Source organism: Xenorhabdus sp. XBWT, assembly GCF_059072735.1.
On sequence record NZ_CM180990.1, the window covers coordinates 1 to 115343 of the forward strand.

The window sequence follows — 115343 nt, forward strand, 5'->3', positions numbered from 1 at the left end:
ATGCCTTGTGCCCAGTATAACGTATCTATTATTCCGGTTTCTTTTATTGGTCTCGTTTTAGGGGAGTTCGCCGTGTCACTTTCGCTTTGGCAGCAATGTCTTGCCCGATTGCAGGATGAGTTACCTGCCACAGAATTCAGTATGTGGATACGACCCCTTCAGGCAGAACTGAGTAATAACACTTTGGCTCTCTATGCCCCCAACCGCTTTGTACTGGATTGGGTAAGAGAGAAGTATATTAATAATATCAATTTGTTATTAAATGATTTCTGTGGTCCTGAAGTACCGTTGCTTCGTTTTGAAGTAGGGAATAAGCCTATTTCACCAAACCAGTCTCCATCTCAGAAAATCATTGCCGATATGCCAGTGGCTTCGGTGCCGTCCAATTCGTCTGTACGCCCAAGCTGGGACAATGCAAAAGCCCAGCCAGAGTTATCCTATCGTTCCAATGTTAATCCCAAACATACATTCGATAACTTTGTCGAAGGTAAATCCAACCAACTGGCCAGAGCCGCCGCCAGACAAGTAGCCGATAATCCGGGGGGCGCATACAATCCCCTGTTCCTTTATGGCGGAACAGGATTGGGTAAAACCCACCTTTTGCATGCTGTCGGCAATAGCATCATGGCACGCAAAGCCAATGCAAAAGTGGTTTACATGCATTCTGAACGTTTCGTTCAGGACATGGTCAAAGCATTGCAGAACAATGCGATAGAAGAGTTTAAACGTTATTATCGTTCCGTAGATGCCCTGCTTATCGATGATATTCAGTTTTTTGCAAATAAAGAACGATCTCAGGAAGAATTCTTTCACACGTTCAATGCCCTGCTGGAAGGTAATCAACAGATTATTCTGACATCAGACCGCTATCCGAAAGAGATCAATGGCGTCGAAGATCGGTTAAAATCCCGTTTTGGTTGGGGATTGACCGTTGCTATCGAACCACCGGAGCTGGAAACTCGCGTGGCTATTCTGATGAAAAAAGCTGACGAGAACCAAATTCAGTTACCGGGAGAAGTGGCTTTCTTTATTGCCAAACGCCTGCGATCCAACGTTCGTGAACTCGAAGGCGCTTTGAATCGGGTTATCGCCAATGCCAATTTTACTGGGCGGGCGATTACCATTGATTTTGTACGCGAAGCATTACGTGACTTATTAGCTCTACAGGAAAAGCTGGTAACTATTGATAATATCCAGAAAACTGTCGCTGAATATTACAAAATCAAGGTTGCAGATCTGCTTTCCAAGCGCCGTTCTCGCTCCGTTGCCCGTCCGAGACAAATGGCAATGGCGCTGGCAAAAGAGCTGACAAATCACAGCTTGCCTGAAATTGGGGATGCCTTTGGTGGACGTGACCATACAACTGTGCTTCACGCTTGTCGTAAAATCGAACAACTGCGAGAAGAAAGTCACGACATCAAAGAAGATTTTTCTAACTTAATCAGAACACTATCTTCCTAGCGCTATGAAATTTATCATTGAACGTGAGCAATTATTAAAACCTTTGCAACAGGTTAGCAGCCCCTTGGGAGGCCGCCCCACGCTGCCCATTTTAGGCAACTTATTATTGCAGGTAACAGAAGGTTCCCTGCTACTAACAGGTACCGACCTAGAAATGGAAATGATGGCTCGGGTTACACTTACCCAGCCACATGAACAGGGTGCAACCACTGTTCCCGCGCGTAAATTCTTTGATATCTGGCGCGGGCTGCCTGACGGCGCAGAAATCAGCGTGGAACTGGATGGCGATCGTATTCTCGTCCGTTCCGGGCGTAGCCGCTTTTCGCTCTCAACCCTGCCCGCGTCAGATTTTCCCAATCTTGACGACTGGCAGAGCGAGGTCGAATTTTCTCTGCCACAGGCCACACTGAAACGTCTGATTGAATCCACCCAATTTTCCATGGCGCATCAGGATGTCCGCTATTATTTGAACGGTATGTTGTTTGAAACCGAAGGGGAAGAACTGCGTACCGTTGCAACAGATGGTCACCGACTGGCAGTCTGCTCCATGAATATCGGACAAAATCTGCCATCCCATTCGGTGATCGTTCCCCGTAAAGGGGTCATTGAATTGATGCGTCTGCTGGATGGCGGTGATAATCCACTGCAATTGCAGATTGGCAGCAATAACATCCGGGCCCATGTCGGTGATTTTATCTTCACTTCAAAGCTGGTTGACGGCCGCTTTCCTGATTACCGTCGAGTACTGCCGAAAAATCCCGATAAAACGCTGGAAGCAAATTGTGACACGCTTAAACAAGCATTTTCACGGGCAGCTATTTTATCCAACGAAAAATTCCGTGGAGTTCGCATCTATTTAAGCGAAAACCAGCTCAGAATTACAGCCAACAACCCAGAGCAGGAAGAAGCTGAAGAAATAGTTGATGTCAGTTACCAAGGCACTGAAATGGAAATTGGCTTTAATGTCAGCTACGTACTGGATGTTCTGAACGCATTGAAATGCGAGCAGGTGAGTCTCCTGCTTACGGATGCAACATCCAGTGTGAAAATTGAGAATTCAGCCAGCCAGGCTGCGACTTATGTCGTGATGCCAATGCGTCTGTAACACGACTAACCCATACATATGATTCTCTCGCGTTTGCTGATCCGCGATTTTCGTAATATCGCTAATGCTGACTTACCACTGGCAACAGGTTTTAATTTTCTGGTTGGGCCAAACGGTAGCGGCAAAACAAGTATACTGGAAGCTATTTATACATTGGGCCATGGTCGGGCTTTTCGCAGCATTCAAGCAGGAAGAGTAATCCGCCATGATTGCGAGGAATTCATTCTTCATGGGCGACTTGATCAACAATATCATGAACGTTCCTTGTCGATAGGCTTAAGCAAAAACCGTCAAGGTGATAGCAAAGTCAGGATTGATGGCTGTGATGGGCATAAAATCGCGGAATTAGCGAAAATGTTACCGATGCAGCTTATCACGCCAGAAGGTTTTACCTTGTTAAATGGCGGCCCGAAATATCGTCGTGCCTTTATTGATTGGGGTTGCTTTCACAATGAACCGCGTTTTTTTACAGCTTGGGGTAACCTGAAAAGACTGCTCAAACAACGAAATGCGGCGTTGCGACAAGTCACTCGCTACAGTCAGATCCAACACTGGGATCGCGAACTTGCTCCGCTGGCGACAGAAGTAAGTCAATGGCGGGCTGAATACATTGCGGGAATTTCTGAGGATATCGAAAAAACCTGCAAACAATTTTTACCTGAATTCGCTCTGAGTATCAGCTTTCAACAAGGCTGGGACAAAGAGAGTGAATATGCAGAATTGCTCGCGCGGCAATTTGAGCGCGACAGAGCGCTAACCTACACCGCTTCCGGCCCCCATAAAGCCGATCTGCGGATCAGGGCGGACGGCACATCGGTAGAGGATATGCTTTCCCGGGGTCAGTTAAAATTACTGATGTGCGCGTTGAGGTTAGCGCAGGGTGAATATTTCACCCGACAGAGCGGGCAAAAATGCCTGTATCTGCTTGATGATTTTGCCTCGGAACTGGATGCCGGCCGTCGTCAGCTATTAGCCGAGCGTCTAAAATCTACGCAAGCCCAAGTGTTTGTCAGTGCAATCACTCCTAAGCAAGTTACAGACATGATTGATGTAAATAGCAGGATGTTTCGCGTAGAACATGGCAAAATAGAGGTTCAACCACAGGATTAAGATGAGCGAGAAACGTTGATGTCGAATACATATGACTCCTCAAGTATCAAGGTATTAAAAGGGCTGGATGCTGTCCGTAAACGTCCAGGCATGTATATCGGTGATACCGATGATGGTACTGGTCTGCACCACATGGTCTTCGAGGTTGTTGACAACGCTATCGACGAAGCCCTCGCAGGTCATTGTGACAAGATAGTTGTCACCATCCATGCAGATAATTCAGTATCTGTACAGGATGATGGCCGCGGTATTCCTACCGGCATACACGAAGAAGAAGGTGTTTCAGCAGCGGAAGTTATCATGACCGTGCTGCATGCGGGGGGTAAATTCGATGACAACTCCTATAAAGTTTCCGGCGGTCTGCATGGAGTGGGAGTTTCTGTTGTTAACGCCTTATCGGAAAAACTGGAACTGACTATCCGTCGTGACGGGAAAGTCCACGAACAGACTTATCATCATGGGGTTCCACAGTCTCCGCTGAACGTTGTCGGCGATACCGAACAGACGGGAACTACTGTCCGTTTCTGGCCAAGTATGGATACGTTCAAAATTAACATTGAGTTTGAATACGATATCCTGGCTAAGCGCCTGCGTGAATTATCATTCCTAAATTCCGGTGTTTCTATTCGTTTAGTCGACAAACGCACTAATGCAGAAGATCTTTTCCACTATAAAGGTGGTATCAAGGCGTTTGTTGAGTTCCTGAGCCGCAATAAAAACCCAATTCATCCAAATGTCTTCTATTTTTCAACAGAAAAAGATGGTATTGGTGTTGAAATTTCCATGCAATGGAATGATGGCTTCCAGGAAAATATTTACTGCTTTACCAACAACATTCCTCAGCGCGATGGAGGAACCCACTTAGTTGGTTTCCGTACTGCGATGACCCGTACCCTCAATAGCTACATGGATAAAGAGGGTTACAACAAAAAATCCAAAGTCAGCGCTACCGGTGATGATGCACGTGAAGGCCTGATTGCAGTTATCTCTGTTAAAGTGCCTGATCCTAAATTCTCTTCCCAGACCAAAGACAAACTGGTTTCTTCCGAAGTGAAAACCGCCGTCGAAACACTGATGAATGAGAAACTGGTAGAGTACCTGCTGGAAAACCCGAACGATGCCAAAACGGTTGTCGGCAAGATCATTGATGCGGCACGTGCCCGTGAAGCGGCGCGTAAAGCCCGTGAAATGACCCGTCGCAAAGGTGCACTGGATCTGGCAGGTTTGCCGGGTAAACTGGCTGACTGCCAAGAGCGTGATCCTGCTCTGTCCGAACTCTACTTGGTGGAGGGTGATTCTGCGGGCGGTTCAGCAAAACAAGGGCGTAACCGTAAAAGTCAGGCAATTCTGCCACTGAAAGGTAAGATCCTGAACGTTGAGAAAGCACGCTTTGACAAAATGCTCTCATCACAAGAAGTCGCAACCTTGATCACCGCTTTGGGCTGTGGAATTGGTCGTGATGAGTACAATCCGGACAAGCTGCGTTACCACAGCATCATCATCATGACCGACGCCGATGTTGATGGTTCTCACATACGCACTCTTTTGCTGACATTTTTCTATCGCCAGATGCCGGAAATCATTGAGCGTGGCTATGTTTATATCGCCCAGCCACCGCTGTACAAAGTGAAGAAAGGTAAACAAGAGCAATACATCAAAGATGATGATGCGATGGAAGCATACCAAATGTCCATCGCATTGGATGGTGCAGCACTGTATACCAATCCACATGCGCCGGGTCTGAAAGGTGAAGCACTGGAAAATCTGGTGACTGAGTTCAATACTACCCAGAAACTCATCCGTCGTATGGAACGCCTGTATCCATTGGCTCTGCTGAACAACCTGATTTACCATCCGAAACTGACCGAAGATACCCTGAACGATCAGGCAAAAGTGGAAGAATGGGTAAGCGCTCTCACTATTCGTTTGAATGACAACGAACAGCATGGCAGCACTTACAGCTACCAAATCCATGAAAACCGTGAGCGTCAGGTTTTTGAACCGATTCTGTGTATTCGTACCCATGGTGTTGATACCAACTACAGTCTGGATTTCGATTTCGTCCACGGTGGTGAATACCGCCGCATTACTAAACTGGGTGATTTGATCGGAAACTTGATTGAAGAAGGCGCATACATCGAACGCGGTGAACGTCGTCAGGCAATCAGTAGTTTTGAGCAGGCACTGGAATGGTTAACCAAAGAGTCACGTCGTGGTCTTTCCATCCAACGCTATAAAGGTCTGGGAGAAATGAACCCTGAACAGTTGTGGGAAACCACCATGAACCCAGAAACCCGCCGCATGATGCGTGTAACAGTAAAAGATGCAATTGCCACTGACCTGCTGTTCACAACCCTGATGGGGGATGCTGTTGAACCCCGCCGTGCATTTATTGAAGAGAATGCTCTGAAAGCGGCGAATATTGATATCTGATATTCATTTCATTAACCCAGATAACAACTGTTATCTGGGTTACTTATTCAATATGATATTAAGATTTAGGGCGAGTTAGCAGAACAAACAGGCCTAAAATAATATCGCCAATGACCCACATTGTCAGAATCATCGCTATTCCCAAACCTGAGCCAATCGCTCCCCCTATCTGTTCTGCTGTTGTTCCTGTGTTTACAGCTTCAGAGGCAACATTCATGCCACCGACCAACCAGAAGGCCATAATGACATTAAATAAAATAAATCCCCATTTGATGATTTTTCCAAAAAAACTTCTCTTTGGTTTTCTCAATTGAACACCACAACTTGGGCACTTCAGTGAATTATCGCTTACACTGTTAGAACATTCCGGGCAATTAATCAGTGCCATATTTCATCCTTATTCAATAGGTTTTACTGATAAAAATTTAAACAAAAGTTCAGGTTCTTTCATAGAACCATCAATCGTCAAGCTTGTCTCTTTGAGCGAATCTTCAGATGATGGAAAGAAAGAACCAGAAAACTCAATTTTCTGTCCAACTTTCAAAGGAAAAAGGCTTTTGTAAACAGACGTACCTTTTTCAATTAATGTATTATCCCCAAGATCGGAGAGTTCATTGTTCCAAGTTTTTACCGTAATATTAGGTGCAATTTGAACAGACAGAATTGCTTTTCCATCACTATTAGTATCCAGTTCTTGTATTTTGCCGATCCAAGAATTTACCGAATATCCTGAAAAGATCTCTGAAATCTGTTCTTTTCTTTCATCTCTGAGTGAAGATTTCTGTAATTCATTGTTTACCTGAACATACTGATCAAAAAACGATGAAACAACCAGAATAAACTGAGACTGGGATTCTGGTATTATTACAGCTTTTGGACGACTGCTTGTTTTGGGGGTACTGTCAGCTTTAACCAGTGATGGTGATGGTGATGATGGTGATGATGTCTTTTCATCATTGCTTCCAATGAAAATAAAAAGTAAAAAAATCGCCACCAAAACAACGATAAGTTTAATTAAACGATTTTTTTTCACTTTGCGTCCACAGCCCAGGCAAACTTTAGCTGATTTATTAACAGACTTCCCACAAGATGAACAAGCAGTAAAAAGACTTTCACTTTGCATATCTTCTCCAATAGATAATATTGCAATAAGTGATATGAAAAGAGTTAATCACTTTAAACGGATGACTTAAACTTGATCTGGTCAAGTCCCTTAAGAAATAAGAACCAAAATCATATATCAAAATCTATAATCCATCAAAAAATAAAATCATATTTATGGGAAAATGTTTTTAAATGTATTCCAATAATAAGCCATATTACAGAGTAATATATTATCTAATAGATTCAGAGTTGAACTCATGATTAAAAAACCTTAATTTATAATTAGATAGATAATTATATGGCAGAGGTGAGTGAACGAAGCCAACAAAGAGACAACTTGAAAGATAAAGGGCGTTGCTAAGAAAAATCAAATGAATTATTATTACTCAATATGAGCAAAATTCAACCGACACTTCTGTTTTATTTTAATTTCTTATACCCTTTTTTCAGTTCAGATATTAATTTTCAGTATTTTTCCACAAAGCTATATCACGAATGAAAAATTCATTCTTGCAGTAATTAGAATAATTAGCGTAAAAAATAAAAACCGCCAATAAATATTGCTTATTGGCGGGCTGTTTGGGTTTATTAAATTATTCCTACAGCAAAATACGCAGCATACGACGCAACGGTTCAGCCGCTCCCCACAACAACTGATCGCCAACAGTAAAGGCTGACAAATATTCCGGTCCCATATTCAGTTTACGCAAACGACCAACCGGCGTATTCAATGTGCCAGTCACCGCAGCCGGCGTTAATTCCCGCATCGTCAATTCACGATCATTCGGAATGACACGCACCCAATCATTATGGGAAGCCAGCAGCGTTTCAATTTCATGGATCGGGATATCTTTTTTCAATTTCAGGGTAAATGCCTGACTATGGCAGCGCAATGCTCCGATACGGACACACAAGCCATCAACCGGAATGACATTATTGCCCGTGTTCAGGATCTTGTTAGTCTCCACCTGACCTTTCCACTCTTCACGGCTCTGCCCATTTTCCAGTTGTTTATCAATCCATGGAATCAGGCTACCTGCCAGAGGAGCGCCAAACTGCTCCGTCGGCAATGCCCCACTGCGGGTTAAATCCGTTACACGTTTTTCAATATCCAGAATCGCAGAAGCAGGATCTTGTAACTTCTCTGCTACCTGATTATGCAGCATTCCCATTTGTACCAGCAGTTCCCGCATATGACGGGCACCGCCACCAGAAGCTGCCTGATAACTTGATACCGATGCCCATTCAACCAAGTCATTGGTAAACAATCCGCCCAATGACATAAGCATTAAACTCACCGTACAGTTACCACCAACAAACGTTTTAATGCCTTTATTCAGGCTGTTTTGAATGTGCTGATGGTTAACCGGATCGAGAATAATGACAGCATCATCATTCATACGCAGGGAAGAAGCAGCATCAATCCAATATCCCTGCCAACCCGCAGCTCTCAGTTTAGGATAAACTTCATTGGTATAATCCCCACCCTGACAGCTAATGATAATATCCAGCGCGCTCAATGCGTCGATATCAAAAGCATTCTGTAAGACGCCTGATTTTCCGGCGCTATTTATTGCAAACTGAGGTGCAGATAACCCGTGTTGGGACGTTGTAAAGAAAACCGGATTTATTTCGTCAAAATCCCGTTCTTCCATCATCCGCTGCATCAATACTGAGCCGACCATACCACGCCAGCCGACAAATCCTACGTTTTTCATCATGTTTACCCTGCCTTGAAAGATATTCGTCAGACACCACTGACAGCATTAAAACTGACAAAATATAGCAAAAGGTGCAAGTATATTTACGGACTATAGCACCAGCATTTCTGTATGGATGCGTTTGCCATTTTTAAACCATATTGATGTATGTCCTACCATATCAAAATTAGAATTATCTATCGCTCTCCCCGGATTTTTGGCTCTCAAAAAAGGTAGAGGCATAATAGGTTCCGTTGTTCCGACTTTTGAATAGGCTACTTTTGCTGCCATAAAGGCAGTCTGGGCTTTCCGCTTTATAGAAAATTCACCAAAAGAAATCTGATAAATATCAGCTGGTTTAAACACTTCCTCATTACGTCGAGTATCTTCATGATATCTGTAACTCAACGTATGTTCATCAAAATGATTATGACGTACATTAATAACTCCCAAATAACCAATGACAATACTATTTGGGCACAATTTAGAAAACTCTGATGCGAAAGATTGCTCAACGTTGTAGGGAATATCTGAACTATCTTTCTTGCTCTCTGCCGAATGACAGATAATCAGCCGAATATATCGAAATCTATTTATTTCTATTTCTTTAAATAACTTGTCATATAATTCATTGGATGTCATTTTTTCTATATTTTGATGCTCACCCGGAACAAATAAATATCCAATAAATTTTTTTTCATCATAATGTCCATGAGCACACACCGATAAACGCAGATGACCACGATAAGAATCTTCGAATGTATAAAACCCATAAAAAACTTTAATATTTCTCATAATAACCCTTCCTCGTATGCCATTATTTTCATACCCTATATATGGCTGTAATGGCCGATCAATCACTCATTTATTATTAGAATTAAATATCAAAAACAAACAAGCGAAAAAAATGAATCAATTGAGGATTGGATTATGAGCTGATCAGATAAATATCAATGGCATAGATATCTATGAGGGGAAAAAACCTACAGCAGGACTGTAGGCTTGTGATTAGCGTTTCTTTTTCTTAACCCTGAACCGCCTTAAAACGCGGATTAGATTTACAGATGACATACAACCGACCACGACGGCGAACGACTTTGCAATCAGGGTGACGTTGTTTTGCTGTTTTCAGTGAACTCAGTACCTGCATTAATGATATCCTTCATTATTTACTATTAAAAACGCGGCCAAACCTTTCTGGAAACGCGCCGTGCTGCCTTCTTATGACACACTTCTTTGTTTATCCATATAAAAAGGATGTATTCCCAGTTTCATAAGCCCCCAACACAAATGTAACAATATAACATAACAATATCTCAACTTTCTGTTGTTGACAACTATCTTTTGATAATTTTCATGACATGTATTTTAGCTATTGACTGATCCGCGCCATCCAAACTAAATAAAAAATAATACCAATCGTTAGTATTTAATTAACAAAATAAACAAATTACTTGGCAATTGATAAAATCATCCTATCCCTCACAAATTATTTCTTATTAGATTTTTCCACTTCCAAATCTTCCATTATGAGAAATTTAATTTATATTTATCGCTAATTTTAGCATTCATCATTTCATTCCGGCATAAACGCAAAAATCAAACATTGTAGAAAAAACCGTAGCGCAGGAAGAAGAACGTATCAAAGAAGTCCGCATGATCTCTGATGCTGACCGCCAGAAACAGATCACGATTATTCAGGCTCAGGCTAAAGCAGAACAAGAACTGGTTCGTCAGGTAAAACAAGCCGAAGAAGCCGCATTGGGTCTGGCTGAAGCCCGCATCCGTCAGGCTAAAGCCGAAGTTGAAGAAAAAGAAGGTTTGGTACAGGCGAATGTGATTGCAGAGAAATTGCTGGCGGAAGCTCGTGGCACACAAGAAAAAGGTCTGGCAGAAGCACGTGTTCTGGAAGCTCAGGCCAACGCAGCCGAGAAGCAAGGTCTTGCCGAAGCGAAAGTTCTGGAAGAGAAATTGGTAGCGCAAGCCCGTGGTGAAGGCCAGCTCGGTTCAGCACAAGCAGAAGTTATCCGTCAGCGTCTGAAAGCAGAAGCCGATGGTCTGACCGACAAATTCACCGCGATGGGCAATCTCAATGATACCGCTCGTAACCACGAAGAGTTCCGCATGCAGCTTGAGAAAAACTTCGAACAAGTGATGGCGTCTATTGCCGCCAACAAAGATATTGCCAAAGAACAAGCCGATGTTCTGGCTGCGGCACTCAGTAAAACTAACATTGATATCGTGGGTGGTGATGGCAGCTTCTTCAATACCTTCTCCAAAGCACTCAGCGTGGGCAAGGCCATTAATGGTGTAGTAGACAAAAGTCCTCTGGTAAAAGATGCCGTACAGAAATTGCTGTCAGGAAAAGGGGAAAAAGGGAACAGCGAAAAAGAAGGCGGGGAATCTAAACTGAATCTCGATTCACTCCTACAAAACCCGGAAGTGCAGTCTCTGGTCAATATGTTTGGTTCAAACAAAAAGAACCAGAACAAAAATAGTACCGAAGAGTAATAAGCAACGTTCATCCGTCACAGATAACTGTGGCGGGTTTCCCCTGCACTAAACCATACAAGGTGTACTCAAAGATATTCTAAATCATATGGCATGAGCTTCCAGAGTATCTGTACAGTGCCCAAAACCAGAATCAACGCCATTAAAATCAATCTTGAGCAAGGAAACGTGTACGCCATGTCAGATAAACCCTATTGGTCGATATCCCTTGAATCAGAGTCACCAGAAGTTTATCGCGCAGAGTACCTTGCTTATTCACTGATTTACGCTGCAAGCAAAGAGCATGATGGCCTGACACTCGAAGGGCTGAAATCCCTGCTGAGTAAGCCGGACATACTGGAAAAATCCGTCCGTGAATTTGCCTCTCCCCGCTATAAAGAAGGTTATGAAAAAGGTATTCACGACCATGATGCCGTCGTTATCCTGCGCAAATTAATTCCTGTAGGAGAAAGTGCCGATCTCTTGCGATATAATCCTCATGCCAGAGGAATTGCGGTGCTATTCTGGGAACACGTTCAACGGAAAGAACAACCTGCATTGTGGCCGGAGCGCGCCCGTACCTGCATCAATATTTATCAGCTTTTCCGCAATGATGCCGGTTTACTGGATCTACAGGCTGAAATCGAAGCAGAAATCCGCCTATTCCTTGAACGCCACCCCATCAAATGTGAACCTTACCAGCAGACCCAAGCTGCGGAATACCTGAGTTTGGCATTAAGCCGGACGGCTGAAGAATTCAGCTGCAGCAAATATGCCCGTACTTTATTGGAAGGGCTGCAATCTGAACTGGAAAAAGCCCATATGTGGCGGGATTTCAACCACTCACAGCAAAACCTCGGCCAGCGTTTCGCCCAGCGCTGGATGCTGGTGGAAAACTGTCTGAATGGTCTCTGCTCCCTGCCTGCATTTTCCCCGTTGAAAGGCTATATTTCAGAAGCCGTTGCGCTGGTTTTATTGGAAAAATCACTCAATGCCCGTTTTAGTGAAGTAGACCTGCACTTTACCGTCACTGATTTGATTGGCGAACATCCTTCTATCGTCAATCAATCACTGACCCTAAGCCTTGATGACTATTTCTGCCGGATGCGCAAACAGCGTAAAGTGTTTATTCCTGCCTATCATCGTTATCAGGAATTGCGCCAAAGTGTTCTAAGTCTACAACGCCAAACGTTACGGCTGCATGAGTTCAAGGCAAGGCCTCTCAGTTCGTTTATTCGCAACAAATTGATCAACGACGTTTATCTACCACTGATCGGCGATAACCTTGCGAAGCAGATAGGAGCTATTGGAGAAGGCAAACGTACAGATCTGATGGGGATGTTATTGATGATCTCCCCACCCGGTTACGGCAAAACAACATTGATGGAATATATTGCCAATCGCCTTGGGTTGATCTTTATGAAGATCAACGCCCCTGCGCTGGGGCATGATGTTTTGTCACTCGATCCGGCTCAAGCGCCAAACGCAACTGCCCGCCAAGAGCTGGAAAAACTGAATCTGGCACTGGAAATGGGCAATAATGTAATGCTGTATGTGGATGATATCCAGCACACCAATCCTGAATTCTTGCAAAAGTTTATTTCCCTGTGTGATGGTACTCGCCGTATTGAAGGGGTTTGGAAAGACCAGACTAAAACCTATGATATGCGGGGCAAAAAATTCTGCGTGGTAATGTCGGGTAACCCTTATACCGAATCCGGCGAACTATTCAAAATCCCGGATATGCTGGCAAACCGCGCTGATATCTATAACCTCGGCGAAGTATTGGGTGGTATGGAAGACGCTTTCACGCTGAGTTATATCGAAAACAGCTTGACCTCAAATCCGGTACTGGCTCCACTGGCATTACGTGATATGAACGATCTGTACCTGTTTATCGATAAAGCAATGGGTAAACCGTTCTCCAGCAGTGGCCTGAGTTATCCCTACAGTGAAGCTGAAATCACAGAAATCGTTTCGATCCTTGAGCGCCTACTGATGATGCGGGATACTGTGTTCAAGGTAAACCAGCAATACATAGCCAGCGCCGCGCAATCGGATAAATACCGGACAGAACCGCCATTCAAATTGCAGGGCAGCTACCGCAATATGAACAAACTCAGTGAAAAAGTTTCCTCAGTCATGAATGCCGCAGAAATACGTCGCATTATTGATAATCACTATTTAGGTGAGACCCAATTACTGACAAGTGGTGCCGAAGAAAACCTACTCAAGCTGGCAGAAATCCGCAGCACAATGACGCCAGAAGAGGCGCAACGCTGGCAACAAATTAAACATAATTTTATGCGAAATAAAGCACTGGGTGGCGATAATGCTGATGTGGGTGATCGCGTTGTTGCTCAACTTGCTGATTTAGTTGAAAGTGTTCAGGCGCTGGGAAGTTATTCGAAGCATTAAGTTTAGTTGTGAGGCAATGATGACTATATGGTTCAAACAACGCTTTCATATCCTAACCGGATTAGCATCAATACTTATCACCATACAATTACTTGATACTTTAACCGATGGTGCATTAAGCCATTTCGGTATTATTCCCCGCTATGCCCAAGGGTTGATCGGTATCCCATTATCCCCTTTCCTGCATGGTAACTGGGAACATTTATTCAGTAATCTTCCCGCACTATTGGTATTAAGTGCGTTATTGATGACGCACTCCATTCGTTATTATGTGCTAGCCAGCCTGTTTATCATCTTTGTGGAAGGCATTCTGGTCTGGCTATTTGGCCGTACTGCCATTCATGTTGGTGCCAGCGGCTGGATTTTTGGCTTATGGGGGTTACTGATGGCTAACGCTTACTTCCTGAGAAGAGCCAAAGATTTCTTCTTTGCCATTCTGGTATTCATCTACTACGGAGGAATTGCCTTCGGTTTGTTACCATGGCAAGAAGATGTCTCAACCGAAGGACATATTTTTGGTGCCATCGCCGGGCTGGTTTTCTCTTGGCTGACCAAGAAGTGGCTCATCACTCATCGTTAGATTTAAGTTATTGAGAATGTCACATTATCCCCATTTTACATACTCATTAATAATAAACAGCCCGTTATGATGACGGGCTAACTCCTCTGATATTTCAGCTTATTCATGACTTCGTCGCTTCCAATAAATTCCGTTTCTTTAAAAATTACCTCCACCGTAATGCGACATCATCTACTGGCTGCCCCAGTACCTCTTTATCCTGTTTATAATCATGGGATACATACCAATTGGGACTGCGTCCCTGACGTGGAATGTGTTGTTCACTACGTTTCACATAACTGGATTGCAGGGCACCAAAAATATTTTCATCCATCAATACTTCACCTGATTGAGCTTGTGCTGTCACAACGGTAGCATTGCGGCGATCCATTTCATTTAATAAACGGCAAAGATACTCTGCTGACAAATCAACTTTCAGTGTCCAGGCATTATTGATATAGCCAAACAGATAAGCGAAATTAGGGATATCCTGTATCAGTGTCGCTTTGTAGCACATACGGGTCTGAGCCTGTTGTTTTTGACCATCAATGGAAAGTTGAATTCCCCCCATTATATTCATTTGCAATCCTGTAGCAGTTACGATGATATCGGCAGGTAATTCCTTTCCGGACTGTAACAATATACTGTTTTCTGTGATCTGTTTAATCTGGTCAGTCACAATATTCGCTTTACCTTCGCTCAATACCTTAAAAAAGTTACTGTCCGGAACAAAACATAACCTTTCATCCCACGGCATGTACTTTGGCGTAAGGTGTTTCATATTAAAATCAGGGCCAACTTTCCTTCTTGCTCGTCTCAGCAAAAAAGATTTCAACTGGTTAGGAAAATGCCGGCTTATTTTATATAACATGCTGAAAAATAATATATTTCTATTCCTGCTCAACGAGTAAATCCAGCGTTGTGGAATAATACCTTTTAGCAACTCTGCAATCTTATCTCTTCCCGGTATTGAAAAAATATAACTGGGTGAACGCTGTAGCATGGTGATATGTTTAGTCTCATCAGCCATTGCAGGCAACAAGGTGACTGCGGTTGCTCCACTTCCAATCACAACGACTCGCTTTCCTTTGTAATCCAATTCCTCAGGCCAATGTTGAGGATGAATGACAGGGCCTTTAAAATCATCAAGGCCAGGAAGCTGGGGTGAATAAGGTGTATCGTAGTTGTAATAACCTGTCGCCGAGATAAGGAAATGACAGGTAAATTGCCGGGTTTCCCCACTGGCTTCATCAATTGCAGTAACAACCCATCGGGAAGTTTTATTTGACCAGTCAGTTTGAGTGATTTTAAGCCCAAACTGGATTTTGTTTTTAATATCATACTGCTCTGTCACGTCATGGATATAATTTTTAATTGAAGGACCATCTGCAAAAATACTGGTCTCTGTCCAAGGACGGAATTTATAACCATAGCTCATCATATCTGAATCAGAACGAATTCCCGGATAACGGAATAAATCCCACGTTCCCCCTATTGTATTGCGACGCTCTAAGATCCCGAATTTTTTATTAGGACATTCTCTTGCCAAATGACAGGCCATACCAATGCCAGCAATGCCAGCGCCCATAATCAAAACATCATAATGATTATTCATGTTATCTCTCCCGAAAAAAGGTGTTTTAATCAGAATAGTATTCTGTGTAATATGTTATGTTATTTTTTATTTTCAGGAGTAACCATTTGCTTTTATGTTGGGGGAGTATCACTATATAAAGGAGCAAAATATAAATGAGTAAAGTAACAGTTCCATTAGACATTTAACACATGGAAATAACTCTTTGAATAATTACAAATTACTACCACCTTTAGTATCAATATTGCAGACGCTTAACCTAACTGAATCTGCAAAACAATTAGGTGTTACACAATCTGCAATGAGTAAAATACTAAATCAGCTTCGTGAAGATTTTCATGACAAGATTATTATAAGAGAATCAAATAAATTTATCCTTACCCAAAAAGGAGAAAAACTGAAAGCACAACTTTCGATTTTGATGCAGCAGATAGATAATTTATATGCATCAGAAACAATGGAACCAGCCCTTTGTGAAAGAACATTTACTTTCGCATCCAGCGACTATGTCGCCCAGGCTATTTTTCCTGCTATATTCTCAAATATTGAAATTGAAGCACCCAATGTAAGTATTGAATATAAATTATGGTACAAAGACAATATCAATGAATTTGCTGAACAAAACGTGGACTTAGTGACAACCATTGCCGATGCTATACCCGATAATTTATACGGAAAGGTGATGGCTGAAGACCAATTGGCTGTTGTATTTAGAAATTCTCACCCCCAGTTTGATAGTGATATGACGGTTAATGATTATATTAATGGCAGACATATACTTATTAGTGGAGGAGGAGACAAGAATAGCCCAGTTGATCATTCATTAGCAATAATCAACCTAAAGCGTAATATTTTCGCTACCGTACCTTTTTTTCAGGCTGCCATTGAATTATTGTTAAAAACAGACACCATGTTAACCATACCACTTCATATTGCTGCTGATTTTGCCCAACATCATGATTTACAGATAAGACCCTTACCGCTTGATGTTAAAGCACAAAAATACTATTTACTGTGGCATGCCAAGCACCACCAAGATCCGGAACATCAATGGTTCAGAGAAATTTGTTTTCCTCTACTCCAGACTCATCTGGACAGAACTATCAAACAGGGTATGAAATTAATTCATACTTATAAGTAGTTTTTTCATCTTTTATATAAATATTTTTTGATTTAATATAAAAAATATTCTTAATGTAATTATTAACTACATAATTTATCAAATTTTTATAATATTGGTAATCAATATGGCATCCATAGAAACACTCGTTACATTTATCAGTATTTCAACATTTTTATGTCTCTTGCCAGGCCCTGATAACATGTTAGTATTAAGTCAATCGGCAATAAATGGACGTAAATTTGGGATATCAATCACTATTGGCTTATGTATTGGATTAATAATACATACGATTTTAGTTTCATTAGGTATTTCAGCAATATTACGGGAAAATCCTGTAGCATTAGAAAGTATCAGAGTATTTGGAGTGTTTTATTTAAGTTATCTGGCTTGGGGTGCGTTCAAAGCGAAACCTGTTAGTCTTGAAAGTGAAATTAATAATTACAACAATAAAAATAAGATCATAAAAAAAGGATTAATGATGAACTTATCAAATCCAAAAATAATTATTTTCTTTTTGGCTTTTCTGCCTCAATTTGCTGCTAAAAATGGAAATACAACACCAATTCCACTCCAGCTATTATATTTAGGTTTAATATTTGTCGTTATTGCTTTTTTAGTCTTTACATCCATATCCTATTTATCTGGTTTTTTAAATAGAATCTTGTCGAATAAACCATCAATACAAGTCGTTTTAAATAAAATAACAAGTTTAATATTTATAGCGTTAGCGATTGATTTGGCGGTTAATCAGTTTTAGATGATGCGAAACAGCTTAATGTGCAGCCATCCGGCCGCACAGGAGAAATGAAGTTCTTTGACCACTGAGAAAAAATAGTAAAACTCTCAGAACAATGCCCTTATCTTGTCTTCTGTTTCAATATCGTGAATGCAATAAAGCAAATTACTGACATTCCGAAACAATAAGCTACCAGTGGCCAAGCGGTGTCGCTATCAAACACCAAAGTCATAAGCGTTCCCACTCCACCAACAATCAGACTTTGAATGCTGTAGTACAGCGCGACAGCAATGCCAGAAGCGTCGCTAAAATCCCGAAGCGCTCCATTCGCTGTAACCGAAACGACGAACACCATACCAAGCGCAATCAACCACATTGGCATCACGAAAGTAATAAACGATGGTTTCGAGAAAACAGCGCAAGTCGCTAAAACAATAGCTCCTGCCATCATGGTAAATAAGCCTCGCATGAAACTTCCCGAAATGTTCCAACGTAACACAAAAAATTTAACGAAACGCGCTACGACAATCATGACGATTGCAACCGTGGCAAACGCCGCACTGAACTCCATCTGAGAAAAACCAGCACGACTTACTAACACAAGGGGGGCTGTAGAGAAAAACACAAAAAATGACCCCATCGCAGTACTGAATCCAAGTGTGTAAACCCAAAAAGACTTGTTGGTCAAAATCGACACAGCAGCCAATCCGTGTGTATTTCGTTTAGGCGGCCGTGTCTCATGCCATTGGGGTAGCGCGCGACTAAATGCCAATAACCCCAACAAACCAAGAGTCACGAAGATCCCTTTCCAACCAAAAGCAAGCGCAATGGCCGAACCGAGAATAGGCCCGAGCGCAGGTACAAACGCCAGCATGGAACTGAATAGACCATAGATAACGCTACTTTCAGGCCTGTCGGCATAGACATCCCGAACAGTCGCAAAAGTCGCCACCAAAGCTGCTGATGCGCCCAATGCCTGTAAAATCCGCAACATGACAAACAAAATTCCACTGCTTGTCATGGCAAGGGAAAAGGACGCTATAGAAAAAAGCAGAACCCCACCTAATACCACGGGTCGGCGACCGATACGATCGGACAGAGGGCCAAAAATCATCTGCCCCAACCCGAGTAAAAGTATGTAAACGCTCAGCGTCAATTGGATCATAGCAGGTGAAGTATCAAGTGCTGCTGGCATAACCGGGATGACCGGCAAATACACATCCATTGCCAGTGAAGCGAGGAGATCAATAGGAACCATCAGCACAAGCGCTGACGATAAAGAGTAGCCCCAAACGGGCGTAGTTTTAGTAGACATGACAAAAATCCGCTCAGAAAGTGAGATCCGGCGGCAATCTGCCTATTCATGATTAACGAGAGGAGATCACCGCAACAACTGCTAATGAAAAACGTTGTTGCGGCTTAGCGAACTGTTCGTGGAGTGAGGCTCATATTTTTATCCTTATGATGTTATTTGATGGTTTATAGCCTATAAACTTCAAGTATAGAGAGTATATTTCCCGTTTTCCTTTTGACCCAAGGAAGAGTGCCTTCAATTTACTGACAAGGTGCTGATGTTTATCCGGCGCTCTGCTTTCTGCTTGAGTATATTAGACAATGAGGCGTACCTATTCTGTTAAAATCAAATACTATCTTGATATTTACCTATTTCCTGATTTAGGAATTCCAATCGTTGTACCAGTGTTTTTCTTCTTTCTATATGCTTGGCAAATATCTGATAGCGTGGAATAAATTCTGCCAGTGTGTTATTCACGCGATAAGCATCATACAGATCTTTCATTTCTCTGGCCGCTTTATCATAGGCACTGGCATGGCCTTGCTCACTGTATTTCTTCGCATTTTCCCAGTGAACTTCTCTTGAGGAAAAGACAGCATCAAGCCGCTTAATTGCTGCAAGCCACTCTTGTTCACGTCTTTGTTCTTCAGCTAATAGACGTTCACGAGCTATTTCTTCATTCGCAGCCTGCCAATAAGCATTAAGTAACGAGGGACTCAGCCAATATTTATAATCATTGTGAGTTAATGGCTGATAAATCAATGAGCGAGCCTGATTAGCCGTGAGTTGCCCTTGCTCAAACAAAGATTTCAATAGCAGATCCTTATCTGAGTCAGACAGACTGTTAATTTGTTCTTCTGCGGTCAGATGTGTAACCTTTGCGGTATGTGCCTGTGATGATTTAAGCAATTTATCCAAGGCATTATACGCTTCAGGAGGGATACCAAATAATTCTGCAAAGGCAGATTGAGCCTCAGATAATTGTTTAAAATTGAAATTAATCAGAGGCAGTTTATCCAATGTCTCGTCACCATCAAATGCGCTTTTCAGCCAAGGCAGATATAACAGACGATAATCTCCTTCCATCAGCTCAGAACGTAACTCAACTAAATGATCTAAATAATCTTTTGCATCGTCATCGTCCATATAGTAATCATTTTCTTCTACGGAAAAGATGAATAACAGATAGTTTTTCCCTTTCTCACAGATCACGGAATCTCCATCCTCAATGCTCATAAATGCCAAAGGAATCGTATCTGGTGGCACTTTCAGATAGCAAATAACCTGTCCCCAATCTGCATAATAGAACCCAACATCAAAGTACTGTGCCATTAATTCAGCGGGTTCAGCCTTTAAATCACTGTAGTTATAATGAACAGTAAAATGACTTGAACTGATTTCAGCCCGGCTGGAGATAGTCCTCAGCTCAGCTTTTTGCTTCGCAGACAACACACCATCAAGTCGTTTAAAATGATAATATTGATATTCACTCATGGTTAAATCGCTATAAATTTAGATTCACATAATATTATGATCATCCCACTAAATGACCAGCTGGTTTTTCCATAAAATTACTTTACGGCTGCCAATAAATCCTGAATCTTTAAAAACATGGGCGTTGTTCCATTGGATGCAGGCATTCCCAGCTCGACAAATCCAAGACGTGTGTAAAACGCAACAGCATCAGGATCGGCATCCAAAAATATTCCCTTAATCGGCATCACATGATGAACTTTGATGGCGTGATCTAAAAATTCCCGCATTAAAATATGACCATATCCTTGCTTTTGATGCTTGACTGATACACCCAGCATCACCAAACGAACAACGGAAAGGTCACTTGGCATTGAACCGCTTAACACCCCACTTAAACAAGATTTTGCCAGTGAATATCCAGTAAAGCTGCATACACCAAGTAACTCATCTGTTTGAGCATCAATTAAAACTTTAGCGACACAATTTCCGGTGGCGACATTGTTTTTAAGGCTGCTGCGGACATAACGATTAATAACATGATTGCCACAATCAAAGTTTTTTTGCCCCGGATAGGTCATATCACTCTGATAATTCACACAAATGTATTCAACCCTAATTTCATTTAATGGCTTTTCCATCTTTGTTCTTCCTCATCAAAGCACGTAAAGCAAGGGTTGGCGACACAGGTTCAGCAATCAGCATATTCAAAGTACACCAGTTTTCTGCATCTAACTCACGGCGCTTTTGGTTTTCCAGCACTTCTTCTGCCCGCTCAAAAGCGGCATTCAGGATAAAAGCACTTAAATCAACACCAGAAACCTGAGCCGCCTGACGCAAAGTTTCTTTTAGCTCAGTGCTGGTTTTTAACTCTACACGGGCATTTTTGACCTCTTTGTAAGGCTTTTTTACCGATATTGTTGCCATTTGGGTAACTCCGGTTTATTCCTGTTGGTATTTGTTTATTGTACTGATGTAGGTTAGCATTTGGTTGGATAATAAGCAAATAAGTACGGCTGATAGCCGTACTTATAAGATAAAGGCTTAATACCTGAATGTCGTCTATTTGCTGGTTTTAGCGCCGACTAATTGTCGGTTTTGGGCTGTTTGATATTTATTAATTTAGTGTATTTAAAATAAAAAAACATCAATCAGGTCATTACCTACTCTCACCAAAGGTTAAGAGCAACCGAAACACTAAGTTCATTATTTCACCGTTACTTGGCCGTTCATTAGCATTGGGAGAAGCCAGTCACGTAATTCAACAAGCTGTTGGTTTTCCTGCTCTAATTTGTCTTGTCGCGCAAAAATACAGGCGACTTTTTTCGTAAATTTATTAACCGCACTCTGTTCAGGAAGAACCACTTTGACAGTCTTCAACACGGTTCCCGATACTTCCTTAAATGTTGATCCGGATGAATACTGAATAATTGCCTTTAAGCTATTTTTAACAGAAAAATAGACAAATTCAGTTGAGTAACCTTTAGAAGGAATAAAGGACTTAAAACCCTGATTTGTAGTCACTTCATTTCGAGCAATAGCCATGTAGCCAATAGGCGCTCTAGAACTCAATAAAACCGTTCCAGAAGGATATTTCTTAAGCGATGCTGACTTAATTCCAGCCTCACTCACATCTGTTGCACCACGCGAGATAAACTTACTACCCTGATTTTCTGAAAGGTCATTAGGTGTGATCCAAGGAGTTCCTCTATTTGCAAAATTCTCAGACTGGATTGTTGATGGAGTGCTACCGCCAACGATCTGACCTAAGTCATCTAACGTGCCGTCTCCCCACCCCTCTGGTATCTCACGTTTCAGTATGGGATTGTAGACCATTTTACCGCCAGAGGTTTTATAGGGTTTGCCCTTGGTATCAGGGAAATCTAACTGTACAAACCAGTAGTCGTACAGAGTTTTTGCCATCGCTTCCAATTCAGAATTAATGCGGTTATTGAGTTCGATTTTCTTATCTATTTGATTTAAAAAATCATAAGTAGGCTTACGTTTTTCTCCATTGGGCAAACCTGAAATGATATTAAAAAGTCTCTGTTTATCAAATTCTCCTTGCCCTGTACTACCCTCCATAAAGGTTTGTAGTATCGATTCGATACTAAATAGAGAATATTCCAAGCAACCAGAAGTATAAAAATCATCAACTCGAACGATTAAAATATGTGAATCGACAATAACGGTATAACCCTTTGGTAACTCCTTTACAAAAGCGCATCTACCAGCAGTACCTTGACCAGTAGAATTAATTAAAATATCTCCTTCTTTCAGAGCCTTATCGTAATAAAATTTCTTATTCGGATCATGATATTGTGCAAAAGAAAAATCAATTTGATTATTTATAATGCACTTTTGATTAAGAACAATCACACTCGAATACTCTACATATCGGGGAGTTATTCCTTTACATGTAGATGATATTAACGATCTTAATTGGTAGAGATTATTCATACTGAATCCCTGCCAACTGCTGCTTGATTTCAATTTCCAAAGCTTGAGATTGAGCAAAAAGACTATCTAGATTGGTGGTAAGGCTCTGCATTTTCTCAGCAAACTGCTCTGGAGTAATATCCTCATATTCAATTTTAATATCGAAATACTGACCAGCACTTAAGCTATAATTTTTTGCTGCAATTTCGTCATAACCAACAGCTACAGAAAAATCTTCCTCTGTCCATTTGTTATTGAAAACATCAATAATTTGCTGTTCTTCCTCTGGCGTAAGAACAGTTTTCTGGTTCTTACCGTCTTTGACTTTTTCGCCCAAATTAGAAGCATCAATCAACACCACTTTGTCTTTATTGCTGGCATCAATAAACAGGATAGAGACGTTTGTACCAGTAGCCGCAAAGATATTGGATGGCATAGAAATCACTCCGGCCAGCATCTTGTTATCCACCAAATGCTGACGGATTTTCTTGTCAATACCAGACTGAGCAGTGATAAATCCTGTCGGTACTACCACTGCTGCTTTGCCATCAAGTTTTAGAGAGTAGATGATGTGTTGTAAGAACAATTGGTAAATTTCCGTTTTGTCCTTAGATGCAGCTTTAATCTTTGGAATTCCGGCAAAGAAACGCTCTTTATTTTCTTTGCTCTCCAAGTCGTTACGATAATCGCTAAAATCCGTCTTAAATGGCGGGTTGGAAACGATATAGTCAAATTGCTTTAACTCTTTACCATCTTTGTGGTACGGGTGCAGTACCGTATTCCCCTGAATAACATTGGGAATGGAGTGCACCAAATTATTCAGAATCAGGTTCAGACGCAGCAAGCTAGAAGATTTTTGTGAAATATCCTGCGCATAGATGCTGCAACGTTTTTCACCAATAGCATGAGCGATGTTCATTAACAAGGTACCTGAACCTGCCGATGGATCGTAAGCAGCTAACGTTACGAACAACACCCTGCTGTTCTTTCAGTACCAGAATAGCGGCCATAATCCGCGCCACAGCATGAGGGGTATAATACTCGGCATATTTGCCGCCAGAGTTACTGTTGTAGTCTTTGATCAAGTATTCAAAGATAGTAGCGTAGAAATCGAATTTTTGGGTAAAAATGCGCTCAAAGCTGAACTTCATCAACTGGTTGATGATAGCTCGGCAGAAGGTATCTCGTTTAGATTCATCGGCAATGTATTGGCTAATGCGGTCAAACAGCACCACTTTCGCACCACCGTCGGTTTTCACTGCAAACACATCGTTGTTATCGATAGCGATATCCATCAAGGTATCGTCAAACGTCTTGGAAAAATTATCCTCATTTTGGCGACTGGCCAGGTAGCTGATAAAGTGTATCGGCTTCAAACGTGCAGTATCACTCTCCATTTGGTTTTGCAACATTTTGAAGTCGTCTTTACTCATCAGAGACAATGCTTCTTCCCACTTTTCATCTTTAGCAAAGTTTTTCTTGATCCTTTTCGCCTCAAAAGCGAATTTATCATTCAAAAACTTGTACAAGAAAGCTTGGGTAATAATTTTAAATTCATTACCATCATTGCCCAGTCCATAGTTGGCACAAATGCTTTTTAGGCCATCAATAAGTTCCTTTGTTTTTTCTCTAAATTGAGTTCTACCACGTTCTGTTTCCTGCATTAAATTCTTTCAGATATTCATTAACAACTAAATTATTGATATATTGATAAATATTGTCATTCAGTTTAATTTGTTGCTCATTCATAAAGCGGTTGATCACCAGTGGCATCATCTGGCGAGCAAAATAGCTTTCGTTATTCAAAATCTGGCTGTTATTGAGTACTTGCTCATCGGCATCCTGTTTTACATTCATCAACGCAGCAAAAATCTTACGTTCAAATTCACTAATGTCACTTTTATCTTGCTGACGTTCTTGCAGGCGTTTATGAATACGGGTGTATTTAACGTCACCATGATACTTTTGACGCAGTTGGTTATTCTGACGGTTGAGTTCTTTAATGCGCTCATGAATTTTGTTCAGGGCGTTAATATTAGCCACCATATCATCCTGAGTCACTGCGCTTAAATTCTTTTTCTTAAACAGTCGCTCAATCTCTTCTTTCAAGCTGATAAACTTGGGATCTTGCTGATCAAAGTTATCGGCCAACGCTTCGCGGGTCTGGCGCAGAGTGTTTTTCAGTTTGTCAGCCATGACCAGCTCTTCTTCGCCAATTTTCACAAACTTGAAAATCACATCTTCCAACGCACGGTTTAGCAAGTTGCCGGTATCCGTACCTTGCTCCAGGTCCTGCTTGAGGTTAAGTAGCTCCAAATGGTTACGGGTTTCACGATAAAGTATATTCAGTCTGGCGAAATCCAGCTCATTAATAAAGCGGTATTCGCCTTGTAGACGAATAAGGTTATACAAACTTCTGGCGTCAGCCAGTGCTTTTTTCAGTGCCTGTACGGTTTCTCTGTCCTGAATCTGATTGATTTGATCACAGAACACTTCCATATTTTCAGTATCAAAACAGAACAACACATCTTTGATATTTTCAATTTCCTGCGTTATCTCTTCCTGAGATTTAAACAGGTGTGAGTAGTGTTCCATTTCGTCACCTAATTCTGATTGTAACTCTTCAAAATAGGCTTTGTTGGTTTCATCAAACTCTTTACGGATATCGGCAAAGTCCACGACATAGCCGTAGCGGAAGTCTTTATAGGTTCGGTTAACCCGAGTCAGTGCCTGCAACAGATTGTGTTTACGGATAATGCGCCCAAGGTATAGCTTTTTCAGACGGTTGGCATCAAAGCCGGTCAACAACATTTTGTAGACAAATAAGAAGTCAATTTTGCCGGCCTTGAAATCTTCCACCCAGTTTTTACGCTCTTCTTTAGTGCCGATATCATGAAGAATGAGCGCTGCACTTTTGACTTTTTGCGCCTGTTTGAGCGACTCACCATAAGCCGTTATCTGAGGTTCAGCCATTTCCAGTACGCGAACAGCTTCTTTTTTAGGTAGCAAAGGTTTTCCGCATTAAATATCTCAAACATCTGTTTAGCTTGCTCAGCGCTATCGCAGATAACCATGCCACCGATGCTGGCATCATTTAATGCACCACGGTTTTTCTCAAAGTCAGTAATAATGTAGTTGAGCATCGGCTCCACAAAACTTGGATGGGAATAAACCTCTTTGCGGTCTACATCACCCATTTTTATTTCAACTTCTTCCAATGCTTTTTGCAGCGTCATTTTGTAGTTGGTAGCAATTTCCTCACGGATCAGACGCAGCGTGTAACCATCGGCAATGGAGGAATTGTAATAGTATTTGTGGATATAATCGCCGAACAAGGCGCGGGAATTGTAATCGTCTCCCAATAGTGGTGTCCCTGTCAGACCAATTTTAATGGCATTCGTGTCTGACTGACTTAAATTTGCCAGAAAACTACCCCTAGGATTGTAGCTACGGTGCACTTCATCCAAGAAATAGACTCGCTGGAGCGCTACATTGTAGTCTTTGGTTGAAACTATATCAGGATCATCTTTAAATTTTTGTATATTAACGACGGTGATTTCTGGTTTACCAGAATGGTTGTGGATCGCCTGCATGGCTTTGATGTCAAGTGCAAAGTCCTCACGGGTATTGATGAGGTGTACCATCAGGCCACGAGCAGTAAACTCACTCTGTGCCTGTTGCAACAAATCCAGACGATCAACGATAAAGTAGAATTTTGGAATAATCTGCCGTTTTTGAAAATAATCCGTCAAAAATTGGACGTTATAGAACGCTAGTGCTGTTTTGCCACTACCTTGGGTATGCCAGATAATGCCTTTTTTAACCCCTTGGTTTAACTTTTGTTCAATCGCCTTAGTCGCAAACAGTTGCGGATAACGCATGATGTGCTTTTGTAGCCCATCCGTTTCAGACACATAAGCCAACGCGTAACGCAGAATAAAAGCGAGGCGCTCTTTGCTTAGCAAGGAAGTACAAATACGGTTGGTTGGGCGGTTTGGGTCTTTATTCGTCAGGAACTCTGGATTGTGGCGAATAACTTCAATGTTATTGTCTTTCAGTACGTTGATCTCGTCATCATCCGATAGAGGCTTAAGCAGTGCTGTAAGATTTAATATTTCCTCTTCACGGAAGTAATTAATATTGGCTCATGATATGAGCTACTGGCGTAGAATGCCCCCTGAATCGGTTCAAGATCACTATCGTCATACTCCATGTTGTTAGAAAAGATCATGAATTGGGTGATATTGGCAAACCGCTCAAACTTTGGGTTCTGAAAGCGTTTGTTGATACGATCACGCTCCACCAAGATGCCTTCACGATTGTTTGGTTTCTTCACTTCAATGAAGACCAATGGCATACCATTTATTAATAGTGTGATGTCTGGACGGAACTCCTCATCACCATTCTGGCAAGTTAACTCAGTGACAACATGGAAACTATTATTGTTAAGATTTTCAAAATCGAGCAGTTTGGTATTTGAGCGATCCATCAGGCGTTCAAAAAAAGCACGACCAAGATCGTCATTATCGAGTAGCAGCTTTACATCTTCGAGTAAACGACCGACTTCATCGTCTTCAATACCGTTGTTAATACGAGAAATCGCTTTGCTAAAGAGTTTAGTAAAGATATTTGTTGCTACATCCCTGGTTTGGTTCTTGAGCAACAGATAGTTATAACCTAATTTCATCAAGTGTAGGATAACGGGGATTTTTACACGGGAATCTTCGTTGAATTTCATTATATGCCTTTGATTATTTTAATTTTATAAGTAAGCGTCAGAAAAATCTCACCTGTCATTATTAAAAATTTCAACCAGTCTCCTAATATATTATAAATCCACATTTCAATATCTAATTAATTGAAAGATATAAAACAAAAAATTAACTTCTATTAGCAATAAGGCAGATTCAACTTTCAAGTTCAACACCGACTATTTGCTGGTTTAACATCCGTCTATTTGTATGTTTAAAACTCGACTAATTGCTGGTTTTAAAGTAAGCGTGGGGAACCACACTTGGCAAAGGGTCATTCGGTTTCATCCATTCTGATGATGGAAGAAGCGCGCATGAATCAATCCCGATTTAATCCAGCCGAGTGGCAGGACATTTTTGAACAACAGAAAATCTCTTCATTGACTGTCCGCCAGTTGTACCGTCAGGAAGCCCTGTTTAAACAGTATGGCATTGCCCTCAGCCGCCAGACCCAGAGTGACTGGATTTTAAAATCGGCTCAGTTTATTGAATAATGACAATAGATTAATGTAAATATGAAATAGAAGTTATGGAAATAAAAAGCCGTAATACAGAACTAGTTAGCTCAAATGATTACGGCTAATTAAAATACCACTGTAATAATCAGGAACGATATATAACAAAATAAAAACCACTATTGCCAATGGCACCTCTGCAAGCCTCATTAGCTCCAATTGGTACTTCAACAATATTTGGTTCACATTTTGAAACTAATACGAAAAATTTACCTTTGCAGGTATATTCTCCCTCATAGCCAACGGCATTGAAGGTTTTAGTATTAGTCAACGTGCTGAGTTTTTGAATATCTTTTATTACTTCTTTGAGTGCGATACGAACATTCCCATTTTGTTTTAATTCCAAAAGGTAGTAGCTGTTTTCCTCACCTGACCAAAGCCAAAAATCCGGCTTACATTTTCCAATATCTTGGGGCATACCATCCCATTCGATACTAAACTCTCGCCACCATTCCCCATTTTGTTCTGTCACATGATGGTACAAAAAATAAGCCAGTTCTATCTGAAACCAATTCTCCCAACCCGTTATATATTCAAGTTTAAATACATTAAAACGTTCAATAACATGTAATTGTTTGAAAAAATCGACTAATAGTCTTACTGGATCAAATTTGTTCTCTGTAAATTTGGATGCCATTTCTACAGATTCTGAGGCAATATCAAACACTTTTTATTTTCTCCATTTTATTATCGCGAATATCCTATATGTTGTGATGACTTTCTACTGTGGCTCTTTTTTTATGAAAAAATCCGGTCAGCTTGCGCATAACCGGATTTAAAAAGTACTCAGTTTTACTATATGTTTATATTAACAATGCACAATAAATATTATTCCACCGTCACCGACTTCGCCAAATTCCTCGGCTGATCCACATCTGTACCTTTGATCAATGCAACATGATAAGACAGCAATTGCAGGGGTACGGTATAGAAGATCGGTGCGATCAACTCTTCTACATGTGGCAGGGAGATGATCTTCATGTTTTCGCTGTTGGTAAAACCGGCATCCTGATCAGCGAAGACGTACAACAAACCGCCACGGGCACGGACTTCTTCAATGTTGGATTTCAGTTTTTCCAGCAGTTCGTTGTTTGGCGCAATGATGATCACCGGCATATCCGCATCGATCAGTGCCAGCGGGCCATGTTTCAGTTCACCGGCAGCGTAGGCTTCTGCGTGAATGTAGGAGATCTCTTTCAGTTTCAGCGCGCCTTCAACCGCGATCGGGTATTGATCGCCACGGCCAAGGAACAGGGCGTGATGTTTTTCAGAGAAATCTTCCGCCAATGCTTCAATCAGCTTGTCTTTAGACAACATGCTTTCAATGCGGCTTGGCAGGGCATGCAGGGCATGGACAATATCGTGTTCCAATGCTGTGTCAGCGTCTTTCAGGCGTCCCATATAGGCCACGAGCATCAGCAATACAGTTAGCTGAGTGGTAAAGGCTTTGGTAGAGGCAACACCGATTTCAGCGCCTGCTTTGGTCATCAGAGCAAATTCTGATTCACGAACCAGAGAGGAACCCGCTACGTTACAGATAGCCAACGAGGTCAGGTAGCCCAGTTCTTTGGATAAGCGCAGGGCAGCCAAGGTATCTGCCGTTTCACCGGACTGAGACAGGGTAATCAGCAGGCTGTTTTTACGGCGGGCAGGTTTGCGGTAACGGAATTCAGAGGCGATTTCCACGTCACATGGAATTCCCGCCAATGATTCAAACCAGTAGCGTGAAACCATTCCCGCATTATAAGAAGTACCACAAGCAACGATTTGGATATGCTCAACCTGGGACAGCAGTTCAGCAGCATTCGCGCCCAGTTCTGACAGATTTACCTGACCGTTGCTTAAACGGCCTTCCAGTGTGCTCTTGATAGCCATTGGTTGTTCGTAAATCTCTTTCTGCATGTAGTGACGATAAACACCTTTGTCACCTGCATCGTATTGAACGTTGGATTCAATCTGCTCACGTTCAACGGCTTCGCCGTTCACATCAAAGATGCGAACAGTGCGGCGGGTGATTTCTGCAATATCACCTTCTTCCAGATAGATAAAACGACGGGTGACCGGCAGTAACGCAAGTTGGTCAGATGCCAGGAAGTTTTCACCCATTCCCAGACCGATAACCAATGGGCTACCAGAACGAGCTGCCACCAGCACATCAGGGTTACGGCTATCCATAATTACTGTGCCGTAAGCACCACGCAATTGCGGGATAACTCGCTGAATCACTTCCAGCAGTGTTCCGCCTTGTTGTTGTTCCCAATGAACAAGGTGGGCAATGGTTTCTGTATCTGTATCAGAAGAAAAGATGTAACCACGCGCTTTTAACTCTTCGCGCAGTTCTTCGTGGTTTTCAATAATACCGTTATGCACAACCGCAATATGTTCAGAAACATGAGGATGGGCGTTACGTTCGTTTGGTTCACCGTGAGTTGCCCAACGGGTATGCGCAATCCCTGTGCCACCAATCACGGGTTGTTTATCTGCTTCATCCGCCAGCATCTGGACTTTGCCAACTTCACGCAGACGAGTCATACGGTTTTCGCTGTCAACGACAGCCATTCCCGCAGAATCATAACCACGGTACTCTAGGCGACGAAGACCTTCGATCAATATTTCTGCAATATCTCGTTGTGCACAAGCACCAACTATTCCACACATGGGTTTCATTCCTAAAAACAGGGCTATTAAACGCCCTTTTTATGTCGCACAACCTGATTGTTTTCCGGCTGTTTGCCGGTCCCCGAGCTTTGTAGAGATGGGGAGTATCCCCTTCATCTTTCAAGCAGCAGCTTTGTTGGCCTCATTCACCTGCCGCCTCGCTGTAACTTGAAATTTATTGGGAATTTTTTATAGGTATATCCTATTTATTTTTCTTAACCGGACGTTGCCAGTTTTTAATATGAGTTTGCTTCACTCGGCTGAGTGCCAGTTCATTTTCAGCAATATCTTTTGTGACAGTAGTTCCCGCACCAATTGTTGCCCCTTTAGCTATTGTCACAGGCGCAATAAGCTGAGTATCAGAGCCGACAAACACATCATCACCAATGATGGTTTTAAATTTATTAGCACCATCATAGTTGCAGGTAATGGTTCCTGCACCAATATTCACATTATCGCCAATCTCAGAATCACCAAGATAAGTCAGATGACCCGCTTTGGAACCTTTACCCAGAGACGATTTTTTCATTTCAACGAAGTTACCAACGTGAGCTTTTTCCGCCAGTTTAGTGCCCGGACGTAAACGTGCAAAAGGCCCGACTGTGCACTCTGTTGAAAGTTCAGAACCTTCGATGATAGTGTAAGGGCTTATTACCGCACCATCACCAATAACGCAGTTTTTCAGGATACAGCCAGAACCAATATGAACATGATCTCCCAGTGTGACATTGCCTTTGATAATCACATTGGTATCAATCACTACATCACGACCATGTTCTAATGTTCCACGCAGATCAAAACGAGCAGGATCTAATAACATAACCCCTGCCAGCAATAATTTTTCAGCTTGCTCAGACTGATAAATACGCTCCAGAGTAGAAAGTTGAAGACGATTGTTAACCCCTTCCATTTCACTTAAACGACTTGGGTGTACCGCCTTAATTTGACGACCTTCTTTATGTGCTAGCGCAATAACATCGGTAAGGTAATATTCACCCTGTGCGTTGTTGTTTTCCAATTTGGATAACCAACGTTTCAAATCACCGCCATTTGCAACCAAAATACCCGTGTTGATTTCGTTGATTTTACGCTGTTCTTCCGTCGCATCTTTCTGTTCGATAATACCTGTAACTTCATCATTTGCACGGATGATACGACCATATCCCGTTGGATTGTCTAAAATAGCGGTCAATAAACCGATTCCACCTTCTGGTTTTGCCTCGATTAAGCGTTCTAAAGTATCTTTGGCAATCAAAGGGACATCACCGTAAAGGATCAGAATATCTTCATCATCTGCAAAATGAGGAGCTGCCTGCTGCATGGCATGGCCAGTACCAAGCTGTTCAGCTTGCAATACCCAGTTCAAATTTTGGTTGGAGAGTGTGTGTTTCATCAGATCACCGCCATGCCCGTAAACCAAATGAACATTTTGAGAACCCAATTCCATTGCGGTGTCAATGACATGCTGCACCATTGGCTTGCCAGCCAACAAATGCAAAACTTTGGGAAGATCAGAATACATGCGAGTTCCCTTGCCTGCGGCAAGGATCACGACACTTTTAGTGTTGGCACCGTTTGAAATAATAGACATAAGAAACCTGACAATTCCAATTTTAAGTATGAAAGTAAACCTGTTTGCGAAATAAATTGCCACATATTTCGCAATGCAAAAAAGCCAGTTAGCTTTCACCAACTGGCTTTTTATTTCACTGCCTACCCTTCTTTCAAGTTGCTATTCAGTTGAATGCAATTAGAAATCTATCGGGTACTGATTACATCAATTTCTTTGTCAGCTCGATAACGCGAAGTTTCGCGATCGCTTTTGACAATTCAGCAGATGCCTGAGCATAATCAACATCGCCGTGAGATCTACGGATATGTTCTTCCGCCTTGCGCTTAGATTCAAGCACCTTAGCTTCGTCCAAATCCTTACCACGGATCGCTGTATCGGCCAGTACGATAACGCCGTTTGGCTGAACTTCAAGAATTCCACCAGACAGGTAGATAAACTCTTCTTCACCAAACTGCTTAACAATACGTATCATGCCCGGTTTTATGGCAGTAAGCAGTGGTGTGTGTTGAGGATAAATCCCCAGCTCACCTTCACTGCCTGTCACCTGAATTTTCTGTACCAGCCCTTCAAACATAAGTTTTTCAGCACTGACTACGTTCAGGGAGAACGTCATTGCAGCCATATCAACCTCCCGTCAGCCGTATTAAAGCGCCTTCGCTTTTTCCACAGCTTCTTCGATGCTACCAACCATGTAGAACGCCTGCTCTGGCAGATGGTCATAATCACCATTCAGGATACCTTTGAAGCCACGGATAGTGTCCTTCAGAGAAACGAATTTACCTGGTGAACCGGTGAAGACTTCTGCAACGAAGAATGGCTGAGACAAGAAGCGCTGGATCTTACGGGCACGTGCCACAACCAGTTTGTCGTCTTCAGACAGCTCGTCCATACCGAGAATAGCGATGATGTCTTTCAGTTCCTGATAACGCTGTAGGATAGACTGAACACCACGAGCCACATCATAGTGCTCCTGGCCAACAACCAGTGGATCAAGCTGACGACTGGTTGAATCCAGTGGATCAACCGCAGGGTAAATACCCAGAGATGCTATCTGACGACTCAATACGACGGTTGCATCCAAGTGAGCAAAGGTTGTCGCTGGTGATGGGTCAGTCAAGTCATCCGCAGGAACGTAAACTGCCTGTACGGAGGTGATGGAGCCAGTTTTGGTAGAGGTGATGCGCTCTTGCAGAATACCCATCTCTTCTGCCAGTGTTGGCTGATAACCTACCGCAGATGGCATACGACCCAACAGTGCAGATACTTCTGTCCCTGCCAGGGTATAACGGTAAATGTTGTCAACGAACAGCAGAACGTCACGGCCTTCATCGCGGAATTTTTCCGCCATGGTCAAACCGGTCAATGCAACACGCAGACGGTTTCCTGGTGGCTCATTCATCTGACCGTATACCAGAGATACTTTGTCCAGTACATTTGAGTCCGTCATTTCATGATAGAAGTCATTACCTTCACGGGTACGCTCACCAACACCAGCAAATACAGAGTAACCTGAGTGCTCGATCGCGATGTTACGGATAAGCTCCATCATGTTAACGGTTTTACCTACACCCGCACCACCGAACAGACCAACTTTACCACCCTTAGCAAATGGGCAGATCAAGTCCATTACTTTGATACCAGTTTCCAGTAATTCCTGAGAGTTGGATAACTCTTCATAGGTTGGTGCCGTACGGTGAATTGACCAGCGCTCTTCTTCGCCAATCTCACCTTTCATGTCAATTGGATCGCCCAATACGTTCATGATACGGCCCAGTGTTGCTTTACCCACTGGAACTTCGATTGGGTGCCCTAAATCAGTCACGTCCAAATTACGGCGCAGGCCATCGGAGGTACCCATTGCAATACAACGCACAATACCACCACCTAACTGCTGCTGAACTTCCAGCACCAGTTTTTCTTCACCGTTTTTAACCTCAAGGGCATCGTATACTTTTGGTACGCTGTCCTGAGGGAATTCGACGTCCACTACGGCGCCGATTACCTGGATAATCTTTCCAGTAGCCATCTTGAATCCTCTACGTAATTCGTAAACCTAGCTGTTAAACCGCAGAAGCACCCGAAACGATTTCGGTGAGTTCCTGAGTGATGCTGGCCTGACGAGCCTTGTTGTAAACCAACTGCAACTCTTTGATCAGGTTGCCACCGTTATCGGTCGCGGCTTTCATCGCTACCATTCGTGCGGCCTGTTCACTAGCCAGGTTTTCAACGACGCCCTGATAAACTTGTGATTCTATATAGCGGCGCAGCAGGGTATCCAACAGCGCTTTAGGATCAGGTTCATACAGATAATCCCAGGACTTCTTCTTCAGTGTTTCATCGTCTCCGGCTGGCAGAGGCAATAACTGAGTAATCGTCGGAACCTGAGACATAGTATTAATGAACTTGTTTGTCACTATATACAGTTTATCCAGACGTCCTTCATCATATGCTTGCATCATGACGTGGACTGGCCCGATCAGTTCGGACAATGATGGGTTATCTCCCATCCCTGTTACTTGGGTAACAATGTTACCGCCAACAGAAGAAAAGAAAGAAACCGCTTTTGATCCAACAAGCGCCAAATCAACCTGGACGTTTTTATCAGACCAGTCTTTCATTTCTATCAGCAATTTTTTGAACAAGTTAATGTTCAAACCGCCACATAAACCACGGTCAGTCGAAACAACCACGTACCCAACACGCTTCACTTCGCGCTCTTCAAGGTATGGATGTTTGTATTCCAGATTACCCAATGCAAGGTGCCCAATCACACTGCGAATGGTCTCTGCGTAAGGACGGCTAGCCGCCATGCGATCCTGCGTTTTACGCATTTTGGAGGCGGCGACCATTTCCATCGCTTTAGTGATTTTTTGCGTGTTTTGCACACTGGCGATTTTGGTACGTATCTCTTTTGCGCCGGCCATTTCTGCTTCTCCGAATTCAACCAGACGGCCCGAGTTATTTTAATTAAATAAAATCAAACTGGGCCGAATAGTGTTACCAGGACTGAGTCGCCTTGAAGGATTCCAACAGAGCTTTCAGCTTCGCTTCGATCTCTCCGTTGTAATCACCAGACTGGTCAATCTCTTTCAGAAGATCAGAATGTTCACGGCTAGCATATGACAACAGAGCAGCTTCGAAACTGACCACTTTCGCGATTTCGATATCTTCCAGATAACCACGCTCAGCAGCGAACAAAGACAGAGCCTGCTGTGCAATAGACATCGGCTGATACTGTTTCTGTTTCAACAGCTCAGTTACTTTCTGACCATGATCCAATTGCTTACGAGTTGCATCATCCAGATCAGAAGCAAACTGGGAGAATGCAGCCAGTTCACGATACTGAGCCAGAGCGGTACGGATACCACCAGACAGTTTCTTGATGATCTTAGTCTGAGCAGCACCACCTACACGGGATACAGAAATCCCTGGGTTAACCGCTGGACGGATACCTGCGTTGAACAGAGAAGATTCCAGGAAGATTTGACCATCAGTGATGGAGATAACGTTTGTTGGTACGAACGCAGAAACGTCACCCGCCTGAGTTTCAATGATTGGCAGTGCAGTCAGTGAACCCGTCTGGCCTTTCACTTCACCATTGGTGAATTTTTCAACGTATTCAGAGTTAACTCGCGCTGCACGCTCCAGCAGACGGGAGTGCAGATAGAAAACATCACCAGGGAATGCTTCGCGTCCAGGTGGACGACGCAGCAACAAAGAAATCTGACGGTACGCAACAGCCTGCTTAGACAGGTCATCGTAAACAATCAGTGCATCTTCACCGCGATCGCGGAAGTATTCACCCATCGCACAGCCAGAGTATGGTGCCAAATATTGCAGGGCCGCGGATTCTGATGCGGACGCAACAACAACGATGGTGTTTTCCAGTGCATTGTGCTCTTCCAGTTTACGAACTACGTTAGAGATGGTAGAGGCTTTCTGACCAATCGCAACATAGATACATTTGATACCAGAATTACGCTGGTTGATGATCGCATCGATAGCCAGCGCGGTTTTACCGGTCTGACGGTCACCGATTACCAGCTCACGCTGGCCACGGCCGATCGGGATCATGGCATCAACGGATTTGTAACCTGTCTGAACAGGCTGGTCAACGGATTGACGATCGATAACACCCGGCGCAATCACTTCAACAGGTGAGAAGCCATCATGTTCAAGAGCGCCTTTACCATCAATTGGTTCACCCAGTGTGTTAACAACACGACCCAGCAGACCACGACCAACAGGTACTTCCAAAATTCGGCCAGTACATTTGACTTTCATGCCTTCGGCCAAGTCAGCATACGGACCCATCACAACCGCACCTACAGAGTCACGCTCCAAGTTCAGTGCAATTGCATAACGGTTGCCAGGCAGAGAGATCATCTCACCCTGCATGACATCAGCTAAACCGTGGACACGAATGATACCGTCGTTAACGGAAACAATCGTTCCTTCATTGTGAGCTTCGCTCACGACATTGAACTGAGCAATACGCTGTTTGATCAGTTCGCTGATTTCGGTGGAATTCAGTTGCATATGCTCCAGTCCCCTTAAGACTGCAAGTCGTCTGTTAAACGATTCAGACGGCCACGAATACTGCCATCAATCACCATATCACCCGCGCGAATAATCACACCGGCAATAACAGACTTGTCAATTTTGCAATTCAGCTTCACTTTGCGTGACAGACGTTTTTCCATCGCCGCAGAAATTTTAGCCTGCTGCTGCTCATTTAGTTCGGACACAGAAATCACTTCAACATCAATGGTTGATTCAAGTGACGCACGCAATTGTATAAATTGCTGGAAGACTTCTGGCAGTACCAGCAAGCGACCATTTTCTGCCATTACACGAATAAAGTTCTGAGCATGCGCATCAACCTGCTCACCACAAAGGGTGATAAAGGTTTTGGCTAACGTTTCCGGTGCCAATGAACCGGAAAGCAGCTCACCAACCTGCTCATTGCGAGTAACCTCAGCAATAAACGCCAGCATGTTCTGCCAGTGTTCAATAGATTGGTGTTCTACAGCAAAGTCAAAAGCTGCTTTGGCGTAGGGGCGAGCTACCGTAGCAAATTCAGACATGCCCCTCCCTCCTTACAGTTCAGCGACCAGTTTATCAACGATGTCGCTGTTAGCAGCTTCATCCACGGAACGTTCGATAATTTTCTCGGCACCTGCGATAGCCAGCATCGCAACCTGTTTACGTAACTCTTCACGAGCGCGTTTGCGTTCAGCTTCAATTTCAGCATTCGCTTGCACTAAGATTTTGTTACGCTCCAGCTCTGCTTCTGCTTTAGCATCATCAATAATTTGGGCTTTTTGTTTATTAGCCTGCTCAATGATAACTTGCGCATCAGCTTTCGCTTTTTTCAGTTGGTCGGTCGCATTGGCTTGCGCTAAGTCCAGGTTCTTTTTGGCACGTTCTGCTGAAGCCAAACCGTCAGTAATCTCTTTCTGACGCTTTTCAATGGCCGCCATGATTGGTGGCCATACATACTTCATGCAGAACAAAACAAACAGGACAAACGCGAAGGCCTGGCCGAGGATTGTTGCGTTAATATTCACGGCACAATACCTCTATTTCAATTAATGAATTGGCGTAATTTAGAGTTCTGCTATTTCACTTAGGCAACAGCGAACATCATAAACAAGCCCAGGCCCACAGCAATCATAGGGATGGCATCAACCAGACCCATAACGATAAAGAACTGTGTACGCAGCAGAGGAATCAGATCAGGCTGACGAGCTGCGCCTTCCAGGAATTTACCCCCGAGGATGCCGATACCGATCGCAGCACCGATAGCCGCCAAACCCATCAGAATAGCGGCAGCTATGTACAGCAGATCCATGTTTATATCCATGACAGTCTCCAGTTTGTTTCAGTTAAAACACAATTATTGATTGATAAAAATTAATGCTCTTCAGATGCCATCGACAGATAAACGATCGTCAGAACCATGAAAATAAAGGCTTGTAACGTTATAATCAGTATGTGGAAAATAGCCCAAGGCAAGCTGAGTAACCACTGTGACCACATCGGCAAAAGAGCCGCAATAAGAATAAAGATTAATTCGCCGGCATACATATTACCAAACAGTCGCAGACCGAGTGATATAGGCTTAGACAGCAAGCTAACCCCTTCCAAAATTAAGTTAATAGGAATAAACAGCGGATGATTGAAAGGCTGTAATGCCAGCTCCTTCGCAAAACCCTTGATTCCTTTCATCTTAATGCTGTAGAACAGAATGAGGACAAAGACACCGAGGGCCATCGACAAGGTGACACTGACATCTGCGGTTGGAACAATACGCAACGCAGGCAAGCCGAAGACGTGTTCACCGATGTAAGGAATAAAATCGATTGGCAGCAAGTCCAATGCGTTCATCAGTAACACCCAGACGAACACAGTCAAAGCCAGAGGAGCTATCACCTTGCTCTTGCCGTGATACATATCACGAACGGTGTTATCAACGAAGCCGATTACCATTTCTATTGCAGTCTGGAATTTCCCCGGAACGCCATCAGTAGCACGAACCGCGACTCTTCTGAATATAAATAGAAACAACATCCCTAATACGATGGAGAAAAAAAGCGAGTCAATGTTCAACGTCCAGAACGTCGCCTCATAACCACTAGCGTGGGGATTGACCAACTCAAAGGTACGCAAGTCCAGCTGAAGGTGCTTCAGGTGGTGACTTATGTACTCCGAAGTTGAAACTTCTCCTGATGCAGACATGATGCTTTTTACCCTTTTGTTGTTAAAAACGCTAACCGTTCATTACGGCAGGTGCGATGATCTGCACAATCAGCACCGCTAAATAGGCCACACCAAGTGGTGCAAATGCCGCCTTGAACACCGCTAAAGCGACTATCAGCAAAGTTACCGTAATAATAACTTTAACCCCTTCGCTAATCGCGAAAAACCATGCAATACGTACTGGAACCCCTTCTTCTTTTATCTTTTGGAAGCGGCTGAGCAGCAAAAAAATAACATTTGGTAGCCAGCATGCTAATCCACCCACAAAAGCAGAAGCGCCCCACTCTATACTTTTGGTACAAAAAGCCACACTGAGAATAACAAAAGTCATTAACTGCAAAAATAACAGTTTCAGTGCCATTTTACCGTTGTAAAGGGATACAGACATGACTTTTGTTTTCTCCCTGAGGTACATCATCACATATCAGGTTTTGCTGAATGTTGTATAAAACTGGCTTTGCTTAAGAGTGTCAAGTGACAAAAACGTGCAAATTATACGGGCAGCCAAAATGAATTCAATCCATAAGTAGCGAAAAAGTGAATAATTATTTGTTTTTCTAATTTTGATGCTAGATCGCTCACAAATACTATTTAATATTCTGCAACACCTAATGGTATGACCTCAGTATTAAACGTGATACATATCACATTAAGCAAAAATCATTAATTATATTTATCATTATATATAATGAAATTTGTTTATTTATTTTTCAATAAAAATCAACTAATTAATATTATACCTATAAAGTTTTATCTGATATATCGATAAAAAACGTTAAATTTTAATTTTGCTCACTTTCTCTAAAATTTATTTATAAAGGAAATTGGTCGTAGTCATCAGAAAGAAAAATTATACCATTATAAAAATAACGTTGTTTTTCTGTGAGCTATTAGTAAATAAAGTTGAAACTATAGAGGGAAATAATTAGTAACGTCCGTAACATTATAAATGTGGTTGGCGTCACTAATTATTTATAATTTTATTGATAAACAACAAAGTCAGTTTGACTTAAGGATAACTAAATGGCGTTGCTCATCTAATTCTGTAACTTGGAGAGAGATGACGCTATCAAGTATGAACCCTGCTGGCAATTTTATTAATTCATCTTCCGGTATTACACCTTTTAAAGCATAAAAACGCCCTTCAAGTAGTTTAGGAAGGTGGCCGCACCATAAGAGCATGTCTTGCAAAGACGCAAATGCACGACTAATCACCCCATCAAAAGGAGATTCAGGGATAAATTCCTCAACACGGCTTTGCACAGGACTGATATTGGTCAAACCGAGTTCATGCTGAACCTGACGTAAAAAACGAACTCGTTTTCCCAGACTGTCCAATAAGGTGAAATGGGAGTCTGGGCGCACAATCGCCAGTGGGATCCCCGGTAAACCAGGCCCAGTCCCTACATCAATAAATTGCGTTCCATGAAGATATGGATTAACGGTAATACTGTCCATGATATGGCGGACTAACATCTGTTCCGGGTTTCGGACAGATGTCAGGTTATAAGCCTTATTCCATTTGTTGAGCATATCAACATAGGCGACAAGCAGTTGTTTCTGTTCCTGCGATAATTCAATATCCGTCTTCGCCAGCAATGATTCTAATTTGTTAAGCAAAATCTGTCCTCTTAAGCGCTACGACGCAATAAACCTTGTTTTTTCAACCAGACCAGCAAAATAGAAATCGCTGCTGGAGTGATACCTGAAATGCGTGAAGCCTGACCAATTGAACTTGGTTTATGGTCATTCAGTTTTGCAATAACTTCATTGGAAAGCCCACTGACTTGTTGATAATCCAGATCAACTGGCAGTGCAGTGTTTTCATTGCGTAATTGCTTTTCGATCTCTTCTTGCTGACGGGCAATGTAACCTTCGTACTTCACTTGAATTTCAACCTGATCTGCTGCCTGAGGCTCTGTCAAGCTAGGTGCAAAACGTGACAGTGATGTCAGCAGTTCATAATTCATTTCAGGACGACGTAGCAAATCTTCACCATTGGCTTCTTTTGACAATGGTGTTTTCAACAGCTGGTTGATATCCCCTAGGCTGTCAGAATGGGGATGTACCCAGATATTACGCAGACGTTGACGTTCTTGTTCTATCATTTCAACTTTGAGGCAATAATGTTCCCAACGGAGATCATCAATTAAGCCTAGCTTACGACCTTGTTCAGTCAAGCGTAGATCCGCATTATCTTCACGCAACATCAAGCGATACTCAGCGCGGGAGGTAAACATACGGTAAGGTTCTTTAGTTCCCAATGTACATAGATCATCGACAAGAACACCGATATAAGCCTGATCACGGCGTGGGAACCAACCTTCTTCACCAGCAGCATAGCGGGCGGCGTTAAGACCTGCCAATAACCCCTGTGCGGCAGCTTCTTCATATCCGGTAGTGCCATTGATCTGACCCGCAAAAAACAGTCCATGGATAAATTTGCTTTCCAGAGTTTGTTTTAAATCACGTGGATCAAAGAAGTCATACTCGATCGCATAGCCAGGGCGAATTATGCGGGCATTCTCCATGCCTTTCATCGAGTGAACAATTTGCATTTGTACATCAAATGGCAGACTGGTTGAAATCCCATTTGGATAGATTTCGTTACTCGTAAGTCCTTCTGGCTCCAAGAAGATCTGATGGGCGTTGCGATCTGCAAAACGCATCACTTTATCTTCAATGGAAGGGCAGTAACGAGGGCCGATCCCTTCAATGATCCCCGCATACATTGGACTGCGATCCAAATTATTGCGGATCACTTCATGGGTTTTTTCATTAGTATGAGTGATATAACATGGAATTTGTTGCGGGTGTTGAGCCGCATTCCCCATGAATGAAAATACCGGGGTCGGATTATCACCCAGTTGTTGTTCAAGCTGGCTAAAATCAATAGTTCGCGCATCAATACGAGGAGGTGTACCTGTTTTTAAGCGAGCGACACGTAAAGGCAATTCGCGTAAGCGGTGAGACAATGCGATCGCAGGAGGATCTCCAGCACGCCCACCACTGTAGTTTTCCAATCCAATATGAATTTTTCCGTCAAGGAAAGTCCCGACGGTCAGAACCACAGACGTAGCCTTAAATTTCAATCCCATACGAGTAACAACACCTGTGACGGTATTGTTCTCAACGATGAGATCTTCTACCGATTGCTGGAAGATCATTAAGTTAGGTTGATTTTCCAGTGCTGTTCTTACAGCTTGTCGGTAAAGTACCCGATCTGCTTGTGCGCGTGTGGCCCTAACTGCTGGACCTTTGCTGGCATTGAGTGTTCTGAACTGAATACCCGCCTGATCAGTGGCTTTCGCCATCAGGCCACCAAGTGCATCGATCTCTTTTACCAGATGCCCTTTACCGATCCCACCAATGGCTGGATTACATGACATCTGGCCCAAAGTATCAATATTGTGAGTCAGTAATAAGGTTTGACGCCCCATACGTGCTGCGGCCATAGCAGCTTCAGTGCCGGCATGACCTCCGCCGATAATGATAACGTCAAAATGCTCTGGATAAAACATGTGCGAACCTTCAATTGTGAAAATGCTTCGTATGCATTGAGGAGAGGATTCTACTCAAGTTTGGGCTTAAGACCAAGCAGGAAGAGATCATCGTTAATTAAAAGAAGATCTTTTTATTTAAAGATCTCTTTATTGGATCTTTTATTAGGATCACGATCTTCTGTGGATAAGTGTATTTTCCATATAAAGATCATGAGACTGTAAAGGATCATTTGCTGTGAATGATCCGTGATCCAAGCCAGTATAAGCTGGGATCTAAAAGCGGAGTTATTCACAGTCGGCTGATTGTGATTCGGTTATTAAATGGATAACTACGGGTTAACCCCTGCTTTTTAGACAAGTTATCCACAGTTAATCGTTATATTTTTAATCAGATCAGAGTAACTTTGCCCATTTTTTGACCCACTCTTCAGCTGGATCTTCGGGTATTTCGTGTTTTAGAATGTCTATTTCCAGTCGATCCCCGATCTGTTTTGCCCCGAGATCTTCCAATAAGCTTTCAAGTGATCTTATTGCACCACAAAATATGTCATATTCAGAACTGCCAATCCCGACTGCCCCAAATGTCACATTGCTTAGATCTGGTTGCTGTTGTGTGAGCGTATCTGCCAGGGATTGGAGATTTGCAGGTAAGTCCCCTGCTCCATGCGTCGATGTTACAACAAGCCACAGTCCTTCAAGAGAAAGATCTTCCAATGAGGGACCATGAAGTATCACTGTTGAAAACCCGTCATTTTCTAAGATTTCGGCTATATGTTCAGCGACGTATTCGGCGCTACCCATTGTGCTGCCGCTAATTAAGGTTATCGTGCTCATCGTGATCCTTGCTAAATTAAAGAGCAACTATTGTACGCTGTGAATCTATTGGGATCTACCTGTGGATAATATGGTTAAGTTATTTTTTCTTTTAGGGTTTGATTGTCCTTGTTATCGGGTTTTGCAAGGAGATCAATGTTTCTGTTGATTGGATTTCATCAATTGTCTGGATCTTGTTGATAAGTACATCCTGAAGCGCTTCGATGGATCGGCACATGACCTTAATGAAAATACTGTAATGCCCAGTGGTGTAATAAACTTCAACAACTTCATCAAGCATATCGAGCTTCTTCAACGCTGCCGGGTAGTCTTTGGCGCTTTTTAATATAATGCCGATAAAGCAACATACGTCGAATCCCAGTTGCTTGGCACTGATATCAACCCGGGTTCCGGTGATGATCCCTGACTGTTTCATTTTTTCTACGCGAACATGAATTGTTCCCGGACTGACGGAGAATTTTTTGGCTAATTCTGCGTAAGGTATACGTGCGTTCTCCATTAAAGCGTGAAGTATGTCACGGTCTAAATTATCGATCTGATAAATTTCTGCCATTTTTAAACCCTGTTTTTGAATGATATTCATTTTTTTGATGTAAAAATTATCGTTTATTAATCTTATACAATATTTTTATTATCAGATATTGAATTTGTACCTCATTTTGTTGCTTAATCTATATCAACAGGACACAGGGTCACTAAAAATTTTTGAGAACAACATCATGAAAACATCCTTCATTGAAAAACAGCAGCAAATTAGTTTTGTGAAATCATACTTTTCCCGTCTGCTAGAAAAACAACTTAGTTTAATTGAAGTTCAAGGGCCAATCTTGAGCCGTCTTGGTGATGGTACTCAGGACAACCTATCTGGTCATGAAAAAGCAGTACAGGTAAAAGTGAAAACATTGCCGGATGCAACGTTTGAAGTGGTTCATTCTCTGGCGAAATGGAAGCGCAAAACTTTAGGTCGCTTTGGTTTTCAAGCTGAACAAGGGTTGTATACCCATATGAAGGCTTTGCGTCCTGACGAAGATCGCTTGACTCCTATTCACTCTGTTTTTGTTGATCAGTGGGATTGGGAGAAAACGATGGGTGAAGGTCAACGTTCACTCGATTATTTAAAACAGACAGTAGGTAAAATCTACGAAGCAATAAAAGAAACGCAACAAGCGGTAAGTAAGGAATTTGGTCTGGCACCGTTCCTGCCAGATCAAATTCACTTTATCCACAGCGAAGAACTTCTGAAACGTTACCCGGATCTGGATGCTAAAGGTCGTGAACGTGAGGCAGCCAAAGAATTCGGTGCGATTTTCCTGATGGGCATTGGCGGTAAATTGTCTGACGATCAGGCACATGATGTTCGCGCACCGGATTATGACGATTGGACTTCACCAAACAGTGATGGTTTCTTTGGCTTGAACGGTGACATTATTGTCTGGAACCCAGTTTTACAGGATGCTTTTGAAATTTCTTCAATGGGTATCCGGGTTGATGCAGAAGCTCTGCAACGTCAGCTTAAGATGACTGGTGATGAAGATCGTCTGCAATATGATTGGCATCAGGCATTAATCAAAGGTGATATGCCACAGTCTATCGGCGGTGGTATCGGGCAGTCTCGTCTGGTAATGCTGATGTTGCAAATGTCACACATTGGTCAGGTTCAGTGTGGTGTTTGGTCTCCAGAAATTATTGAATCAGTTGAAGGTGTGCTGTAAGGCTTAATTTCGCCACCTTCTTTGTAAGCGGCTTGTAAGTCCGGTATCAAAACGCCAGATATGATCGAATATCCGCATGATACCGGGCTTTCCATAATGGGAAAGGGAGACCGCATGGAAGCGGTGCTGTTGATGCTGTTGCAGATTTTTTATCTGATGGATTAGAGTGTCTGGCAATCGTTGGGCAATGAAATCTGAAATAACAACCGCATCAGCATCTTTCCATATATTTTCTTTCATTTTTTCAACTGCTGCATTTAAACAAGATGCCAGATCAGTTCCTCCTTTGAACGTTTGCCCCAAAAAATGAATGGCTTGAGTTAATCCATCCGGTGACGTCAAGTCATAATGAATCAATTCTGTCGAGAACAACATAATGTGGCAATGGCGATTATCCGCCAGCGCGATACGCATCAGTGCCAAACAAAATGCTTTTGAGCACTGTTCATTAAATCTTCCCATTGAGCCAGATGTATCGACACAAACAATAAAAGGCCCCCGTGGTTGTTTTTCATTATAGTGATGTGTAATGGGTTTTAGGGTTGTTTTTGGCTGCCAGTCATCCCCTTGCAGACGATAAGAAAGCAATTTTTTTTCCACCAGCCGCCGATAAAACTCATATTCCAATTCTTCAACATCAAGCATGGCCATCTCTGTGGGCAATAACCTTAAGATGTCATCACTTTGTCTGATTCCATTGATCAGTTCTGGCGTGGTATCAGGCACTCGTTCGAATCGGGTAACGGGTTCCAGAATTGGACTTTCTTCTGGAATTGATTTTGCTGTCTGACTGCGTCCAAGTAATTGCGCCAGTTTTTCCAGTTCAGGTTGATTTCTAAGAAAGTCAGCGTAGAGAGTAAATAGTTGTGTATTGTGCGAAGTTAGATGGAGTTGGCCTTTACTCATATCCCATAATCGACCGGAGGAGTGATCATTGAGATCAAATATAGGATCAAGATTGCCACTGAGGTTCAATTGTTTCTGGATCTCTGCCAGTAATTGTTCTCTTTCTTGTTCTAAGAGCGTGTTGTTAAATGTTGTTGCTTGCAGGATCAAACTGAGGTGCCAGCGTTGAATAAATAATATTTGTCCTGACGCGGTGTGTTCAGAAAGTGTTTTGGAGAGTATATCGGCTTCACTAGCAAAAGGGGATTCGAGTTGCTGAAATTTCTCGATGATATTAGGTAATTTTTGATAGAAATTTATTGTGTCAAGGGTTTGTACTTGTTGATATAGCTGAAACTCCTCATTCAGTGATGCAGGGATAATTGTCTCTTTTATTCTTTGTTGCAATCTTTTCCGCCATTCGGGGAGATCTTTCAGCAATGCGTGTTTTAATCTCGGGAACTTTTCAAAGAAAATAATTAATTGAGGAGTACTCAGTAGTGTTAAAATGATCTCTTCGATCAGTTCGCCTTCATTGATGGAAAGTAAGAGATCGAGTGTGGACAGAGTTAACATATCACCCTCCTATTTTGGTTCTCAATTGTTCCAGTTTTTCGGTTAACCGGAGAAAACTTTGCTCAATACTGGCAAGCCAATGTTCTTCGATAAATAAACACAGTTGATGTTGGTTAAATAACTGATGTTGATGTTGAATTTCATCGTGGATGGAGAGCTGTTTTTCATGCCATTCGGTATTGGTTTTTTCTGGGTTCTGTGGTTTATCTCCAGCTTGGCAAAGAACAGCACTATTACGACTGATATCCAGAACTTTAAGCTGATGTTTCTCGCTGATTTCTACTGTGATGGTTTGTGGGAAACCAATGCCATTCAATCGGGCTGGTAGTACTGTTTCGTTATTTTTTAACGTATTTTCCAGCGTTTTTTTATCTATTTCGATGAAATTGACTTTAATATCATGCAAATGTAATGAAGGACGCAAAAACAGTATCAGTTTTTCATCTTTGATATTTGTAGGCAATGAATGAAGGTTCCTGCGGCCCAAAAGGGATGTTTTAGTCGTTAACAGCAAAGGAGGGCAGCCATTTCCATCTTGGCTGGATTGCACCCATTGTTGATATAACTCATCTATTTTCTGTATCAGCAAATTTTGCCGATAAGCCTGTTCTGTCAGTAAAATATGCAGAAGCTGTGACAGATTTTTTAAGGCATTTAAATCGTGCCATAGGCAATATTTTAATAACACGATATCCAGGGGAGAGATCTCATTTCTTCCGCTGAAAAAAGCACTTGCCTGTAATAAGCGTATGGATTTTTTCCAGCGGCGATCAGAAACGTCAGGAATGTTTTCAGAGGTATTCATTTGTTGACGGACTTGATAAATCAGCTCGAAGATATGATCTGTCAGGGATACGTGATTGATCTTCTCCTGCCATTGATGGAACTCGTCATCAGTGATCTGGATGTGAGCAGGTACGGGATTATCATTTTCATTATTCCGATCAGTCAGTAATGCCCGAAAGTTTCTCTTTTCCTGAATCTTGTCCAGACAAAGCCGGATCAACATACGATCATAGAGTGCTTCCAGACCACTATCAGCATCAGGGAATTCATTGGATGCAGTAACCAGTAACCGCATTGGCAGTTGTTCTTCTTGGTTGCCATTTCTGAATTTTTTTTCATTGATAGCAGTGAGCAGCGTATTCAGGATTGCAGGGCCTGCTTTCCAGATTTCATCCAGAAAAACAATTTTGGCTTCGGGTAAATAACCTTCAGTCAGGCGCTGATAGCGTCCTTCATCTTTAAGTGCTTGAATAGAAAGGGGGCCAAAGATCTCTTCGGGGGTGGAAAAACGGGTCATCAGATATTCAAAAGCATGTGCATTTTGAAACGCGAACTTGAGCCGACGGGCGATAAGGCTTTTGGCTATTCCCGGTGGCCCAAAGAGAAAAACACTTTCTCCGCATAAGGCCGCTAGCAGGCAAAGACGAATAGCTTGACGCCTTTCATATAACCCACTTTCTAGATACTGACTTAACTGGGATATCTTCTCAACCAATTGCATAGTATTTACACCTTGGTTTGCTTAATTACCTCCCTTTATTTATAGATAAAATGCAATCTATGCAAAGATTTTGATGGTGTATTCTTGAACTTCTTCGGAACATTCAAAAAATCGCTTCAGCTTAACTTATTTAATAAATTAATATTTTTATCTGACTATGACGATCACACTTTCATATTAATCAAGTTGTCTTTGATATTGAGCTTTATATGATAACTCCTTAGCGAAACGTTTCGCTAAGGAGTTAATAAAAAAATGAAAAAAGGCGTTTTATTACATTCTGATATTTCAGCCGTTATTTCTCGTTTGGGGCATACGGATCAAATTATGCTTAGTGATACGGGATTACCTATCCCATGGTCTACCCAACGAATTGATTTAGCGCTAACCCAGGGAACCCTTGATCTACTGTCTGTGTTTGGTGTTGTTGTTCGGGAATTACAAGTGGAAGCCGTCATTACAGAGAAGAGTAAAGCCGTTATTCGTACGGGGGAATGCACTCCCTACCCCATGAATGCTCTGAACGAAGAGCGATTGATCGAAATGATGGTGGGACGCAGGCTAGAGGATCGATAACAGCACTAACTTCCAAACGTTGGTTTACCGAAACATGGCTGATGGAACAAAAACCACTTATTGCATTATTAACCCTGATTGCGATTGTCTCTTTCCTCAGCCCTAATTTTTTCACATTGAATAACCTGTTTAACATCCTTCAGCAAACATCTATTAATGCCATCATGGCAGTTGGTATAACGTTAGTCATCTTGACATCAGGGTTTGATCTCTCTGTTGGTTCCTTGTTGGCTTTAACGGGAGCCGTAGCGGCATTAATAGTAAGTACGGATATTAATGCACTGGTCGCTGTTGTCGGAGCACTTGCACTAGGAGCGGCTATTGGAGCCTGTAGTGGTGTTATTGTCGCAAAAGGCAAGGTACAAGCATTTATTGCGACCTTGGTAATGATGCTACTGCTGCGCGGTGTGACTCGCGTTTATACGGATGGCAGCCCGTTTAATACAGGATTCAGTGATAACGCAGATTTATTTGGTTGGTTCGGCATTGGTCGTCCATTGGGAGTACCAACACCGGTGTGGATCATGTTGCTGGTTTTTATTTCGGTCTGGTTCATGTTCCATCACACTCGTTTGGGACGTTACATTTACGCATTAGGCGGAAATGAATCTGCAACACGTTTATCAGGTATCAGTGTTGATAAAATAAAAATAATCGTTTATTCCCTATGTGGTCTATTAGCCGCGCTGGCCAGCATTATAGAAGTTGCCCGATTATCTTCTGCTCAACCCATGGCAGGGAGTGGTTATGAGTTAGATGCTATTGCAGCTGTTGTGCTGGGGGGAGGCAGGAGGTAGGGGGAGAATTTTTTGCACGCTGATTGGTGCGCTGATTTTAGGCTTTCTGAATAATGGATTGAACTTGTTAGGTATTTCTTCCAACTACCAGATGATAGTCAAGGCAGTTGTGATCTTATTGGCGGTCTTGGTTGATAACAAAAGCAGTAAATAACTTCACCCTACAGGAAAAAACATGAAAATGAAGAAGCTGGCAACCATTCTCCCTGCTATGGCATTGAGTGCAATGATAAGTGCTAATGCACTGGCGAAAGAGAATATTGCATTGGTTATTTCCACCTTAAATAACCCCTTCTTTGTCACTATGAAAGATAGCGCTCAGAAAGAAGCTGACAAGCTGGGATATAACCTGATTGTGCTTGATTCTCAGGGCAATCCGGCTAACGAATTGGCTAACGTACAGGATTTGATGGTTCGTGGCATAAAATTGTTATTAATTAACCCAACCGATTCAGAAGCTGCTGGTAATGCAATAATCATGGCAAATAAGGCAAATATTCCTGTTATTGCTCTTGACCATTCAGCGAGTAAGGGCAACGTTATCAGCTATATTGCTTCCGACAGCCGTTTAGGCGCCAAAATGGCCGCTGATTTTATCGCTGAAAAATTAGGTAATGGTGTCAAAGTTATTCAATTGGAAGGTATTCCAGGCGTTTTAGGTGCGCGTGAACGCGGTGAAGGTTTTGGTCAGGCAGCCCAAAAGCACAAATTCAATATGTTGGCCAGCCAACCATCGGCGTTCAGACTGCGGACAAAGTGTTAAAAGGTGAAAAAGTTAACTCCATCATTCCGATTGAACTGGAATTAATTGTTAAAAAATAATCAACATTATTCATGCAGTGATTAGTTTTTATGTCTGCATTTTTTATACAGGAATAAATACAATGAGCATGGCAAAACTTGTGGTGATGGGTAGCATTAATGTGGATCACATTTTGAACCTTGAATCTTTTCCTAAACCGGGAGAAACCGTAAACGGCAGGCAGTATCAGGTTGCATTTGGAGGAAAGGGCGCTAATCAGGCTGTGGCTGCTGGTCGTTGCGGTGCTGACATTACATTTATTGCCTGTGTTGGTCAGGATGGTATCGGCGAACAAGTACGTCAACAGTTAGCGAAAGACAATATCAATACTTCATCCATTGAGTGTATTGAAGAGGAAACTACGGGAGTGGCCCTGATTTTTGTCAACCAGCAAGGAGAGAATGTCATTGGTATTAACGCCGGGGCAAATGGTGCTCTGACGCCAGATTATTTCCACCGTTTTGAGCACGTGGTCAAAGATGCTGATGCGCTATTATTACAGCTAGAAACACCGTTGGAAACGGTACAACTTGCTGCTGAAACGGCTAAGAAACATTATACCAAAGTTATTTTGAACCCTGCGCCAGCCCAAAAAATATCAGCTCAGTTACTTTCTCTGGTGGATATCATTACACCGAATGAAACCGAAGCAGAATACCTGACAGGCATTACCGTAAAAGATGATGCGGGAGCGAAGGAAGCGGCTCTGGCCTTACATAATCAAGGTATTGAAACTGTCATTATTACTTTGGGAAGCCGCGGCGTATGGTTAAGTGAGAAAGGCAAAGAAGGTAAAATTGTTCCTGGATTTAAAGTAAAAGCGATCGATACGATTGCGGCAGGAGATACATTCAATGGCGCCTTGGTAACGGGATTGCTAGAAGGAAAAGAGATGTTGTCGGCGATCCGCTTCGCTCATGCTGCGGCTGCAATTGCTGTGACACGTCAGGGGGCACAGCCTGCGGTACCGTGGCGACACGAAATTGATACATTTCTATCTGAACAGGACTCACTGTGGCTACCATGAAGGATGTTGCCCGCCTTGCGGGCGTATCGACATCAACCGTTTCTCATGTGATTAACAATAACCGTTATGTCAGTGAGAAGATCAAAAAGAGGGTAAATGCAGCTATTGAAGAGCTGAATTATACGCCTTCTGCGTTAGCTCGAAGTTTGAAAATCAAACAAACCAAAACTATTGGTATGCTGGTTACCAGCAGTGATAACTCGTTTTATAGTGAGGTTGTCAGAGGCGTTGAGCAAAGTTGCTATGAGCGAGGATATAGTTTAATCCTTTATACTGAAGGTAATTTAACTCGAATGCTCCGCTGTATGGAAACCCTGTTGCAAAAGCGCGTCGATGGACTATTGATTATGTGCTCCGAACAGCAGCTGATATCTAAGGACTTTTTTCTGCGATACCCTCTGGTGCCAATTGTGACAATGGATTGGTCTCCCTTTGATGTTTCCAGTGATGTGATTAAAGATAACTCACTGCTGGGGGGAGAACTGGCAACAAATTATCTGATTAGCAGAGGATTTCGCACAATAGCTTGTATCGCAGGTCCACAGGATAAGATGCCTGCTCAACAGCGTTTGTTTGGTTATCGAAAAGCCATGAGAGATGCCGGACTTGAAATTTCTGAAGGCTACGAGATTTACAGTAATTTTGAGTTTTCTGGTGGTTTTTTATCAATGAAACAATTATTGCAGCTACCGGAACCTCCAGAAGCAGTCTTTGCCAGTAATGATGCCATGGCGATTGGCGTTTATCAGGCACTATATCAGTCAGGGCTTTCTGTTCCTAAAGATATTTCTGTCATTGGGTATGATGATATTGCAATTGCACCTTACCTGACTCCCCCGTTGACAACTATCCATCAATCAAAAGGGGAATTGGGTAAGCTGGCAATTGATACCTTGCTTTATCGAATGGATAACCCAGAAAGTGAACCCAGAGAACTGATTTTAACACCAACGCTGATCGAGCGTAGTTCAGTAGCCAGCCGTTAATGGTTTCATTTCTTAATTAAGTTATTTCCGTCTTCTTTATTAAGTAACAGAAAGACAGTTGAAGAAATCAAGGTGATGACTCCCATCGTAATCAAGGTATAGTGGAAATGGCTCACGGTTGAGCCATTTCCCATTGACTCATAAAACCGAAGAACAGCGGCACTGACGGTTACCCCAAAACTTATCGATAACTGCTGAACCACCGCTAGCAGACTATTACCAGCGCTTGCATTGTTATTATTCAAATCACCAAGCGTAATCGTATTCATCGCTGTGAACTGCGTAGACATCGCCATTCCCAATATAAATAGAGGAATTATTAAAAATGCGACAGAGAGTCCCGGTGTTTGTAGAGAAAATTGTGAAATCATTACACCAATAATGACGGTGACCCAGAGGAGTGTATTTCTATAGCCAAATAGGGTCAGTATCTTGGTGACAAAAGATTTGGCGAAAATAGAACCGAGCGCATTTGGTGCCATCATTATTCCTGCTATCACTGCTGAGTATCCAAACCCTACTTGTAGCATCAACGGAATAAGAAATGAGAGAGAACCAGTACTCAAACGAGTTGCAATATTGCTGGCGATACCGATTGAAAATGTATGTGTCTGGAATAACTGTAAGTCAATGAGGGGGTTTTTGTGCTTTTTCGCGTGGAAAATATACCCTAACAGAATAATGATACCGCCAGCCAATAACAAAAAGGGAATATAGCCAGAAAGAGAATTTTCACCAAATAAGTCAAAGCTAACTGAAATCATTACTAACCCGATGCCGAACAACACGAATCCCAGAAAATCGAAAGGGCATTTGGGCATTGTTAAATTGGGCATGTTCTTTCTGGCATAAATGATACCCAATAAACCGATGGGGATATTAATGATGAAGATCCAGTGCCATGTTGCGTAGGTCACCAGTAAACCGCCTAGCATTGGGCCTAAAATTGGACCCAATAACCCTGGCATAGTGACGAAATTCAAAATAGGTAACAATTCGCTACGCGGATATGTTCTTAATAAAGCCAGACGAGCCACAGGCATCATCATGGCTCCCCCTATTCCTTGAATCACTCGGGATATGACCAAGAAAGAGAGATTGTGGGAAAGAGCACAAGCTAACGAGCCTAAAGAAAAGAGAGAGACGGCATAAATGAATATCCGCCGAGTACCAAACCTATCAGCTAACCAACCACTGACGGGAATTAACATCGCTACAGTTAAGGTATAACTGACAATAGCAGGCTGCATTGCTAGTGGAGAGTGATGAAGACTCTTAGCAATTGCTGGTAAGGCGGTGTTAAGAATCGTGGCATCCAAAGACTGCATAAAAAAAGCCATGGCTGCAATCCAAGGCAATCCAGACATATTACGCGCGGATTTAACCATTAGATATCCCATTTGTTTCCGATGGTGGATAGTGAATTAGTACATATACCTGTCGTCTGTCAAGTTGCAGCTTTGTTGGCTGCGCTCACTCACCCCAGTCACATAGTTATCTATGCTCCAGGGGATTCGTTCCTTGCCGTCGCGCTGTATCTTGAAATCCAATGGGTATATACCCAATCGATTTCAAAATACAGTGCTTATATCTTGGGTTTGACTCCTCAGAAACATAGATAACTATGTTATCGGGGAGAATTGAGAATAGCCAACAAAGCCGTAATTTGAAAAGACAACAGGTATAGCTACTACATAATAGTACGTTATCTTAGTGTATTAATTCAGAGTTGTTGTTTATGGCACCAATATTTGGTTGAAAAACTAACACAATCACTTCTTTTGCTGAAAAAAAACGCGAACAGAAAAAAAATCAAAAAAAACTATTGTCACTTCCGTAAAACTCCCTATAATGCGCCACCACTGACCGACGATGCGCTGAGACAGGCCGCGGCGGGAAGTCGGAAAAGAGCGAAAATAAACGCTTGACTCCGGAGGCAAAAAGCGTAAGATACGCAGCCTCGCAACCCGGAAGCCACTTCCCGGTTGCCCCGCTCTTTAACAAGTTAATCAGACAATCTGTGTGGGCACTCGCAGGACTGTATCTCACGCCGCAAGGCGAAAAAGATTACCAAGTCTTGAAGAGTGAACAACAGTTAATTCATTACGAACTAACAGGATAATTCTTTGAGCATCAAACACTTTAATTGAAGAGTTTGATCATGGCTCAGATTGAACGCTGGCGGCAGGCCTAACACATGCAAGTCGAGCGGCAGCGGGAAGAAGCGTGCTTCTTTGCCGGCGAGCGGCGGACGGGTGAGTAATGTCTGGGGATCTGCCCGATGGAGGGGGATAACCACTGGAAACGGTGGCTAATACCGCATGACCTCTTTTGAGCAAAGTGGGGGACCTTCGGGCCTCACGCCATCGGATGAACCCAGATGGGATTAGCTAGTAGGCGGGGTAATGGCCCACCTAGGCGACGATCCCTAGCTGGTCTGAGAGGATGACCAGCCACACTGGGACTGAGACACGGCCCAGACTCCTACGGGAGGCAGCAGTGGGGAATATTGCACAATGGGCGCAAGCCTGATGCAGCCATGCCGCGTGTATGAAGAAGGCCTTCGGGTTGTAAAGTACTTTCAGCGGGGAGGAAGGCGTAAGCGTTAATACGGCTTACGATTGACGTTACCCGCAGAAGAAGCACCGGCTAACTCCGTGCCAGCAGCCGCGGTAATACGGAGGGTGCAAGCGTTAATCGGAATTACTGGGCGTAAAGCGCACGCAGGCGGTCAATTAAGTTAGATGTGAAATCCCCGGGCTTAACCCGGGAACGGCATCTAAGACTGGTTGGCTAGAGTCTCGTAGAGGGGGGTAGAATTCCACGTGTAGCGGTGAAATGCGTAGAGATGTGGAGGAATATCGGTGGCGAAGGCGGCCCCCTGGACGAAGACTGACGCTCAGGTGCGAAAGCGTGGGGAGCAAACAGGATTAGATACCCTGGTAGTCCACGCTGTAAACGATGTCGATTTGGAGGTTGTGCCCTTGAGGCGTGGCTTCCGGAGCTAACGCGTTAAATCGACCGCCTGGGGAGTACGGCCGCAAGGTTAAAACTCAAATGAATTGACGGGGGCCCGCACAAGCGGTGGAGCATGTGGTTTAATTCGATGCAACGCGAAGAACCTTACCTACTCTTGACATCCAGCGAATCCTTTAGAGATAGAGGAGTGCCTTCGGGAACGCTGAGACAGGTGCTGCATGGCTGTCGTCAGCTCGTGTTGTGAAATGTTGGGTTAAGTCCCGCAACGAGCGCAACCCTTATCCTTTGTTGCCAGCACGTGATGGTGGGAACTCAAGGGAGACTGCCGGTGATAAACCGGAGGAAGGTGGGGATGACGTCAAGTCATCATGGCCCTTACGAGTAGGGCTACACACGTGCTACAATGGCAGATACAAAGAGAAGCGACCTCGCGAGAGCAAGCGGAACTCATAAAGTCTGTCGTAGTCCGGATTGGAGTCTGCAACTCGACTCCATGAAGTCGGAATCGCTAGTAATCGTAGATCAGAATGCTACGGTGAATACGTTCCCGGGCCTTGTACACACCGCCCGTCACACCATGGGAGTGGGTTGCAAAAGAAGTCGGTAGCTTAACCTTCGGGAGGGCGCTGACCACTTTGTGATTCATGACTGGGGTGAAGTCGTAACAAGGTAACCGTAGGGGAACCTGCGGTTGGATCACCTCCTTACCAAACGAGCGCAGTATTGTGAAGTGCTCACACAGATTGTCTGATGAAATGAAGAATGAGCAGCGTCTGCGAAGAAGACTTGATGTCCCCTTCGTCTAGAGGCCTAGGACACCGCCCTTTCACGGCGGTAACAGGGGTTCGAATCCCCTAGGGGACGCCACATTGCTCAGGCCCTGGGTGAAAGGCGGTGCCAACGGTATTGTTAAGCGCGGCTTGCGAGCCGGTTTAGCAATATTTGCTCTTTAACAATCTGGAACAAGCTGAAAATTTGAAACGGCCCGTGATTTTACATGAAATCACGGGTGAATCTCTCAAAAACTCCATCCGAAGACACCTTCGGGTTGTGAGGTTAAGCGAATAAGCGTACACGGTGGATGCCTAGGCAGTCAGAGGCGATGAAGGACGTGCTAATCTGCGAAAAGCGCCGGTAAGGGGATATGACCCGTTATAGCCGGCGATGTCCGAATGGGGAAACCCAGTGCAATCCGTTGCACTATCCTGCCCTGAATTCATAGGGGCAGGAAGCGAACCGGGGGAACTGAAACATCTCAGTACCCCGAGGAAAAGAAATCAACCGAGATTCCCCCAGTAGCGGCGAGCGAACGGGGAACAGCCCAGAACCAGCATCGGCCCGTGCATCAGTGGAAGCGCCTGGAAAGGCGCGCAGTAAAGGGTGATAGCCCCGTACACGAAGATGCCCAGGCCGTGAGTTCGATGAGTAGGGCGGGACACGTGGTATCCTGTCTGAACATGGGGGGACCATCCTCCAAGGCTAAATACTCCTGACTGACCGATAGTGAACCAGTACCGTGAGGGAAAGGCGAAAAGAACCCCGGCGAGGGGAGTGAAACAGAACCTGAAACCGTGTACGTACAAGCAGTGGGAGCCTTGATTTATCAGGGTGACTGCGTACCTTTTGTATAATGGGTCAGCGACTTATATTCTGTAGCAAGGTTAACCGTTTAGGGGAGCCGCAGGGAAACCGAGTCTTAACTGGGCGTTAAGTTGCAGGGTATAGACCCGAAACCCGGTGAGCTAGCCATGGGCAGGTTGAAGGTTGGGTAACACTAACTGGAGGACCGAACCGACTAATGTTGAAAAATTAGCGGATGACTTGTGGCTGGGGGTGAAAGGCCAATCAAACCGGGAGATAGCTGGTTCTCCCCGAAAGCTATTTAGGTAGCGCCTCGTGAACTCATCTTCGGGGGTAGAGCACTGTTTCGGCTAGGGGGTCATCCCGACTTACCAACCCGATGCAAACTGCGAATACCGAAGAATGTTATCACGGGAGACACACGGCGGGTGCTAACGTCCGTCGTGAAGAGGGAAACAACCCAGACCGCCAGCTAAGGTCCCCAAGTCATGGTTAAGTGGGAAACGAAGTGGGAAGGCTCAGACAGCCAGGATGTTGGCTTAGAAGCAGCCACCATTTAAAGAAAGCGTAATAGCTCACTGGTCGAGTCGGCCTGCGCGGAAGATGTAACGGGGCTAAACCATGCACCGAAGCTGCGGCAGCAACATGTCAATGTTGTTGGGTAGGGGAGCGTTCTGTAAGCCGTCGAAGGTGAACCGTGAGGTTTGCTGGAGGTATCAGAAGTGCGAATGCTGACATAAGTAACGATAAAGCGGGTGAAAAACCCGCTCGCCGGAAGACCAAGGGTTCCTGTCCAACGTTAATCGGGGCAGGGTGAGTCGACCCCTAAGGCGAGGCCGACAGGCGTAGTCGATGGGAAACAGGTTAATATTCCTGTACTCGGTGTGACTGCGAAGGGGGGACGGAGAAGGCTAGGCCAGCCGGGCGACGGTCGTCCCGGTGAAAGCGTGTAGGTGGGCGGTTTTGGTAAATCCGGACCGCTGATAACACTGAGGCGTGATAACGAGGCACTACGGTGCCGAAGTGGTTGATGCCCTGCTTCCAGGAAAAGCCTCTAAGCATCAGGTCACACAGAATCGTACCCCAAACCGACACAGGTGGTCAGGTAGAGAATACTCAGGCGCTTGAGAGAACTCGGGTGAAGGAACTAGGCAAAATGGTGCCGTAACTTCGGGAGAAGGCACGCTGGCGGTAGGTGAAGGGACACGCGCCCGGAGCCGAGGCCAGTCGCAGATACCAGCTGGCTGCAACTGTTTAATAAAAACACAGCACTGTGCAAACACGAAAGTGGACGTATACGGTGTGACGCCTGCCCGGTGCTGGAAGGTTAATTGATGGGGTTATCCTCCGGGAGACGCTCTTGATCGAAGCCCCAGTAAACGGCGGCCGTAACTATAACGGTCCTAAGGTAGCGAAATTCCTTGTCGGGTAAGTTCCGACCTGCACGAATGGCGTAATGATGGCCAGGCTGTCTCCACCCGAGACTCAGTGAAATTGAACTCGCTGTGAAGATGCAGTGTACCCGCGGCAAGACGGAAAGACCCCGTGAACCTTTACTATAGCTTGACACTGAACCTTGAGCCTTGATGTGTAGGATAGGTGGGAGGCTGTGAAGTGCGGACGCCAGTCTGCACGGAGCCATCCTTGAAATACCACCCTTGAATGTTTGATGTTCTAACGCCGGCCCGTTATCCGGGTCGCGGACAGTGTCTGGTGGGTAGTTTGACTGGGGCGGTCTCCTCCCAAAGCGTAACGGAGGAGCACGAAGGTTAGCTAATCACGGTCGGACATCGTGAGGTTAGTGCAAAGGCATAAGCTAGCTTGACTGCGAGAGTGACAGCTCGAGCAGGTACGAAAGTAGGTCTTAGTGATCCGGTGGTTCTGTATGGAAGGGCCATCGCTCAACGGATAAAAGGTACTCCGGGGATAACAGGCTGATACCGCCCAAGAGTTCATATCGACGGCGGTGTTTGGCACCTCGATGTCGGCTCATCACATCCTGGGGCTGAAGTAGGTCCCAAGGGTACGGCTGTTCGCCGTTTAAAGTGGTACGCGAGCTGGGTTTAGAACGTCGTGAGACAGTTCGGTCCCTATCTGCCGTGGGCGTTGGAAGATTGAAAGGGGCTGCTCCTAGTACGAGAGGACCGGAGTGGACGCACCACTGGTGTTCGGGTTGTCATGCCAATGGCATTGCCCGGTAGCTACGTGCGGAAAAGATAACCGCTGAAAGCATCTAAGCGGGAAACTTGCCTTGAGATGAGTCTTCCCTTGTCCCTTGAGGACACTGAAGGAACGTTCGAGACGAGGACGTGGATAGGCCGGGTGTGTAAGCGTAGTGATACGTTGAGCTAACCGGTACTAATGAACCGTGCGGCTTAACCTGACAACACCGAAGGTGTTTTGGCGGGTTGTTGAGAGAGAAGACGGGGTTCAGATGACAAGAAGCAGCTTGTTCGGGATTGAAAACAGGATTTGTCTGGCGGCAAGAGCGCGGTGGTCCCACCTGATCCCATGCCGAACTCAGCAGTGAAACGCCGTTGCGCCGATGGTAGTGTGGGGTCTCCCCATGTGAGAGTAGGGCACTGCCAGACAATTATTTGCCAGAGAAGCCATCCTTTACCGGATGGCTTTTTTGCGTTTGAAGAAAACTAAGCGTTGCATTTTAGGAAAATCATTTATGTTGCGCTCTTAGATTTAGATAGAGTAATGCATTTTTATCAATGTACCTCTCCTTGCTCAATTCCAATTCCTGTCTGTGAGCGAATAAATTGGTTGCGAAACATTTTTCTTTCCTGCAATCCTTGTTCTGATATATCTGTAACAGAGAATAACCATGCTCCGATAAATGCTATAAACATGGAAAATAGCGCTGGATATTCATAAGGATAAATTGGTTTTTCGTGCCCAAGAATACTGACCCAAATAGTAGGGCCAAGGATCATTAAAACAACTGCTGTCAGTAATCCCAGTCCCCCACCAATCAGAGCTCCTCGTGTTGTCAGCTTGCTCCAGTACATTGACAGAAAAATAATAGGGAAATTACAACTTGCAGCGATGGAAAATGCTAAACCGACCATAAAAGCAATATTCTGTTTTTCGAACAAAATACCTAAGCTAATAGCAACGAATCCCAGAATAACGACGGTAATTTTGGAGACTTTCAACTCATCCCGTTCATTGGCTTGCCCTTGCTTAATGACATTGGCATAGAGATCATGAGAAACAGCTGAAGCACCGGCGAGTGTTAATCCTGCGACGACGGCTAAAATAGTGGCAAAAGCAACTGCTGAGATAAAGCCAAGGAAAAAATCACCGCCAACGGCACTTGCCAGATGAACAGCAGCCATATTAGTTCCACCAATTAATGCGCCGCTTGCATCTTTAAATGAAGGATTGGCGCTGACCAATAAAATTGCACCAAATCCGATAATGAACGTTAGTATATAAAAATAACCTATAAAACCAGTGGCATAGAAAACACTTTTGCGGGCTTCTTTAGCATCGCTGACGGTAAAAAATCGCATAATGATGTGCGGTAATCCGGCAGTACCGAACATTAGCGCCAATCCTAAAGAGAGTGCAGATATAGGATCGGATACCAATCCTCCCGGACTCATGATTGCGGATCCAAGAGAATGCACTGCAATGGCTTCCTTAAACAGGGCATTGAAATTGAAATTTACCATTTTCATGACCATCAGAGCCATAAATGTTGCTCCAGCCAGCAACAGAATTGCTTTAATGATCTGTACCCATGTTGTTGCCAGCATTCCGCCAAATAGTACATAAAGCACCATTAAAATACCGACCAGAACAACAGCAACGAAATAATTCAAGCCAAATAACAATTCGATAAGTTTCCCTGCCCCGACCATTTGGGCTATCAGATATAACGAGACAACAACCAGTGAACCCATTGCAGATAACGTACGGATTGGGCGCTGTTTCAGTCGGTAAGAAGCAACATCGGCAAATGTATAACGACCTAGATTCCTTAATCTTTCAGCAATGAGAAATAGAATAATTGGCCACCCAACGAGGAAACCGATCGAATAGATCAGTCCATCATAACCTGAGGTATAAACTAATGCTGAAATCCCTAGAAAAGAGGCTGCTGACATATAGTCACCGGCAATAGCCATACCATTTTGAAACCCTGTAATGCGTCCGCCTGCCGTATAATAATCGGAGCGTGAAATAGTTCTTTTTGAAGCCCAATAAGTAATACCAAGAGTTAACCCAACGAATAACAAAAACATGACTATTGCCTGAATATTCAAGGGTTGTTTCACTACATTACCTGAAATGGCATCGGCTTGTGCTAAGACAGGAAAGAGGTAGGAAAATAGAGGCATTACTGAAAATACAATTTTTTTCATTTTCTTACCTCATTGATAATAGTTGATATCAGGCGATCAAACTCGCCATTCGCGCGCGCAACATAAATCCCCGTCAATATGAAAGAAGCAAAGATAATCCCGATACCGACAGGTATGCCACGAGTCATATTGGTATCTTCATGGAGTTGTGTCCCAAGCCATTCAGGAGCAAAGGCAATCAGAAAAATAAAGCCAACATAAATCACTAACATAATGATGGATAGCAGCCAGGCAAAATGTCCTCGTTTCTTAATTAATTCCTTAAAGCGGGGATTATTTTCAATCTCTTGATAAATGTCGTTATTCATCAGAGTGTCTCCTTGTTGATTTTAAACGACACACCTTAAGTCACATCACCAAGTGCCAGATATCAGTATCTACGTCCCTGCACAATTGTTACTTTTGGTGATACGTTATTTAAGCCGCCTTTTGGCGGCCTATTTGTTTTACGAAATGTTTTTTACGACATATTTATAGATTGTTTTTCTTCCAGCAATTTTTCAACCACTCCCGGATCGGCCAAAGTGGAGGTATCTCCTAAGTTACTGGTATCCCCTGCCGCAATTTTACGCAGAATACGCCGCATGATTTTTCCGGAACGTGTTTTGGGAAGCGAGTCAGTCCAATGGAGGATATCGGGTGTTGCAATTGGACCTATTTCTTTACGGACCCAATTTCTGACCTCGGTATACAATTCTGGAGAAGGCTCTTCACCATGAATTAGCGTGACATAGGCGTAAATAGCTTGTCCTTTGATATGATGAGGAATACCAACGACAGCAGCTTCTGCAATTTTGGGATGAGAAACCAGAGCAGACTCAATTTCTGCGGTTCCCAAACGATGCCCTGAAATATTCAGAACATCATCGACCCGACCCGTGATCCAGTAATAGCCATCTTCATCACGCCGGGCACCATCGCCACTGAAATACATTCCTTTAAAAGTGGAAAAGTAAGTTTGTTCAAAACGTTCATGATCGCCATATAAAGTTCGTGCCTGTGCCGGCCAAGAATCTGTCATTACAAGATTGCCTTCATTCTCTCCCTCCAATATTTCTCCAGAGTTATCGACCAGAGCTGGACTGACACCAAAGAATGGCAGAGTAGCGGAGCCTGCTTTGAGGTCGGTTGCACCAGGCAGTGGCGTGATCATGAATCCGCCTGTTTCGGTTTGCCACCAAGTATCCACGATTGGGCATTTACTGTTACCTATCTTTTGGTAATACCACTCCCATGCTTCTGGGTTAATCGGCTCACCAACAGAACCCATAATGCGCAATGACGTGCGTTTTGTTCCTACTATGGCTTTATCTCCTTCAGCCATTAATGCCCTGATAGCGGTTGGTGCGGTATAAAGAATATTAACCTGATGCTTATCAACAACCTGACAAAGACGATTTACATCGGGATAGTTAGGTACACCTTCAAACATTAAGGTAGTAGCACCGCAGGATAGTGGACCATATAGCAGATAACTATGCCCGGTAACCCAGCCCACGTCTGCCGTACACCAGTAAATTTCTCCGGGACGATAATCAAACGTGTATTTAAAAGTCAAAGAAGCATAGACCAGATAACCGCCAGTCGTATGTAGAACGCCTTTTGGTTTCCCTGTTGAGCCAGAGGTATAAAGGATAAACAATGGATCTTCGGCATTTATCTCTTCGGCAGGGCAATCTGAACTGACATTTTCGATAAGTTCATGCCACCATAAGTCACGGCCGTCATGCCAGTTTTTGATATTTCCGGTACGCCTGAAGACAATCACATTAGTGACGTCGGTCACATCTGGATTGCTCAATGCTTCATCGACATTCTTTTTCAGTGGAATCGTACGACCCGCTCGCAAACCTTCATCTGCGGTAACAACGAGCTTAGCATTGGAATCGATCACTCTGCTTGCAATGGCATCAGGAGAGAAACCGCCAAAAATTACGGAATGGATAGCCCCGATGCGGGTACAAGCCAACATTGCAACTGCGGCTTCTGGCACCATTGGCATATAAATGGCTACGACATCACCTTTTTTGACCCCAATTTTTTTCAATACATTGGCGAATTGGCTGACGTCATGATGTAATTCACGATAAGTAACATGACGTGATTCTGTGGGATTATCTCCCTCCCAGATAATAGCAGTTTTATCGCCACGCTCTTGTAAGTGGCGATCAAGACAGTTGGCACTTAAATTCAGAGTACCGTCTTCAAACCAGCGGACGCTGATATGCCCCGGATCGAAAGAGGTATTTTTGACCTTGGTATAGGGCTTTATCCAATCCACAATCTTACCTTTTTCACCCCAGAACCCTTCAGGATCTTGTAGTGACCATTGGTAGTCTTGTAGATATTGTTGCTTGCTTATCAGGGCCGTATCTGCAATATCAGCAGGAATAAGATGCTTGATTATTTGAGTCATATTTTTATCTCCTTGCAATTGTTAATACTATGTCAAAACAAGGTTAACTAAAGCGCATGAGGAATTTTTGTTTCTTTTTTGCGCGGAAGATCACGCAATAAAGAAAATGAATTTCATGGAATGATCATTTAATGTGTCTTATTTAATTGAAATTAAGTAAGGTTAAAATATTTTACATTGGGTTAATACGCTTTATTTTATTTGTTTTTTGGTTCTTTAATCTAATTGGGGTGTGAAACTTAGATGTGTAATGGAAACCATAAGAAATCTATGGAATTGATTATCATTTTCATTGTTGTTGAATTCACTATAATAAATGCGTTATTCACAAGGTGTGAGCTTTATACATTCTAAACAACTGGAGATATGACATGAGCTATTCACTGCCTTCTCTACCTTATCCTTATGATGCGTTAGAGCCTCATTTCGATAAGCAAACGATGGAAATTCACCATACCAAACACCATCAGACTTATGTCACTAACACAAATACTGCTTTGGAAGCCTTTCCTGAATTAAGTGAATTAGATATTGATAATTTAATTCAACAGCTCGATAAATTTCCCGCCGATAAGCGCACTTTTGTTCGCAATAATGCGGGTGGGCATTCGAACCACAGTATGTTTTGGAAGGGATTAAAACTAGGAACGGTCTTGAGTGGTACTCTAAAAGCAGCTATTGAGCGTGATTTTGGAAGTATTGACAGCTTTAAGAAAGAGTTCGAGCAGGCGGCAGCAACTCGTTTTGGCTCTGGCTGGGCGTGGCTGGTTCTGAAAAAGGATGGCAAACTGGCTGTTGTTTCAACAGCCAATCAGGATAGCCCTCTGATGGGTGATGAAATAGCGGGTGCTTCCGGTTACCCGATTGTGGGTCTGGATGTTTGGGAACACGCCTATTACCTGAAATATCAGAACCGCCGTCCTGACTACATCAAAGCATTTTGGTATGTTGTAAATTGGGACGAAGCAGCAAAACGTTATGAAGAAAAAATTAAATAAGCGTTAAAAAACACTTTCCTTGATAATGCTGGTCACTACAGTGATCAGCATTTTTATTTTTTCATAACATTTTTTCTCTATGATTTTATTTGGCATCCCTATCCGTTTTTACTATCCTCCATAATGAACAGGGCGGGAGCACTCTTTGATTGATATTTGACCTTATAATGTAAATATAATGCTTTAACTGTATAGTTCACCATTAAAGTTCAAATAAGCATTTGATTGATTGTAATTTTGCCAAATTAAATTCTAGATAATCCACACATCTCAATATAGTAATCCTTAAAAGGTCATAAAAACAGTGTACTAGCTCCCTGCTATGACGAACTAAAGCGAAGCTTGCCGCGTTTATTCTATCAGAGTAATATTTATACTCGTCTATTGAGGAGGAGTTGGAGCTGAAATGTATTACCCACAGGTATATAGAGGCAAAACAATATCCTCTAAAAAATTGGGTGCCAGTGCAATTAGTAAGCTGTTGGTTAATGGTCGTTTACAGCTCACTTCTCTTGGTCTGGAAGGTGATGAACAAGCAGAAACGCGTTTTCATGGCGGGCCTGATCGAGCGCTTTGTCACTATCCAAGAGAACACTATTTGTTTTGGAAAAGACAATTTCCTGAGTTAATTGAATTGATTGCCTCTCCTTTGTTTGGTGAAAATATATCAACTGAAGGGATGACTGAAGATAATGTCTATATTGGCGATATTTTTCAATGGGGTGAAACTCTGATTCAGATAACTCAACCACGCTCTCCTTGTTATAAACTCAATTTAGTTACCTATGTCAGTGATTTTGCTGCGATGATGCAAAATAATGGGCGCTGTGGCTGGTTATATCGGGTTATCTCTCCGGGTTTTGTGAGTACAAGTGAGCCAATAAGGTTATTAAGTCGAAACAGCGATGTTTCTGTTCAGGAAGCTATTTCCATTGCTTTTCATAGCCCATTTGATGAAGAGCAATATCGTCGTTTAATGGGGGCGGCAGGGTTGTCTGCCAGTTGGAATCTGACGATGCAACAACGCATATTGCATGGGAAAATTGAGGATTTTAATCGTCGTTTATTTGGGAAATAATTAAGAAAATCATAAAAACATACCATTAGAGCACAACTGACGACAACCATATTATCGTTATCATTAAAGTATCAACCATAGCTAATAGGTGATTTATGAATATTCCAAAGAAAATTCATTATTTTTGGGTTGGTAATAAAATATCTGAGAGAGATTTAAGGCGTATCATAGAAATAAAATCAGAGAATCCTGGGTTTGAGGTTAACATTTGGGGAATAAAGAATGTAGAATCATTAATATCACATACGTTGAGAAATCTTACCTTCAGCTATAATGGAAATATTGTTGATGTTGGAGAAATCTTTGTAAGAGAGTTTAGATATAGGAATATTGAAACTGCGTTTTCTTTCTTAATTAGTCAGGCTTCATATCTTACTCGTACTGATTTTATGCGTGATTTATATGAAAGGAAGAAAAATCATTTAACCAAATTTGATATAAACACTAATAAAGACTCTACGAGAGTGAGTTTCTTACATCGTTTATTTCATAAAAACTATTCTGATACACCTCATTATGATTATTCAAAGATAATGCACTTCTTACATCATGTATTTAATCTGCAAATGCATGGTGATTTTAAAAACTATGCATCTGCCTGTGATATTGCTCGTTTGGCTATTTTGTATATGGAAGGAGGAATATATCTGGATGTTGATGTTGAACTCACTGATCCAGATATCAAGCACACTAAATCCCATGTTTTTGATAAAAATTTACCTTTTGAAAAGCGCTTTAAGAGAAGAGCAAGGTTTGAAAAGTTAGAACTTGAATCGGATATAGGTTTTGGTGATTGTCATGGAATGGGATGGGGAAGAGTGAGCAAGAGTGATGAAAAATGGAATATAAGATATCTCGATTCCTGTAGAATAAAACAGTTAGTTTACAATGAGTTTGCAAATGGAATTATTGCTGCACAACCTCAATCAGAAAAAGTTATGGCTCTTTTAGTTTTTATGGCCAGTAATATTAGAAAAAATTCTTATAATGAAGACGATAAAACATTAAGCTCGAAATGGAGAACGGGTATTGTTCCTAATTTACCTTCTATAAACACACTTGAGTATCGCAGAAACCGCCGTCTTAATTTGACTGTTGATATGACTGGGCCACAGTCGTATCAAGAACTTTTTTCTATCGTTAAAAACAAAGAATTGGGTAACCAACATGAAATTGATGTTATTAGTCCTCCAAAAGATTGGCAAATGAATAGTAGGTTAGATTTAATGTTTAAAAGAGTTAATAGTGATGCAAATTGGGCTAACGTAATAAGAAGAAAAAAATAACTATATCTTATTATAAAAATAAAAATGGTAATGCAAAATTGAAAATGCCAAGAACTCAGTTAAAAAGATATGCCAAAGAATAAATTAATATTCTTTGGCATTTATTTATCCTATTACGGATGGGCGAGTAGGCCTACAGCATCATAGACTTTATCCAAGGTCGCTTGAGCACGAGCCTGTGCCTTAGCCGTTCCTTCTGCCATGATTTGGTTAAGCAATACTTCATCATTACGGAAATGATGGTAGCGTTCCTGCAAACCAGTCAGCATTTCGCTTACTGCGTCGGCAACAGCACTTTTCAAATGCCCGTACATTTTGCCTTCAAACTCAGCTTCCAGTTCAGGGATAGTTTTACCTGTTACACCAGCAAGAATATCCAGTAAATTGGAAACGCCTGGCTTGTTTTCCAGATCATAGCGTACACAAGGTGGCTCGTCAGAGTCGGTAACGGCGCGCTTGATTTTCTTCGCGACGGACTTTGGATCTTCCAATAAAGCAATCACGTTACTGCGGTTATCATCGGACTTCGACATTTTCTTGGCCGGATCTTGCAATGACATTACACGAGCACCACCGCCTTGTGGAATGAATGGCTCTGGTATCGTGAAGATATCGCCATATAAGGCATTAAAACGCAGCGCCAAATCACGGGATAATTCAAGATGCTGCTTCTGGTCACTGCCCACTGGGATCTGATTAGCCTGATAAAGCAAAATATCAGAAGCCATCAGTACAGGGTAATCAAATAGGCCTGCGTTGATATTTTCTGAATGACGGGATGATTTATCTTTAAACTGAGTCATACGGCTCAGTTCACCAAAATAGGCGTAGCAGTTCAGAACCCAGGCCAACTGAGAATGTTGTGGTACATGTGACTGAACGAAGATAGTGCTTTTCTTTGGATCAATACCACAAGCAAGGTAAAGTGCCAGTGTATCCAATGTGCGTTTTTTCAGTTCAGTAGGATCTTGGCGTACAGTAATGGCGTGCTGGTTAACGATACAGTAGATGCAATCGTAATCATCTTGCATTTTAACCCACTGACGTAACGCCCCCATATAGTTACCGATGGTCAATTCACCGGAAGGTTGCGCGCCGCTGAATACAATAGGTTTTTGGGAGTTTGGTTTCATTGCAGTGGGTTCATTCATTTTATTATGCTTCCTGTCTTTTAGAAGTGGATAATAGTTTCAAAGTGGATAGTCCAATCGTTGGGAGTAAATCCGAAAAATGGTTTAGCACATAAGTTGGATGGCTTAATGCTATTGATTCTCCGTAGTTATATCCATAGGTCAAGCCGACACAAGGGCAACCCGCTGATTGTGCAGCCAAAATATCATTACGGGAATCGCCAACAAAAAGCAATTCTTCTTTATGTAAACCAAATATTCCCATTGTGAGATAGAGTGGAGCGGGATGGGGTTTCTTCTCTTTGACATCGTCACCCCCCAGCACCAATGAAAAATATTCACTGATACCCAATGATTCCAGCAATGGGGCAATAAAAGGTGTTGGTTTATTGGTGATAATCGCCATGGGCAAATTATGTTTTGCCAACTCAGCCAGAGTCTCTTTGACCTGAGGAAACAGCTTACTGCCTGTTGTTACGCTGGTTTCATAAAACGCATCAAACAGTTTGCGAGTTTCATTATGCAATTCAGGGGAAGGTTCCACACCCGCCCATTTCAATGCACGTTCAACCATGACATCAGCCCCGTTGCCTACCCAGACAGCGACCTGCTTTTTACCCGCCGCAGGCAATCCTTTGGCAATCAAGGCCTGATCCAACGCATCTGCTAGACCGTCAACACTATCCACCAGTGTGCCATCCAGATCAAATGCAATAACCCGGATTTCTTTCACGACATTATTTGTCATTATGCTACCTTTGATAATTCACTGCGCATTTCATCAATAACCGCTTTGTAATCTGGCTGGCTGAAAATAGCTGAACCAGCAACGAACATATCTGCACCCGCCTGAGCTGCTTCGGCAATATTACTAGGTTTAATGCCGCCATCAACTTCAAGACGGATATCATATCCGCTGTCATCAATAATTTTGCGTACCTGACGCAGCTTGTTCAGTGTTTCTGGAATGAAAGATTGACCGCCGAAACCAGGGTTAACCGACATCAGTAAAATCACATCCAGCTTATCCAGAACATAATCAAGGTAACTGAGGGGGGTTGCGGGATTGAAAACTAAACCCGCTTTACACCCATGTTCTTTGATGAGTTGTAAGGTGCGATCAACATGTTCGCTCGCCTCAGGGTGGAAAGTGATATAGGTTGCACCAGCCTTGGCAAAATCAGGGATAATGCTATCAACCGGTTTTACCATGAGATGAACATCAATCGGGGCAGTGATACCATAATTACGTAGCGCCTGACAGACCATCGGGCCGATGGTCAAATTTGGCACATAGTGATTATCCATGACATCAAAATGCACAACGTCAGCGCCTGCTGCCAGAACCTTAGCGGTATCTTCACCTAAGCGGGCAAAATCAGCGGATAGAATGGATGGGGCGATCAGAAAGTTTTTCTTCATTATTATCATCTCCAATTCATTGTTTTATCCCCTTAATTTTAGGGGAAGGAAACCTCAATTACTTCAGGCAGTATAACGCCAAAAGTTCATCAACTTTACTTCGGGCAAGAATATTTCTACTTATTGTCCGACGGGCTTTAACAATGTAAAGGGAAGCTTGATGATACCATTCCCGGGTTATCGGTGTGTCATGATTGGAAATGAGTACCGGAATGCTTTGTTGAGACGAGAGATGATAGGCTATATGAGCCAGATTTTCTTGATCCAGAAGGTTAAAATTATTTGTATGGTAAGCTGTAAAATTAGCCGTGGACGAAAGTGGGGCATATGGAGGATCACAGTAAACTACAGCGCCTTTTGGCGCATTATTTAGTGCAGTTTCATAATGTTGGCAGATGAAAGTTGCCTTTTGGGACTTTTCTGCAAACCAGTAAAGCTCATTTTCCGGAAAATAAGGTTTTTTATAGCGCCCGAAAGGAACATTGAACTCCCCCCGTGAATTATAACGGCAAAGACCGTTATAACAGTGGCGGTTGAGGTAAAGAAACAACAGACTGCGGCGAAAGGGATCTTTGCTTTTGTTGAACTCTTCTCTCAGGCGATAAAAGGTTTCGGAGTTGTTGAATTCCGATGAGAATAGTGGACGGGCATGACTAATAAATTCATCCGCACGAGATTTTACGGTGTTGTACAAATTGATCAGATCACTGTTGATGTCTGACAAGATGTAAGAATCATAATCGGTATTTAGGAATACCGAGCCTGCGCCAACAAATGGCTCAATCAAGCAATCGCCCTCTGGCAAATGACGTTTAATATCATCTACCAAGGGGTATTTTCCACCGGCCCATTTTAAGAAAGCGCGTTTTTTTTTCATGCCGCCAAACTAGTTATTCAATAATTTCAGAGCCGCAGATTGTACTCTGTTTAGGACCGCATATCAGCGCCTAATCAAAATAGTTTTATTTTTTCAGATCTTGCTGAACTTGTTGTAGTTTCCTGACCCATGGTTTTTTGGCTTGAACTTCCGCAGGGAATGAAGAAATGGCGTTTTTTGCATCAGAAACGGAACTATAGTTACCGTGAATCAAGATAAACCATGTTTTACCGTCACGTTTAGTTTCATAAACCTTATAATTAGAAAGGTTATGTTTTTTAGCGAAAGCAACTAAGGTATCGTAGCGACTAGCGCTGCTCAGCTGGAGTGTGAATCGGTTGGCGGGAGCTTTCAGTAAATCACCACCTGCATCAGCCCCGCTCTTTTTATTGGTTTGGTGATGATTTGTGACAGGCTTAGCCGCTGCCTTGGGCGGATTTTCTTCTCTTCCCTTATTTTCTATTCTTGGTGGTGTTATTTTTTCTGGTTTTTTCTGCTCAACAGATGGAGTGACCACGGGTTTTACAGGTTTGGTCTGTGACGGAGCCAGATTGTTTTGTACTGAATTATTGATATTACTCTGTTGTTGATTCAAAGCATCAGTAATATCACCGGGTAATTCTATACGCTGGTTATAGCCACCGGTTCCAGTCGTTGGAGGAAGCTCTCTGCTTGGGGTACTGCTAATCGGCGGTGGTAAGCCGATTTCATGTGCGTTATTAGCTGTACTATTGGTAGCAGGCACAGATTGATTTTCCTGACCGCTATCTTGTTGATTATCAGAGAATGTGGGGGAACCAGAAAGGTCGATACTCTTTTCGGTTGCATTTGAAGACTGCTGTTTTTCATGCTCAGTTGGTGATTTTAATGCAGAGCTGATGGCAATAATCAGAAGCAAAAGTACCAGAATGCCAACACCTATCATCATTTGCTGACGGGATACTGCAAATTTAGGCTGATTGGATTGGCGTTTCGATCGCGGAGGGCGACGATCAGAAGTATCGGGTTTAAATTCAGTTTCTGTCTTTTGTTTTTTTTCTGATTCTAATTCGTCCATATGCCCTCCCAGCAGAGATAATACTGCCAATTACTATTTAAGAGGTTTGGCAGCCTGACCTAACTAAAACCGATAATGCACTATCTGATAGATAATGTAGCTATTTTATAGCATAACAGCTAAGGAATGATTCATCATTCAGATAATCACGTATTTTAGTTGGTGGATGGTTGACATAGGTGAATAGCCTCCAATATAACTTCTTTCCTAATATCAGAACGAAGTTTGGCTTCTCCAATAGCTGTAGGCAGCACTAAATGCAATTTTCCTGCGGAGACTTTTTTATCGCGCATCATATGAGGCAAGTAGTCGTCTGGGGACATTTCCACTGGGCCGTTGACAGGTAGTTTTGCGCGTTCCAGCAAGAGGATAATACGTTGAGTCTCTTGTTGTGAAAATGTACCGACAAGCTCAGAAGCTCGTGCCGCCATTACCATGCCAGCAGCAACAGCCTGGCCATGCAGCCAGACACCGTAACCCATTTCAGCTTCAATTGCATGGCCAAAGGTGTGACCAAGGTTTAACAGCGCCCGTATTCCACTGCGTTCTTGCTCATCAGCTGTGACAACCATTGCCTTAAGTTCACAACAGCGACGAATGCAATAAGCCATTGATTGGTTATCGAGAGCCAGTAATTTCTCAATATTGTCTTCAAGCCAGCTAAAGAATTCACCGTCCAGAATGATGCCATATTTGATGACTTCAGCCAGGCCAGCATATAACTCTTGAGCTGGCAATGTTTTCAGACAATTGAGATCGACAACCACAGAAGTTGGTTGGTAAAAAGCCCCAATCATGTTTTTGCCGAGGGGATGGTTGACCCCTGTTTTTCCGCCGACAGAAGAGTCAACCTGAGAAAGTAATGTGGTGGGTACTTGGATGAAACGAGTGCCGCGCTGATAACTGGCTGCGGCAAACCCCGTCATATCACCGATTACACCACCACCGAGAGCGATAAGCGTTGTGTCACGACCATGATTATTTTCCAGCAGGGCAGAAAATATGTCGTTGAGCACAAAAAGCGATTTGTACTGTTCGCCGTCAGGCAAGATAACCTCATCTACCCGAAGCCCCATTTCCTGCAATGTGGATTTCACCTGCTCAAGATACAGGGAAGCCAGCGTTTCATTAGTTACAATCATGACCTGTTGGCCTGCTTGTAAGGGCTTGAACGCCTCATTGGTAGAAAATAGATCTTCGGCTATGGTAATCGGATAGCTTCTTTCACCTAACGTAACAGTCACTTGTTCCATATCAGCTTTCGCCTTATCGTTTGCCGCAGAGTGAATCCGCTATAATCAGTTTTTTTCCAATAATTCAATGATTTGGTTAGCGACGACTTTGGCGCTTTGCTCATCCGTACGAATAGTCACGTCAGCAATTTCCTCGTAAAGAGGATTACGCTCATCAGCCAAATTTTCTAAAACTTCACGTGCTGGTGCGTCAACCTGAAGTAAAGGGCGTTTTTTATCGCGCTGAGTACGAGCCAACTGTTTTTCGATGGTTGTTTCTAAATAGACGACCACACCACGGGCAGACAGGCGATTACGGGTTTCTTTCGATTTCACTGAACCCCCACCAGTAGCCAATACAATGCCTTGTTTTTCAGTCAGTTCGTTAATTATTTTTTCTTCGCGGTCGCGGAAGCCTTCTTCGCCTTCCACATCAAATACCCAGCCCACGTCAGCTCCGGTACGTCGCTCAATTTCTTGATCAGAGTCGTAAAACTCCATATTGAGTTGCTGAGCTAACTGACGACCAATAGTGCTTTTGCCGGCACCCATAGGCCCAACCAGAAAGATATTGCGTTTCTCTGCCATGTTTTTGGTATTACTAAGACTATTTGTTAATGATAACCCGCCCCGCCAATCAGATTAGCCGCGGGACCTAAACTGAAACCTCATGAGTGAGAATGTGAGATCAGATAGGAAAATTATCTCAGCACATCAACCTGTATTGCAACTATATAAATCTGGCACGAGCTTTTGTTATCTGACCCATGCTTTTGCTGGCTGATTGAGAGCCTAATATCTGTAGACTCTTACTTGTGATGTTAGACCTGCTCACTCAATTAGGTAATCCTTGTATGCTAAATTACACTCAGCGTCAAATCCATAAACAGGCCAGACCAAGAAAAATGGTGGGTGAACTGATAAAAAAAGCACAATTAACTTTAATAATATACTGATTTATATGTGATATATTTAATTTGGTTAAATGTTGATCAATTGAGGTGTAATAAAAATTACGAGTTCTCTTCGGCTGTGTTGTTCCCCATTTTGATTAAATAATGTACCTATCAGGGGAATATCTGATAGGTAAGGGACTTTTTGCTGGTTTGCTGCTTTTTTCTGTTGAAAGATACCGCCCAGAATCAGTGTTTCTCCATTTCTGACCGTGACTTGAGTTATGATCTCCTGTTTATCTATGGCAAGATTTTCATTTCCTCCCTGACTGATAGGAAAACCAGGTGCGTTTTGGCTGATTTTCAGGGCAAGCCGGATTTTACCCTCCCGCAAAATATGGGGTGTAACTTCCATACCTAATACTGCTTCTTTAAACTGGATCGTCGTTTTGTCCTTGTCTTGAATAATATAGGGGATTTCTGAACCTTGCTTGATGCTGGCGGATTGTTGGTGAGATGCGGTCAGCCGTGGGCTGGCAATAATATCGAGCTGATTTTCCTGCTCCAGTGCGCTAAGCTCCATTTCCAGCAGATTTGCGTGAATGCGTGCGGTATTCAATACTAACCGATGGCGCTGATTGCCTGCTGGTTGATGTAGATTCAAACGATTTAGCCCGATTGCGCGATTCAAGGGATCGGCGATGACACCCCAGTGAATCCCCAATTCATGCAACGCTTCCCTGCTGCTGGTAACAATATGGGCGGTAATCTGCACTTGTTGCTTAGGAGTATCAACTTCTTTCAGCCAGTTTCTGATACGGGTAATAGCATCAAATTTGTCTTCCAGTATCACACTGTTGGTCAAGGGGTCATGCTCAACTTTTCCCCATTTTGTCAGCAGAGCGGGGCGATTTTTTTGCAGCCGTTCTGCAACCTGTTCTGCATCGGCATATTTTAGGGTAATTGTCTGATATTCGATCTCCTGTTCCTGTCGTTCCGTTGAGGAAAATTCCATGTCATCTGCTATTGGGTTGATGGGGGGCTGAAACGGATTTCTTACAGATCTTTCGACCTCAGAAAGATTTTCTATGTTATAGCTGTTTTCTGTTTCCGGGTTATTTTCTATGGAGGAACCGGAAATTGGCAGTAACAGACAGATAAGCAGGATCAATGAATGTCGTCTGTTCATGATGTCTCCCCATTACTGTTAACAGGAGCAGGCTGTATTTTATTTGGCAGGTTCATATCAGGGGGTTCTGAGTCTGATAAGGTCATGTCTGATAAAACGATGCGGACGATCAGGTTGCCATCAATAGGATTTATGGTGAGATGTTTAATCAGTAATGGGGGCTGCAACTGCTGAATTTCACTCAGGAAATGGAGAAGTTGATCATAATTCAGTGACAGTACGATATGCCAGAAAATCTGATTATTTTCTTTATAGCTTTTCCATTCCATAAGCTGGCTGCCTGAATGGATCAGGGGTAAATGAAGTCGTTTGAGTACGGTTACCTTATGGGATTCATTTTTTGATGGAATACCCTTTGGCGAAATGTCCCTTGAATGAATATAGCTATTTTGGCCAAGCTCTGCCGTGATTTGCCGGATTTTCTGCTGAATATCAAACAAGGATGGCAGCTCTTTGATTCGCTGTTGAGACTGTGCGGCATTATTCTGTTGTTCTGTAATATGGCGTTGAAAGGCATGGATTTTATGCTGGTTTTCCTGCCAAACAAGAAAATAGAAACCCATCAGCAGCAAAATGATAACTAATTGCTGCAATAGGCATTGTTGCCACACAGGTCGATGAAACCACTCAAGGTAATTACTTCTCACGGGCTTCTCCTATCAGCCAGTCGGCATCAATAGTAAAGACTTTGATCTGATCTTCAGCCGTGGTCATTTTTTTAAGTTGAACATTGGTGAGAGCCGGATCATCGGTCAGGTTATCTAACAAGTCGGAGATTTCTGCGTAGTCTTGGCTATGAGCGGTAAAAATGAGTTGCCCGTTGTCATCGCTAAATGCTGTAAGCCAGCTGTTTTGCGGTAACAAATGGGGAAGTTGACGAAATAACTGTAAGTAGCGTTTATTCTGTTCCATGAATATCTGTTTTTTCCGTAATAATTGGCTCAATTGATAATGCTGTTGTACTGCATGATCCGTTTCCTTGATAGTTTGTCCTAATAGTGTTGATTGGTGCTTAATTTCCGTTAATTGCCTGCAATATTGCTCAATTTGGCTGGTTTGCTGCGTAGAAATACACAGCAACACAACAGCCCATAATGTGAGTTGCAAGCAGAGCAACAACCCCCACTTCTGACATTGACGTTTCAGTTTTTTCTGTCGCCAGGGTAAAAAATTGACTTGATACATCATCGATCATCCGGCCTGAGAGCCAACCCGGCGGCAACAATAAACGCATTTATTTGTTTTGGTAACGGAGGCTGATAATGGCGGAATGCTGATAAAATCTGCCAAGGATGAGCTGATTTTGTGGGTTCAGGTATCGCCTTTATTGATGTTGTTTGTTCTTCATCCTCCCCTTCATTGCTGCAATAAATCGCACAGTTTTCTGTTTCTGGTGTAATGGGTAATTGCTTGATGACCTGAGCCAGATCAGGGTGTGATTGTGATGCTATCAGCCCATAGCCAAAAGGATGATTGGCGGGGGAAACCCATAACCAGTCCATCATGCGTTTATGAACCAGCCAACTGTTATCAGGAATACCTGCGAGCCTCGCTGCATAACGTAACGCACAAGGCGCAATATCAATGGCGTCAGGGGATAGATTGATATCCGTGAATAATTTCAGCCAGAGTTCGAGATCTTTTTGGCGCGTGGCGCTGATGTAAACTTGCTGACCATGAATACGGTAGTCCAACGCAAGGTCACTGACGGGAAACTGTTTTTCAGCACAGGCATGTACAAACCAACCAAGTTCGGGTTCTTGCATTGTCGTATGGTTAGGTAAGGGGATCTGTCTCTGTAAGGTTTGTTGAACAGGGAGTGTTAATCTTAGGCTAATATTTTTAGGTAATATTTGTCGCCATTGCATTAAGATATGACGTAATTTTTCAGGATATTGCAGCCGTCCTCCTGAAATAATTTCGTTTGATAAGCGGTATTGCCAGCAATGTCGCAGTTGCCAGCCATCACGACGCTTAGTGGCTGCAAGAGCGCGGATGTAATGATCTTGGATATCCAGTCCGATATACCATTTAGATGGATACATGTAGAGATCTCCCTATCTACTATCAATGAAAACGGTTATTCATGAAAGCCGTTTTTTATGAAAATTTTGTTCATGAAAAGGTCATATTCATAGTGCTGTATAGCCTTTATACTGTTCCCTTTATACTATGTACTGATCGTTTATAAACTGCCCGATTAACATGGCGTGAGAAATTTCAGGTGAAGTTCATAAAGTATTTTTTGATCCTTATTGTTGTTTGCATTTTATTGGGAACCGCCTCGATTTTTGGTTTATACAAATATATCGAGCCACAGTTGCCTGATGTTGCGACTTTAAAGGATGTCCGATTACAAACACCGATGCAGGTGTTCAGTGCTGATGGCGAATTGATAGCCCAATACGGTGAAAAACGTCGTTTGCCCCTTACCTTGTCCGAAATGCCCCCCTTGATGATGAAAGCCTTTATCGCCACAGAAGATAGTCGTTTTTATGAACATCATGGTGTGGACCCTATCGGGATTATTCGTGCGGCTTCTGTAGTAATGACGTCCGGTCATGCTACTCAGGGAGCGAGTACCATCACGCAGCAGCTTGCGAGAAACTTTTTCCTCAGCCCAGAAAAAACGCTGATACGTAAAGCGAAAGAAGCATTTCTGGCGATTAAGATCGAACAACTGCTAACGAAAGATGAAATTCTTGAGTTGTACCTCAACAAGATCTATCTGGGGCAGCGTGCCTATGGTGTTGGTGCTGCGGCTCAAGTCTATTTCGGCAAAACAGTCAATGAACTGACGTTGAGTGAGATGGCAATGATTGCCGGATTGCCGAAAGCCCCGTCAACGTTTAACCCGCTTTATTCTTATGACCGGGCTGTGAACCGCCGTAATGTGGTATTGGGACGGATGCTGGAAGAGAGGTACATCACCCAGCGTCAATACAATGAAGCCAAAGAAGAGAAATTGGTCGCCCGTTATCATGGCCCGCAAATTGTTTTCTCAGCGCCTTATCTGACGGAAATGGCGCGTCAGGAAATGATCAATCGTTATAGTGAAAACGCTTATACCGATGGATATAAGGTCTATACTACGATTACACACAAAGCTCAGCTGGCTGCGGTGAATGCCGTTCGTACCAATGTGATTGATTACGATGTCCGTCATGGTTATCGCGGTGCGCAAGAAGTGTTATGGATAGCCAGCCAGCCAGCGTGGAGCCAAAAGCAGATTATCGATAAGCTGAAAACTTTGCCTAAATACGGCCCTCTGTTGCCTGCCATTGTGACTGAATCCGGCATTAACCAAGCAGAAGCCATGCTGACGGATGGTAGTAAAGCTGAACTGACTATGGCGGGTGTCCGTTGGGCCAGGCCATTCAAAACCGATGGTTTGCAAGGGGCTGCACCGCGTAGCGTGAATGAAGTCATTCGGGCGGGTGAACAGATTTGGGTCAGAAAAGTTAATGACATCTGGTGGCTTGCCCAGCTCCCAGACGTCAACGCAGCGCTGGTTTCCATCAATCCGATGGATGGTGCGGTAGAAGCGCTAGTGGGTGGGTTTGATTTTGAACTGAGTAAATTTAACCGTGTGACGCAATCATTGCGTCAGGTTGGTTCCAATATCAAGCCATTCCTGTACACCGCTGCGATGGATAAAGGGCTGACGCTGGCATCGCTGTTGAATGATGCTCCTATCAGCCGCTGGGATTCAGGTGCAGGAACAGATTGGCGTCCGAAGAACTCACCACCAACTTACAACGGGCCGATTCGTCTGCGTCAGGGGTTGGGACAATCGAAGAACGTGGTAATGGTTCGGGCCATGCGGGCAATGGGGGTGGATTATGCTGCTGATTATTTGAAACGCTTTGGTTTGCCGGGCGAAAACGTTGTTCGCACAGAATCTTTGGCGCTGGGTTCCCCTTCATTTACACCAATGCAGTTAGTGCGTGGCTACGCGGTAATGGCGAATGGTGGTTACTTGGTTGACCCTTACTTCATTACTAAAATTGAAGATGATGAAGGGAAAGTCCTGTTTGAAGCCAAACCTAAAATTGCTTGTCCGAAATGTGAAAACATTCCGGTGATTTATGGTGATACGGCACGCTCCATCGAATTGTCTGAAGATTCCATTGAGGATGTGGCTCATTCCGATGTTTCGCAAAACTTAGCCTTGCCGTCCCAGCCGAAACTGGAGCATGTAACAGTGAATGCTGACACGGATGACCAGAAGTATGCTCCTCACGTTATCAGCACACCGCTGGCATTTCTGATCCATGATGCCTTGAATACCAATGTCTTTGGTGAACCGGGTTGGATGGGAACGGGCTGGCGTGCTGCCCGTGACTTGAAGCGTCGTGATATTGGCGGAAAAACGGGAACGACCAACAGTTCGAAAGATGCGTGGTTCTCCGGTTACGGCCCGGATATGGTGGCAACGGTTTGGATTGGCTTTGATGAGCACAGCAGAAGTCTGGGACGTACTCCGGTATTGAAAGGTGAAGGTGGTGCGAAAACGGCCCAACCAATCTGGGATGATTTCATGAAGGTTGTGCTGGAAGGTGTTCCTGAGAAAATGATGGAGCAGCCTGTCGGCATTGTTTCCGTCACGATTGATCGGGCAACGGGTAAGTTATCTAACGGTGGTGGCAATACCCGTAAAGAATATTTCATTGAAGGCACGCAACCGATGGGATATGCAATGCCGGATGTGGGGACAACAGTTACCGAGAATGGTGAAAGCCATGAGTTGTTCTGATTGAGTTTCCAGTCCAAAGATAACGGGAAACAAAGATAAAAAGGCCTCGCTGAGAAATTAGTGAGGCCTTTCATTATCGCTAACGTATCAATGTTGAACGATTATTGATTGAGTTTATCTTTTACGGCTTTGGCAAACTGTTTGCCTCCATCCACGGCGGTATAGTGGACATGAATATTGATATCTTTTAACCGCCATACAGGGATAAAGGCCGGATAATAAAAGATGTCGTCGATCACGCTTTGATCGGGGAATTCCAGTGTCCAGGTTGAAATGGCACCAGTCCCTTCAAAAGGCAGATAACGATCATCATCAAACATCAGGGTGCATAGCCAATTTTCTTTAGCGACTCCGCCATCATCTTCGCTTAAGGAAGAAAGTGCGATTTGCTGTTGAGCGCGCAGGTTATTCACCACATTTTTACTGTTGCCTTTTTGTCGGTTGGGGTCGTAAAGCCAATTGACACCTTCCATATCCGCGCTGATTAATGTTGAACTGCTGGTCTGCGTCAGGATGGCACTAATCTCTGATGACAGAACAGAACCCAGATTCAGGGTATCCAGTGATATTGAAACGGAAACCCGTTTAATCTGGCGCAGATAGTGGCCGGGATAATTGTCATCAAACAACTGGGAATCTAATGTAAAGCTGAGAGACTGCTTTTTATCGATCTGTTTTTTCAATTCATTATTTGACAGTAATGAATTTAGCGAGATCGTCTTCTTGATATTCAAACGGCGTTCATTACGTTGCAGCCATGCATTTTCCATTTGCAGCAAATCGACCTGCAATGATTCTCCTGCCAATAAGCCACGATAGGAATCATTCCATGCCGTGGTTTTGATGAAGCCCTGCCGCTGGTAATCTCCGACTTCATAACGCCAGCTTCTTTCTGCCATCAGACACAGTGAAAGAACAGCGTCATAGGCAGGAGCATACAAGGCAGCGAGACGTCCCATCAGCCACTGATAAGTCGGAACAATCAGGAAACCCGTTGTCATAAACTCATAAAGCTCGCGGGCGGCGGTTTGCTGTGCCTGAGCTTCCCGTAAGGCGGTTTGGGCACTTCTGACCAGCAACTCCTGCTCTTTCAATTGCATCTCAATGATATTGATCTCACTTTGTGCCTGTTTGTACTCGATTTCCCACTCTTGACGACGACGTTGATAGTCTGCTCCATCTTGTAATCTTTCGGCTACAATATCTAAACTTTCAGCCGTGAGCTGGGCAATAATTGCAGTAGTAGTCACTGGAGAAGAGTATTTGGCGCCCCCGACGGCCATACCAAAAATATTAGGCACAACTTCCAGCGCTGCACCGGTAACATAAAATGGGGCTGCCGCCAGTTTGGCCACTTCTGATGCCGTTTTCAGACTGATCGAGGAGATTTCTAAAGCAGAGAGGTTTTCTTCATATAAGCTGTGATAGTGCTCATATCTTTCTTGCGCCATCTTCTTACTTTCTTCCAGAGTGACTTTACCCGTTTGGGCAAGCTGGACAGCCTCTTGTTGCAGTTCAATGGCAAATGCAGATAGCCTGAGCGCTTGTGATTGCTCCAGTACTTCCTGTTCTGCATTAACTTCGCTTTCGATAGCCTGAAATAACCGATGCCCCATTTCGGTTAACTGTTTTACTGCCGCCCCGGCGCGTTTTAACATCATTGGGAAACGATAAGGCGGAATTTGTTGCTGCATATTGCTCAATACGCTGTTGACATAACCCGCATTTCTTTGCATCACGCCATCAGCGCCGACAGCGCTGGAATAAAGTGGCAAAGGTTGAACTTTTCCATCAAGTGTTAAGCCGTGTCGTAAATTGTAGAGGCGATTTTCCAGTGTTTTCTGATGTTCAATCAATAGGGTATTAAAGGGAGATTTAAATAAACTATTGACGGCACGGACACTGGGATCAAAGGTGTTTTTGATCTTTTCAAGCGTCGTCGGATGCCAGTGGGTTGCATCCAGTCCTTCCGGTAATGTACCCAACAGTTGGAGTGCCTGTTGATAACATAAACCCGCTTCATTGAGACTGTCTCTGGTCAATTGCCGGTAAAGGTTATCCCCTTCTTGTATCCAAAGTTTGATCAAATGATGGAACAGGGCTTTCTGATAATAAATCGGCTGGCTGTAGGCTATGGTATCAGGATCAATATTCCCGATTGATGGCGGCAGATTACTGCCACTTTCAATAATTGGGCGGGAATTCCACATCCGAATGCCCCCGTAAGGGTCAAACAGATAATTGATAAACCAACGGCGGGAGTGATAGAAACGCTGCTCTTCACCGAGCCGGGCAGAAACCAAGAAGGGGAGGTGGAAGAAGAGTTCCCAGAAATATTGCCCGTTGGCACCGTTAAAATCGACTTTAGTCGGTGATGTTTTGTCATCTAATGCTGGTTCAGGCAATGACTGAGTATCCCACGCCAGTACCCGTTCAATGGATTGGGTGGCTCGCGCAACCAGTTGTTTGCCAAACAGGGTATTTAATCTGATGGCAGTAGATTTGAAACCTAAATTTTGGATGTCCAGATACTGCGCTTGCTGGTTATTCTTTTGCAATGTAATGGAGGGGATCTTATCGCCTTCTTCAATGGTGACTTCATATATATTCTCGACGATATACATCGGGTTTTCTGCATCTTTTGGGTCCAAAATAATTAATGTAACCAAACCAAAAGAATATTTTTTAATCTCTGGAGTAAGTGGGAATGCGATTTCTCCTGTCGATGCCTGACCATCCAGTATAACTTCTTTAGAGAACAGGTCCTTCTCTTTAGGGTTGGCAACCAGAATCAAGTAGGATTTAGCATATTTGGCCTCGTCTTCAGTGGGATATTTGGCGCTGTCTATAGCGGTATTATCCCCTTCAATTGCAATAGACAGTTTTTTGTCATTGCTTGAATCCCATTGCGTACTGAGCTGGAATGTTTCTCCGTTGACCCATGAAAGATCATAACTTTTCGTGATTTTATTCCCCTGCCATTCATGAGGTAATAACTGGAAAAGTTTTGTTTCATCATAACTTATGGTGAATACATTGGTCGGTGCCTCACTGCCTTTCCATTCAAAATTAAATGTTTTCAGCCCTGAACTACTGGCCGGTATTTGAGCCTCAATATGAATATCATCAATATTAATGATCCATTTGAGTTCTCTGGTCGGAAGTTGGTTGCGATCGATAGGTTTTGTTTTGTCATTTGGGATATGACGTTTGACTAATGTATTCTTACCCGTTAACAAAAGTTTGGTTTTTGTACTGTCTAGCTTGATGTCTAAGCTTAAGATGGAGGATCTAAATGGCTTAAAGTTTCCAAATGCTTTTTTATCTTTCCGCTCTGTTTCTTTGACCGTGATAAATTTATCTGTACCGGCATAATGATGTTGTAAGGTATCGGGGTTCTTAAAGAGTTTATGCCATGTTGTCACCAGTTTTTTCTCATCCGCTTGGTCAAGGGATTTTTTATCTACCAGTAATAAATCGCGTAATTCAAGATAATAATCTTTATTTTTTTCCCAGCTATTACTGTCTTTTTTCTCGGTGTCGTAGAGTAAAACTCCCATCCAGGGATCGCTTTCGCGTTGCACATCGACCATTGCAATCAATGCAGGTTTATATTTTTCATCCTTCAAGTAGGGATTCTCTTTATCAGGAACCCGTTTGCCATCTTTGACAGGATATTCACTGTTGTCATCTGTACCATCAAGACGGAATAACGTGTTGGGTGCACTCCATTCACCATTGCTCTGCTTAAAGGTAAATTTTATATTGATAGCGCGATAATCTGTTGGTTTCTGATCGGCGCCCATCAATGGTGTGGCTTCACGTTCAACCCAGATTGCATATTGGCGACCAGAAATGACGATGGGTCTGATGGCTAACAAGGTTCCTGATAAGGATAACGTGATTTTCTCCCATTCACTCCATGCCAGCGGGCTGATGATATCATTTGCGTCACGCATACTGATATCAAGGGTACGCCAGTAATATTCCACCGGTTCAGCATTATTCTTGCCGATAAAGTGGTAGTGGTCATTTTGTGGATCAGAGCCGTCGATATAGCCACTGATCAATTGGAGATTGCTGATCCTTTCGAACTCAGTCAGATAACGCAGAATAGCCGTCTGGATCATATCATTATTCAAACGGGACTGACCCAAATCGTTTTCCAAATCAGCAAAGGCACGGGTTTTACGTAATCGGTGCGCAGGAGCAATAAAATTCTCTGGGAAGTTTCTTTGTCCTTGCCAAACTTGCCAATGATTATACTGGTTCAGGTAGCGATTCCAGTACTCAATTTGTTCATCAGTCAGAATCAGTAAATCATAGCCGCTTTCCAAACGAGAAAAGAGCCGGAAAAGATATCGTTGCAAGCTGGCAATACAGAAAGCGACCCGGCTGGTATCCACTTCTGCGGCAACTTGCAGATCGGTCAGGAAATAGTTCGAAAGATCTTCGATTGTCGTGATACCAGACAAAGTATCATCCGAAGTGGCCCAGCGTTTCAATAAGTACTCAACTAGCGCATCACGCCAGATTTCATTGAGTGAGCCTTCCAATTTGGATTGTGATTCGGCAGGTGTGGCGGCAAATAAAGCACTGCTGACTTGTTGCCAATGATCATAACTGGATTGTGTTGTCAATTTGGCAACATCCAGTAATGGTTGGGCAGATATTTCACTTTTTTCAGCCAATGTCTTGAGGCGCATGATGGTGCTTACACCAACGACATTTTGTGCCACATTCTTGTCAAAATAATGAGTGACCCGCAGGATTTCCTTATCTGACCAACCCATCAATTCTGCCAGATTGGTTGCAGCCTGCTCAGCTGTCCAAGTATTTGGGACAGAAGGATTCTGCCCTATTTGATTGGCCTGGCGCAGATAATAGAACACATCATCTTCAGTTTTATTTTCTGGCAAAAGGTTCAGCCAGTCACCATAGCGGCTCAGACGATGCAGGAAAGTCAAATCAAGAGGACGGAGTTTTCCGTCAGTCTGATTCAACTTAAACCAGTCCGGATGGTTAATCATCTCTTGTACACTTTTTTCTGTCAGCTTGAATAAATTGCAAACCGCAGCATAACGGTTCAAATCGTACCATGCAGTGATCGCTTTCTGTTGTTGATCACCAGAACGACGCACTAAGGCAATGGTATTGCGCAAGAAATCGGATTGATTGTTACCTGTCCATTGCAATAAGGGCAGTACAAGGGAGTTATCAATGTTAAAAACATGACTAATACCATTAATGATCAGGTCTTGCTGGGCAATAAAGGCATTAATAAGTAGTGTTGTCAGTGTTTGGGTCCAGGTATCACCCTGTAGTTTCCATGCTTCATCTTGGGCTAACGCTTTGAGGATATTACTGACTTCGTTGATTAACGTCTTGTCTGTTTCATTATCAGTGGAAAGAGCACTACTCAAAACAATGCCGAGTTTTTCATCCACTATTTTAGCCAGCGCACTCATCCAGATGACGGGTGTTTTTTTCGCTTGGAATCCTCTCATTTCAGTGGCAATTTTATCTTCACTCAGCAGGGCATTACTTGTATCGGGTATCACTTCTCTGACTTTTTTGAGCCAGTCAATATTTTCAATTTCTGCTGTGGTATTGCTGTCAGAGGGATAAGGAGTCAGCAACAAGTGAAGAGATAAGGGAGACAATTTGTGCTGCTTAATCCATCGGGTGGCATTCATAACAGCGATCAGCACATCAAGGATATCTACGGCTTTGGCGTCTTTAGCCAATACAGGGATGCCCGCCAGTTGTTGCAGGTAGCTTGTATTCTTACGATTCAATAACAATAACAGCCCCAAGCCCTCTTTAACTGACAAGCGCAGTATCCGCGGCAATGCAACCAGACGATACAGGGCGGAAACGACGTCTAATGAACGCTTAGGCTTGGTTAATCCTTGCGCTTGCATGACGAAAGCAAGCAATATCTGACAAGTCGCGTCATTAATATTTAATCCCGCACATAATTGATTGACGGTGAGTGCATCCGGCCCTTCGGTGGCGTTTGGATCGAACTCTTGATTATCCAGCACAAAAACAGAAGCGGCGGCAGCTTGTTGTGACAATCCCTGTGTATTGAACACACGATCAAAGAAAGAGAATTTATTCTCAAGGGAATAGGGGGTGATTTGCCCTATAAAGGCAGCAAATTGCTCTGCGGTAGCGTTATATTCTTGTTGGAAATGCAAGAATACGCCTAATGTGCGCAGAGTTGCTTCTGTAATCACATAGTCTGTCTGTTTTTCTGCCTGTTTTGATGCTGCCAATAACAGATCAAGCTGTTCGTAGCTGAGTTTCAACGTTTTTTGAATATGCAGGAAACGTTGGATACGGTCAAAGTTATCGTTACTGATCCCTTTAAGCTGGATGATGTCTTTGGCCGTATCTTTATCCTTGTTTTTTTCCAGATAAAGCGCTGGTGCCTTGCCTGCATTGATGTATGAAGCGGCGTAGTTAACGCCGGAAGGGAATTCTTTTCCGGCATCCACGGGTTTGGCGACATTGTCGGAGTATGTGACGATGCTGTGTGTTACGGTATTTTCTGATATTCCATTAACGGCAAACAGGCTTTCAGCCTCTTGGGAACTCAGTCCGGTTTGTTGGGTAAACACGGTGAGACGGGACAGAGATTCTGCGGCTTTGGCTGCATCTCCTTTGACACCATAATATTTCTCAAAGAAATCTTTCTGGCTGCTTTGTGATTTTTCCAATAGCAAGGCTTGCAGCGTTGGTGCCAGCGTACTGCTTATCATCATCGCCGTTTGCAGTGAATCGGCACTCAAGTTGCCATCAATAAAATTGGGATATTTACTGTCTGCCTGCTGAATAAGTTCCAACAAAGGGATCTCTTTTTCGGCCAATACTGTCGTCGTTTGTTTTAGCGGAAAATGAAATGGCAGTGAGAGTGGGTAGTGTATCTCTGCTAATGAATTGGTGACAGGCTGTTTCTTGTTTATATGCACTTGCACTTTTTCAGCCAGCGCTTCAATAACAAGCGGCAATAACTTACTGGTTTTATTCAGGCTGGTACTATCAAGCAGGAGTTTTTCAATATCGGGTCGTCGCTGAGAGAGAAATTGAGCACTATCTTTGTCTGCTTTACTCTCAAACATTCTAACTTGCTGATATAGATCAACCAGATAAGCAAGCGGGCCATCATTGGCTTCGGGTAAACCAGGAAAGCAATAGAGATCAGGATTATCGTTAAAGAGCGTTTTGTAGCTGATTCTTGTATCTATTTTATTTGCCATAAAATGACTACCTTTTAAATAGAAAACGTGGTTAGAGGGAACAACATTCCTATTTTCAGTTCATAACTATGATTTATGTGTTATTGACTGATGAGCATGGTTACACTATGGCCTGTTAATGATGGTGATCCAGCTTAAAATATATTTAGGCTCTGATCGTTTCTTAAAAAATTATTTTATTTCAACGTTATTTACTTTAAGTTATTTACTTTAAATAGAGGGTTTGTCAGGAAAGAAGATTTTTTTATTAGAGATATATAATTATGGTGTGAATTAATTTTAAAGATATAGTAAATATGTTTATTTATTGTTTTTAATAAACTGAATTTTTTTAGTGAATATATAGAGAATAAGATTACTAATAAAATTAAACCTTGTTTCATTAAGGTGATTATTTTTATTTCCTGATTTTTGTTTAAAATAGTAACAAAATGGGTATTGGGTTAGTATTTTCAATACCCATATTTAGAAAGCAATCTGATTAAAGTTTCCCATTATTTTGTTTTTGCAGATATTGCTGGGCAAAAAACAGGGCACTGACGTTTCTGGCTTCGTTGAAATCGGGATGCTCCAGTAGTGACATCATGTCAGAGACAGGCCAGCGTACCTGTACTAAGGGTTCTGGCTCATCCCCTTCCAAATGTTCCTGATAAAGACCGTGGGCAATCACAATATTCATCCTGCTGGAAAAATAGGACGGTGCCATCGTTAATTTCGTCAACAGTTCGAATTTTTTCGCACCGAAACCAATTTCTTCCTTTAATTCACGATTGGCCGCTTCAAAGACGTTTTCCCCTGCATCAATAGCACCTTTGGGAAAACCTAACTCGTATTGTTCAATCCCAACAGCATATTCGTGAATAAGAACCAGCTCTTCCCCGGTAACAGGAATAATTAGGACTGCTTCACGGTTTGTGGGTTTCATACGTTCGTAAACTCTTTTCACACCATTGCTGAATTCAAGATTAACTGATTGAATATTGAATAAACGTGATTGGGCAATATCATTTATATTCAGAATCTTAGGTTTTTTTAGAACAGTCATGCTTGCCCCTGATGGTTATCATATATTGGCCAATTTTAAATAATAATGTACTGAATTAGTTAATTTATCTTAGCTAATTCAAGGACTGATGATGAAATTGGATACTCATCCAAACTTTGCTTTAATATGGCTGATTATGTTAGTAAATGATAGCGATTATCGCTTGAATGTATTTTTGTTGATATCTTACTCTGGCAAAAAAATTTTATTTTCTGGAAAGATATGAGAAAATTTATATAACCTTTTGTAAATAGAATTAAAAATAGAAGGCAAGAATAGGAATAGCCTGATTCTGAGTGTTTCACGAGATTGTTATTCTGCCAGTCTCTGTACTGCTGTTATGGGCGTGGGGAAAAAATGAGTTCATTGGTCATTATATTAGCTATTTTCATCATTAGTCTGATTATAATGGCTTCCTTTCTGGCTTTCAGATGGAAGTGGCTTGATAACGCGCGTTATCTACCATCAATCACCAAGACTGGTCGCCGTAAACTGAATGCTGATGAATACCAAGCCATTGAATATTACTTAAGAAATGCCAGCTTTCTGATTAAGCCGGACGGTAGACAACAATCAGGCTACCCGGCATTACCGATCAAAAGCGACGATGTTTATACTATCAACCATCCTATCACCCGTTTTTCTGCTGCTACGGATGAATCGCACCATTGGCGTCATTATGTTGATGAAACGGAAATACATCTGCCTGTATGGCTGGAGCCGTTTATCAAGCAGCAAAATACTATTGAGATCGTCCAGACTTCATCAATGCCGGTTGTCATCGCACTCAATGGCCATTTTCTGAAAGATTATCAGAAGGATTTGTCCATTGCTCGGGTCATGGCAAAAAATGAACATGCCTCAATTCAAAAAAATGGTAATTTGAGTGCCAATTTACTGAATGTCCGCAAGGAAACACTCGAAGAGCACCGGCTCCGACATTCAACAGGTATTCAGGAAGGCATTCTTATGTGTGTGGGGATGTCACTGTGGTTTACTGCCCTTTTTTTACCTATTCCAACGTTTCCGTGGTTAATACCGGCATCGCTGACACTTATATTGGGCAGTTTCTGGCTGAGTTTCCGGTTGCCTCCTGAACGGAAACTATCAAGTATCCATTGTTTCAGCGGCATTCCGAAACGTTGGGGGATATTCAGTGAGTTTGAACTGGAGCAGAGAAAAAACATATCGCTTGGTGGGATTGATCTTATCTATCCGCCACATTGGGAACCTTATGTTTCCCATGACTTAGACCAAAATACCAATATAGATATGTATGCCAATTGCCATGTCATCCGGCAGGGGAATCACCTTTCCTTGCATGAAGAAGAAAAACACTATCCCTACCAGCGTTACAGGAAAAACCTGCTATTGGTGATTTTCTCTGTAACAGCCATGTTATTGCTTTATTTTTACCAACCTGTGAGCTTATCGATGCGCCTTAGTTTTGCCTGGCTACATGGGAGTAATACTAAGATCATCAACAGTGTCACTGAACTGCAAAATATACCGTTGCAGGAAGGGGATGTCCTGAAGGTCAAGGGAGTAGGAATGTGTTATTTTCCGCCTGAAATTGTACCGAAATATAACTATGCCACAATATTTGCGCCATTTGATTGCATGGGTATTTATTGGAATAGCGAGATGCCGTTACCTCTGATTGAGTCAGATGTTATCGATAAGGCATCGGTACTGATCACGACGGTTAATGATCAATTACATCAGGTTGAACGTAACCGGAAAATCAATCCCAGCCTGAATGAAGCGATTGCTAAGTCGGGTATGACTCTGCTCGACAACTTTTCACAGATTATCTTGAAGACGAATAATTTATGTCATAAAGATGAAGCCTGCATTCGCCTGCAAAACGCACTGGTCAATTTGGGTAATGCCAAAAGTTGGAATGATCTACTGAGTAAAGTGGAAAAAGGGACGCTGGATGGAACCAGAGTATTATTGCGGACTGCCAGTGCGGAAGCATTACAAAAATTGGTTGATGCTACTACAGCATCCTTTATTTATCGGGAAATTCAGAGGATGTCTATTTTAATGAACAGCCCATCTCCCGGAGGTGTCTTGCTGCTCAGTGATGAAAGGATGCCATTGGTTGAATATCCGCTGCGGACAGGCAATATGTTTGAAAATTCTGCCATGGACAGGTGGCAGGAATTATTGAATCTCTCAGAGATGCTGATGCGAACTCCATTTGAAACAGAAGGGATTATCACGGGTTTATCTGAGGATGCCAATGGAACTCTTAACATTGTACTGCACCGCGAGCCGAAGACCACAGATCTTATCCGCTATCTGAGTAGCTGTTTGCTGGTGGCAATATTGCTGGTGACATTCACAACCAACATTATTCTGATAATAAATAAAATATGTAAGAACCGTCGCCGTCTCAAATTCATTATTCAATATTATGATAACTGTTTCGGTTCTACTGCACGGTCAGTGGATTAGCGGTGATCCGGTGTGCTGTGTTACCCTCAGACGGCTTTTTGCCAGCGACGATTCAGACATTTGGGAGAAACAATTATGCCGAATTTAGAAGCTGATCAGGCGGTTCGCCTTGATAAATGGCTGTGGGCTGCCCGTTTTTATAAAACCCGCTCTATCGCCCGTGACATGATTGAAGGGGGAAAAGTCCATTATAATGGGCAGCGGAGTAAGCCGAGTAAATTGGTTGAGTTGAATGCAGAGATCAAACTGCGTCAGGGGAATGATGAAAAGACGGTGACTGTTTTGGCATTGAATAGCCACAGGCGTAGCGCCACTGAAGCCCAACAACTGTATCAAGAAACGGCAGAAAGTATTATCAATCGGGAAAAAATAGCATTGGCCCGTAAAATGAATGCGCTTACGATGCCACATCCCGATCGCCGCCCGGACAAAAAAGAGCGGCGTACACTAATTAAATTCAAGAACACAAAATTGGATGAGCCGGAAAATACTCAATAGATTTCAAGTTGCATTGCAGTGAACACAGGGCAATTTGAAAGAATGGAACGTACAACCGTCTCAATGAAATGAGAGAGATTTATGAACAAGCATGACCAATTACACCGCTTTTTATTTGAAAGCCACTCTGTCAGGGGAGAACTGGTTTCCGTCAGTGAGACGTACCAGCGTATGTTGGAAAATCATGACTTTCCACAACCTGTGCAGCGACTATTAGGTGAATTGTTGGTCGCAACCAGCTTGTTGACGGCCACGTTGAAATTCAACGGGGATATTACGGTACAAATTCAAGGTGATGGTCCGGTCAAACTGGCGGTGATTAATGGCAATAACCAGCAGCAGATGCGCGGAACAGCCCGCATTGATGGCAAAGTAAATGCTGCGGGCAGCTTGCATGACATGATAGGCAATGGCTACATGGTCATCACTGTCACTCCGACAGAAGGTGAACGCTATCAGGGCGTTGTAGCACTGGAAGGCGAAACGCTGGCGGAGTGTCTGGATGCCTACTTCAAACAGTCTGAGCAGATACCGACCCGCCTGTTTATCCGTACCGGAATTCAGGATGGGAAAACGGCGGCAGGCGGCATGTTATTGCAGATCCTGCCGGACGCTCAGGAAAGCAGTGAAGGTGTCCTTGAACATCTGGTGCAACTTACTGCAACCATCAAAGGAGAAGAGCTGTTCACACTGAACGCGGAAGAGATTTTGCATCGCCTTTATCATGAAGAAGATGTCACACTTTATGAGCCTCAGCAGGTCGAATTCCGTTGTTCCTGTTCCCAACAACGCTGCGCTGATACGTTGGTGACACTGCCTGATGCTGATCTTCAGGAAATTCTGCATAAAGATGGCAAAATCGATATGGAATGTGAGTTTTGTGGCACGCATTATATTTTCGATGAGAAAGATATCAGTGAAATAAAGACAGTGAAAAAAGAACAGTTGCACTGATCTTTTGGTTTCACTAATAGATGCGGTTGCACTAATCGCGTGAATAACTGTTTATTAGGGGCGTAGCATGCGCCCTTTTTACTGTTAATCCCTTTCTCATTCCGTGTTCTGTGTCTCATATAAACTCAAAAAAATTAATGCAATTTCAATTTTTTGATAGCAATCGCTGTTAATTAGTCATAATTATTTATTATCCCCCGCAGAGATAGATAAGGTATAACTGACCAGGAGCAACAAATGAGCGTTACAGGTATTACTGAGCAGGAACTTGCGGTTTATGGTATTCGTGATATTGGTGAAATTGTTTATAACCCAAGTTATGAACTGTTATTTTCTGAAGAAACCCAACCCTCACTACAAGGATATGAGCGCGGCACACTAACTAACCTTGGTGCTGTCTCAGTGGATACGGGTATTTTCACCGGACGTTCTCCTAAAGATAAATACATCGTCCGCGATGATATTACCCGTGATACCGTATGGTGGGCAGATCAGGGTAAAGGTAAGAACGATAACAAACCGCTCAGTCAGGAAACTTGGTCTCATCTTAAAGGTTTGGTTACTCAACAACTTTCAGGCAAACGTTTGTTTGTCGTGGATGCTTTCTGCGGGGCCAATGCAGATACGCGTCTGAAAGTCCGTTTTATCACAGAAGTGGCGTGGCAGGCACATTTCGTGAAAAACATGTTTATCCGTCCGTCAGACGAAGAGCTGGTTGATTTCACGCCAGATTTTATTGTGATGAATGGTGCTAAGTGTACGAACCCACAATGGAAAGAACAAGGACTGAATTCAGAAAACTTTGTTGCTTTTAACCTGACAGAACGGATGCAATTGATTGGTGGTACCTGGTACGGCGGTGAAATGAAAAAAGGGATGTTCTCAATGATGAACTACCTGCTGCCACTTAAAGGTATCGCTTCCATGCACTGCTCCGCCAATGTAGGCGGTAAAGGGGATGTCGCCATTTTCTTCGGCCTTTCCGGTACAGGTAAAACCACCCTTTCCACAGATCCTAAGCGCAAGCTTATCGGTGATGATGAACACGGTTGGGATGATGACGGTGTATTTAACTTTGAAGGTGGTTGTTACGCAAAAACCATCAACTTGTCCAAAGAAGCTGAACCGGATATCTATCACGCTATTCGCCGCGATGCTTTGCTGGAAAACGTGACTGTATTGGCTGACGGTTCGGTTGATTTCAATGACGGCTCCAAGACAGAAAACACCCGCGTTTCTTATCCTATCTACCACATTGACAATATTGTTAAACCTGTATCAAAAGCAGGACACGCTACTAAAGTCATTTTCCTGACGGCAGATGCTTTCGGTGTGCTGCCTCCGGTTTCTCGCCTGACACCAGAACAGACCCAATATCACTTCCTGTCTGGTTTTACGGCAAAACTGGCAGGAACTGAGCGCGGTGTAACAGAACCAACCCCAACCTTCTCTGCCTGCTTTGGTGCGGCATTCCTGTCGCTGCATCCGACCCAATATGCAGAGGTGCTGGTGAAACGTATGCAGGCATCAGGTGCGAAAGCTTATCTGGTCAATACTGGCTGGAACGGTACTGGAAAACGCATTTCTATCAAGGATACCCGTGCGATTATTGATGCTATCTTAAATAGTGATATTGAAGACGTGGATACTATCGAACTGCCGATTTTTGATTTGTCTGTACCGACTACATTACCGGGTGTAGATACGACTATTCTGGATCCCCGCAACACTTATGCGGATAAATCCGAATGGGATGTTAAAGCAAAAGATTTGGCACAACGTTTTGTCGATAACTTTGATAAATACACCGATACCGCTGCGGGTGCGGCATTGGTGAAATCAGGGCCTAAGCTGTAATAACGCTTTGATTAATCAAATATGAGAAAACCCTATCTGGCCAGATAGGGTTTTTTTCAAATCAAATTTGCGATTCACTGGGGTGGAAGGTCGAACAGCAATACTTCACTCTCTTGGTTTGCGCTCAATTGAAGATGGGACTCATCCCAAATGGCGATACCGTCGCTGGTGGTAGCCAGTATCCCATTAATTGTCAGTTCTCCGCTAACAACCTGAATCCAGATTTTTCTTGCTTTCTCTACTGCATATTCACTTTTTTCGCCATTTTTTAATGCCCAGCGCCACAATGTCATGTCCTGAAAAACTTTCAGGGAGCCGGCATGGGCATCGGGAGAAAGGATCAATTGGCGGCCTGCAACAGTATCAAAGCGGTGCTGTTCATAACGGGGAGCCAGATTCGTTTTTTCCGGAAGGAGCCAGATTTGGTAAAGATGCAACTGGCTATCATGATTTGGGTTATATTCAGAATGACGAATACCGGTTCCTGCACTCATAATCTGGAATTCTCCCGCAGACACTTGCCCTTTATTCCCCATACTGTCCTGATGCTCGACTGTCCCGGATAGCACATAGGTCAATATTTCCATATCCTTGTGGGGGTGCATACCGAACCCCTGACCGGCATCAATGATGTCTTCATTAATGACCCTGAGCACAGAAAAGCCCATGAAATTTTCATCATAATAGTTGGCAAAGGAAAACGTGTGCCAGCTATCCAGCCAGCCATGATTGGCATGACCCCGTTCTGAAGCTTGACGTAAGTAAATCATTTTCAAAATCCCTCAAAGTTTTTTGTAGTCTAGTTGAAGGGGTGAAATATGAAAGGCCGGAAATTTAATCTTAGAATTCAAAATATTTGAATAATAAATCAGAGAGTAAAAGGACAAAAAAAAAGCCAACATTAAGTTGGCTTATAAAGTAAACACTGGAAGCAATGTGAGCAATGTCGTACTTTCACATGAACCCTGAAGGTGGTGCACTGAAAGTGTTAGTAATGATAATCGTTCTCAATATCATTTGTAAAGTGTTTTTTTAATCAAATTTAGCTCATTTTGTTATTGGGGTGGTTAATACTCCCCCAATTCCATTTGATAGAGGTGTTGTGTACCTGTGTCGTGAAACTGGTATGGTGCCAATTGGTAGCCTCGTAACCACAGCAAAAACCACCCATTATGCTCATCGGGGCACAGCCCTGCGAACCGGAATCCGCCTTTTTTGAGTGATGGGCATAATGTCAGAGATTCTTCACAGGCAGGCAGTTTTAAGTAGATTAACTGTCCGGCTGGAAAATCAATGACTTCTGACAAAAAATCAGATGGAACATCGTACAGCGTAATTTCCAAGCGACGCCCGGATTTTTTAATGCTAAATGGCTCTGAGGTAAAAGAACGACGACATACTTGTTGTGCATAAGGTGATGATTCACCAACATATTGTCTGATTTGATCAACCCAGTTGCGCCAAGGCTGAGGCCAGTTCAGTTTAGGCAGCGGCAATGATTTCAGAGGTAAGATGCCCTGTACAATACTTTCAGGCTCTGGCAACCCAAATGGAGAATCAACATAATCCAGCATCAGTGCTGTGGAGTAAAAGCCTAAATTTCGAGCGATATACTGACTTTTCGGATGCGAACAAACCTGTTTCATCGTCAGCAACTTATAGTTTTGCTCTTTCGCATAATGGCATAAATAACTGCCGAGAGACTTGGCAATGCCATAGCCCTGAAAATCAGGATCTACGGCAATGAGTGCCAGTTCGGCATGATTCTGGTGCACAGCGTCCTTAACTAATGCAGCATGGCCAATGAGGCGTTCTTGATAGAACGCCAAGGATGAATACCACTGTCCTGTGGCTTGATAATCATCGATCAGTCTGGGCAGATAGATGTCAGGGTAGACATACGAATCGCCGTAGACTTCACGGAATAATTGGCTGATTTTTTTATCATCACCCGACTGATAGCTTCGAATCTGAATAGCGGAAGGGAAGATAGTCATCGATTTCAACCTTTAATTATAGCTACGCAGATCCACAACCCGTTGCAATTTCCCTGATCGTGGGTGCGTGTACATATCATCAATATTGGTCTGAACGATTTCCAACATATTTTGCTCTGTGCAATCCTTACCCAGACTTGGAAAGGCAGCCAGTACCCTATGGCGTATCTTGCCGATATCGACAGGTTGAAGGCTTGCCACCAATAATCTGATTTTATCTTGCCCTGCCTGTTGGGATAGCTCTAACTGCCAGGCCAGAAGCTCAGTCTGTTGTGATAATTGTGCGGCCAAATCGTCAGGGAATAATGACAGTGTCCCAAACCGAATCCGATAACCCTGATTGGCTCGCCCTTGCAGGGCAAATCTACGGTATTCCTGTTCCGGCTCACACCAGCAAGCCAAATCGCCGGTAGGATAGCGAATAACAGGCATAAGCCGACGTTGCAGATTAGTCACAACTAATAGTCCTTTGTGCCTCGGTGTTGTGATCGGCTGGCGGGTAATTTCATCCACGATTTCAACAATCGTATCTTCATCAAATACCCGGTGTTCTCCTTGCTGACACTCAGGATCAGCAAACCCGATCAAACCCGCATCAACACTGGCACAACCGATTGATCCTAAACGCGCCTGAGGAAAAACGTCTCTGATGATGGCAGTTTGCGAATCAAACAGACTTTCTCCCCCATAAAGAATGGTCTCTACCATAGGTAATGTTTGCCCTATATCTTTCAAATAATGGGCAAAGCGAATTAATTGAACCGGTACACCCGCCAGTACGTTTATATTGTGGAGCTTGATATTATTGGTCAGTAATTCATCCTCAACCTTGCAGGTGAAAGGAAATTCCACGATAGGGAGTGGCGCATTTGATAATGCACCGTGGATAAATATAAAGCTGGTATAAAGGTCGCCGGCAAAAAATAGGTTGGCTACCCGATCTCCTGGCCTTAATTGATGTGCAATACCCTGACCAAAGACGTGAGTAAATGCTTTCCACTCTTGTTGGCTAAAAACTGACAATCGTCCATCGCTGGTAGAGCCGCCTGTTTTATATACATGACCGCCTTCCAATGGTGCGGTCAGAACCGGCCATGCTTGTAAATCGTTTGATTGTGCCCAGTAATTACCGGGTTCCACGAGAGGCAAATCTTCCAGAGTCCAGTTTTCCGGAACGGACTTGTAGAGATCTTTATAATAGGCAGAATGCTCGCGCGCATGATGGAACAAATCAATCAATGTCGTTCTGGTCATCATCTTAATGTCACTCAATTAATATTTACGCAAATTAATATCTACGCAAGTCAATGAACAATGGTGTTTTTCCGCTGTGTGCATTTCGCTGGAACTCAGTGGCTGAGGTAGAAATCACATCTAAACTCAGTAATTCTCCTTCAAGGACTTCGGCGAGTTTTTCATCCTGCAACAAACGCTGACGTACAGCGGCCGGATCAGAATGGTCAGCCAACAGCCGAACGCTATCGACGCCGTTACTGTTATGATCAATTATCCATTGAACCGGTAATCCCAATTGTTCAGAGAAGTCAGCCAGATTGACGAAAATACTGCCTATGCGTAATAAAGAGCCGTGGCGCCCCATAAGCCGGAAGCGTGGTGAGGACAGGCCACAGGAACAAGGTTGGTTTACCCAGTAGCCGAGATCGCCTAAATCATAACGCTGGACAGGTTGTGCCTCACGATGCAGCGAAGTAAAGATCAGACGACCCGTCTCGCCATCGGCCACAGGTTGATCATTTTCTTCATTGAGGATTTCCAGCCATTGGGTATCAGCCATTAAATGGAAAACCCCCTCTTCGCTGGCAGCACATGCATGGCCTACCGGACCAGCATCCACTGAACCGTAGATCGTTGAGCGGATCAGAGTAATGCCAAAACTGGTCAGGAAAGTCCGCTGATTTATATTCAAGTGTTCACCACCCGAAAACAGCTTACGAACGCCGCCGTATTCACGTAGCTTGGCTTCTTCGTTCAGAAATAACCGATGCAACGTACTTGGCATTCCCACCAGCGTATTAATGCGTTGGTTTACGATCAAATCGGCAATTTCGCTGAAATCATTGTCGGCAGGGCCGCCCATCGGATATTGAGCTACGCCCAATTTATCCAGAATGGTAAAAAAGCTCATCATCCCGCCATACAATTTCCCGCCATATAACAGGTTCATAACCCGGTCGGTTGTTGGCTCAAGACCTGATGAAAATACGCCATCGGCAGCCGCCTGCATTTGGCGGTGATAATCCTGATAGCTGTAAGCGGCCAGTTTAGGCTCGCCACTACTTCCACCACTGCGGAAAAATAGGCGGGATTTATCATTCGGCACCAGAGAGTGGAAATCCGCCTTATTCAGTACCGGCAAATTTTCCAACCCATGTGGACGGGCTGGTGGAATATCAAGGTGAGCACAGCCAGCCATCAAGTTGGGAGAAAGGCTTACAGAGACGCGCTTGGTCAGGCGTGACAGCGCGTAAACACCGTCGTGCGGCTCTCCACTATAGCCGCCATGCATTTGTCCTGGAGGCGTGATGCGGTTGACGCCGGCTGCAAACAGGGCGTGGCTCATTTCAGTGATATATTCCTGATGAGTAATCAAAGCACAACTTTGCAGATGGTTACGCCAAGGCAGCAAAATAGAACACAAGCGTTGGCGGGGTGCCGGACGTATCTGTAATGTGCGGAACAAAGGGGAAGCCGCCAGTTCCTCTTCATGTCGCCATATTACCCGCCATCCGTCGGCCTGCCAGATTTCGCCGCGTACCTGCGTAAAGGCAAGATCGAGTTTTTGGAATGCTGTTTGGGTCGTAATTTCAGCCGCTTCCTGAATATCTGGTTTCAAAGCCGGATGCAATTCAGAGCGACGTTGCAGCGCAGCAGCCATACGCTGTCCGATGTTTCGCAAAACTTCGGGTTCGTTACTATCGACCAGTAAACATTGTGGACTGGAACAGGCTTGTTGGTCATAACAACAAACATCATCGGCCAGCGCATCCAATAGGGCATCATCGGCGGCTTCAGGATTTAACCAGGCAAAACTGATGCGATGTCCCCAATCTATCCAGCGACAACCGGTTGGCAGTTGAGCGCGTATGGACTCCAGAGCAGAATCGCTGCCCCAGGCAGAAACCGCGTCCGCCTGAACAAGTAATCCGGCTAATTGCGTTACAGGTAACGGCAGTACAACTATCCGATCAGTTAAAGCCCCTGAAATATCGTGAGCCAAAAACTCAGCCAAGAGTTGTGCACTGAATCCTTTATCGCTGCTGCTGGGACGTAACCAGTTAATATTGCCGACCAGCAAACTTTCTATCACTGCCATAAAGGGCAGGAGTTCAGCATTGGATGGGGTGATATGGACAACCAGTCCCAGAGGTTTCCAGGCTTCATAGCGATTCTCATCATAATCGAATCGACGCAGCGAAAAGGCATTCTGCCCGAGTTCCCGCTCCAGTTTTGTTTGCAGGACTTCGCGCTGGCAGAAGGCGATCAGCGCTTCACGGGCTTTGGCATTGAACAGAGGATGATCGTCAAGACCTGACAGATAATCAGCAAAGCGTTGCGCGCAATCCAGTACCTGCACGGAAGTATGCGGGTGTGCCAGCAGCTCAGGTAGCCGTTCACGCAAATCTGCGATTTTGTGTTCTGCCGAAATTAGGGTATTAATTTTATTCACGGAAGACATATCAAGATCTCTTAATCAATTCAGAAGCGGCAATCGCACAACTACGCGTTTTACTGGTGCCAGCACGACCAAGCAGTTCAAACCAGTCAGTATTCAGTTCACAACCACAGCTTTCACCGGAATGCAGCACAGCGAGGTCGCTGGTGACGATGCTGTGGGCAGGGCATGAAGTGATAAAAGGAGATGTAAAATGCAGGAAACCCGGTTCGCCATAAGGCTGACGGGATAAATCAGTGGTGTGGCGAGTGTAAGCACGGGCATAAACTGGCACATGAAAATTATGGTGTGAACATTCAACATAAGGCACCGGATGCTCAACTGAACCATAACCATCACGGCAGCGAATATCGGGGATACCGAGTTGCTCAGCCAGGCGCTGATACAGTTCTTTTTTCGGAATGGATTTATCGGCATGAGTCTTCCAGCCACCGCCGAGGAAAACCAAAGATTCAGGATGTAATTTGAGTGATGGCAGCCCCATTTGCTCCATTCTTTGCAGGGTAAACCACAGAAAGGCAGGGAAACCGAAAATACGCACAGGTAACCCTTCCTCAGCAAATTGCTGAAGCGCCGCAATGGTGCCGAAAGGGTCGAATTCATTACCTTGCCCATTATGGCGCAAAGCGTAATAAGCTCGATTCACTGGGGCATATTTACATAAAAATTGATCGGTATAGGCCGTACCTAAAGTAACGGCACCTGCGGGTTCGTAACTCAGCAGCAAATAGTTACAAGGTTGGTCTGGGGTATTCCAGCCATAATAATCGAAAATACAATCCACCATATGTTGGGCAGCCGTAATACTGTCGGTGTCATAGCGCATGCGGCTTTTCTGCCCGGTCGTTCCGGAGGATGTCAGTTCCAGCGCATCTTTCGCGCTGTCGCTGAGTATCAGATTACGTTTGAAATAATTGGCAAATAGCAAAGGCAGGTTTGACCAATCTTCCTGCGCCATTATTGCTTGTTCATCCAGCCCATGCTCGGTCAGCCACTGTTTATAACCAGAGGTATGTTCACAGTGATAGAGCGTTAATTCCCGCATGGCGGCATCAAATAATGCATCATATTCGTCACAGGCACGATAAGGGTGTGTGACAGCACACAGCGCTTTGACGTGAGGTAGATTTTGCATATTTATACTCATTCTCAGTAACAATGACAGAGGGACGGTAATCGGGCGATCAGCAAAACAATACCGCTGATAAATAGTTCAGGTTGCCCACTGCATTTGTTTTCTATTTTCAGATTTAAGTAAAAAAATTAATAAATTTTCTAATTCGTATGCTGAGCGTAATGATTTCCAATAGGTTTTATTTGTTAGTTAATGTGATAAATAAAGATGCCTGACTTAGTTAGTTTTCGAGGCATTATTGGGGAATGATGTTGTAGATAACTGACATAAATGAAGACTATTATTTAGTTTTTCTTCAATAGATCGCCATTAGATAGCGTGTTTTTCTGTTTTTTGTAGTTAAAATCGGACTTGTGTTTGCGGGGCGAATTATTCCAAAGCCTAACGTAACAATCAAACTATTTTTCTAATGTTTTTTGCTGATTCAGATGTTTTAGGTAGTTATTATTCAATAGGTTCATTTCAATATTTATTATAGTATTATTTATGATTTTAGTTAAGAGGAGACAGAGGATTTCAGTGGTCTGAGGAGTGATTTGAGGAATAGTAATACGTCACTTATTTATATAAATGAATACTCAATTTGGTTGGCGCATTTGGTTCAGGAAAAAGCAGAGTCAATATTTTGTATATAATAATTAACGGTTATCTATGGAATTCGTAGCTACTGTTCAATGCTGATTGCAATGGCGGACAGGATTTTTAATTTAACTATGAACGCATAAATGGAGAATCTTCATGCATTTCTCATTAAATAAACATTTCAACGCAGTCATATTTATTGTTTTCTCTTCTGTTATCCCGCTGTTTGTTCCTGCTTCTATGGCTTCAGAAGAAGTCATGCATATACATTTTCAATTGGATAAATACACTCAACCCATAGCAAATCTTAAAATTGATGGTAAAGATGAAAAGTTTCTGATCGATATCGGGTCACCTGATGCTCTCCATTTATCGGAAAAAATGATGTCGGAAATTCCCGGCTTAGTTATAGCGCCTGAGAAAGCACGCTCCACTAACATCATAGGCCAAGTTTTTTTGAAGAATAAATTTAATATTCCACAGCTTTCGATAAATGGCATGATATTTAAGGATATTAGCGGAGTTTCCTTTACGCCATGGGCAGTAAATTTGAGTCAGGATGGTCATCATCAAACAGATAACAGCTCTCTTGCGTCGATGGTAATTGGTCTGGATTTATTTAAGGGAAAGGCGGTTCTTATTGATTATAAAGGCCAGCGATTATCAGTTTCTGACCATTTGCAAGGGTTGGGAGTCAATGTTTCTGATGGTTGGATTAAATTACCACTGAGAGATACTCAAGAAGGTCTTGCTGTCAAAGTTTCACACAATGCTAATAGCTACAACATGATCTTGGATACGGGGGCATCAAGTTCGTTTTTCTGGAAAGAAAGGTTGAAGTCTTCTCCCGTTAATCTTTCTTGTAAGGTTATGTTTAAACACGCGGATAATGATGAATGCGAAGTATCGGCATTTCAATTTGATGAAGAGGGCGCGAGAGGAGTAAAATTGAATGCGGTCTTGTTTGATGGGAAGTCTGTTCAGTTAAATGCTGATGGACTTATCGGGAATAACTTCTTCAGTGAATACGCAGTATTAATCGACTTTTCTGGTAAGAAATTATTCATTAAACATAACTCGCAGGGATGAGTAAAAGGGGAATATTTTGTTTTGTAAATTGAACAGTACAAATTTCCACTAAGGCATAATTATCCCGCTGCAACTCGAAATCCATTGGATATAAGATCGTTATCTGAGTCTCCATTATCGGGTATAGATAGGGTGATATTTACCCGCCATTAATGAAGACTCAACAGCACTAACCGTTCTCAGCTTGCCTTACGAGAAAATAGTACGATTTGTTCACAGGCAGCCAACGCCTGCGCACAAGCCCAGGCTGAACTCCATGCCCACTGGAAGTTATACCCGCCAAGCCAGCCGGTCACATCGACTACTTCACCGATAAAATAGAGTCCTTTCACTTTATGAGTTTCCATTGTTTTTGAGGACAACTCATTCGTATCCACACCGCCGAGAGTCACCTCTGCCGTGCGATAGCCTTCTGTTCCATTCGGCAGCACGTGCCAGCATTGCAGGGTTATGATCAGAGCTTTTTTCTGGGCAGGGTTAAGTTGCTTCAGGGAAAGCTCCGGCAATTGACCAAGCGACTGCAAACATTCAACCAAACGTTTAGGCAGTAGCTTAGCCAGCGTATTTTTCAAACCCTGATTCGGATGTGATTCCCGTTCTCGATCCAAAAAACCCTCTAAATCTGTATCAGGAAGTAAGTTAATACTCACATACTCACCGGGTTGCCAGTAACTGGAGATCTGCAAGATAGCAGGGCCGGAAAGACCGCGGTGGGTGAAGAGGATATTCTCCCTGAATACTGTGCCATCTTTTGCGGTTACCACAGAAGGAACAGCCACGCCTGAGAGTGTTTGCAGTTGTTCCAATAGCGGTTTATGCAGAGTAAAGGGAACCAATGCCGCTCGTGTGGGCAGGATATTGAGGTCAAATTGCTCTGCGATGCGATAACCTAAAGGTGATGCGCCTAAGCCGGGCATTGACAAACCACCGGATGCCACAACAAGTGAGTGTGTGCTTACTTTTCTTCCTGCTGCGGTAACGACAAAGCCCTGTTCTTTCTTCTCTATATGTGTGACTTCACTGCGCAACTGAATGGTGACTTTCCCTATTTCGCACTCTTTCAATAGTAAGTCTATAATTTGTTGAGCTGAGTCATTGCAGAAAAGTTGTCCCAAGATTTTTTCGTGATAAGGGATGCCATAGCGTTGCACGAGATCAATAAAATCCCATTGAGTATAGCGAGCAAGTGCTGACTTACAAAAATGGTGATTGGCAGAAAGGTAGGCCGCCGGTTCGGTATACATATTGGTAAAATTACAGCGCCCGCCTCCGGACATCAAAATTTTACGGCCTGCTTTTTTACCATTATCCAGAACCAGAACATTGAGTCCGGCTTGCCCTGCCTGAGCAGCACAAAACAAGCCGGCAGCGCCAGCACCAATAATAATTACATCAAATTTTTCCATTAGTCTGTCTCTTTTGACCGGGTTATTTTGTAGGAAATTACTGTATTGTGGGGGCAGCGCTCACGAACTACAGAGAAAAATACATATTTGGTTTAATTTTTTGCTAAAAAAGTTATTTTTCTTCAAAAAAATATCAGAATATTAAAATTAAATAACTATTTGATATTATTGATAAATATAAGATTTTTGTGTTGCTTTATTGCCATTAAATCAAAAAAAGGTCATATTTTTCTTTTCCCGCTCACGATTGTCACTGATAATGCGCGCGTTCATGTCCTACTAACTGGCTTAACGTTTATGCTACATCTGTTTACTGGCCTGGAATTTTATACCGGCCTTATGTTAGTGCTTGCTCTGTTGTTTGTGCTTTTCTATGAAGCCATCAATGGGTTTCATGATACCGCAAACGCAGTAGCAACTGTTATTTATACCCGGGCGATGCGTTCGCAGTTTGCCGTTGTCATGGCAGGGGTTTTTAACTTTTTTGGTGTTCTCCTTGGTGGATTAAGTGTCGCATACGCGATTGTGCATCTGCTGCCTACGGATCTTCTGCTAAATGTCAGTTCAGCTCACGGTTTGGCTATGGTTTTTTCCATGCTGCTGGCGGCGATTATCTGGAATTTAGGTACGTGGTATTTCGGTATTCCAGCATCTAGTTCTCACACGTTGATCGGTTCTATTATCGGCATCGGCTTGACCAATGCGATAGTGACCAGTTCTTCGGTGGTTGATGCGTTAAATATTCCGAAGATGATACAGATTTTCATGTCCTTGATCCTGTCTCCTCTTATTGGCCTGATCATTGCCGGAGCGATGGTGTTTTTGCTGCGCCGTTATTGGAGTGGAACCAAAAAACGTCGCCGTATCCACATGACGCCTGCTGAACGTGAAAAACAGGATGGTAAACGTAAACCGCCATTCTGGACACGTACTGCCCTGATTATCTCCGCTGTTGGTGTGAGTTTCTCCCACGGCGCGAATGATGGCCAGAAAGGTATCGGTTTGATCATGCTGGTGCTGATTGGTGTTGCGCCTGCGGGTTTTGTCGTCAATATGAACTCAACCAGCTATGACATTGCCCGTACTCACGATGCTGTTGTCCATTTGAAGCAGTATTATGAGCAGCACGGCCCGGCACTGGCTCATGCTATTGAGCTGGCTCCAGCCACTCCTAATGCAGAAGATCAATTGGATATGCAGTTCCGCTGTGACAGCTCACGCGCATTAGTGGTTCTGAATAAAGCTGAAAACATGCTGGTGAGTATCCAGAATTACAGCGAGTTGAATCCGGATCAGCGCAACAATATGCGTCGTATGCTGATGTGCGTCGCAGATACGGCTAGTGCTGTGGCTAAACTGCCAGAAACAAGTCATGAAGATGCCCGTTTCCTCAATAAGCTGCGTAAAGATCTGCTGAATACGGTGGAATATGCGCCGTTGTGGATCATCGTTGCTGTGGCACTTGCTCTGTCTTTAGGCACTATGGTGGGTTGGAAGCGCGTAGCTGTCACCATCGGTGAGAAGATTGGCAAAAAAGGCATGACTTATGCCCAGGGTGTTTCTGCACAGGTTACGGCAGCGGTTTCTATTGGAGTTGCCAGTTATACAGGTATGCCGGTGTCAACAACACAGGTACTCTCTTCTGCGGTAGCGGGTACGATGTTGGTTGATGGTGGTGGTGTGCAGAGCAAGACCATCAAAAATATCATGTTGGCATGGATTCTGACTCTGCCAATTTCAATTGTATTGTCAGGCATGCTGTACTGGATTGCCCTGAAACTGATCTAACGACCTCTTAGAAAAAAGGGTTGGCTCTGCGTCTTTGCAAGCCAACCCTTTTTTATTTTCACCTGTTTTTTTGTTCACGTTAATTCTCAAACTCTCACTACATTCTAAGACCATTTAAAAGACGCTTGCTATCAGACACAGCACAACGATGCCACAAAGAATTTCCGTCAATATAAATTGTTTCCTCAACCTTTCGCACAACAAAATGACATCGGGATTGTGGTGGTTGATATAACTTTGTGAATTGATGTAGCGCACTAGCCGGATTTGTTTGTTGAACTGACTGTTAGTGGTAAAAAAGCCATTGCCATCAACAGATTGATACAGCATGGGGTCAGACTCACGCAGGATTGACAGGAGTACACGGAGCGAAGAAAAGTAACGTAGCATGTTAACAATGCAGATGAGGAAAACAGCCCAAAAGAGAACCACAGTATTGAACATACTTCCTCCTAATTATTGTGGTTGCAAACGCGGCCAGTAAAGAAGAAACCAATAGAAAAGATTCCAACTTGAATAGTAACTATATTAAATTTTAGACAGAAATACAGTGCATTGTGTATTCATGGTCGCGTGAAAATGGGAGACTTATTTTAGCTAAAGTTTAGGTAAATCATGGTGAGATATTTCTGAGGGATATATTTTTTGGCTTTCTTCAGTTAGTTAAGAGAGTAAAACAGTAAGTTGTGATCAAAACAACACTCATAACGCATCTTGAGCGGTTATAGTATAAACATCGAATCATGGCGTTTAATGCTGCCAATATATTTAATCGACGTTATGGAAGGAGTTCTTATGGCCTATAAACATATTCTTGTTGCGGTTGATTTATCTCCAGAAAGTCAGGTTTTGGTGGAGAAAGCTGTGTCAATGGCGAAACCGTACAATGCCAAAGTTTCCCTGATCCATGTTGATGTTAACTACTCTGATCTTTATACCGGTCTGATTGACGTTAATCTTGGTGATATGCAGGAGCGTATTGCGGATGAAACCCGTAATTCCCTGAAAGAGCTATCTACCCGCGCAGGTTATCCTGTTCAGGAAACGTTGAGCGGTAGCGGTGATTTAGCACAAGTCCTAGTTGATGCTATTAAACAATATGACATGGATTTGGTTGTGTGTGGTCACCATCAGGATTTTTGGAGCAAGTTAATGTCTTCAGCTCGCCAGCTTATTAACACCGTTCATGTTGATATGTTGATCGTACCTTTGCGTGATGAAGAATAATCTTCGGCTGAAAATTTATTCTATAAAATCGCCTGCTTATGCAGGCGATTTTTTTGCCCATGAAAAGATGATGAAACTGGTTTAGAAATTGTCAAAGATATTTTTATGGAAACCAATAAAAAATAGTTGTTGAAATTTAAGCATAAGATAGTGCTATATTCAGAAAGCAAACCGTAGTTACCTCACATTTTCGACAAAAAAATAATATGGAAAATGGCTAGGGGTCATCACTTCTGAATGACAAAAAGGAAGCTCTAAATGAATGTTGCATCATCTTTAATCTCATTTCTCGATTCGATTCAGTACCAAAACCCGCATCAACCGGAATACCTACAGGCAGTACGAGAAGTGTTGACCTCTCTCTGGCCTTTTCTTGAACAAAACCCGCAATACTGTGAGCAAGGATTATTAGAGCGCTTGGTCGAACCGGAAAGAGTAATTCAATTCCGCGTTTGTTGGGTTGATGATCAAGGCAAAGTACAGGTTAACCGAGCGTGGAGAGTTCAGTTCAGTTCCGCCATCGGGCCATTCAAGGGAGGGATGCGTTTTCATCCTTCTGTTAACCTTTCCATCCTGAAGTTTCTGGGTTTTGAACAGACGCTGAAAAATGCGCTGACAACGTTGCCGATGGGAGGCGGAAAAGGTGGTTCGGATTTTGATCCCAAAGGAAAAAGTCACGGTGAAATCATGCGTTTCTGTCAGGCATTGATGACAGAGCTTTTCCGTCATTTAGGGCCTGATACTGATGTACCTGCGGGAGACATTGGTGTAGGAAGCCGTGAAGTGGGCTTTATGGCAGGCATGATGAAAAAATTGTCCAACAATACAGCATGTGTTTTCACGGGGAAGGGGCTTTCTTTCGGGGGCAGTTTGATCCGCCCTGAAGCCACCGGATATGGGCTGGTTTATTTTACCCATGAGATGCTAAAACGGCATGGAATGGGGCTTGAAAGGATGCGGGTTTCTGTATCTGGTGCAGGAAATGTCGCCCAATATACCATCGAAAAATGTATGGAACTGGGTGCAAAAGTCATTACAGCCTCGGATTCGGGGGGAACCGTATTGGATGAGGAAGGTTTTACGCCGGAAAAACTGGCTCATCTTGAAGAGATCAAAAACCAGCGTTATGGTCGCGTAGAAGAATATGCCAAAGAGCGTGGATTGATATTTCTTGAGAGTCAGGATCCGTGGTCAATCCCTGTGGATATTGCCCTGCCTTGTGCGACTCAGAATGAATTGGATCTGGAAGCAGCAAAGACACTGATTAAAAATGGCGTGAAAGCGGTCGCGGAAGGCGCCAATATGCCTGCGACAATTGCGGCGACTGATGCTTTCTTTGAAGCCGGTGTTTTGTTTGCACCGGGTAAGGCTGCCAATGCCGGTGGTGTGGCAACGTCTGGACTGGAGATGGCGCAAAACGCAGCCCGCCTGAGTTGGAAAGCGGAGAAAGTGGATATTCGCTTGCATCACATCATGCTCGATATCCATCAAGCTTGTGTAGAATATGGCGGAGAAGATAAACAGACCAACTATGTACAAGGTGCAAACATTGCTGGTTTTGTCAAAGTCGCGGATGCAATGTTATCGCAGGGGATTGTGTAATTTAGTAATTGCGTAACTCGGTTTTTTTAGGTTGGAATGTATACTCAGCTAATTCTGTTATAACTTCCGACCCAAAGCCGGGTTGGTTACAGTCTTTGAATGTTTATCTGGAGATATTTTCATTGCTCAACATTGAGAAATATAGATATGCCATGTGGTTATACCATCCGAAGAAAGTCTGCCCATAAACTTATGTAGTGATCAATGAATACCGGATAGCTTTTTAGCCTCTTCCCACCCTTTTTCATATGATACTGGACAAATTATGGCGATCACAGGAGTACGAAAAATATAGTAACAGATTGATTAATAGTCATTTTTAATTTATAAAATCAACAAAATACCCCCAGAAAATTTTATCTGAATTTGTATACCCTAGTAGTTGTATATTCATAATAGTGATTAATTAGCTATACCTACATGAGAAATAATGATATCGAATGTTGCTGTATCTCACGGCTGGGGAATGAAACTATCTGGCAGTGTTATCGCGAACCTTGCGTTCAACAAAATTACCGTTCATATCAAAATAACGGCTAGGCCAGATTTCTGACGGGTGAATATTGAGATAATTAGCAATAATCCACTCATCTTTCGGCCACGGTCTGCTGAGTGTATTGGCTAATGTCGATGAACTAAGTCCCGCTTCACGAGAAACAGCCGCTAAGGTTGTTCCACGTTTACGTAATGCTGCAATAATGTCGGCCTGATGCCAGTCATTTCGAACATTATTCATTCCTGCTACCCCTTTCCATTAATTAATATTGATGGTGGCGATTCAAGCAAGGTTCGCATTACCGGAGTATCCACCGGCGAGGCCAAAGCCTCCCCTACCTGAACCGCCATTGAAAGGGCGATAGCAGACGCACTGGCAGAAACATCCTACCAGTGTTTGGATACTCAGGGATGCGAAACCCTGACCATTGGATTTTGCCAATGGCGGTGTTACTTTAACTGATTGTTTTATCTAACTAAATAACTGAATTGTTAAGCTGAACGACTATAAACTCGCTTAGCATAGTGCCTGTGTACTTCAAGCTCAGTTGACCCCCGAGCGACCAAACTGGGAGTTAAGCATTTGGCTGGTCAAGGCACAGTGGATCCTGTCCTCAATCATAGGACAAAAATCATAGGTCAAACTCAGAGGAGAATACGGACTATCAAATCAATCTTTGTTGTTTGTTCTCGTTCGTGATCGCTTCGCTATCCGTATTTCCCCGGTGATTTTCAGGCTCACTTTATTCATTTCGAAGCATTCTCTGCGTGTCGGTTAGGTTCACCGTTCCATGGTGCGTCAGATAATGTGTAGCAGGGCGAGGGTTATGTTTAGTTTTTGCAGGAGTTTGTTACGTGCTTCAGCACGGCGATGAAATGCTCCCCGTTCAGTGCCTGATTCAGTCAGGATGAACGCCTCATTATCGTGACGTGGTGTGATTTCTCCTTTTTACTGCATTGGCCTGTTGTAAGGCAGTGGGTGAAAAATAAACGGGGGTATGTGAATTAAGGCAGAAAAATGCCTTTGAAGGTGTCTGTCACTCGGTAATACAAGGTTCAAATAGTGCGTAAAGCCAGTCTGGTTGTGCTCTGGACGTTTGCTGCACGGCGGCGTCACTTGGTAATCGCTACGCTGTTACGCAAGTGACACCGCGCAGCTTCCGGGATGTTTGTTATTCGTGGATAAGCATGTCGGTAACATTGTACCGGTTAAAACGGTATCGGTCAGAACGTGGCAGATACCATTCTGCGGGTAGTGCGTGATAAGCTAGTGCATAAACCGGTAAACTTTCATCGCCGGACGGTGGGTTATGGTACCCGGCAATATTTGCTTCCCAAAGTGCGCAGATGTACCGCAATTTTGCTCTCCCTTTCAGGCTACGGGAGTTTTATTTCGCCACCTGATGGGTGATCCTTGCAGGCGATAGGATCGTTAGTGATTACAGTTAAACACTGTATCTATTGAGTGAGTCAGGGTCAAATTTTTATAATGGGACTCGGTGAGCAATCATAACTTATGTGTGGGTGTGGATAAAATCCTGCAAAAATTAGATTTGACGCAAGAAACTGGTCTCCTGCGTTTTACCACACTCACTGCGATAAAGGTTTTAAAGAACAGAACATGTATTCAGAGTGAAAAATCTGAATACATATAAAAGCAAGGCACGCTAGTTTTTATAAAACCCGTGCCATTATTGAAAAAATACGCATTTCATTGCTCTAGTTCAGCATTTAAATTAATAATTCTATCCGCACTTTTAATGGTAGATTCTCTGTGCGCCACTATTATTCTAGTCATATTTAAATTTGCGATTGATCTATTAATAAATGACTCATTATTTGTATCTAAATGACTTGTTGCTTCATCCATAAAAATAATTTTAGGTCTTTTATAGAATGCTCTAGCTATCATTATTCTTTGTTTTTGACCACCCGAGATACTTCCTCCTAGTTCACTTAATTGTGTATAATATCCCATTGGAAAATTAGCTATTTCATAATGTATATTGGCCTTAATTGCACATTCAATAACATAATCCATATCTATATTATCATCGAACCCTGAAATATTTTCTGAAATTGACCCGGAAAAAAGCTTATCTTCCTGTAAAATACAAGAGATATTTTTTCTGTAGTTATTAATTCCCAAAAAATATATATCATTATTATTGAATAATATTTCTCCTGATTGAGGCTGAATAAGTCCACACATTATTTTAATAAGAGTGGACTTTCCTGTGCCGGATGGACCTATTATTGCTACAGACTCTCCTTCATTAATTTTTATTGAAAAATTTGATATTACTGGATAAGTTGCACCATCATACGTATAAGAAATATTTGATAGTTCTAAAGATGCCATATTATTATCAATATTAATATCAATATCATTTTTGAAAACCTCTTTCTCTTGCAAAACAATTTCAGATAGTCTTTCATTATGTAATGAGAGCAATTTCAATTCTACGGATTTATTAATGACATTAGTAACACGATCTGAAAATTGTCCCCTATAAGTATTGAAAGCTATAAACATTCCTATAGTTATAGAATTATTTATTACCAAATATGAACCAACCCAAAGAATAATGATTTGATCTAGAGAGACGATTATAGAGCTTAGCGCACTAGTAATAATTTCTATTTTTTTCTTTTTTATTTCAGATTTATTTAAATTCTTAACTTTATCACCATAATTTCTTAATCTATTATTAAGTAAACCAAGGACTTTAATTGTTGGCATACTGTAAAGGCTTTCCATAAAGAAAGAATTTATAGTAGCTTCATTTCTGATTTTTTTATCTGATGATTTTTTATATATTCTATATACAATTAATTTAACCATAAAATATAAAGTTGAGAATAATATCACTACAGCAGTTAGACCTCCACCATAAATAATCATCATACTCAACAAGCCTAGTATCATCAAAAAATCAATAATTAAATTCACTATATTATTACAAAATGTTTCTCTAATATCTTCTATTGAATTAAATCTAGATTGAACATCTCCTAATTTTCTATTTGAGAAATAATCAAGAGGAATTTTCAACAAATGTTCAAAAAGACTATTTTTCCATTGCATATCCAAAAGGACGTTTATAGAAAGAGACATATAAGATCTTATTACATCAGAAAAAGTTTTAACTAGAGTAAAAAATATCAAGAATATGCAGATTGATGACAACAACAGTGTATCTTTTGTTACTATAACATGATCCATTATTAACTGGATTCCAATTGGAATAGTAAGCGCGATACTTTCTATAAGAATAGAAATTGCAAATATCTTAAAAAGAGAAAATGCCAAGCCTTTGGAGCTCTTGAAAAGAGCTATTAATTTAATTGTTTTTTTATAATTAGCTGATTTCTTTTTAAATTCTGGAGCTGGTGTTAATTCTATTGCTACTCCCGTAAAATGCTTTGAAATCTCATGGATAGATAATACTTCCTCTCCTTTTTCAGGATTAAATATAAATAATTTATTTTTAGTTACTTTCTCTAAAACCACAAAATGGTTCATATCCCAATGCAGTATACATGGTTTTTTTAAAAGGTTTATTTCATCAACATCCAAAGAATATACATTAGTATTTAATTTATTGTTTTCTGATATACTTAACATATCTTTTAAGCGTAATCCTCTTGAGTAAAAGCTATTATTTTCTTTTAACTCTTTTAGATTCGTATCATGTCCATAATAACATAATAACATAATAACATAATATCATGGCAATACATGCAATTCCACAATCTGCAATATTCTCTTGATAGATAATGTTAATTTTTCTTTTAAAAAAGACACTGGGAACAAAGTAAAACAATGAATCTTTATTTATCATAATTACTCCATGTATTTTTTAAAATTATATTTAGCTTTATCTACCATAAAATTATAAATAGTTTTATTTTCAATGACTAAAGATGCTTCTGCTTTCATTCCTGCAACTAACTTTAATTTATCTATATTTTTATCAGTTATTTTAACTTGTATAGAATAAAAATTATCACCAGTATTTTTAGTATTTCCTTTTAATTGCTGTGAAGTAATATTTTTATTGTTTACAATAGATTGAGAAATTTTATCTATTAAACCATCAAATGAGCCATACTTTTGAAACGGGTATGACTTAAATCTTACATTGATTTTTTCACCTATCCTCACATAAGGATAATGTTCACTCTTTATACTAAAAATAATAAAATATGATTCTATTTTTTTTGGTGATATTTTAAGTAGCGGATCATTTTTAACTACTTCCTGTCCTAATGTCTTATATTGATAATCCAGAATTCCATCAATAGGAGATGTTATAATTCTGTTAGCATCAGAGTTTATATCAATTTTTTTTAGTTCAATTTCATTTATTTGCTCTTGCAATGATGAAATTTTATTATCTATGTCATTTATTTTGCTATCTCTATCTATAAAAAATTGAGACTTTTTTTCCAATAAAGAATTTAATTGTTGATGTATATTTAAATAACTAATTTTATTCTGAGCATAATTATTACTTATTGAATTTAGTTGTTCTATAGTTACATATCCTTTCTTCAAGAAGAGTTCATATTTTTTTCTAATATCATTATGTTCTAGGATAATTTTATTTGATTCATTTAATTCGTTTCTTAGGTTTTTTATTTCTTGATCAGTAAATGTTATGTTTTTTTCATAAAAATTATTTACTTTTATTTTTAATTCATTTTTATTATTTATATTTTTATTTAACTTATCCATTATTGAATGTAACTTTTTAAGTTTTTGATTTTTTAAATCCCCGTTGATATCTTCATCAATATTCTTTACTGTTAAAACAATATCCCCTTTAAGTAATTTAGAAGATCCAAATATATTAACATTAGAAAATTCAATATATCCAGTTATTGGCGATCTTACTATTACTGTTGAAGGAAATGAATTAATTTCACCTTCTATTTCAATTCTATTACTTATTTTTAATACAAAAATTAAAATAAGAAGAAAACTCATCAAAAAAGCTGTTATTATATACAAAATAACTGAGGGTGGGTAAATCCTAATTATCGTATTATGAACCCACTTTCTCTCATTATTTTCTTGATTTATATTCCTGAAAATTCCTTCATCCATTATTGTTTTTACACCATGATTTAATTAAATAATCATATAAAAATGTAGTTATAAGGCAAATTAGAAACCAATTAACCCATGATATTGAGTTTTGTAATATAGATATTAAGAAAGGGTTTCCTATAGCAAAATCCATTAATGATTGCCGAACTAGTCTACCCATGATCGCCAATTCAAGTAACCACATAATAATTCCTCTTGTGAAATAATTATATGTAGGCATGCCCCTTTTTATGAGTATATATAAGATTGTTATACCAAAACCTGTTTCTATACTTGTAAATGCAGCCAAGTACCTAACATCCCAAGAGGGTAAAACTGATACGTTATTTACTTCACTTCTAATGTATGGTATTAACCATTCAACGTTAATAACATGAACTATAAATCCAATAAACGCAGTAAATATAGATACAATTAAAATAATAAAAAACACTACTTTTTTTTCGTTACCCATCACATAATCCTCTAAAACTTACTCATAATAATTATATAGTTTAATCATTTTGTTAAAAATTTCAAAATTTAATTTTTCAATTACTATCAAAATTTTCAAGAAAAATCATTCACCTGCTATAAAAAACTTTCACGCTATTTTTTAAATCTTTAAATATCTTAGATCCATCTGAAAACAACGCCATTTGTGATTAAAGCTACAGAACTACGTAAATTTAACGGGCTAATAGGAAGGTTTTTTATTAAGAATCTTTAAATACGCAGTAAAAATATGAGTGGGAGAGGGTATTCCCTCTCCCTAATAACTAATTAAAAACCATATTTATATATATTACCATCCCAACCAGGACTAGCTGCTCGTTTTACAAGTTTGTTTACCTGCTTAGGTTCTACAGACTGACCAACATCTTTTCCTGCCCCACCTACGCAATCTAATAACGCTTTATTCCATAAATTACTTTTTTTTAAGTCTTTCATAGTAAATTCCTTATCATGTTTATTTAATATTTATTACTTCTATTAACTTGGATTTATGCTTTTCCATCTCTAAAAAAGCACTAGTTCCGAGCAGACCATCACTCATATGTTTACTATATGGCTTACTTGCAGTTAGCCCTCTTTCATTTAATCTTTTTTCTATATGTTCATACATTTTATACAAGCTTGGGCAGTAATAGTCTTTATGCGATATATCATTATCATGATATTTATATGCCCTTGCAGGACAACCACCATGACAGACATGTTGCCACTTGCATTTTTTACACGAATCAGTGCTTTCTCTTGTTCTATATATTGTTGCCCTTGTGCTACTCATTAATTCTAAAATAGAATTATTCTGTAAATTACCGTATTTCATATCAGGTTGAGCTGATAGACTTGCGCATGGGTATAAATCTCC

General features: G+C 42.6%; 88 protein-coding genes, 1 tRNA gene, 3 rRNA genes and 4 pseudogenes (1 of these 96 running past the window's edge). 32 read left to right on the top strand and 64 right to left on the bottom strand.

What is annotated here, in order from left to right; translation table 11 throughout:
• Window positions 1–72: 72 nt before the first annotated feature.
• From dnaA to gyrB, 4 genes are read left to right on the top strand one after another with little or no spacing between them, the layout of a single operon-like run.
• The gene (gene dnaA / locus AC5JQI_RS00005; protein ID WP_237386019.1) at window positions 73–1461 is read left to right on the top strand and encodes a chromosomal replication initiator protein DnaA; all 1389 of its coding nucleotides are present in this window, start codon (window positions 73–75) and stop codon (window positions 1459–1461) included.
• Between the two features lie 4 nt (window positions 1462–1465).
• Entirely contained in the window at window positions 1466–2566 is a 1101-nt protein-coding gene (gene dnaN / locus AC5JQI_RS00010; RefSeq protein WP_237386020.1) for a DNA polymerase III subunit beta, read from the top strand.
• Window positions 2567–2584: 18 nt separating this feature from the next.
• The gene (gene recF, locus AC5JQI_RS00015; RefSeq protein ID WP_237386021.1) at window positions 2585–3676 is read left to right on the top strand and encodes a DNA replication/repair protein RecF; all 1092 of its coding nucleotides are present in this window, start codon (window positions 2585–2587) and stop codon (window positions 3674–3676) included.
• Between the two features lie 18 nt (window positions 3677–3694).
• Window positions 3695–6109 (top strand): DNA topoisomerase (ATP-hydrolyzing) subunit B, encoded by a 2415-nt coding sequence (gene gyrB / locus AC5JQI_RS00020; protein ID WP_493913291.1) that lies wholly within the window; start codon window positions 3695–3697, stop codon window positions 6107–6109.
• Window positions 6110–6167: 58 nt separating this feature from the next.
• Here the strand turns inward: gyrB and AC5JQI_RS00025 are convergent, their stop codons facing one another.
• From AC5JQI_RS00025 to ykgO, 5 genes are all read right to left on the bottom strand, one after another.
• Window positions 6168–6497 (bottom strand): hypothetical protein, encoded by a 330-nt coding sequence (locus AC5JQI_RS00025; protein WP_045967664.1) that lies wholly within the window; start codon window positions 6495–6497, stop codon window positions 6168–6170.
• Window positions 6498–6506: 9 nt separating this feature from the next.
• On the bottom strand, window positions 6507–7232 hold the full coding sequence (locus AC5JQI_RS00030; RefSeq protein ID WP_493913292.1) for a hypothetical protein: 726 nt from the start codon (window positions 7230–7232) through the stop codon (window positions 6507–6509).
• Window positions 7233–7812: 580 nt separating this feature from the next.
• Complete coding sequence (gene asd, locus AC5JQI_RS00035; RefSeq protein WP_493914736.1) at window positions 7813–8931, bottom strand: aspartate-semialdehyde dehydrogenase; 1119 nt, start codon at window positions 8929–8931, stop codon at window positions 7813–7815.
• Window positions 8932–9024: 93 nt separating this feature from the next.
• Complete coding sequence (locus AC5JQI_RS00040) at window positions 9025–9708, bottom strand: hypothetical protein (protein ID WP_493913293.1); 684 nt, start codon at window positions 9706–9708, stop codon at window positions 9025–9027.
• Window positions 9709–9937: 229 nt separating this feature from the next.
• Entirely contained in the window at window positions 9938–10063 is a 126-nt protein-coding gene (gene ykgO, locus AC5JQI_RS00045) for a type B 50S ribosomal protein L36 (RefSeq protein ID WP_323853535.1), read from the bottom strand.
• A 506-nt stretch (window positions 10064–10569) separates the two neighbouring features.
• Between ykgO and AC5JQI_RS00050 the strand changes: the two genes are divergently transcribed.
• The 3 genes and pseudogenes from AC5JQI_RS00050 (at window position 10570) to AC5JQI_RS00060 (ending at window position 14401) form a co-directional block, all read left to right on the top strand.
• Entirely contained in the window at window positions 10570–11424 is an 855-nt protein-coding gene (locus tag AC5JQI_RS00050) for a flotillin family protein (RefSeq protein ID WP_493913294.1), read from the top strand.
• A 186-nt stretch (window positions 11425–11610) separates the two neighbouring features.
• Window positions 11611–13821: pseudogene (locus tag AC5JQI_RS00055) on the top strand (AAA family ATPase); the annotation flags it as partial.
• Window positions 13822–13840: 19 nt separating this feature from the next.
• Entirely contained in the window at window positions 13841–14401 is a 561-nt protein-coding gene (locus AC5JQI_RS00060) for a rhomboid family intramembrane serine protease (RefSeq protein ID WP_422109109.1), read from the top strand.
• 145 nt (window positions 14402–14546) lie between these two features.
• Here AC5JQI_RS00060 and AC5JQI_RS00065 read toward each other — a convergent pair whose 3' ends face one another.
• Window positions 14547–15995 carry a flavin-containing monooxygenase gene (locus AC5JQI_RS00065; RefSeq protein ID WP_493913295.1) on the bottom strand — a complete coding sequence of 483 codons (1449 nt, stop codon included), beginning with the start codon at window positions 15993–15995 and terminating at the stop codon, window positions 14547–14549.
• 184 nt (window positions 15996–16179) lie between these two features.
• Between AC5JQI_RS00065 and AC5JQI_RS00070 the strand changes: the two genes are divergently transcribed.
• Window positions 16180–17115, top strand: coding sequence for a LysR family transcriptional regulator (locus AC5JQI_RS00070; RefSeq protein ID WP_493913296.1), 936 nt, complete (start codon window positions 16180–16182; stop codon window positions 17113–17115).
• A gap of 106 nt (window positions 17116–17221) precedes the next feature.
• Window positions 17222–17854 carry a LysE family translocator gene (locus AC5JQI_RS00075; RefSeq protein WP_493913297.1) on the top strand — a complete coding sequence of 211 codons (633 nt, stop codon included), beginning with the start codon at window positions 17222–17224 and terminating at the stop codon, window positions 17852–17854.
• Between the two features lie 100 nt (window positions 17855–17954).
• Here the strand turns inward: AC5JQI_RS00075 and cml are convergent, their stop codons facing one another.
• The 8 genes and pseudogenes from cml to AC5JQI_RS00115 all read right to left on the bottom strand — a co-directional run bounded on the left by cml (window position 17955) and on the right by AC5JQI_RS00115 (window position 27777).
• Window positions 17955–19148 (bottom strand): CmlA/FloR family chloramphenicol efflux MFS transporter, encoded by a 1194-nt coding sequence (gene cml, locus AC5JQI_RS00080; RefSeq protein ID WP_493913298.1) that lies wholly within the window; start codon window positions 19146–19148, stop codon window positions 17955–17957.
• A 324-nt stretch (window positions 19149–19472) separates the two neighbouring features.
• Window positions 19473–20621 carry a hypothetical protein gene (locus tag AC5JQI_RS00085; RefSeq protein WP_493913299.1) on the bottom strand — a complete coding sequence of 383 codons (1149 nt, stop codon included), beginning with the start codon at window positions 20619–20621 and terminating at the stop codon, window positions 19473–19475.
• 77 nt (window positions 20622–20698) lie between these two features.
• Entirely contained in the window at window positions 20699–21241 is a 543-nt protein-coding gene (locus tag AC5JQI_RS00090; RefSeq protein WP_493913300.1) for a GNAT family N-acetyltransferase, read from the bottom strand.
• Window positions 21222–21527 carry a type II toxin-antitoxin system TacA family antitoxin gene (locus tag AC5JQI_RS00095; protein ID WP_493913301.1) on the bottom strand — a complete coding sequence of 102 codons (306 nt, stop codon included), beginning with the start codon at window positions 21525–21527 and terminating at the stop codon, window positions 21222–21224. Before AC5JQI_RS00095 ends, AC5JQI_RS00090 begins: the two co-directional genes overlap by 20 nt.
• A 279-nt stretch (window positions 21528–21806) precedes the next feature.
• Window positions 21807–23060, bottom strand: a complete 1254-nt coding sequence (locus AC5JQI_RS00100; RefSeq protein ID WP_493913302.1) for a restriction endonuclease subunit S — start codon at window positions 23058–23060, stop codon at window positions 21807–21809.
• Window positions 23053–23958 carry an HsdM family class I SAM-dependent methyltransferase gene (locus AC5JQI_RS00105; protein ID WP_493913303.1) on the bottom strand — a complete coding sequence of 302 codons (906 nt, stop codon included), beginning with the start codon at window positions 23956–23958 and terminating at the stop codon, window positions 23053–23055. Before AC5JQI_RS00105 ends, AC5JQI_RS00100 begins: the two co-directional genes overlap by 8 nt.
• On the bottom strand, window positions 23933–24703 hold the full coding sequence (locus tag AC5JQI_RS00110) for an N-6 DNA methylase (RefSeq protein WP_493913304.1): 771 nt from the start codon (window positions 24701–24703) through the stop codon (window positions 23933–23935). Before AC5JQI_RS00110 ends, AC5JQI_RS00105 begins: the two co-directional genes overlap by 26 nt.
• Window positions 24681–27777, bottom strand: a pseudogene (locus tag AC5JQI_RS00115) (type I restriction endonuclease subunit R). The gene AC5JQI_RS00110 and the pseudogene AC5JQI_RS00115 overlap by 23 nt, the downstream one beginning before the upstream one ends.
• Before the next feature lie 276 nt (window positions 27778–28053).
• Here AC5JQI_RS00115 and AC5JQI_RS00120 point away from each other — a divergent pair.
• Window positions 28054–28284: a hypothetical protein gene (locus AC5JQI_RS00120; RefSeq protein ID WP_493914737.1), complete on the top strand. Its 231-nt coding sequence runs from the start codon at window positions 28054–28056 to the stop codon at window positions 28282–28284.
• A 109-nt stretch (window positions 28285–28393) separates the two neighbouring features.
• On the opposite strand, the gene AC5JQI_RS00125 is transcribed toward AC5JQI_RS00120, so the two are convergent.
• From AC5JQI_RS00125 to asnC, 16 genes are all read right to left on the bottom strand, one after another.
• Window positions 28394–28972: a hypothetical protein gene (locus AC5JQI_RS00125; RefSeq protein ID WP_493913305.1), complete on the bottom strand. Its 579-nt coding sequence runs from the start codon at window positions 28970–28972 to the stop codon at window positions 28394–28396.
• A gap of 161 nt (window positions 28973–29133) precedes the next feature.
• Window positions 29134–30963: a glutamine--fructose-6-phosphate transaminase (isomerizing) gene (glmS, locus tag AC5JQI_RS00130; RefSeq protein WP_493913306.1), complete on the bottom strand. Its 1830-nt coding sequence runs from the start codon at window positions 30961–30963 to the stop codon at window positions 29134–29136.
• A gap of 202 nt (window positions 30964–31165) precedes the next feature.
• A complete protein-coding gene (gene glmU, locus AC5JQI_RS00135; protein ID WP_493913307.1) occupies window positions 31166–32554 on the bottom strand; it encodes a bifunctional UDP-N-acetylglucosamine diphosphorylase/glucosamine-1-phosphate N-acetyltransferase GlmU in 1389 nt (462 codons plus the stop codon).
• 181 nt (window positions 32555–32735) lie between these two features.
• Window positions 32736–33158, bottom strand: coding sequence for a F0F1 ATP synthase subunit epsilon (locus AC5JQI_RS00140; RefSeq protein ID WP_237386038.1), 423 nt, complete (start codon window positions 33156–33158; stop codon window positions 32736–32738).
• A 21-nt stretch (window positions 33159–33179) separates the two neighbouring features.
• Window positions 33180–34562, bottom strand: a complete 1383-nt coding sequence (atpD, locus tag AC5JQI_RS00145) for a F0F1 ATP synthase subunit beta (RefSeq protein WP_237386039.1) — start codon at window positions 34560–34562, stop codon at window positions 33180–33182.
• Window positions 34563–34596: 34 nt separating this feature from the next.
• Window positions 34597–35460 (bottom strand): F0F1 ATP synthase subunit gamma, encoded by an 864-nt coding sequence (atpG, locus tag AC5JQI_RS00150; RefSeq protein ID WP_237386040.1) that lies wholly within the window; start codon window positions 35458–35460, stop codon window positions 34597–34599.
• 73 nt (window positions 35461–35533) lie between these two features.
• On the bottom strand, window positions 35534–37075 hold the full coding sequence (gene atpA, locus AC5JQI_RS00155) for a F0F1 ATP synthase subunit alpha (RefSeq protein ID WP_493913308.1): 1542 nt from the start codon (window positions 37073–37075) through the stop codon (window positions 35534–35536).
• A gap of 14 nt (window positions 37076–37089) precedes the next feature.
• Complete coding sequence (gene atpH / locus AC5JQI_RS00160) at window positions 37090–37623, bottom strand: F0F1 ATP synthase subunit delta (protein ID WP_092553372.1); 534 nt, start codon at window positions 37621–37623, stop codon at window positions 37090–37092.
• Window positions 37624–37635: 12 nt separating this feature from the next.
• Window positions 37636–38106, bottom strand: coding sequence for a F0F1 ATP synthase subunit B (gene atpF / locus AC5JQI_RS00165; protein ID WP_010846129.1), 471 nt, complete (start codon window positions 38104–38106; stop codon window positions 37636–37638).
• Window positions 38107–38165: 59 nt separating this feature from the next.
• Window positions 38166–38402, bottom strand: a complete 237-nt coding sequence (gene atpE, locus AC5JQI_RS00170) for a F0F1 ATP synthase subunit C (protein WP_010846128.1) — start codon at window positions 38400–38402, stop codon at window positions 38166–38168.
• Between the two features lie 50 nt (window positions 38403–38452).
• The gene (gene atpB / locus AC5JQI_RS00175; protein ID WP_493913309.1) at window positions 38453–39277 is read right to left on the bottom strand and encodes a F0F1 ATP synthase subunit A; all 825 of its coding nucleotides are present in this window, start codon (window positions 39275–39277) and stop codon (window positions 38453–38455) included.
• A gap of 31 nt (window positions 39278–39308) precedes the next feature.
• A complete protein-coding gene (gene atpI, locus AC5JQI_RS00180) occupies window positions 39309–39686 on the bottom strand; it encodes a F0F1 ATP synthase subunit I (protein WP_237386043.1) in 378 nt (125 codons plus the stop codon).
• Window positions 39687–40297: 611 nt separating this feature from the next.
• Window positions 40298–40918: a 16S rRNA (guanine(527)-N(7))-methyltransferase RsmG gene (rsmG, locus tag AC5JQI_RS00185; protein ID WP_275384564.1), complete on the bottom strand. Its 621-nt coding sequence runs from the start codon at window positions 40916–40918 to the stop codon at window positions 40298–40300.
• An 11-nt stretch (window positions 40919–40929) separates the two neighbouring features.
• Window positions 40930–42819 (bottom strand): tRNA uridine-5-carboxymethylaminomethyl(34) synthesis enzyme MnmG, encoded by a 1890-nt coding sequence (gene mnmG / locus AC5JQI_RS00190; protein ID WP_493913310.1) that lies wholly within the window; start codon window positions 42817–42819, stop codon window positions 40930–40932.
• Between the two features lie 375 nt (window positions 42820–43194).
• Complete coding sequence (gene mioC / locus AC5JQI_RS00195) at window positions 43195–43635, bottom strand: FMN-binding protein MioC (RefSeq protein WP_337167791.1); 441 nt, start codon at window positions 43633–43635, stop codon at window positions 43195–43197.
• Between the two features lie 91 nt (window positions 43636–43726).
• Window positions 43727–44188, bottom strand: coding sequence for a transcriptional regulator AsnC (gene asnC / locus AC5JQI_RS00200; protein ID WP_092553390.1), 462 nt, complete (start codon window positions 44186–44188; stop codon window positions 43727–43729).
• Window positions 44189–44354: 166 nt separating this feature from the next.
• Here asnC and asnA point away from each other — a divergent pair, with 166 nt between their 5' ends.
• Window positions 44355–45347 (top strand): aspartate--ammonia ligase, encoded by a 993-nt coding sequence (gene asnA / locus AC5JQI_RS00205; RefSeq protein ID WP_493913311.1) that lies wholly within the window; start codon window positions 44355–44357, stop codon window positions 45345–45347.
• A gap of 3 nt (window positions 45348–45350) precedes the next feature.
• On the opposite strand, the gene viaA is transcribed toward asnA, so the two are convergent.
• The gene (gene viaA, locus AC5JQI_RS00210) at window positions 45351–46808 is read right to left on the bottom strand and encodes an ATPase RavA stimulator ViaA (protein ID WP_493913312.1); all 1458 of its coding nucleotides are present in this window, start codon (window positions 46806–46808) and stop codon (window positions 45351–45353) included.
• A 1-nt stretch (window position 46809) separates the two neighbouring features.
• Window positions 46810–48315, bottom strand: coding sequence for an ATPase RavA (gene ravA, locus AC5JQI_RS00215; RefSeq protein WP_493913313.1), 1506 nt, complete (start codon window positions 48313–48315; stop codon window positions 46810–46812).
• A 255-nt stretch (window positions 48316–48570) separates the two neighbouring features.
• Here ravA and AC5JQI_RS00220 point away from each other — a divergent pair, with 255 nt between their 5' ends.
• From AC5JQI_RS00220 to rbsR, 5 genes and pseudogenes are all read left to right on the top strand, one after another.
• Window positions 48571–48891 (top strand): RbsD/FucU domain-containing protein, encoded by a 321-nt coding sequence (locus tag AC5JQI_RS00220; protein WP_493913314.1) that lies wholly within the window; start codon window positions 48571–48573, stop codon window positions 48889–48891.
• A 41-nt stretch (window positions 48892–48932) separates the two neighbouring features.
• Window positions 48933–49842, top strand: a pseudogene (rbsC, locus tag AC5JQI_RS00225) (ribose ABC transporter permease).
• A gap of 21 nt (window positions 49843–49863) precedes the next feature.
• A pseudogene (locus AC5JQI_RS00230) lies at window positions 49864–50445 on the top strand (substrate-binding domain-containing protein); the annotation flags it as partial.
• Between the two features lie 127 nt (window positions 50446–50572).
• Window positions 50573–51517: a ribokinase gene (gene rbsK, locus AC5JQI_RS00235; RefSeq protein ID WP_493913315.1), complete on the top strand. Its 945-nt coding sequence runs from the start codon at window positions 50573–50575 to the stop codon at window positions 51515–51517.
• Window positions 51505–52503 (top strand): ribose operon transcriptional repressor RbsR, encoded by a 999-nt coding sequence (gene rbsR, locus AC5JQI_RS00240; RefSeq protein ID WP_493913316.1) that lies wholly within the window; start codon window positions 51505–51507, stop codon window positions 52501–52503. The genes rbsK and rbsR overlap by 13 nt, the downstream gene beginning before the upstream one ends.
• 5 nt (window positions 52504–52508) lie before the next feature.
• On the opposite strand, the gene mdtD is transcribed toward rbsR, so the two are convergent.
• The gene (gene mdtD / locus AC5JQI_RS00245; protein WP_493913317.1) at window positions 52509–53891 is read right to left on the bottom strand and encodes a multidrug transporter subunit MdtD; all 1383 of its coding nucleotides are present in this window, start codon (window positions 53889–53891) and stop codon (window positions 52509–52511) included.
• A 755-nt stretch (window positions 53892–54646) separates the two neighbouring features.
• Here mdtD and AC5JQI_RS00250 point away from each other — a divergent pair.
• The 4 genes from AC5JQI_RS00250 to rrf all read left to right on the top strand — a co-directional run bounded on the left by AC5JQI_RS00250 (window position 54647) and on the right by rrf (window position 59654).
• Window positions 54647–56189 (top strand): 16S ribosomal RNA (locus AC5JQI_RS00250).
• Between the two features lie 84 nt (window positions 56190–56273).
• Window positions 56274–56349, top strand: a tRNA-Glu gene (locus tag AC5JQI_RS00255).
• 187 nt (window positions 56350–56536) lie between these two features.
• Window positions 56537–59446 (top strand): 23S ribosomal RNA (locus AC5JQI_RS00260).
• 92 nt (window positions 59447–59538) lie between these two features.
• Window positions 59539–59654, top strand: a 5S ribosomal RNA gene (gene rrf / locus AC5JQI_RS00265).
• The 16S, 23S and 5S rRNA genes sit together here with 1 tRNA gene alongside, the layout of an rRNA operon.
• A 126-nt stretch (window positions 59655–59780) precedes the next feature.
• On the opposite strand, the gene actP is transcribed toward rrf, so the two are convergent.
• From actP to acs, 3 genes are all read right to left on the bottom strand, one after another.
• Window positions 59781–61442, bottom strand: a complete 1662-nt coding sequence (gene actP, locus AC5JQI_RS00270; RefSeq protein WP_493913318.1) for a cation/acetate symporter ActP — start codon at window positions 61440–61442, stop codon at window positions 59781–59783.
• Window positions 61439–61750 carry a DUF485 domain-containing protein gene (locus tag AC5JQI_RS00275; protein ID WP_493913319.1) on the bottom strand — a complete coding sequence of 104 codons (312 nt, stop codon included), beginning with the start codon at window positions 61748–61750 and terminating at the stop codon, window positions 61439–61441. The genes actP and AC5JQI_RS00275 overlap by 4 nt, the downstream gene beginning before the upstream one ends.
• A 152-nt stretch (window positions 61751–61902) precedes the next feature.
• A complete protein-coding gene (gene acs / locus AC5JQI_RS00280) occupies window positions 61903–63858 on the bottom strand; it encodes an acetate--CoA ligase (RefSeq protein WP_493913320.1) in 1956 nt (651 codons plus the stop codon).
• 371 nt (window positions 63859–64229) lie between these two features.
• On the opposite strand from acs, the gene sodA reads away from it, so the two are divergent.
• The 3 genes from sodA (at window position 64230) to AC5JQI_RS00295 (ending at window position 67220) form a co-directional block, all read left to right on the top strand.
• Window positions 64230–64856: a superoxide dismutase [Mn] gene (gene sodA, locus AC5JQI_RS00285; RefSeq protein WP_237387494.1), complete on the top strand. Its 627-nt coding sequence runs from the start codon at window positions 64230–64232 to the stop codon at window positions 64854–64856.
• Window positions 64857–65262: 406 nt separating this feature from the next.
• Complete coding sequence (gene yiiM / locus AC5JQI_RS00290) at window positions 65263–65934, top strand: 6-hydroxyaminopurine reductase (protein WP_237387495.1); 672 nt, start codon at window positions 65263–65265, stop codon at window positions 65932–65934.
• Window positions 65935–66029: 95 nt separating this feature from the next.
• Window positions 66030–67220, top strand: a complete 1191-nt coding sequence (locus AC5JQI_RS00295; protein WP_493913321.1) for a TcdA/TcdB catalytic glycosyltransferase domain-containing protein — start codon at window positions 66030–66032, stop codon at window positions 67218–67220.
• A 113-nt stretch (window positions 67221–67333) separates the two neighbouring features.
• Here AC5JQI_RS00295 and trpS read toward each other — a convergent pair whose 3' ends face one another.
• The 11 genes from trpS to pilM all read right to left on the bottom strand — a co-directional run bounded on the left by trpS (window position 67334) and on the right by pilM (window position 77065).
• Window positions 67334–68371: a tryptophan--tRNA ligase gene (gene trpS / locus AC5JQI_RS00300; RefSeq protein WP_493913322.1), complete on the bottom strand. Its 1038-nt coding sequence runs from the start codon at window positions 68369–68371 to the stop codon at window positions 67334–67336.
• 4 nt (window positions 68372–68375) lie between these two features.
• Window positions 68376–69098 (bottom strand): phosphoglycolate phosphatase, encoded by a 723-nt coding sequence (locus tag AC5JQI_RS00305; RefSeq protein WP_237387498.1) that lies wholly within the window; start codon window positions 69096–69098, stop codon window positions 68376–68378.
• Window positions 69098–69772: a ribulose-phosphate 3-epimerase gene (rpe, locus tag AC5JQI_RS00310; protein WP_237387499.1), complete on the bottom strand. Its 675-nt coding sequence runs from the start codon at window positions 69770–69772 to the stop codon at window positions 69098–69100. Before rpe ends, AC5JQI_RS00305 begins: the two co-directional genes overlap by 1 nt.
• A 58-nt stretch (window positions 69773–69830) precedes the next feature.
• Window positions 69831–70649: an adenine-specific DNA-methyltransferase gene (gene dam, locus AC5JQI_RS00315; protein WP_493913323.1), complete on the bottom strand. Its 819-nt coding sequence runs from the start codon at window positions 70647–70649 to the stop codon at window positions 69831–69833.
• Between the two features lie 85 nt (window positions 70650–70734).
• Complete coding sequence (locus AC5JQI_RS00320; protein ID WP_493913324.1) at window positions 70735–71706, bottom strand: SPOR domain-containing protein; 972 nt, start codon at window positions 71704–71706, stop codon at window positions 70735–70737.
• A 155-nt stretch (window positions 71707–71861) separates the two neighbouring features.
• Window positions 71862–72959 (bottom strand): 3-dehydroquinate synthase, encoded by a 1098-nt coding sequence (gene aroB / locus AC5JQI_RS00325; RefSeq protein ID WP_493913325.1) that lies wholly within the window; start codon window positions 72957–72959, stop codon window positions 71862–71864.
• Window positions 72960–73004: 45 nt separating this feature from the next.
• Window positions 73005–73526, bottom strand: coding sequence for a shikimate kinase AroK (gene aroK / locus AC5JQI_RS00330; RefSeq protein ID WP_038237472.1), 522 nt, complete (start codon window positions 73524–73526; stop codon window positions 73005–73007).
• Window positions 73527–73919: 393 nt separating this feature from the next.
• Window positions 73920–75020: a type IV pilus secretin PilQ gene (pilQ, locus tag AC5JQI_RS00335; RefSeq protein ID WP_237387503.1), complete on the bottom strand. Its 1101-nt coding sequence runs from the start codon at window positions 75018–75020 to the stop codon at window positions 73920–73922.
• Window positions 75017–75667, bottom strand: coding sequence for a hypothetical protein (locus tag AC5JQI_RS00340; RefSeq protein WP_493913326.1), 651 nt, complete (start codon window positions 75665–75667; stop codon window positions 75017–75019). Before AC5JQI_RS00340 ends, pilQ begins: the two co-directional genes overlap by 4 nt.
• Window positions 75657–76208, bottom strand: coding sequence for a PilN domain-containing protein (locus AC5JQI_RS00345; RefSeq protein WP_237387505.1), 552 nt, complete (start codon window positions 76206–76208; stop codon window positions 75657–75659). Before AC5JQI_RS00345 ends, AC5JQI_RS00340 begins: the two co-directional genes overlap by 11 nt.
• Window positions 76205–77065, bottom strand: coding sequence for a type IV pilus biogenesis protein PilM (gene pilM, locus AC5JQI_RS00350; RefSeq protein ID WP_493913327.1), 861 nt, complete (start codon window positions 77063–77065; stop codon window positions 76205–76207). The genes AC5JQI_RS00345 and pilM overlap by 4 nt, the downstream gene beginning before the upstream one ends.
• Before the next feature lie 179 nt (window positions 77066–77244).
• On the opposite strand from pilM, the gene mrcA reads away from it, so the two are divergent.
• Window positions 77245–79776: a peptidoglycan glycosyltransferase/peptidoglycan DD-transpeptidase MrcA gene (gene mrcA / locus AC5JQI_RS00355; RefSeq protein ID WP_493913328.1), complete on the top strand. Its 2532-nt coding sequence runs from the start codon at window positions 77245–77247 to the stop codon at window positions 79774–79776.
• 101 nt (window positions 79777–79877) lie between these two features.
• Here mrcA and AC5JQI_RS00360 read toward each other — a convergent pair whose 3' ends face one another.
• A complete protein-coding gene (locus AC5JQI_RS00360; protein WP_493913329.1) occupies window positions 79878–87041 on the bottom strand; it encodes a Tc toxin subunit A-related protein in 7164 nt (2387 codons plus the stop codon).
• Window positions 87042–87522: 481 nt separating this feature from the next.
• Window positions 87523–88086 carry an ADP compounds hydrolase NudE gene (gene nudE, locus AC5JQI_RS00365; RefSeq protein ID WP_493913330.1) on the bottom strand — a complete coding sequence of 188 codons (564 nt, stop codon included), beginning with the start codon at window positions 88084–88086 and terminating at the stop codon, window positions 87523–87525.
• A 357-nt stretch (window positions 88087–88443) separates the two neighbouring features.
• Between nudE and AC5JQI_RS00370 the strand changes: the two genes are divergently transcribed.
• The 4 genes from AC5JQI_RS00370 (at window position 88444) to pckA (ending at window position 93858) form a co-directional block, all read left to right on the top strand.
• Window positions 88444–90549 carry an IgaA/UmoB family intracellular growth attenuator gene (locus tag AC5JQI_RS00370; protein WP_493913331.1) on the top strand — a complete coding sequence of 702 codons (2106 nt, stop codon included), beginning with the start codon at window positions 88444–88446 and terminating at the stop codon, window positions 90547–90549.
• Between the two features lie 75 nt (window positions 90550–90624).
• Window positions 90625–91047, top strand: coding sequence for a ribosome-associated heat shock protein Hsp15 (hslR, locus tag AC5JQI_RS00375; protein WP_237387511.1), 423 nt, complete (start codon window positions 90625–90627; stop codon window positions 91045–91047).
• Window positions 91048–91128: 81 nt separating this feature from the next.
• On the top strand, window positions 91129–92001 hold the full coding sequence (hslO, locus tag AC5JQI_RS00380) for an Hsp33 family molecular chaperone HslO (RefSeq protein WP_493913332.1): 873 nt from the start codon (window positions 91129–91131) through the stop codon (window positions 91999–92001).
• A 237-nt stretch (window positions 92002–92238) separates the two neighbouring features.
• The gene (gene pckA, locus AC5JQI_RS00385; protein ID WP_493913333.1) at window positions 92239–93858 is read left to right on the top strand and encodes a phosphoenolpyruvate carboxykinase (ATP); all 1620 of its coding nucleotides are present in this window, start codon (window positions 92239–92241) and stop codon (window positions 93856–93858) included.
• Window positions 93859–93932: 74 nt separating this feature from the next.
• On the opposite strand, the gene AC5JQI_RS00390 is transcribed toward pckA, so the two are convergent.
• The 5 genes from AC5JQI_RS00390 to AC5JQI_RS00410 form a co-directional block, all read right to left on the bottom strand.
• Window positions 93933–94628, bottom strand: a complete 696-nt coding sequence (locus AC5JQI_RS00390; protein ID WP_493913334.1) for a pirin family protein — start codon at window positions 94626–94628, stop codon at window positions 93933–93935.
• Between the two features lie 297 nt (window positions 94629–94925).
• Window positions 94926–95855, bottom strand: a complete 930-nt coding sequence (locus AC5JQI_RS00395) for a GNAT family N-acetyltransferase (RefSeq protein WP_493913335.1) — start codon at window positions 95853–95855, stop codon at window positions 94926–94928.
• Between the two features lie 12 nt (window positions 95856–95867).
• The gene (locus tag AC5JQI_RS00400) at window positions 95868–97112 is read right to left on the bottom strand and encodes a phenylacetate--CoA ligase family protein (RefSeq protein ID WP_493913336.1); all 1245 of its coding nucleotides are present in this window, start codon (window positions 97110–97112) and stop codon (window positions 95868–95870) included.
• Window positions 97113–97143: 31 nt separating this feature from the next.
• Entirely contained in the window at window positions 97144–99552 is a 2409-nt protein-coding gene (locus AC5JQI_RS00405) for an acyl-CoA reductase (RefSeq protein ID WP_493913337.1), read from the bottom strand.
• 1 nt (window position 99553) lies between these two features.
• Window positions 99554–100684 carry a LuxE/PaaK family acyltransferase gene (locus tag AC5JQI_RS00410; protein WP_493913338.1) on the bottom strand — a complete coding sequence of 377 codons (1131 nt, stop codon included), beginning with the start codon at window positions 100682–100684 and terminating at the stop codon, window positions 99554–99556.
• A 738-nt stretch (window positions 100685–101422) separates the two neighbouring features.
• On the opposite strand from AC5JQI_RS00410, the gene AC5JQI_RS00415 reads away from it, so the two are divergent.
• Window positions 101423–102355 (top strand): pepsin/retropepsin-like aspartic protease family protein, encoded by a 933-nt coding sequence (locus tag AC5JQI_RS00415; protein ID WP_493913339.1) that lies wholly within the window; start codon window positions 101423–101425, stop codon window positions 102353–102355.
• Window positions 102356–102534: 179 nt separating this feature from the next.
• Here the strand turns inward: AC5JQI_RS00415 and AC5JQI_RS00420 are convergent, their stop codons facing one another.
• Window positions 102535–103761 carry a BaiN/RdsA family NAD(P)/FAD-dependent oxidoreductase gene (locus AC5JQI_RS00420; protein WP_493913340.1) on the bottom strand — a complete coding sequence of 409 codons (1227 nt, stop codon included), beginning with the start codon at window positions 103759–103761 and terminating at the stop codon, window positions 102535–102537.
• 297 nt (window positions 103762–104058) lie between these two features.
• On the opposite strand from AC5JQI_RS00420, the gene pitA reads away from it, so the two are divergent.
• Window positions 104059–105549 carry an inorganic phosphate transporter PitA gene (gene pitA / locus AC5JQI_RS00425; protein ID WP_323856090.1) on the top strand — a complete coding sequence of 497 codons (1491 nt, stop codon included), beginning with the start codon at window positions 104059–104061 and terminating at the stop codon, window positions 105547–105549.
• A 114-nt stretch (window positions 105550–105663) separates the two neighbouring features.
• Here pitA and uspB read toward each other — a convergent pair whose 3' ends face one another.
• Window positions 105664–105993 (bottom strand): universal stress protein UspB, encoded by a 330-nt coding sequence (gene uspB / locus AC5JQI_RS00430; RefSeq protein WP_237387827.1) that lies wholly within the window; start codon window positions 105991–105993, stop codon window positions 105664–105666.
• Window positions 105994–106344: 351 nt separating this feature from the next.
• Here uspB and uspA point away from each other — a divergent pair, with 351 nt between their 5' ends.
• Both uspA and gdhA read left to right on the top strand, forming a co-directional pair.
• On the top strand, window positions 106345–106776 hold the full coding sequence (gene uspA, locus AC5JQI_RS00435) for a universal stress protein UspA (RefSeq protein ID WP_092553860.1): 432 nt from the start codon (window positions 106345–106347) through the stop codon (window positions 106774–106776).
• A 258-nt stretch (window positions 106777–107034) separates the two neighbouring features.
• Window positions 107035–108378 (top strand): NADP-specific glutamate dehydrogenase, encoded by a 1344-nt coding sequence (gene gdhA / locus AC5JQI_RS00440; RefSeq protein WP_493913341.1) that lies wholly within the window; start codon window positions 107035–107037, stop codon window positions 108376–108378.
• A gap of 472 nt (window positions 108379–108850) precedes the next feature.
• Here the strand turns inward: gdhA and AC5JQI_RS00445 are convergent, their stop codons facing one another.
• From AC5JQI_RS00445 to dynA, 8 genes are all read right to left on the bottom strand, one after another.
• Entirely contained in the window at window positions 108851–109114 is a 264-nt protein-coding gene (locus AC5JQI_RS00445; RefSeq protein WP_493913342.1) for a helix-turn-helix domain-containing protein, read from the bottom strand.
• Between the two features lie 931 nt (window positions 109115–110045).
• Window positions 110046–110231, bottom strand: a complete 186-nt coding sequence (locus AC5JQI_RS00450) for a hypothetical protein (RefSeq protein ID WP_493913343.1) — start codon at window positions 110229–110231, stop codon at window positions 110046–110048.
• Window positions 110232–110584: 353 nt separating this feature from the next.
• Entirely contained in the window at window positions 110585–112591 is a 2007-nt protein-coding gene (locus AC5JQI_RS00455) for a peptidase domain-containing ABC transporter (RefSeq protein ID WP_493913344.1), read from the bottom strand.
• Window positions 112566–112718 carry a cysteine peptidase family C39 domain-containing protein gene (locus AC5JQI_RS00460; RefSeq protein WP_493913345.1) on the bottom strand — a complete coding sequence of 51 codons (153 nt, stop codon included), beginning with the start codon at window positions 112716–112718 and terminating at the stop codon, window positions 112566–112568. The genes AC5JQI_RS00455 and AC5JQI_RS00460 overlap by 26 nt, the downstream gene beginning before the upstream one ends.
• Before the next feature lie 2 nt (window positions 112719–112720).
• Window positions 112721–113986, bottom strand: a complete 1266-nt coding sequence (locus tag AC5JQI_RS00465) for an HlyD family secretion protein (RefSeq protein WP_493913346.1) — start codon at window positions 113984–113986, stop codon at window positions 112721–112723.
• Entirely contained in the window at window positions 113979–114443 is a 465-nt protein-coding gene (locus AC5JQI_RS00470; RefSeq protein WP_493913347.1) for a hypothetical protein, read from the bottom strand. The genes AC5JQI_RS00465 and AC5JQI_RS00470 overlap by 8 nt, the downstream gene beginning before the upstream one ends.
• 308 nt (window positions 114444–114751) lie before the next feature.
• The gene (gene dynB / locus AC5JQI_RS00475; protein WP_493913348.1) at window positions 114752–114919 is read right to left on the bottom strand and encodes a dynobactin A family peptide antibiotic; all 168 of its coding nucleotides are present in this window, start codon (window positions 114917–114919) and stop codon (window positions 114752–114754) included.
• Window positions 114920–114938: 19 nt separating this feature from the next.
• Window positions 114939–115343: the end of a dynobactin maturation radical SAM/SPASM protein DynA gene (dynA, locus tag AC5JQI_RS00480; protein WP_493913349.1), read on the bottom strand. 792 nt of this gene lie beyond the right edge of the window; the window shows 405 of its 1197 coding nt (coding positions 793–1197); its start codon lies off the right edge, out of view — the gene reads right to left on this strand; its stop codon occupies window positions 114939–114941.

Excerpts from the sequence above, each read along its gene's own strand:
- dnaN (WP_237386020.1), top strand. The coding sequence starts at position 1,466 with ATGAAATTTATCATTGAACGTGAGCAATTATTAAAACCTTTGCAACAG.
- recF (WP_237386021.1), top strand. The coding sequence starts at position 2,585 with ATGATTCTCTCGCGTTTGCTGATCCGCGATTTTCGTAATATCGCTAAT.
- gyrB (WP_493913291.1), top strand. The coding sequence starts at position 3,695 with ATGTCGAATACATATGACTCCTCAAGTATCAAGGTATTAAAAGGGCTG.
- AC5JQI_RS00025 (WP_045967664.1), bottom strand. The coding sequence starts at position 6,497 with ATGGCACTGATTAATTGCCCGGAATGTTCTAACAGTGTAAGCGATAAT.
- AC5JQI_RS00030 (WP_493913292.1), bottom strand. The coding sequence starts at position 7,232 with ATGCAAAGTGAAAGTCTTTTTACTGCTTGTTCATCTTGTGGGAAGTCT.
- asd (WP_493914736.1), bottom strand. The coding sequence starts at position 8,931 with ATGAAAAACGTAGGATTTGTCGGCTGGCGTGGTATGGTCGGCTCAGTA.
- AC5JQI_RS00040 (WP_493913293.1), bottom strand. The coding sequence starts at position 9,708 with ATGAGAAATATTAAAGTTTTTTATGGGTTTTATACATTCGAAGATTCT.
- ykgO (WP_323853535.1), bottom strand. The coding sequence starts at position 10,063 with ATGCAGGTACTGAGTTCACTGAAAACAGCAAAACAACGTCACCCTGAT.
- AC5JQI_RS00050 (WP_493913294.1), top strand. The coding sequence starts at position 10,570 with ATGATCTCTGATGCTGACCGCCAGAAACAGATCACGATTATTCAGGCT.
- AC5JQI_RS00060 (WP_422109109.1), top strand. The coding sequence starts at position 13,841 with ATGACTATATGGTTCAAACAACGCTTTCATATCCTAACCGGATTAGCA.
- AC5JQI_RS00065 (WP_493913295.1), bottom strand. The coding sequence starts at position 15,995 with ATGAATAATCATTATGATGTTTTGATTATGGGCGCTGGCATTGCTGGC.
- AC5JQI_RS00075 (WP_493913297.1), top strand. The coding sequence starts at position 17,222 with ATGGCATCCATAGAAACACTCGTTACATTTATCAGTATTTCAACATTT.
- cml (WP_493913298.1), bottom strand. The coding sequence starts at position 19,148 with ATGTCTACTAAAACTACGCCCGTTTGGGGCTACTCTTTATCGTCAGCG.
- AC5JQI_RS00085 (WP_493913299.1), bottom strand. The coding sequence starts at position 20,621 with ATGAGTGAATATCAATATTATCATTTTAAACGACTTGATGGTGTGTTG.
- AC5JQI_RS00090 (WP_493913300.1), bottom strand. The coding sequence starts at position 21,241 with ATGGAAAAGCCATTAAATGAAATTAGGGTTGAATACATTTGTGTGAAT.
- AC5JQI_RS00095 (WP_493913301.1), bottom strand. The coding sequence starts at position 21,527 with ATGGCAACAATATCGGTAAAAAAGCCTTACAAAGAGGTCAAAAATGCC.
- AC5JQI_RS00100 (WP_493913302.1), bottom strand. The coding sequence starts at position 23,060 with ATGAATAATCTCTACCAATTAAGATCGTTAATATCATCTACATGTAAA.
- AC5JQI_RS00105 (WP_493913303.1), bottom strand. The coding sequence starts at position 23,958 with ATGAACATCGCTCATGCTATTGGTGAAAAACGTTGCAGCATCTATGCG.
- AC5JQI_RS00110 (WP_493913304.1), bottom strand. The coding sequence starts at position 24,703 with ATGCAGGAAACAGAACGTGGTAGAACTCAATTTAGAGAAAAAACAAAG.
- glmS (WP_493913306.1), bottom strand. The coding sequence starts at position 30,963 with ATGTGTGGAATAGTTGGTGCTTGTGCACAACGAGATATTGCAGAAATA.
- glmU (WP_493913307.1), bottom strand. The coding sequence starts at position 32,554 with ATGTCTATTATTTCAAACGGTGCCAACACTAAAAGTGTCGTGATCCTT.
- AC5JQI_RS00140 (WP_237386038.1), bottom strand. The coding sequence starts at position 33,158 with ATGGCTGCAATGACGTTCTCCCTGAACGTAGTCAGTGCTGAAAAACTT.
- atpD (WP_237386039.1), bottom strand. The coding sequence starts at position 34,562 with ATGGCTACTGGAAAGATTATCCAGGTAATCGGCGCCGTAGTGGACGTC.
- atpG (WP_237386040.1), bottom strand. The coding sequence starts at position 35,460 with ATGGCCGGCGCAAAAGAGATACGTACCAAAATCGCCAGTGTGCAAAAC.
- atpA (WP_493913308.1), bottom strand. The coding sequence starts at position 37,075 with ATGCAACTGAATTCCACCGAAATCAGCGAACTGATCAAACAGCGTATT.
- atpH (WP_092553372.1), bottom strand. The coding sequence starts at position 37,623 with ATGTCTGAATTTGCTACGGTAGCTCGCCCCTACGCCAAAGCAGCTTTT.
- atpE (WP_010846128.1), bottom strand. The coding sequence starts at position 38,402 with ATGGATATAAACATGGATCTGCTGTACATAGCTGCCGCTATTCTGATG.
- atpB (WP_493913309.1), bottom strand. The coding sequence starts at position 39,277 with ATGTCTGCATCAGGAGAAGTTTCAACTTCGGAGTACATAAGTCACCAC.
- atpI (WP_237386043.1), bottom strand. The coding sequence starts at position 39,686 with ATGTCTGTATCCCTTTACAACGGTAAAATGGCACTGAAACTGTTATTT.
- mnmG (WP_493913310.1), bottom strand. The coding sequence starts at position 42,819 with ATGTTTTATCCAGAGCATTTTGACGTTATCATTATCGGCGGAGGTCAT.
- mioC (WP_337167791.1), bottom strand. The coding sequence starts at position 43,635 with ATGAGCACGATAACCTTAATTAGCGGCAGCACAATGGGTAGCGCCGAA.
- asnC (WP_092553390.1), bottom strand. The coding sequence starts at position 44,188 with ATGGCAGAAATTTATCAGATCGATAATTTAGACCGTGACATACTTCAC.
- asnA (WP_493913311.1), top strand. The coding sequence starts at position 44,355 with ATGAAAACATCCTTCATTGAAAAACAGCAGCAAATTAGTTTTGTGAAA.
- viaA (WP_493913312.1), bottom strand. The coding sequence starts at position 46,808 with ATGTTAACTCTGTCCACACTCGATCTCTTACTTTCCATCAATGAAGGC.
- ravA (WP_493913313.1), bottom strand. The coding sequence starts at position 48,315 with ATGCAATTGGTTGAGAAGATATCCCAGTTAAGTCAGTATCTAGAAAGT.
- AC5JQI_RS00220 (WP_493913314.1), top strand. The coding sequence starts at position 48,571 with ATGAAAAAAGGCGTTTTATTACATTCTGATATTTCAGCCGTTATTTCT.
- rbsK (WP_493913315.1), top strand. The coding sequence starts at position 50,573 with ATGAGCATGGCAAAACTTGTGGTGATGGGTAGCATTAATGTGGATCAC.
- mdtD (WP_493913317.1), bottom strand. The coding sequence starts at position 53,891 with ATGGTTAAATCCGCGCGTAATATGTCTGGATTGCCTTGGATTGCAGCC.
- actP (WP_493913318.1), bottom strand. The coding sequence starts at position 61,442 with ATGAAAAAAATTGTATTTTCAGTAATGCCTCTATTTTCCTACCTCTTT.
- AC5JQI_RS00275 (WP_493913319.1), bottom strand. The coding sequence starts at position 61,750 with ATGAATAACGACATTTATCAAGAGATTGAAAATAATCCCCGCTTTAAG.
- acs (WP_493913320.1), bottom strand. The coding sequence starts at position 63,858 with ATGACTCAAATAATCAAGCATCTTATTCCTGCTGATATTGCAGATACG.
- sodA (WP_237387494.1), top strand. The coding sequence starts at position 64,230 with ATGAGCTATTCACTGCCTTCTCTACCTTATCCTTATGATGCGTTAGAG.
- yiiM (WP_237387495.1), top strand. The coding sequence starts at position 65,263 with ATGTATTACCCACAGGTATATAGAGGCAAAACAATATCCTCTAAAAAA.
- AC5JQI_RS00295 (WP_493913321.1), top strand. The coding sequence starts at position 66,030 with ATGAATATTCCAAAGAAAATTCATTATTTTTGGGTTGGTAATAAAATA.
- trpS (WP_493913322.1), bottom strand. The coding sequence starts at position 68,371 with ATGAATGAACCCACTGCAATGAAACCAAACTCCCAAAAACCTATTGTA.
- AC5JQI_RS00305 (WP_237387498.1), bottom strand. The coding sequence starts at position 69,098 with ATGACAAATAATGTCGTGAAAGAAATCCGGGTTATTGCATTTGATCTG.
- rpe (WP_237387499.1), bottom strand. The coding sequence starts at position 69,772 with ATGAAGAAAAACTTTCTGATCGCCCCATCCATTCTATCCGCTGATTTT.
- dam (WP_493913323.1), bottom strand. The coding sequence starts at position 70,649 with ATGAAAAAAAAACGCGCTTTCTTAAAATGGGCCGGTGGAAAATACCCC.
- AC5JQI_RS00320 (WP_493913324.1), bottom strand. The coding sequence starts at position 71,706 with ATGGACGAATTAGAATCAGAAAAAAAACAAAAGACAGAAACTGAATTT.
- aroB (WP_493913325.1), bottom strand. The coding sequence starts at position 72,959 with ATGGAACAAGTGACTGTTACGTTAGGTGAAAGAAGCTATCCGATTACC.
- aroK (WP_038237472.1), bottom strand. The coding sequence starts at position 73,526 with ATGGCAGAGAAACGCAATATCTTTCTGGTTGGGCCTATGGGTGCCGGC.
- pilQ (WP_237387503.1), bottom strand. The coding sequence starts at position 75,020 with ATGAACAGACGACATTCATTGATCCTGCTTATCTGTCTGTTACTGCCA.
- AC5JQI_RS00345 (WP_237387505.1), bottom strand. The coding sequence starts at position 76,208 with ATGATGTATCAAGTCAATTTTTTACCCTGGCGACAGAAAAAACTGAAA.
- pilM (WP_493913327.1), bottom strand. The coding sequence starts at position 77,065 with ATGTATCCATCTAAATGGTATATCGGACTGGATATCCAAGATCATTAC.
- AC5JQI_RS00360 (WP_493913329.1), bottom strand. The coding sequence starts at position 87,041 with ATGGCAAATAAAATAGATACAAGAATCAGCTACAAAACGCTCTTTAAC.
- nudE (WP_493913330.1), bottom strand. The coding sequence starts at position 88,086 with ATGACTGTTCTAAAAAAACCTAAGATTCTGAATATAAATGATATTGCC.
- AC5JQI_RS00370 (WP_493913331.1), top strand. The coding sequence starts at position 88,444 with ATGAGTTCATTGGTCATTATATTAGCTATTTTCATCATTAGTCTGATT.
- hslR (WP_237387511.1), top strand. The coding sequence starts at position 90,625 with ATGCCGAATTTAGAAGCTGATCAGGCGGTTCGCCTTGATAAATGGCTG.
- hslO (WP_493913332.1), top strand. The coding sequence starts at position 91,129 with ATGAACAAGCATGACCAATTACACCGCTTTTTATTTGAAAGCCACTCT.
- pckA (WP_493913333.1), top strand. The coding sequence starts at position 92,239 with ATGAGCGTTACAGGTATTACTGAGCAGGAACTTGCGGTTTATGGTATT.
- AC5JQI_RS00390 (WP_493913334.1), bottom strand. The coding sequence starts at position 94,628 with ATGATTTACTTACGTCAAGCTTCAGAACGGGGTCATGCCAATCATGGC.
- AC5JQI_RS00395 (WP_493913335.1), bottom strand. The coding sequence starts at position 95,855 with ATGACTATCTTCCCTTCCGCTATTCAGATTCGAAGCTATCAGTCGGGT.
- AC5JQI_RS00400 (WP_493913336.1), bottom strand. The coding sequence starts at position 97,112 with ATGATGACCAGAACGACATTGATTGATTTGTTCCATCATGCGCGCGAG.
- AC5JQI_RS00405 (WP_493913337.1), bottom strand. The coding sequence starts at position 99,552 with ATGTCTTCCGTGAATAAAATTAATACCCTAATTTCGGCAGAACACAAA.
- AC5JQI_RS00410 (WP_493913338.1), bottom strand. The coding sequence starts at position 100,684 with ATGCAAAATCTACCTCACGTCAAAGCGCTGTGTGCTGTCACACACCCT.
- AC5JQI_RS00415 (WP_493913339.1), top strand. The coding sequence starts at position 101,423 with ATGCATTTCTCATTAAATAAACATTTCAACGCAGTCATATTTATTGTT.
- AC5JQI_RS00420 (WP_493913340.1), bottom strand. The coding sequence starts at position 103,761 with ATGGAAAAATTTGATGTAATTATTATTGGTGCTGGCGCTGCCGGCTTG.
- pitA (WP_323856090.1), top strand. The coding sequence starts at position 104,059 with ATGCTACATCTGTTTACTGGCCTGGAATTTTATACCGGCCTTATGTTA.
- uspB (WP_237387827.1), bottom strand. The coding sequence starts at position 105,993 with ATGTTCAATACTGTGGTTCTCTTTTGGGCTGTTTTCCTCATCTGCATT.
- uspA (WP_092553860.1), top strand. The coding sequence starts at position 106,345 with ATGGCCTATAAACATATTCTTGTTGCGGTTGATTTATCTCCAGAAAGT.
- gdhA (WP_493913341.1), top strand. The coding sequence starts at position 107,035 with ATGAATGTTGCATCATCTTTAATCTCATTTCTCGATTCGATTCAGTAC.
- AC5JQI_RS00445 (WP_493913342.1), bottom strand. The coding sequence starts at position 109,114 with ATGAATAATGTTCGAAATGACTGGCATCAGGCCGACATTATTGCAGCA.
- AC5JQI_RS00455 (WP_493913344.1), bottom strand. The coding sequence starts at position 112,591 with ATGTTATTATGTTATTATGGACATGATACGAATCTAAAAGAGTTAAAA.
- AC5JQI_RS00460 (WP_493913345.1), bottom strand. The coding sequence starts at position 112,718 with ATGATAAATAAAGATTCATTGTTTTACTTTGTTCCCAGTGTCTTTTTT.
- AC5JQI_RS00465 (WP_493913346.1), bottom strand. The coding sequence starts at position 113,986 with ATGGATGAAGGAATTTTCAGGAATATAAATCAAGAAAATAATGAGAGA.
- AC5JQI_RS00470 (WP_493913347.1), bottom strand. The coding sequence starts at position 114,443 with ATGGGTAACGAAAAAAAAGTAGTGTTTTTTATTATTTTAATTGTATCT.
- dynB (WP_493913348.1), bottom strand. The coding sequence starts at position 114,919 with ATGAAAGACTTAAAAAAAAGTAATTTATGGAATAAAGCGTTATTAGAT.